The 115,343-nt window shown below is 54.9% G+C and carries 103 protein-coding genes, 2 tRNA genes, 1 other RNA gene, 2 pseudogenes and 1 other annotated feature (1 of these 109 running past the window's edge); of the genes and pseudogenes, 53 read left to right on the top strand and 55 right to left on the bottom strand.

Annotated elements, in window-relative coordinates; translation table 11 throughout:
• The 5 genes from P346_RS20820 to pdeR all read left to right on the top strand — a co-directional run.
• Positions 1-1,825: the 3' portion of a multidrug efflux RND transporter permease subunit gene (locus P346_RS20820; RefSeq protein ID WP_032656740.1), read on the top strand. Its footprint begins 1,271 nt before the window's first position; only the last 1,825 of its 3,096 coding nucleotides appear in the window; its start codon lies beyond the left edge, outside the window; it ends in the stop codon at positions 1,823-1,825.
• A gap of 270 nt (positions 1,826-2,095) precedes the next feature.
• Positions 2,096-2,884, top strand: a complete 789-nt coding sequence (gene fabI / locus P346_RS20825) for an enoyl-ACP reductase FabI (protein WP_003856831.1) — start codon at positions 2,096-2,098, stop codon at positions 2,882-2,884.
• A 153-nt stretch (positions 2,885-3,037) separates the two neighbouring features.
• Entirely contained in the window at positions 3,038-4,018 is a 981-nt protein-coding gene (locus tag P346_RS20830) for a CMD domain-containing protein (protein WP_032656737.1), read from the top strand.
• 94 nt (positions 4,019-4,112) lie between these two features.
• Positions 4,113-6,047 carry an exoribonuclease II gene (locus P346_RS20835; RefSeq protein WP_032656735.1) on the top strand — a complete coding sequence of 645 codons (1,935 nt, stop codon included), beginning with the start codon at positions 4,113-4,115 and terminating at the stop codon, positions 6,045-6,047.
• A 322-nt stretch (positions 6,048-6,369) separates the two neighbouring features.
• Positions 6,370-8,361 (top strand): cyclic di-GMP phosphodiesterase, encoded by a 1,992-nt coding sequence (gene pdeR / locus P346_RS20840; RefSeq protein WP_032658288.1) that lies wholly within the window; start codon positions 6,370-6,372, stop codon positions 8,359-8,361.
• Here pdeR and P346_RS20845 read toward each other — a convergent pair.
• Positions 8,358-9,227: a crotonase/enoyl-CoA hydratase family protein gene (locus tag P346_RS20845; RefSeq protein ID WP_032656733.1), complete on the bottom strand. Its 870-nt coding sequence runs from the start codon at positions 9,225-9,227 to the stop codon at positions 8,358-8,360. The two genes, pdeR and P346_RS20845, sit on opposite strands and share 4 nt — an antisense overlap.
• 193 nt (positions 9,228-9,420) lie before the next feature.
• On the opposite strand from P346_RS20845, the gene P346_RS0121350 reads away from it, so the two are divergent.
• From P346_RS0121350 to osmB, 3 genes are all read left to right on the top strand, one after another.
• Positions 9,421-9,603, top strand: coding sequence for a YciZ family protein (locus P346_RS0121350; protein WP_029740522.1), 183 nt, complete (start codon positions 9,421-9,423; stop codon positions 9,601-9,603).
• Positions 9,604-9,646: 43 nt separating this feature from the next.
• A complete protein-coding gene (gene yciT, locus P346_RS20850; RefSeq protein WP_023312063.1) occupies positions 9,647-10,399 on the top strand; it encodes a DNA-binding transcriptional regulator YciT in 753 nt (250 codons plus the stop codon).
• A 263-nt stretch (positions 10,400-10,662) separates the two neighbouring features.
• Complete coding sequence (gene osmB / locus P346_RS20855) at positions 10,663-10,881, top strand: osmotically-inducible lipoprotein OsmB (RefSeq protein WP_008501216.1); 219 nt, start codon at positions 10,663-10,665, stop codon at positions 10,879-10,881.
• A 105-nt stretch (positions 10,882-10,986) separates the two neighbouring features.
• On the opposite strand, the gene yciH is transcribed toward osmB, so the two are convergent.
• The 5 genes from yciH to pgpB form a co-directional block, all read right to left on the bottom strand.
• On the bottom strand, positions 10,987-11,313 hold the full coding sequence (yciH, locus tag P346_RS20860) for a stress response translation initiation inhibitor YciH (protein ID WP_023335942.1): 327 nt from the start codon (positions 11,311-11,313) through the stop codon (positions 10,987-10,989).
• A complete protein-coding gene (gene pyrF, locus P346_RS20865) occupies positions 11,310-12,050 on the bottom strand; it encodes an orotidine-5'-phosphate decarboxylase (protein WP_032658287.1) in 741 nt (246 codons plus the stop codon). Before pyrF ends, yciH begins: the two co-directional genes overlap by 4 nt.
• 185 nt (positions 12,051-12,235) lie before the next feature.
• Positions 12,236-13,405 carry a lipopolysaccharide assembly protein LapB gene (gene lapB / locus P346_RS20870; protein WP_023335944.1) on the bottom strand — a complete coding sequence of 390 codons (1,170 nt, stop codon included), beginning with the start codon at positions 13,403-13,405 and terminating at the stop codon, positions 12,236-12,238.
• A 6-nt stretch (positions 13,406-13,411) separates the two neighbouring features.
• Positions 13,412-13,720 carry a LapA family protein gene (locus tag P346_RS20875; protein WP_023312067.1) on the bottom strand — a complete coding sequence of 103 codons (309 nt, stop codon included), beginning with the start codon at positions 13,718-13,720 and terminating at the stop codon, positions 13,412-13,414.
• A 148-nt stretch (positions 13,721-13,868) separates the two neighbouring features.
• Complete coding sequence (pgpB, locus tag P346_RS20880) at positions 13,869-14,636, bottom strand: phosphatidylglycerophosphatase B (RefSeq protein ID WP_032656731.1); 768 nt, start codon at positions 14,634-14,636, stop codon at positions 13,869-13,871.
• A gap of 197 nt (positions 14,637-14,833) precedes the next feature.
• Between pgpB and ribA the strand changes: the two genes are divergently transcribed.
• Positions 14,834-15,424, top strand: a complete 591-nt coding sequence (gene ribA / locus P346_RS20885) for a GTP cyclohydrolase II (protein ID WP_008501210.1) — start codon at positions 14,834-14,836, stop codon at positions 15,422-15,424.
• Positions 15,425-15,461: 37 nt separating this feature from the next.
• Here the strand turns inward: ribA and acnA are convergent, their stop codons facing one another.
• The 5 genes from acnA to topA all read right to left on the bottom strand — a co-directional run bounded on the left by acnA (position 15,462) and on the right by topA (position 22,947).
• The gene (gene acnA, locus P346_RS20890; protein ID WP_032656729.1) at positions 15,462-18,137 is read right to left on the bottom strand and encodes an aconitate hydratase AcnA; all 2,676 of its coding nucleotides are present in this window, start codon (positions 18,135-18,137) and stop codon (positions 15,462-15,464) included.
• 161 nt (positions 18,138-18,298) lie between these two features.
• Entirely contained in the window at positions 18,299-18,397 is a 99-nt protein-coding gene (gene ymiC, locus P346_RS23515; protein WP_032623144.1) for a small membrane protein YmiC, read from the bottom strand.
• Between the two features lie 311 nt (positions 18,398-18,708).
• The gene (locus P346_RS20895; protein WP_213327741.1) at positions 18,709-18,849 is read right to left on the bottom strand and encodes a YmiA family putative membrane protein; all 141 of its coding nucleotides are present in this window, start codon (positions 18,847-18,849) and stop codon (positions 18,709-18,711) included.
• A 338-nt stretch (positions 18,850-19,187) separates the two neighbouring features.
• Positions 19,188-20,162 (bottom strand): HTH-type transcriptional regulator CysB, encoded by a 975-nt coding sequence (gene cysB / locus P346_RS20900; RefSeq protein WP_008502814.1) that lies wholly within the window; start codon positions 20,160-20,162, stop codon positions 19,188-19,190.
• A gap of 187 nt (positions 20,163-20,349) precedes the next feature.
• The gene (gene topA, locus P346_RS20905) at positions 20,350-22,947 is read right to left on the bottom strand and encodes a type I DNA topoisomerase (protein ID WP_032656725.1); all 2,598 of its coding nucleotides are present in this window, start codon (positions 22,945-22,947) and stop codon (positions 20,350-20,352) included.
• 399 nt (positions 22,948-23,346) lie between these two features.
• On the opposite strand from topA, the gene P346_RS20910 reads away from it, so the two are divergent.
• A complete protein-coding gene (locus P346_RS20910; RefSeq protein ID WP_023312072.1) occupies positions 23,347-23,598 on the top strand; it encodes a YciN family protein in 252 nt (83 codons plus the stop codon).
• Positions 23,599-23,632: 34 nt separating this feature from the next.
• On the opposite strand, the gene sohB is transcribed toward P346_RS20910, so the two are convergent.
• Positions 23,633-24,679 (bottom strand): protease SohB, encoded by a 1,047-nt coding sequence (gene sohB / locus P346_RS20915; RefSeq protein WP_032656723.1) that lies wholly within the window; start codon positions 24,677-24,679, stop codon positions 23,633-23,635.
• A 251-nt stretch (positions 24,680-24,930) separates the two neighbouring features.
• Here sohB and P346_RS20920 point away from each other — a divergent pair, with 251 nt between their 5' ends.
• Together P346_RS20920 and cobO are read left to right on the top strand one after the other, a co-directional pair.
• Positions 24,931-25,692 carry a YciK family oxidoreductase gene (locus P346_RS20920; RefSeq protein WP_032656721.1) on the top strand — a complete coding sequence of 254 codons (762 nt, stop codon included), beginning with the start codon at positions 24,931-24,933 and terminating at the stop codon, positions 25,690-25,692.
• A complete protein-coding gene (cobO, locus tag P346_RS20925; protein WP_023312075.1) occupies positions 25,689-26,279 on the top strand; it encodes a cob(I)yrinic acid a,c-diamide adenosyltransferase in 591 nt (196 codons plus the stop codon). The genes P346_RS20920 and cobO overlap by 4 nt, the downstream gene beginning before the upstream one ends.
• Before the next feature lie 35 nt (positions 26,280-26,314).
• On the opposite strand, the gene rluB is transcribed toward cobO, so the two are convergent.
• From rluB to rnm, 3 genes are all read right to left on the bottom strand, one after another.
• Positions 26,315-27,190 (bottom strand): 23S rRNA pseudouridine(2605) synthase RluB, encoded by an 876-nt coding sequence (rluB, locus tag P346_RS20930; RefSeq protein ID WP_023312076.1) that lies wholly within the window; start codon positions 27,188-27,190, stop codon positions 26,315-26,317.
• A gap of 96 nt (positions 27,191-27,286) precedes the next feature.
• On the bottom strand, positions 27,287-27,907 hold the full coding sequence (locus tag P346_RS20935) for an L-threonylcarbamoyladenylate synthase (protein WP_003856793.1): 621 nt from the start codon (positions 27,905-27,907) through the stop codon (positions 27,287-27,289).
• Positions 27,904-28,785: an RNase RNM gene (gene rnm, locus P346_RS20940; RefSeq protein ID WP_032656720.1), complete on the bottom strand. Its 882-nt coding sequence runs from the start codon at positions 28,783-28,785 to the stop codon at positions 27,904-27,906. The genes P346_RS20935 and rnm overlap by 4 nt, the downstream gene beginning before the upstream one ends.
• 139 nt (positions 28,786-28,924) lie before the next feature.
• On the opposite strand from rnm, the gene trpL reads away from it, so the two are divergent.
• The 6 genes from trpL (at position 28,925) to trpA (ending at position 35,595) form a co-directional block, all read left to right on the top strand.
• A complete protein-coding gene (gene trpL, locus P346_RS23675) occupies positions 28,925-28,969 on the top strand; it encodes a trp operon leader peptide (protein WP_106993556.1) in 45 nt (14 codons plus the stop codon).
• Positions 28,946-29,039 (top strand) — a sequence feature (Trp leader region). Its footprint overlaps the gene before it by 24 nt.
• A gap of 23 nt (positions 29,040-29,062) precedes the next feature.
• On the top strand, positions 29,063-30,625 hold the full coding sequence (locus P346_RS20945) for an anthranilate synthase component 1 (protein WP_032656719.1): 1,563 nt from the start codon (positions 29,063-29,065) through the stop codon (positions 30,623-30,625).
• Positions 30,625-32,220, top strand: a complete 1,596-nt coding sequence (gene trpD, locus P346_RS20950) for a bifunctional anthranilate synthase glutamate amidotransferase component TrpG/anthranilate phosphoribosyltransferase TrpD (RefSeq protein ID WP_032656718.1) — start codon at positions 30,625-30,627, stop codon at positions 32,218-32,220. Before P346_RS20945 ends, trpD begins: the two co-directional genes overlap by 1 nt.
• Positions 32,221-32,223: 3 nt before the next feature.
• Positions 32,224-33,582: a bifunctional indole-3-glycerol-phosphate synthase TrpC/phosphoribosylanthranilate isomerase TrpF gene (gene trpCF / locus P346_RS20955; RefSeq protein WP_032656716.1), complete on the top strand. Its 1,359-nt coding sequence runs from the start codon at positions 32,224-32,226 to the stop codon at positions 33,580-33,582.
• A gap of 10 nt (positions 33,583-33,592) precedes the next feature.
• Complete coding sequence (gene trpB, locus P346_RS20960) at positions 33,593-34,786, top strand: tryptophan synthase subunit beta (RefSeq protein ID WP_032656715.1); 1,194 nt, start codon at positions 33,593-33,595, stop codon at positions 34,784-34,786.
• Positions 34,786-35,595 carry a tryptophan synthase subunit alpha gene (gene trpA / locus P346_RS20965; RefSeq protein WP_032656713.1) on the top strand — a complete coding sequence of 270 codons (810 nt, stop codon included), beginning with the start codon at positions 34,786-34,788 and terminating at the stop codon, positions 35,593-35,595. Before trpB ends, trpA begins: the two co-directional genes overlap by 1 nt.
• 133 nt (positions 35,596-35,728) lie before the next feature.
• On the opposite strand, the gene P346_RS20970 is transcribed toward trpA, so the two are convergent.
• Positions 35,729-36,364: a response regulator transcription factor gene (locus P346_RS20970; RefSeq protein WP_032656711.1), complete on the bottom strand. Its 636-nt coding sequence runs from the start codon at positions 36,362-36,364 to the stop codon at positions 35,729-35,731.
• Between the two features lie 618 nt (positions 36,365-36,982).
• On the opposite strand from P346_RS20970, the gene yedE reads away from it, so the two are divergent.
• The 3 genes from yedE (at position 36,983) to P346_RS22220 (ending at position 38,889) form a co-directional block, all read left to right on the top strand.
• Positions 36,983-38,194, top strand: coding sequence for a selenium metabolism membrane protein YedE/FdhT (yedE, locus tag P346_RS20975; RefSeq protein WP_032656709.1), 1,212 nt, complete (start codon positions 36,983-36,985; stop codon positions 38,192-38,194).
• A complete protein-coding gene (gene yedF, locus P346_RS20980) occupies positions 38,191-38,424 on the top strand; it encodes a sulfurtransferase-like selenium metabolism protein YedF (protein ID WP_003856774.1) in 234 nt (77 codons plus the stop codon). The genes yedE and yedF overlap by 4 nt, the downstream gene beginning before the upstream one ends.
• 126 nt (positions 38,425-38,550) lie before the next feature.
• Positions 38,551-38,889: a hypothetical protein gene (locus P346_RS22220; RefSeq protein ID WP_071995940.1), complete on the top strand. Its 339-nt coding sequence runs from the start codon at positions 38,551-38,553 to the stop codon at positions 38,887-38,889.
• Between the two features lie 46 nt (positions 38,890-38,935).
• Here the strand turns inward: P346_RS22220 and ompW are convergent, their stop codons facing one another.
• The gene (ompW, locus tag P346_RS20990) at positions 38,936-39,568 is read right to left on the bottom strand and encodes an outer membrane protein OmpW (protein WP_023312086.1); all 633 of its coding nucleotides are present in this window, start codon (positions 39,566-39,568) and stop codon (positions 38,936-38,938) included.
• Between the two features lie 282 nt (positions 39,569-39,850).
• Here ompW and P346_RS20995 point away from each other — a divergent pair, with 282 nt between their 5' ends.
• The 4 genes from P346_RS20995 to yciA all read left to right on the top strand — a co-directional run bounded on the left by P346_RS20995 (position 39,851) and on the right by yciA (position 42,120).
• A complete protein-coding gene (locus tag P346_RS20995; RefSeq protein WP_021240310.1) occupies positions 39,851-40,255 on the top strand; it encodes a YkgJ family cysteine cluster protein in 405 nt (134 codons plus the stop codon).
• A 25-nt stretch (positions 40,256-40,280) separates the two neighbouring features.
• Positions 40,281-41,024, top strand: a complete 744-nt coding sequence (locus P346_RS21000) for a YciC family protein (RefSeq protein WP_032656704.1) — start codon at positions 40,281-40,283, stop codon at positions 41,022-41,024.
• 56 nt (positions 41,025-41,080) lie between these two features.
• A complete protein-coding gene (locus P346_RS21005; protein WP_028018783.1) occupies positions 41,081-41,620 on the top strand; it encodes a septation protein A in 540 nt (179 codons plus the stop codon).
• A 104-nt stretch (positions 41,621-41,724) separates the two neighbouring features.
• Positions 41,725-42,120, top strand: a complete 396-nt coding sequence (gene yciA, locus P346_RS21010) for an acyl-CoA thioester hydrolase YciA (RefSeq protein ID WP_008502796.1) — start codon at positions 41,725-41,727, stop codon at positions 42,118-42,120.
• A 39-nt stretch (positions 42,121-42,159) separates the two neighbouring features.
• Here yciA and tonB read toward each other — a convergent pair whose 3' ends face one another.
• The gene (gene tonB, locus P346_RS21015; RefSeq protein ID WP_032656700.1) at positions 42,160-42,876 is read right to left on the bottom strand and encodes a TonB system transport protein TonB; all 717 of its coding nucleotides are present in this window, start codon (positions 42,874-42,876) and stop codon (positions 42,160-42,162) included.
• Between the two features lie 220 nt (positions 42,877-43,096).
• Between tonB and P346_RS21020 the strand changes: the two genes are divergently transcribed.
• Positions 43,097-43,393, top strand: coding sequence for a YciI family protein (locus tag P346_RS21020; RefSeq protein ID WP_032656697.1), 297 nt, complete (start codon positions 43,097-43,099; stop codon positions 43,391-43,393).
• 41 nt (positions 43,394-43,434) lie between these two features.
• On the opposite strand, the gene P346_RS21025 is transcribed toward P346_RS21020, so the two are convergent.
• From P346_RS21025 to P346_RS23040, 3 genes are all read right to left on the bottom strand, one after another.
• A complete protein-coding gene (locus P346_RS21025) occupies positions 43,435-44,388 on the bottom strand; it encodes a bifunctional helix-turn-helix transcriptional regulator/GNAT family N-acetyltransferase (protein ID WP_032656696.1) in 954 nt (317 codons plus the stop codon).
• Between the two features lie 92 nt (positions 44,389-44,480).
• Entirely contained in the window at positions 44,481-45,116 is a 636-nt protein-coding gene (gene leuE, locus P346_RS21030; protein ID WP_032656695.1) for a leucine efflux protein LeuE, read from the bottom strand.
• 109 nt (positions 45,117-45,225) lie between these two features.
• Positions 45,226-45,399 (bottom strand): YciY family protein, encoded by a 174-nt coding sequence (locus P346_RS23040; protein ID WP_086379783.1) that lies wholly within the window; start codon positions 45,397-45,399, stop codon positions 45,226-45,228.
• 144 nt (positions 45,400-45,543) lie between these two features.
• On the opposite strand from P346_RS23040, the gene cls reads away from it, so the two are divergent.
• Together cls and P346_RS21040 are read left to right on the top strand one after the other, a co-directional pair.
• Positions 45,544-47,004 carry a cardiolipin synthase gene (gene cls / locus P346_RS21035; RefSeq protein WP_029741729.1) on the top strand — a complete coding sequence of 487 codons (1,461 nt, stop codon included), beginning with the start codon at positions 45,544-45,546 and terminating at the stop codon, positions 47,002-47,004.
• A 33-nt stretch (positions 47,005-47,037) separates the two neighbouring features.
• Positions 47,038-47,367 (top strand): HI1450 family dsDNA-mimic protein, encoded by a 330-nt coding sequence (locus P346_RS21040; protein WP_006810881.1) that lies wholly within the window; start codon positions 47,038-47,040, stop codon positions 47,365-47,367.
• Between the two features lie 31 nt (positions 47,368-47,398).
• Here the strand turns inward: P346_RS21040 and P346_RS21045 are convergent, their stop codons facing one another.
• From P346_RS21045 to P346_RS21075, 7 genes are all read right to left on the bottom strand, one after another.
• Positions 47,399-48,268 carry an ion transporter gene (locus tag P346_RS21045; RefSeq protein WP_032656693.1) on the bottom strand — a complete coding sequence of 290 codons (870 nt, stop codon included), beginning with the start codon at positions 48,266-48,268 and terminating at the stop codon, positions 47,399-47,401.
• Between the two features lie 14 nt (positions 48,269-48,282).
• Entirely contained in the window at positions 48,283-49,287 is a 1,005-nt protein-coding gene (oppF, locus tag P346_RS21050) for a murein tripeptide/oligopeptide ABC transporter ATP-binding protein OppF (protein ID WP_023312094.1), read from the bottom strand.
• Positions 49,284-50,297: an ABC transporter ATP-binding protein gene (locus tag P346_RS21055; protein WP_023312095.1), complete on the bottom strand. Its 1,014-nt coding sequence runs from the start codon at positions 50,295-50,297 to the stop codon at positions 49,284-49,286. Before P346_RS21055 ends, oppF begins: the two co-directional genes overlap by 4 nt.
• Before the next feature lie 11 nt (positions 50,298-50,308).
• Positions 50,309-51,217: an oligopeptide ABC transporter permease OppC gene (gene oppC / locus P346_RS21060; RefSeq protein ID WP_023312096.1), complete on the bottom strand. Its 909-nt coding sequence runs from the start codon at positions 51,215-51,217 to the stop codon at positions 50,309-50,311.
• Positions 51,218-51,231: 14 nt separating this feature from the next.
• Positions 51,232-52,152 (bottom strand): oligopeptide ABC transporter permease OppB, encoded by a 921-nt coding sequence (gene oppB / locus P346_RS21065; RefSeq protein ID WP_008502786.1) that lies wholly within the window; start codon positions 52,150-52,152, stop codon positions 51,232-51,234.
• Positions 52,153-52,236: 84 nt separating this feature from the next.
• Entirely contained in the window at positions 52,237-53,868 is a 1,632-nt protein-coding gene (gene oppA, locus P346_RS21070) for an oligopeptide ABC transporter substrate-binding protein OppA (RefSeq protein ID WP_032656691.1), read from the bottom strand.
• A 770-nt stretch (positions 53,869-54,638) separates the two neighbouring features.
• The gene (locus P346_RS21075) at positions 54,639-55,286 is read right to left on the bottom strand and encodes a YchE family NAAT transporter (protein WP_023312098.1); all 648 of its coding nucleotides are present in this window, start codon (positions 55,284-55,286) and stop codon (positions 54,639-54,641) included.
• 479 nt (positions 55,287-55,765) lie between these two features.
• Between P346_RS21075 and adhE the strand changes: the two genes are divergently transcribed.
• Complete coding sequence (adhE, locus tag P346_RS21080) at positions 55,766-58,444, top strand: bifunctional acetaldehyde-CoA/alcohol dehydrogenase (RefSeq protein ID WP_023312099.1); 2,679 nt, start codon at positions 55,766-55,768, stop codon at positions 58,442-58,444.
• A gap of 66 nt (positions 58,445-58,510) precedes the next feature.
• Here the strand turns inward: adhE and tdk are convergent, their stop codons facing one another.
• Positions 58,511-59,125, bottom strand: a complete 615-nt coding sequence (gene tdk / locus P346_RS21085; protein WP_032656689.1) for a thymidine kinase — start codon at positions 59,123-59,125, stop codon at positions 58,511-58,513.
• Positions 59,126-59,674: 549 nt separating this feature from the next.
• Between tdk and hns the strand changes: the two genes are divergently transcribed.
• Positions 59,675-60,088, top strand: coding sequence for a histone-like nucleoid-structuring protein H-NS (gene hns, locus P346_RS21090; protein WP_008502781.1), 414 nt, complete (start codon positions 59,675-59,677; stop codon positions 60,086-60,088).
• A 201-nt stretch (positions 60,089-60,289) separates the two neighbouring features.
• Here hns and galU read toward each other — a convergent pair whose 3' ends face one another.
• From galU to rssA, 3 genes are all read right to left on the bottom strand, one after another.
• The gene (galU, locus tag P346_RS21095) at positions 60,290-61,198 is read right to left on the bottom strand and encodes a UTP--glucose-1-phosphate uridylyltransferase GalU (RefSeq protein ID WP_008502780.1); all 909 of its coding nucleotides are present in this window, start codon (positions 61,196-61,198) and stop codon (positions 60,290-60,292) included.
• Positions 61,199-61,398: 200 nt separating this feature from the next.
• Positions 61,399-62,412, bottom strand: a complete 1,014-nt coding sequence (rssB, locus tag P346_RS21100; RefSeq protein ID WP_032656688.1) for a two-component system response regulator RssB — start codon at positions 62,410-62,412, stop codon at positions 61,399-61,401.
• Positions 62,413-62,503: 91 nt separating this feature from the next.
• The gene (rssA, locus tag P346_RS21105) at positions 62,504-63,406 is read right to left on the bottom strand and encodes a patatin-like phospholipase RssA (RefSeq protein ID WP_029741684.1); all 903 of its coding nucleotides are present in this window, start codon (positions 63,404-63,406) and stop codon (positions 62,504-62,506) included.
• Positions 63,407-63,520: 114 nt separating this feature from the next.
• Between rssA and P346_RS21110 the strand changes: the two genes are divergently transcribed.
• The 5 genes from P346_RS21110 (at position 63,521) to P346_RS22145 (ending at position 65,406) form a co-directional block, all read left to right on the top strand.
• Positions 63,521-63,979, top strand: coding sequence for a YchJ family protein (locus tag P346_RS21110; protein ID WP_032656686.1), 459 nt, complete (start codon positions 63,521-63,523; stop codon positions 63,977-63,979).
• Between the two features lie 46 nt (positions 63,980-64,025).
• Positions 64,026-64,868, top strand: a complete 843-nt coding sequence (gene purU / locus P346_RS21115; protein ID WP_023312104.1) for a formyltetrahydrofolate deformylase — start codon at positions 64,026-64,028, stop codon at positions 64,866-64,868.
• 157 nt (positions 64,869-65,025) lie between these two features.
• Positions 65,026-65,110: transfer RNA gene (locus P346_RS21120), tRNA-Tyr, on the top strand.
• A 35-nt stretch (positions 65,111-65,145) separates the two neighbouring features.
• Positions 65,146-65,230, top strand: a tRNA-Tyr gene (locus tag P346_RS21125).
• 45 nt (positions 65,231-65,275) lie between these two features.
• Positions 65,276-65,406: non-coding RNA, RtT sRNA (locus P346_RS22145), on the top strand.
• A gap of 92 nt (positions 65,407-65,498) precedes the next feature.
• Here P346_RS22145 and P346_RS21130 read toward each other — a convergent pair.
• Positions 65,499-65,942, bottom strand: a complete 444-nt coding sequence (locus P346_RS21130; protein WP_029740417.1) for an Lrp/AsnC family transcriptional regulator — start codon at positions 65,940-65,942, stop codon at positions 65,499-65,501.
• Positions 65,943-66,049: 107 nt separating this feature from the next.
• Here P346_RS21130 and P346_RS21135 point away from each other — a divergent pair, with 107 nt between their 5' ends.
• On the top strand, positions 66,050-66,946 hold the full coding sequence (locus tag P346_RS21135) for a DMT family transporter (RefSeq protein WP_032656685.1): 897 nt from the start codon (positions 66,050-66,052) through the stop codon (positions 66,944-66,946).
• Here the strand turns inward: P346_RS21135 and narI are convergent.
• The 5 genes from narI to P346_RS21160 all read right to left on the bottom strand — a co-directional run bounded on the left by narI (position 66,943) and on the right by P346_RS21160 (position 75,380).
• Positions 66,943-67,620 (bottom strand): respiratory nitrate reductase subunit gamma, encoded by a 678-nt coding sequence (narI, locus tag P346_RS21140; protein ID WP_032656684.1) that lies wholly within the window; start codon positions 67,618-67,620, stop codon positions 66,943-66,945. The genes P346_RS21135 and narI overlap by 4 nt on opposite strands.
• Entirely contained in the window at positions 67,620-68,330 is a 711-nt protein-coding gene (gene narJ, locus P346_RS21145) for a nitrate reductase molybdenum cofactor assembly chaperone (RefSeq protein ID WP_032656683.1), read from the bottom strand. Before narJ ends, narI begins: the two co-directional genes overlap by 1 nt.
• Positions 68,327-69,862, bottom strand: coding sequence for a nitrate reductase subunit beta (gene narH, locus P346_RS21150; RefSeq protein WP_023312109.1), 1,536 nt, complete (start codon positions 69,860-69,862; stop codon positions 68,327-68,329). Before narH ends, narJ begins: the two co-directional genes overlap by 4 nt.
• Entirely contained in the window at positions 69,859-73,602 is a 3,744-nt protein-coding gene (locus tag P346_RS21155) for a nitrate reductase subunit alpha (protein ID WP_032656682.1), read from the bottom strand. The genes narH and P346_RS21155 overlap by 4 nt, the downstream gene beginning before the upstream one ends.
• A gap of 380 nt (positions 73,603-73,982) precedes the next feature.
• Positions 73,983-75,380, bottom strand: coding sequence for a NarK family nitrate/nitrite MFS transporter (locus P346_RS21160; protein WP_032656681.1), 1,398 nt, complete (start codon positions 75,378-75,380; stop codon positions 73,983-73,985).
• A 309-nt stretch (positions 75,381-75,689) separates the two neighbouring features.
• Between P346_RS21160 and narX the strand changes: the two genes are divergently transcribed.
• Together narX and narL are read left to right on the top strand one after the other, a co-directional pair.
• On the top strand, positions 75,690-77,486 hold the full coding sequence (gene narX / locus P346_RS21165; protein WP_032656680.1) for a nitrate/nitrite two-component system sensor histidine kinase NarX: 1,797 nt from the start codon (positions 75,690-75,692) through the stop codon (positions 77,484-77,486).
• Complete coding sequence (narL, locus tag P346_RS21170) at positions 77,479-78,129, top strand: two-component system response regulator NarL (protein ID WP_008499531.1); 651 nt, start codon at positions 77,479-77,481, stop codon at positions 78,127-78,129. The genes narX and narL overlap by 8 nt, the downstream gene beginning before the upstream one ends.
• Positions 78,130-78,132: 3 nt before the next feature.
• On the opposite strand, the gene P346_RS21175 is transcribed toward narL, so the two are convergent.
• From P346_RS21175 to nasR, 7 genes are all read right to left on the bottom strand, one after another.
• A complete protein-coding gene (locus P346_RS21175) occupies positions 78,133-79,539 on the bottom strand; it encodes a YchO/YchP family invasin (protein ID WP_032656679.1) in 1,407 nt (468 codons plus the stop codon).
• A 47-nt stretch (positions 79,540-79,586) separates the two neighbouring features.
• Positions 79,587-82,112, bottom strand: coding sequence for a nitrate reductase (locus tag P346_RS21180; protein WP_032656678.1), 2,526 nt, complete (start codon positions 82,110-82,112; stop codon positions 79,587-79,589).
• Positions 82,109-86,095, bottom strand: coding sequence for a nitrite reductase large subunit NirB (gene nirB, locus P346_RS0121335; protein WP_084492128.1), 3,987 nt, complete (start codon positions 86,093-86,095; stop codon positions 82,109-82,111). Before nirB ends, P346_RS21180 begins: the two co-directional genes overlap by 4 nt.
• Before the next feature lie 12 nt (positions 86,096-86,107).
• Entirely contained in the window at positions 86,108-86,896 is a 789-nt protein-coding gene (locus P346_RS21185) for an ABC transporter ATP-binding protein (protein ID WP_032656677.1), read from the bottom strand.
• Positions 86,897-86,905: 9 nt separating this feature from the next.
• Positions 86,906-87,784 carry a nitrate ABC transporter permease gene (gene ntrB, locus P346_RS21190; protein ID WP_032656676.1) on the bottom strand — a complete coding sequence of 293 codons (879 nt, stop codon included), beginning with the start codon at positions 87,782-87,784 and terminating at the stop codon, positions 86,906-86,908.
• A 2-nt stretch (positions 87,785-87,786) separates the two neighbouring features.
• Positions 87,787-89,034, bottom strand: a complete 1,248-nt coding sequence (locus P346_RS21195) for a CmpA/NrtA family ABC transporter substrate-binding protein (RefSeq protein ID WP_032656675.1) — start codon at positions 89,032-89,034, stop codon at positions 87,787-87,789.
• Positions 89,035-89,261: 227 nt separating this feature from the next.
• On the bottom strand, positions 89,262-90,446 hold the full coding sequence (nasR, locus tag P346_RS21200; RefSeq protein ID WP_032656674.1) for a nitrate regulatory protein NasR: 1,185 nt from the start codon (positions 90,444-90,446) through the stop codon (positions 89,262-89,264).
• 72 nt (positions 90,447-90,518) lie between these two features.
• Between nasR and P346_RS21205 the strand changes: the two genes are divergently transcribed.
• From P346_RS21205 to P346_RS21215, 3 genes are all read left to right on the top strand, one after another.
• The gene (locus P346_RS21205) at positions 90,519-90,872 is read left to right on the top strand and encodes a DsrE/DsrF/TusD sulfur relay family protein (protein WP_032656673.1); all 354 of its coding nucleotides are present in this window, start codon (positions 90,519-90,521) and stop codon (positions 90,870-90,872) included.
• A 106-nt stretch (positions 90,873-90,978) separates the two neighbouring features.
• On the top strand, positions 90,979-92,763 hold the full coding sequence (locus tag P346_RS21210; RefSeq protein WP_032656672.1) for a methyl-accepting chemotaxis protein: 1,785 nt from the start codon (positions 90,979-90,981) through the stop codon (positions 92,761-92,763).
• Positions 92,764-92,975: 212 nt separating this feature from the next.
• Complete coding sequence (locus P346_RS21215) at positions 92,976-93,215, top strand: DUF1883 domain-containing protein (protein ID WP_010432930.1); 240 nt, start codon at positions 92,976-92,978, stop codon at positions 93,213-93,215.
• A 30-nt stretch (positions 93,216-93,245) separates the two neighbouring features.
• On the opposite strand, the gene P346_RS21220 is transcribed toward P346_RS21215, so the two are convergent.
• Both P346_RS21220 and chaB read right to left on the bottom strand, forming a co-directional pair.
• A complete protein-coding gene (locus P346_RS21220; RefSeq protein ID WP_023344362.1) occupies positions 93,246-93,941 on the bottom strand; it encodes a gamma-glutamylcyclotransferase in 696 nt (231 codons plus the stop codon).
• 177 nt (positions 93,942-94,118) lie between these two features.
• On the bottom strand, positions 94,119-94,349 hold the full coding sequence (gene chaB, locus P346_RS21225; protein ID WP_023312121.1) for a putative cation transport regulator ChaB: 231 nt from the start codon (positions 94,347-94,349) through the stop codon (positions 94,119-94,121).
• Positions 94,350-94,619: 270 nt separating this feature from the next.
• Between chaB and chaA the strand changes: the two genes are divergently transcribed.
• Complete coding sequence (gene chaA, locus P346_RS21230) at positions 94,620-95,720, top strand: sodium-potassium/proton antiporter ChaA (protein ID WP_032656671.1); 1,101 nt, start codon at positions 94,620-94,622, stop codon at positions 95,718-95,720.
• Positions 95,721-95,835: 115 nt separating this feature from the next.
• Here the strand turns inward: chaA and kdsA are convergent, their stop codons facing one another.
• Genes kdsA through hemA form a run of 6 tightly spaced genes read right to left on the bottom strand, consistent with a single transcriptional unit; the run spans position 95,836 to position 101,139 of the window.
• Positions 95,836-96,690 carry a 3-deoxy-8-phosphooctulonate synthase gene (kdsA, locus tag P346_RS21235; RefSeq protein ID WP_023335996.1) on the bottom strand — a complete coding sequence of 285 codons (855 nt, stop codon included), beginning with the start codon at positions 96,688-96,690 and terminating at the stop codon, positions 95,836-95,838.
• 36 nt (positions 96,691-96,726) lie between these two features.
• Entirely contained in the window at positions 96,727-97,536 is an 810-nt protein-coding gene (gene sirB1, locus P346_RS21240) for an invasion regulator SirB1 (protein WP_023312124.1), read from the bottom strand.
• A 3-nt stretch (positions 97,537-97,539) separates the two neighbouring features.
• Complete coding sequence (gene sirB2 / locus P346_RS21245; protein WP_032656670.1) at positions 97,540-97,932, bottom strand: invasion regulator SirB2; 393 nt, start codon at positions 97,930-97,932, stop codon at positions 97,540-97,542.
• A complete protein-coding gene (prmC, locus tag P346_RS21250) occupies positions 97,929-98,759 on the bottom strand; it encodes a peptide chain release factor N(5)-glutamine methyltransferase (protein WP_032656669.1) in 831 nt (276 codons plus the stop codon). Before prmC ends, sirB2 begins: the two co-directional genes overlap by 4 nt.
• The gene (gene prfA / locus P346_RS21255; RefSeq protein WP_021240360.1) at positions 98,759-99,841 is read right to left on the bottom strand and encodes a peptide chain release factor 1; all 1,083 of its coding nucleotides are present in this window, start codon (positions 99,839-99,841) and stop codon (positions 98,759-98,761) included. Before prfA ends, prmC begins: the two co-directional genes overlap by 1 nt.
• 41 nt (positions 99,842-99,882) lie before the next feature.
• Positions 99,883-101,139 carry a glutamyl-tRNA reductase gene (hemA, locus tag P346_RS21260; protein WP_023335999.1) on the bottom strand — a complete coding sequence of 419 codons (1,257 nt, stop codon included), beginning with the start codon at positions 101,137-101,139 and terminating at the stop codon, positions 99,883-99,885.
• Between the two features lie 201 nt (positions 101,140-101,340).
• Between hemA and lolB the strand changes: the two genes are divergently transcribed.
• The 4 genes from lolB (at position 101,341) to dauA (ending at position 105,695) form a co-directional block, all read left to right on the top strand.
• Positions 101,341-101,952 carry a lipoprotein insertase outer membrane protein LolB gene (lolB, locus tag P346_RS21265; RefSeq protein WP_023336000.1) on the top strand — a complete coding sequence of 204 codons (612 nt, stop codon included), beginning with the start codon at positions 101,341-101,343 and terminating at the stop codon, positions 101,950-101,952.
• Positions 101,949-102,818 carry a 4-(cytidine 5'-diphospho)-2-C-methyl-D-erythritol kinase gene (ispE, locus tag P346_RS21270; protein WP_032656668.1) on the top strand — a complete coding sequence of 290 codons (870 nt, stop codon included), beginning with the start codon at positions 101,949-101,951 and terminating at the stop codon, positions 102,816-102,818. Before lolB ends, ispE begins: the two co-directional genes overlap by 4 nt.
• 125 nt (positions 102,819-102,943) lie before the next feature.
• Positions 102,944-103,891, top strand: coding sequence for a ribose-phosphate diphosphokinase (gene prs, locus P346_RS21275; protein ID WP_003856663.1), 948 nt, complete (start codon positions 102,944-102,946; stop codon positions 103,889-103,891).
• A 124-nt stretch (positions 103,892-104,015) separates the two neighbouring features.
• Entirely contained in the window at positions 104,016-105,695 is a 1,680-nt protein-coding gene (gene dauA / locus P346_RS21280) for a C4-dicarboxylic acid transporter DauA (RefSeq protein WP_032656667.1), read from the top strand.
• On the opposite strand, the gene P346_RS21285 is transcribed toward dauA, so the two are convergent.
• On the bottom strand, positions 105,681-106,739 hold the full coding sequence (locus P346_RS21285) for a MerR family transcriptional regulator (RefSeq protein ID WP_032656665.1): 1,059 nt from the start codon (positions 106,737-106,739) through the stop codon (positions 105,681-105,683). The genes dauA and P346_RS21285 overlap by 15 nt on opposite strands.
• Before the next feature lie 120 nt (positions 106,740-106,859).
• Positions 106,860-107,135, bottom strand: coding sequence for a stress-induced protein YchH (ychH, locus tag P346_RS21290; protein ID WP_032656663.1), 276 nt, complete (start codon positions 107,133-107,135; stop codon positions 106,860-106,862).
• A gap of 274 nt (positions 107,136-107,409) precedes the next feature.
• Between ychH and pth the strand changes: the two genes are divergently transcribed.
• The 7 genes and pseudogenes from pth (at position 107,410) to P346_RS21315 (ending at position 114,428) form a co-directional block, all read left to right on the top strand.
• Entirely contained in the window at positions 107,410-107,994 is a 585-nt protein-coding gene (gene pth / locus P346_RS21295; protein WP_032656661.1) for an aminoacyl-tRNA hydrolase, read from the top strand.
• A gap of 126 nt (positions 107,995-108,120) precedes the next feature.
• Positions 108,121-109,215, top strand: a complete 1,095-nt coding sequence (ychF, locus tag P346_RS21300) for a redox-regulated ATPase YchF (RefSeq protein ID WP_010432886.1) — start codon at positions 108,121-108,123, stop codon at positions 109,213-109,215.
• Positions 109,216-109,429: 214 nt separating this feature from the next.
• On the top strand, positions 109,430-110,605 hold the full coding sequence (locus tag P346_RS21305) for a tyrosine-type recombinase/integrase (RefSeq protein ID WP_032656659.1): 1,176 nt from the start codon (positions 109,430-109,432) through the stop codon (positions 110,603-110,605).
• A gap of 251 nt (positions 110,606-110,856) precedes the next feature.
• Positions 110,857-110,982 (top strand): annotated as a pseudogene (locus tag P346_RS23495) (IS110 family transposase); the annotation flags it as partial.
• Positions 110,983-111,384 (top strand): annotated as a pseudogene (locus tag P346_RS0121320) (DDE-type integrase/transposase/recombinase); the annotation flags it as partial. It lies immediately after the preceding pseudogene.
• A 124-nt stretch (positions 111,385-111,508) separates the two neighbouring features.
• Positions 111,509-113,317: an AAA family ATPase gene (locus tag P346_RS21310; protein ID WP_032656655.1), complete on the top strand. Its 1,809-nt coding sequence runs from the start codon at positions 111,509-111,511 to the stop codon at positions 113,315-113,317.
• Positions 113,310-114,428 (top strand): hypothetical protein, encoded by a 1,119-nt coding sequence (locus tag P346_RS21315; protein WP_032656653.1) that lies wholly within the window; start codon positions 113,310-113,312, stop codon positions 114,426-114,428. Before P346_RS21310 ends, P346_RS21315 begins: the two co-directional genes overlap by 8 nt.
• Positions 114,429-115,343 lie beyond the last annotated feature (915 nt).

Genomic DNA, 115,343 nt, shown 5'->3' with positions numbered 1-115,343 from the left:
CCTGTCCCCGCGTGACGCCACGCGGCAAGCCATGCAGGAAATCACCCCGGCGATTATTGGCATCACGCTGGTGCTTACCGCCGTCTTTATCCCCATGGGGTTTGCCGAAGGATCCGTCGGGATTATCTACCGACAATTTTGTATTTCCATGGCGGTCTCCATACTGCTGTCCGCGTTTCTTGCCCTGACGTTGACGCCAGCCCTGTGCGCAACGTTACTCAAGCCGCACAAGGCAGCAAAGAGCGGAGGCGGAAGGTTCGCGGTCGGGTTTAACGCGCGCTTTCGTTCGCTCACCGCCCGTTACGAAGCCGGGCTGGGTGCCGTTCTAAAGCGAACCGGGCGTATGCTGCTCCTGTACGCTGCGCTTTGTGCTGCGCTGTTTCTGGGATTGTCTTCGTTACCGTCGTCCTTTCTGCCGGACGAAGATCAGGGCTACTTTATGTCCTCAATCCAGCTGCCTTCTGATGCCACAATGCAGCGTACCCTCAACGTGGTTAAAAAATTTGAAGAGGAAATTGCGGCCCGGCCGGATATTGAAAGCAACATTATGATCCTGGGATTTGGGTTTTCAGGTTCAGGACCAAACTCGGCTATGGCCTTCACCACGCTGAAGGACTGGAAAAACCGGCAGGGCTCGACGGCCCAGGATGAAGCCGACCATATACAGGCCAGCATGGCGAACGTCTCTGATGCCGTCACGATGAGCCTGCTCCCGCCGGCCATTTCGGATATGGGCACCTCGTCGGGCTTTACCTGGTACGTGCAGGACAGAGCGGGACTGGGCTACGGGGCGTTAAAGCGCGCTGCCGACGCGCTGGTCCTGCAGGCCAACCAGCGCCCTGAACTGAGTGACGTCTATATAGACGGTCTGCCGGAAGGAACAAACCTTGCGCTCCAGGTGGACAGAGAAAAGGCGGAAGCGATGGGCGTCTCGTTTGATGAAATCAACCAGACGCTCTCCGTCACCCTGGGCTCAAATTACGTCAATGACTATACGAACAACGGCCGCGTTCAGCAGGTGATCATTCAGGCCGATGCGCCCTACCGAATGCAGCCTGAGCAGATACTGACATTATCAGTGAAAAACCGGATGGGTCAGATGGTGCCGGTATCAACGTTTGCCACGCTTTCCTGGAACGTTGCGCCGCAGCAGTTGACGCGTTATCAGGGATATTCGGCTATTCGCATTACCGGAAATGCGGCGCCGGGAGAATCCAGCGGCACCGCAATGAAGGTTATGGAGAGTTTGTCCAGAGATTTACCCCAGGGCATGGCGGGCGAGTGGGCCGGCAGTTCATTGCAGGAGAGAAAATCGGAATCTCAGCTTCCGGGCCTTATCGTCCTGTCGATACTGGTCGTGTTTATGGTGCTGGCCGCTCTGTATGAGAGCTGGTCTATTCCATTTGCGGTCATGCTGGTCGTTCCGCTGGGCCTTATCGGCGCGGTGATAGCGGTGTCCGTGGCCGGCATGACGAATGACGTTTTCTTCAAGGTCGGCCTGATCACGCTTATCGGCCTGTCGGCCAAGAACGCCATTCTGATTGTTGAATTTGCGAGGCAGCTCCATCGCCAGGGGCAGCCCCTGCTGGCGGCAACCGTTCATGCCGCCGGCCAGCGCCTGCGCCCTATTCTGATGACGTCGTTAGCCTTCACCTTAGGGGTTGTTCCGTTGATGCTGGCCCGTGGGGCGAGCGACAGTACGCAGCATGCCATCGGTACCGGCGTATTTGGCGGCATGATTAGCGGTACGCTTCTCGCCATTTTCTTCGTACCGGTTTTCTTTATCGTCATCGCGCGCTTCATCGACAACCTCAGGAAAGCGTGAATACCCTCGCGGGATCGCGCTTCCTCGCTGGTTGGATGAGGCGAAGCTGTTTCCGGGTGATATACTGGACGAATGCTGAAATTTTGAGCCCCCGCGAGTCCGCGGAACATTCTTCGGGGCAGGCGTCTTCGGAGAACAGCGAGAAATATCGTGACACAAGGGGCTGTGAGTGGGCTATAATTTCGAGCTAATTTCGAATGATTTTGAAATACTGCCTGTAACGCTATGAATTACAAGGCAAAATAAGCAATGAATATAAGGATTAAAGCTATGGGTTTTCTTTCCGGTAAGCGCATTCTGGTAACTGGCGTTGCCAGCAAACTGTCCATCGCATACGGCATCGCGCAGGCAATGCATCGCGAAGGCGCTGAGCTGGCGTTCACCTACCAGAACGACAAGCTGAAAGGCCGTGTTGAAGAGTTTGCCGCGCAGCTGGGTTCCAGCATTGTTCTGGAATGTGACGTTGCACAAGACGAAAGCATCGACGGCATGTTTGCTGAACTGGCAAAAGCATGGCCGAAATTCGACGGTTTCGTTCACTCCATTGGCTTCGCTCCTGGCGACCAGCTGGACGGCGACTACGTGAACGCGGTTACCCGTGATGGCTTCAAAATCGCTCACGACATCAGCTCCTACAGCTTCGTGGCGATGGCGAAATCCTGCCGCGCGATGCTGAACCCGGGCGCAGCCCTGCTGACCCTGTCCTACCTGGGCGCTGAGCGTGCTATCCCTAACTACAACGTTATGGGCCTGGCGAAAGCCTCTCTGGAAGCGAACGTACGCTACATGGCGAACGCAATGGGTCCTGAAGGCGTGCGCGTTAACGCCATCTCTGCAGGTCCTATCCGCACCCTGGCCGCTTCCGGTATTAAAGATTTCCGTAAAATGCTGGCACACTGCGAAGCGGTTACCCCGATTCGTCGTACCGTTACCATTGAAGATGTGGGTAACTCTGCAGCATTCCTGTGCTCTGACCTTTCCGCTGGTATCTCCGGCGAAGTGGTTCACGTTGACGGCGGCTTCAACATCGCTGCAATGAACGAGCTGGAAATTAAATAAGCTGTGACTCTCTTCCCGCACGGGAAGAGAGTTTTCCCCCCGCACCACCCCTTCGTTATTCCGTTCTGCTATTTGTTATCACCTAACAATATTTTTCCCTTTATCTGCCTTACGCCAGGATATTGATCGCCATTTTGAGATCAAGGAACGCACATGGAACAACGCCGTTTTTCCGGCAAAGGCCACTGGTATCACGAGACCCAGTCGAACCACGCGCAGACAGATGTTCTGCCTCTGGTGCCCGAAGCCGCTAACGTCGACGATCGTTTTTTGCTCGATTTAGCCCTGCCTGATGAGATTGTCACCGCCTGTTCTGGCTGGCTTACCCCTGCCAGAGCCTTATGCCACCAGCTGTTTCCGCTCTCAATTCCCGTGAACCGCCTGCATACGCTCAGCGCCTACGATCGGCTCAGCACTGCGCTAACGGTCGCCCAGGCCTGTGGGGTTCAGCGGCTCTGTAACCATTACGCCGCCCTCCTCGCCCCGCTTCCCGGCCCGGACTCCTCGCGTGAAAGCAACCGACGTCTGGCGCAAATTACGCAGTATGCCCGCCAGCTCGCCAGCTCCCCTGATGTCATCGATGATAAAGCGCAGAACCAGCTTGATGAGGTTGGCCTGTCAACGTATGACATTGTGGTGATTAACCAGATTATCGGGTTTATCGGTTTTCAGGCGCGCGTGGTCGCGATTTTTCAGGCGCTGTTAGGACACCCTGTTCGCTGGCTGCCAGGCCATCATATTCAGCCGCACACGCTGCCCGCGAGCCACGCCGCGTGGGTGCCGCTTTTGCCCGTCGTCGAGCTGCGCTATGCGAGTGCGCATCAGCTTGAGTCGCTGTCTCGCTGGCAGGCAGAACCCGCGCTGGAGGCGCTGACGCCGGTCCTTTGCCATGAGCCGTCGCTGCTCGACCTGACCGGAGAAATCCTGTTAAACACCCGCGAAGCGATCCCGCTGACGTCCCCCGCGCTTTCGGCGGCGGTCGAACTGCTGACGCGCTCTCCGGACCGCTTCAGCGCCGCGCAGTTTACCCCGATAACGGATCAAGGACTCCCCGGCGAACATGCCATCATGCTGCTTACCCGGAGCGCGTTTGATGGCTGGCTCAATCGTCTGAAAGTCGCGTTTGGTAAATAGGAATAACCATACTAATTACCCAAAGAGCGCTTGCTGAGACAGTGAGAATCGCGTAAAACTGTCAGCCGCTCAATGGCTACGAAAATAGAACATTATGTTTCAGGACAACCCGCTGCTAGCGCAGCTTAAACAGCAACTGCATTCCCAGACGCCGCGTGCAGAAGGGGTCGTAAAAGCCACGGAAAAGGGCTTTGGCTTCCTTGAGGTTGACGCGCAGAAAAGCTACTTCATTCCGCCTCCGCAGATGAAGAAAGTGATGCATGGCGATCGCGTTATGGCCGTCATTCATACCGAGAAGGACCGCGAGTCTGCCGAGCCGGAAGAACTGATCGAACCGTTCCTGACCCGTTTTGTGGGTAAGGTGCAGAGAAAAGACGATCGTCTTGCTATCGTGCCGGATCATCCCCTGCTGAAAGATGCCATTCCCTGCCGCGCCGCCCGTGGCGTTGAGCATGATTTTAAAGAAGGTGACTGGGCCGTAGCAGAAATGCGTCGTCATCCTCTGAAAGGCGATCGCGGTTTTTATGCTGAGCTGACCCAGTTCATCACCTTTGGCGCCGACCATTTCGTGCCATGGTGGGTCACGCTGGCACGCCATAATCTTGAAAAAGAAGCGCCGAACGGCGTAGCGACCGAGATGCAGGACGAAGGTCTGACGCGTCGCGATCTCACCGCGCTGGAGTTTGTCACCATCGACAGCGCCAGCACGGAAGATATGGATGACGCGCTGTACGCTGAAGAGGGTGCCGATGGCAAACTGCATCTGACCGTCGCTATTGCCGATCCAACCGCCTGGATTGCCGAAGGCAGCAAGCTGGATGACGCCGCGAAAATCCGTGCGTTCACCAACTACCTGCCGGGCTTCAACATTCCGATGCTGCCACGCGAATTGTCTGACGATCTCTGCTCGCTGCGTCCAAACGAAGTGCGCCCGGTCCTTGCCTGCCGCATGACTATCGCCGCAGATGGCGCGATTGAAGACGATATCGAGTTCTTTGCCGCCACCATCGAATCGAAAGCCAAGCTGGCCTACGATAACGTCTCCGACTGGCTTGAAAATACCGGTAGCTGGAAACCTGAATCAGACGCAATTGCCGCGCAAATTCGTCTGCTGCATCGCATCTGCCTGAACCGCGGCGAATGGCGTAAAACCCACGCGCTGGTGTTCAAAGACCGCCCGGACTATCGCTTTGTTCTGGGCGAGAAAGGCGAAGTGCTGGACATCGTGGCCGAACCGCGACGCATTGCGAACCGCATCGTTGAAGAGGCGATGATTTCTGCCAACATCTGCGCCGCACGCGTGCTCCGCGACAGGCTGGGCTTTGGCATTTACAACGTCCACACCGGTTTTGATCCGGCGAATACCGAAGCGCTGGCGGCCCTGCTGAAGACTCACGATGTGCACGTTGATCCGGAAGAAGTGCTGACGCTGCCGGGCTTCTGCAAGCTTCGCCGCGAACTGGACGCGCAGCCGTCGGGTTTCCTGGACAGCCGCATTCGTCGCTTCCAGTCCTTCGCTGAAATCAGCACCGAGCCTGGCCCGCACTTTGGTCTTGGCCTCGAGGCTTACGCCACCTGGACATCGCCGATCCGTAAGTATGGCGATATGGTTAACCACCGCCTGCTGAAAGCGATTATCAAAGGTGAAACCATTGCCCGTCCTCAGGAGGACACCACGCTGCAGATGGCCGATCGCCGCCGTCTGAACCGCATGGCGGAACGTGACGTTGGAGACTGGCTGTACGCACGCTTCCTGCAGGATAAAGCCGGTACGGATACCCGTTTCGCCGCAGAGATCATCGATATCAGCCGCGGGGGGATGCGCGTCCGCCTGGTCGATAACGGTGCTGTCGCGTTTATTCCTGCGCCCTTCCTGCACGCGGTTCGTGACGAAATGGTCTGTAGCCAGGAAAACGGTACCGTGCAAATTAAAGGTGAAACAGTTTACAAAGTCACTGACGTGATTGACGTCACTATCGCCGAAGTTCGCATGGAAACCCGCAGTATTATCGCGCGCCCTGTCGCCTGATAACCGGTTCAATTGTCGGCCATTTCCTCTCCGGAAGGGCCGACAATTTTTCTTTTTATCCCCGCCACAAAATCATTATTTTTCCTTACTATTTTCAGCATCCCTTCGCCCAAAACCGCCATAATTATCTACAGTAAAAGAGAGTTGTTATATTCGGTTACGTGAATTTCAATACGCTCAGTATCCTTTTTAACCTGTCTCGTTTTATTATAAGAAAACAGGGAAAAACAATAAGTTCACTTCGGTTTTGCCGCTGTTTCTCAACGGAAAAGTCGACAGCAAATGAATAATTTGTGCGCTAATGAAAGCTGCGGGAGAAAACATGATGGACGATCTGGAGCAGAATTTGCTGTTTCGCTACATGGGAACTCACAGCCCGTGGTGGCGCCTGTCAGCTGACAGCAACGCTCTGCACCTTTCCACCAGCGAAAATGCCGATGTCACTCAGGTCGTGGCGCTGGACGATGAACAGGCCGATCTCATCCGTCATTTAACCGTTATTACCTCCAGTATTTCCATGTCGCTCTCCCTGTACGGAGAAGATGTCCCGGTTCATCTTGTGGGCCGTAAAATCACCCGCAACGAGTGGGCAGGCACCGCTTCCGCCTGGAACGATACCCCCTCCGTGGCGCGGGATCTGGCTCAGGGACTTTCATTCGCGGAGCAGGTTGTCTCCGAGGCCAACTCCGTCATTGTTATTCTCGATCGGCACGGCAATATTCAGCGTTTTAACCGGCTTAGCGAAGAGTACACCGGCCTGAAAGAGCAAGAAGTCATTGGTCAGAACGTATTTAAGCTGTTTATGAGCCGCAGCGAAGCGGCGGCCTCAAAGCGCAATATTACCGGTTTTTTTCGCAACGGCAGCTCCTACGAAGTCGAACGCTGGATCAAAACGCGTAAAGGGCAGCGTCTGTTTCTGTTCAGAAACAAATTCGTTCACAGCGGCAGCGGTAAAAATGAAATTTTCCTTATCTGTTCCGGGACAGATATCACCGAAGAGCGCCGCGCTCAGGAGCGGCTGCGCGTGCTGGCCAATACCGATACCATCACCGGCCTGCCAAACCGCAATGCGATCCACGATCTGATTTCTGACGCCATCGATAACCGCGGCGACACGCAGGTGGGCGTGGTGTATCTCGATCTGGATAACTTTAAAAAGGTCAACGACGCTTACGGGCATATGTTTGGCGATCAGCTGTTGCAGGCTGTCGCCCTCGCCATTTTGAGCTGTCTGGACGAGGAACAGGTGCTGGCGCGTCTTGGCGGCGATGAGTTTATCGTCATGGCCACCAATACCTCTCAGGGCTCTCTGGAGGCGATGGCGTCGCGCATTTTAACCCGTCTGCGCCAGCCGTTCCGAATCGGTCTGATTGAGATTTATACCGGCTGCTCTCTGGGTATTGCCCTCGCCCCGCAGCACGGAAACGACCGGGAAAGCGTTATTCGCAACGCCGATACCGCCATGTACACCGCCAAAGAGAACGGCCGGGGCAAGTTCTGCGTCTTTTCACCCGAGATGAACCAGCGCGTGTTTGAGTATCTCTGGCTGGATACCAACCTGCGTAAGGCCCTGGATAACGATCAGCTTCTGATCCACTATCAGCCGAAAATAACCTGGCGCGGAGAAGTCAGAAGCCTTGAAGCGCTGGTCCGCTGGCAATCGCCAGAACGCGGCCTGATCCCGCCGCTGGAGTTTATCTCTTATGCCGAGGAGTCGGGGTTGATTGTGCCGCTGGGCCGCTGGGTGATGCTTGACGTGGTTCGCCAGGTGGCGAAATGGCGCGATAAGGGAATTAACCTGCGCGTGGCGGTGAACGTCTCTGCACGCCAGCTGGCCGACCAGACCATCTTCAGCGACTTAAAGCAGGCGCTGAAGGATCTGAATTTTGAATACTGCCCGGTCGACGTCGAGTTGACCGAAAGCTGTCTTATCGAAAATGAAGAGCTGGCGCTGTCCGTGATCCAGCAGTTCAGCCGACTCGGGGCGCAAATTCATCTGGATGATTTTGGTACCGGCTACTCTTCCCTTTCTCAGCTGGCCCGCTTCCCTATCGACGCCATTAAGCTCGATCAATCTTTCGTCAGGGATATTCATAAGCAGTCTATTTCCCAGTCGCTGGTGCGCGCTATCGTCGCGGTGGCGCAGGCGTTAAATCTGCAGGTGATTGCCGAGGGTGTGGAAAGTGCAAAAGAAGACGCCTTTCTGACAAAGAATGGCGTCAACGAACGGCAGGGCTTTCTGTTTGCTAAGCCGATGCCCGCTGCCGCATTCGAGCGATGGCTAAAACGATATCAAGCGCGAAATCAACGTTAACTGGCTTTACGCAGGCCCGCCGCGTGATGGCGGTTTTGCAGCGTGACCAGACGCTCCATGTAGGCGATATCTTTCGGCTCCAGGCAGAAAGCGGCATCAACCCAGTCTTCCGTGATGTCCATCAGTTCACTGCGGGGCAATTGCAGAACGCGCGTACGGGCGCGCAGCATCGCCCTTACGCCATTCAGTTTTGGCCGCAGCGTATCGATGAAGGTTCGAGTGGAGACATAGCTTTGTCCGGGTTCAAACAGGACATCCACCAGCCCATGCTGTTCGTACCATTCAGCCGTATGGGATTCTCCTTTGTAGATAAGTTCTTCCGCCAGCTTCATGCCTGCACGGCGTGCAACCAGGGAATATCCTCCCATACCCGGAAACAGGTTGAAGGCAATCTCCGGGAAACCCAGACGGGCATCGCGCTGAGCCAGGACGAAATGGTGCGCCAGAGCGGCCTCAAACCCGCCTCCTAACGCACTGCCTTCGACCATCGCCAGAGAGATGGCTCCCGTATCAAACCCCCGTGAAGCCGCATGGACGCAATCAACGCAGGCGCGAGCGTACGCCCGTAACGCTTCCCGACGTCCGTTCTGAATGCACTCGACGAAGAACTGTAAATCCCCGCCGGCATTGTACATTTCGGGAACCAGCGAACCGGTTACCCAAAAATCAACCGCAAAACCAGACTGGCGAACCAGCCATGAAAAGTTCATGATCTCCTCTATTAACGCATGGTTAAAGCAAGGACGTGGCTGAGCCCGCAGCATCATCCAGACCGTGTGACGCTCCGCCTCGTAATACCCTGACAGCTGCGTGAACCGTTCAGTATCGGTAAACAGTGTGCAGGTAGGCTGATTGATAACTGTCATAGTCTAATTCCTCTTATAAAAAAGCGCCTTGCGCGCAGTTTTAGACTAATCCACTCATTAAGCCTGCTGCATGAGGGGGAATAAATTTATCACTTACGTTTATGTAATTTAGTTATTGCATTTTTTCCCTTCTCTTTTGATCCTATTTTCTGCATCATTGAAAATATTAACTTTTCGCGCCTGGGGTGAGATTATGTCGACTATTGACGCACAAGCTGTAGCACAACGAATTGATACCGTGCTGGATATCCTGGTGGCGGGCGATTATCACTCTGCTATCCGTAATCTCGAGATCCTGAAGTCTGAACTTCTTGCTCAGAATGGTGCTGACAATGCGCCAGAAAACGGACAGCCAAAAGCGCCGTGGGAAGTTTAACCCCACCGTCTCCGACCTCGTTTCGCTTTATTAAATGGATGCTATGAATTCCCGACAACAACTCATTTTGCAGATGGTCATCGATCAGGGACGCGTAAGCGTAGTCGATCTCGCTAAAACCACTGGCGTTTCTGAAGTCACCATCCGTCAGGATCTTAATCTGCTGGAAAAACAGAGCTACCTGCGTCGCGCGCACGGATATGCTGTCCCGCTGGACAGCGATGACGTTGAGACGCGCATGATGAATAACTACGCGCTCAAACGTGAACTGGCGGAGTTTGCCGCGTCCCTGGTGAACAACGGCGAGACCGTCTTTATTGAAAACGGCAGCAGTAATGCCCTTCTGGCGCGCACGCTTGCCGATCAAAAAGACGTTACCATCATCACCGTCAGCAGCTATATCGCGCATTTGCTCAAAGAGACGCGCTGCGAGGTGATTCTGCTGGGCGGTATTTACCAGAAAAAAAGTGAAAGCATGGTTGGCCCGCTGACCCGTCAGTATGTCCAGCAGGTTCATTTCAGCAAGGCCTTTATCGGTATTGACGGCTGGCAGCCGGAGACAGGTTTTACCGGCCGGGATATGATGCGCTCTGACGTAGTGAATGCCGTGCTGGAAAAAGAGTGTGAAGCCATTGTACTGACCGACAGCTCTAAATTTGGCGCCGTTCACCCTTATACAATGGGCCCCGTCTCACGTTTTAGCCGCGTGATTACCGACGAGCGGTTGAGCGACGCGCATCGTAATAAACTGGAAGATGACGGGCTGATCGTCAATATTATTAAAACGACCGCCTGAGTTCCCTCCGCGCCCGAATTTCGGGCGCATACGCCCTTCTATCTCTGAGATGATTCCTGGTACTTCTTTAAGAGTTTTTACCTGTTTAACCTGAATTAAAGTCGTAAAATTAATGTTAGCGATATAACAGGAAGTGACTATCACCTGCGTGATTACGTAACGCCTGCGCGACCAGCTTTCACGGAGAACAGAATTAAGTATTCGATTCGTCTATACTTAACGTGTACATCTTTCCGTGAATCGATAATTCAGGAGAAAGTATTATGACCTTAACCAGCAAAAAATTAGCCGCCGCTGTCCTGGCAATCACTGTAGCAATGTCCCTGAGCGCGTGCTCTAACTGGTCTAAACGTGACCGTAACACCGCTATTGGTGCCGGTGCCGGTGCTCTCGGTGGTGCAGTATTAACGGATGGTAGTACGCTGGGTACATTAGGTGGCGCTGCTGTCGGTGGTATTATCGGTCACCAGGTTGGCAAATAATTATTATCTAAGCCTTCCCCGGTATTGCGATATTTGAACGCATTTCAGGTCTGACATACGCACGTATATAACACGAGCCACGGCATTTGCCGTGGCTCATTTATTTTAACCGCCTGCCAGTTTGACTTTCATCCCTTTGGCTTCAAGCAGAGATTTTATTAAATCACGCTTATCCCCCTGGATTTCAATAATGCCGTCTTTCACGGCGCCGCCGCAGCCACATTTCTTTTTCAGCTCGGCCGCCAGCTTTGCCAGTTCAGCATCATCCAGGTCGATGCCGGAGATAAGGCAAACCCCTTTCCCTTTTCGTCCACTGGTCTGGCGCTGGATCCGAACGATGCCGTCACCCTTTGGACGTTCCGCTTTCGCTTTCGGTTCATCGATACGCCCGCTATCGGTTGAATAGACCAGACGGCTGTTGGAATCGGTCATAACGCCTCCTTTTTCAGCGATGCGTTGATAGCCTTAAGCGTCTCAGCCGGGTTGGCAGACTGCGTCACCGGACGCCCGATAACCATATAGTCAACGCCAGCAGCCAGCGCCTGCTCAGGCGTCATAATGCGGCGCTGATCGCCAACTTCACTGCCTGCAGGACGAATACCCGGCGTAACCAGTTTAAAATCCTGGCCCAACGCTGATTTGAAACGTACCGCTTCCTGCGCGGAGCAGACAACGCCATCCAGGCCGCAATGCTGCGTCAGACGCGCGAGACGTTCGGCATGCTCGGCGGGTGACAACGTCACGCCCAGGTCGCGTAGATCGTTTTCGTCCATACTGGTCAGCACGGTAACCGCAATCAGCAGCGGTGCATCTTTACCGAACGGCAGGAGCGCCTCACGGGCGGCCGTCATCATTCTGGCCCCCCCCGATGCATGGACGTTGACCATCCATACGCCCAGCTCTGCGGCAGCGGCAACGGCGTGCGCCGTGGTATTCGGGATATCATGGAATTTCAGGTCGAGGAAAACGTCAAAGCCGCGCTGCTGCAGATCGCGAACGATTTGCGGTCCAAACAGCGTGAACATCTCTTTGCCAACTTTCAGACGGCAGTCGCGAGGGTCAATGCCGTCGACAAACGCCAGTGCGGCGTCACGCTTATTGTAATCAAGCGCAACAACAACAGGAGAATCCGTAATTACGCGGGAAGTGGAGGATGTAACAGACGTCATGACCAGCCCTTTTCGTCTATGGGCGCGCAGCGGCGCGGAACAGATAAACGGCCAGCATTCTACCTGCCGACGCCGCAAATTGACAGGATCCATTTACGCGCCTGCCAGGCCAGCAAACCGCACGATGTACGGCATGTGGTAAAAGCTTTCAGTATGTTGTAACTAAAATAGGGTGTTTTAAAAAATTACTGCCCGTCCAGGCCACGGATTGGCTTGATGGTGGACCAGGCGCGGCAGGAAGGACAGTGCCAGTAAAGCGTATACGCGGTAAAACCGCACTTCTGGCAACGATAGCGCGGTTTGCTGCGCACCTGCTCGCCAACCATGTCGCGAAGCACCATCAGGCTTTCTTTGGCGCGCCCTTCTTCAGCGTCGTTCAGGTGGTAATCCATCAGCTTGTGGAACACCCGCATGGTCGGATGACGCTGCAGCTGACGCGTAATATAAACCTGCGCGGTGTCGCTTCCCTCATACTGCTCAACGACGTCAGAGAGCATCAGCTCAGCGGTGGCGCCGGTATTCTCTTCCACGCAGCGACGCAGGAAGGCTACCCACTCTTCCTGCTTGTCCAGCTGTTGATAGCAGGTTTGCAGCATTTCCAGCGTTTCACTGACCAGCTCTTTGTCCTGGTCGATAACCCGCAGCAGGCTTTCAACGGCTTTGGCGTAGTCGCCATTCGCCATAAAGACGCGCCCCATCATGATGGAGATTCGCGCGCTGTTGCGGTCCGCGGCGGCGCCTTTCTTCAGCAGCGCCATGGCTTTATCCATGTCGTCGTTGCCCATCTGCTGAAGAGCAAGCTCACAGTAGAAGTGGGCGATCTCAACGCGCTGCTTATCTTTACCCAGCTTCACCAGACGTTCAGCAGTATCAATGGCTTTCTGCCAGTCGCTGGTGGCCTGATAAATCTGCAGGAGCTGCTGCAACGCGCCGATGCGGAAATCTGTTTCGTCCACCAGCTGCGCGAACATATCTTCAGCGCGATCGTACAACCCCGCGGCCATGTAATCCCGCCCCAGCTGTTGTACCGCAAGGAGACGTTGATCGTAGGTCAGCGAAGCGCTTTCCATCAGGGTCTGGTGAATACGAATGGCGCGATCGACCTCGCCGCGCGAGCGGAACAGGTTGCCCAGGGTGAGATGCGCTTCAACCGTCCCCGTATCCTCTTTCAGCATATCGAGGAACAGGTCTACCGCTTTGTCCTGCTGATTGCTCAGGAGGAAGTTCACCCCCGCAACGTAGTCGCGGGAGAGGCGGTTGGCCTCATCCTGTTTTGTTTGTTGCGCACTTCTGCGGCCCATATACCAGCCATAGGCTGCGGCTACAGGCAAAAGCAGAAACAACAACTCCAGCATAGTCGATTATTCCTTCACGACCGGCACGCCAGAGCTTTCCGGAATGTCAGACGCAGGGGCAATGTTATTTTCGAGTCGCTTAATTTTACGTTCAGCGCGCGCAAGAGAAACACGGACTTTCAGCCAGAACAGACCGCAAACCAGCCAGCCAATGGCAAATCCGGCAGCAAATAAGACCGCCAGCAGGCTCGAGACGCGATACTCACCCTGAGCCAGCAGATAGTTAAACGTCACCTGCTGATCGTTTTGTGCACCCAACGTGACTGAAATGACAAAAATCGCCAATACCAGTAAGAAAATGAGTAAATATTTCACATTACTTCCCGTTATGTGGTTCAAGCGAATAAAGTGTGTTCAATTCACCGCAATCAGCCTTATAAACTACCATTTTAGCGACGAGCGCGAAACGGAAAAAGTGACGCGCAGGTCATGGATCTATGGGCAAAATACGGAATATCAACCGTCAGGCGTCCGTTTGGTCCCTTTCGGCTATTTCTTCTTTCTCTTCTGGCGGTGGCGTTAGCGGGCCGCAGAATCGTTCAGTGAGCCAGGTCGCCATCATAATCAGCAGCCATGAGATGAGCGTGGCGACGACCAGATCCCGCGGCCAGTGCATCCCCAGCAGCAGGCGACTGCCCATGACTCCCGTCGCCCAGACCAGTAAAATCACGATAGTGATCGTTCGACGCCTTGGCCAAAGCAGCCCAACCCCCAGCAACGCCCAGCTGGCCGCAAACATGGTGTGGCCGGAAGGAAACGCAAACCCGGTCTCTTTCTGCCAGTGTTTACGCAAGAATTTCGGGATATCCTGCTGTTCCGCAAGCTGTTCTTTCACCAGCGCGCCGCGATCTTTACGCTTTAAATTGTAGAACTCATCCACCGGAACATGATGCGTTTTTTCCAGCCAGACGACAAAAGGACGCGGCTCCTGAACGCGATCTTTAACCCAGGACTTCACGCCCTGACCGACAAGGATAGCGCCCCCGAGGATCGCAAAGAGCATCAGCGCCGCGCGCAAACGAAAGCGCAGGCACCACAGAAACCAGGCGCAGAGGAGTACGTGGGTAATAATCCCCCACGGCTGGGTGACCGTTTCCGTTATCCAGTATAACGTTTTCAGCCACGTGGCGTTCTGCCCGGGCTGCCACATCCAGCCTGAAAGCCATACGGCCAGAGGCATAATCAGTAAAATGGCCGCACCTGCTGCCGTACGTCTGGCGATTGAAAGCATGTCTTCTCCTTTTTCGCTAAGCGTCACAATCATAACTGAAATTAATCATCCGGGTGGATATGTCGGATCGTGCGTTTAACGTTCATATAGCATGGTGCCCATTAGGCGAACCTGCTGAGCTTGTGGCAAAATGAACTGATACAGAAAGCAAAACAGGGCAAAGGCACGAAACGTGTCAGCCTACTCTGGAGAATCACATGCAGCTTAAACGTGTGGCAGAAGCCAAACTGCCAACCCCATGGGGCGATTTCCTGATGGTGGGTTTTGAAGAACTGGCAACCGGACAGGATCATGTCGCGCTGGTTTATGGCGACATTTCAGGGCAGACGCCGGTGCTGTCCCGCGTCCATTCAGAGTGTCTTACCGGCGACGCGCTGTTCAGCCTGCGCTGTGATTGTGGTTTCCAGCTGGAAGCCGCCCTGTCTCATATTGCAGAAGAAGGACGCGGTGTGCTGCTTTATCACCGTCAGGAAGGTCGTAATATTGGTCTGCTGAATAAAATCCGCGCTTACGCGCTTCAGGACCAGGGCTACGATACGGTTGAAGCAAACCATCAGCTCGGCTTTGCCGCTGACGAACGCGACTTCACCCTGTGCGCCGATATGTTCAAGCTGCTGGGCGTGGACGAAGTTCGTCTGCTGACCAATAACCCGAAAAAAGTGGAAATCCTGACCGAAGCGGGGATCAACATCGTCGAGCGCGTACCGCTGATTGTCGGCCGTAACCCGAAAAACGCCCACTACCTTGATACTAAAGCCGCCAAAATGGGCCATCTGCTGAAAGAGTGATGCTAAAAAGCCCGGCACGGGTGCCGGGCTCGTTTCATCAGTCCAGCATCTTACGAATCACATAATGTAAAATGCCGTCGTTCTGGTAATAGGTCAGCTCGGTGGCCGTATCAATACGGCACCGGCAATCCAGCACCTCGATTTTCCCGTCTGCCCGCGTTAATTTCACCGGCACCGTTTTCCCCGGCTGCAGGTTTTGCAGACCGCTAATCTCAATCTGCTCTTCTCCGGTCAGTCCCAGCGTTTTACGCGTCACGCCCTGAGGAAACTCGAGCGGCAGGATCCCCATACCGATCAGATTCGAGCGGTGAATACGTTCGAACGATTCGGCGATGACCACGCGAACGCCAAGCAGACGCGGACCTTTCGCCGCCCAGTCGCGGCTGGAGCCGGAACCGTACTCTTTCCCGGCGATCACCGCCAGCGGCGTACCTTCCTGTTGATATTTGACCGCCGCATCATAAATCGAAACCACTTCCGTCCCCGGCAGATGGCGCGTCATGCCCCCTTCTACGCCCGGAACCATTTCGTTACGAATGCGGATGTTGGCAAAGGTTCCGCGCATCATGACTTCATGATTACCGCGACGCGAGCCGTAGGAGTTAAAATCGCGGCGTTCGACGCCCCGGCTTTGCAGATAACGGCCAGCCGGGCTATCGGCTTTGATACTCCCCGCCGGAGAGATATGGTCGGTCGTGACGGAATCTCCCAGCATCGCCAGTATGCGCGCGCCGTGGATATCCTTAAGCGGTGCCGGCTCGGCCAGCATCTCATCAAAGAACGGCGACAGACGAATATAGGTCGAGTCATCCTGCCAGTCGTAGGTATCTGAGCCCACGACGTTGATGGTTTTCCACTCCGGTGTGCCTTCAAAGACCTCCGCATACTCTTTGCGGAACATCTCGGTTGAGACTTTTTCAACGGCAAGCGCGATTTCACGCGAAGATGGCCAGATATCTTTCAGGTAGACAGGATCATTCTTGCGATCGTGACCAATTGGATCGGTCGCCAGGTTGATATTCATATTCCCTGCAAGGGCATACGCCACAACCAGCGGAGGCGAGGCGAGCCAGTTGGTTTTCACCAGCGGGTGAATACGCCCTTCAAAGTTTCGGTTACCGGACAGGACCGCGCCTACCGTCAGGTCCCCCTGCCTGATCGCCGTTTCAATGGGTTCAGGCAGCGGACCGGAGTTACCAATGCAGGTCGTACAGCCGTAGCCCACGAGGTTAAAGCCCAGTTCGTCAAGGTACGGCGTCAGTTTGGCCTGCGCCAGGTAATCCGATACCACTTTGGAACCCGGTGCCAGCGAGGCCTTGACCCATGGCTGAGGTTTTAGCCCAAGCTCTACCGCCTTTTTCGCCAACAGACCGGCCGCCATTAAGACGCTGGGGTTCGAGGTGTTGGTGCAGGAGGTAATGGCCGCAATAACAACCGCGCCATCCGGGAGCTGATACTGATGTCCGTTCAGAACATAGTCGACCGGACGATGGTCTTTCTGCGCCACGTTCACTTCCAGGGCATTGCTGGCGGCAAAGGCTTTTGGCACGTCACTCAGCGCAACCCGATCCTGCGGACGTTTCGGGCCGGCGAGGCTCGCCTCGACGCTTCCCATATCGAGTTCAAGCGTGCTGGTGAAGACCGGTTCATCGCCCGGGTTTCGCCACATGCCCTGCGCTTTGGTATAGGCCTCAACCAGCGCGACCTGCTCTTCGCTGCGCCCGCTAAGGCGCATGTATTCCAGGGTGACGTCATCGATGGGGAAAAAGCCGCAGGTTGCACCGTATTCCGGCGCCATATTGGCAATGGTGGCGCGGTCGGCAAGCGGCAGCGAATCCAGACCATCACCGTAGAATTCTACAAACTTGCCCACCACACCATGCTTACGCAGCATCTGGGTGACGGTGAGCACCAGATCGGTGGCGGTAATGCCTTCAGACAGCCTGCCGGTGAGCTTGAAGCCCACCACGTCAGGGATAAGCATGGACACCGGCTGGCCGAGCATGGCCGCTTCCGCTTCGATCCCCCCGACGCCCCAGCCCAGCACGCCCAGACCGTTGATCATGGTGGTATGGGAGTCCGTGCCTACCAGCGTGTCCGGATAGGCGACCCACTCTTTATCCTGCAATTCACTCCAGACGGCTTTACCCAGATATTCAAGGTTCACCTGGTGACAAATACCGGTACCCGGCGGGACCACGCTAAACCGGCTGAACGCCTGCTGCCCCCACTTCAGGAACACGTAGCGCTCGTGGTTACGCTCCATCTCCAGACGCACGTTCTCACCAAAGGCGTCGTCATCACCAAAGCGGTCAACGGTTACGGAGTGGTCGATGACGAGGTCAACGGGGGAAAGCGGATTCACTTTTGCCGTATCTCCGCCGAGACGCTTAACGGCCTCGCGCATCGCGGCTAAATCAACGACGGCAGGAACGCCGGTAAAGTCCTGCATCAGCACCCTGGCCGGGCGGTAGGCGATTTCTCTGTCGGCATGGGCATTTTCCAGCCACCCTGCCAGCGCCTGGATATCCTCGAGGGTGACAGAGTCACCGTCCTGCCAGCGCAACAGATTTTCCAGTAAAACTTTCAATGACTTGGGTAAACGCGAAATGTCCCCAAGCGTTCTGGCAGCCAGCGGCAGGCTGTAGTAATGCCAGGTTTTATTTTCTGCCTGTAACGTGTCCTTACTGGCTTCGCGTAGGGTTAACGACATAAGCTCCTCCTTAATCACAGAGATGCCCCGACAATCATCAGGGCCGTAATTAAAGATAACACAAAGACGTCGTAACGTTTTGATAACAACCCAAATTGATAAATTTAGGATTGGTCCAGAAAGGGAAAACAAAAAACCCCGCCGTAGCGAGGTTTTACAATTTAGTGGAGGGCTAGCCAGATGAGCTGACTCCAGAACAGAATCGACACGGTAAAAACGCCGATCCATGACCAGTATTTGTGAGACGTCATGTTATTCATCATAGGGACACCAGGCATTATTTATAAAAAGTTCCGAGGTAAGTCCTCAGTGCTATATTGCTGATGTGTATTTATTAAAGAGTACAAAAGTGCAGAGTCGATATTCAGACTATTTGCATCATTACGCAATTAACTAAATTATTGTTTTTTGGGTTCGTCTTCTGCGAACACATCAATAAACGCTTGCTGCTGCGGCGTCAGTTTCCAGGACGCGGGTACAACAGTCGCAGGAGCTTTACGCCCTCTGTGGCCATTGTCACGATGCTGACACATCTGTTTTACCGTTTCTGTACGTACCGTCACTGCCATATTTAACCCCAATATTTCCAGGCCAGGAGAGCAACCACCACCCAAAACAGGGTAGAGACGAGAAAGACCGCCAACCAGGCTTTACGCTTGAGCGCAGGATCCCTTTGCGGTTCTTCACTTCCTGAAGGCATTGCTAACCTCATACAATCGATATCGCTTATCATTTAGGACCAAACAATTGGTACAATTAATCATCTGTTGAGATAAATCCTAAAGAAACTTTAGCCGAAAAGCCAGTGAATTTACGCACCGGGAGGTATGAAATATTCAATCTTTTGACCAGAAATAAATAATTGAAAAGAAAAATTTGCGAAGGCGTAAATTAGTTTCTACTTTTGTCGCCAATTCACGACATTATAACCTTACAGGTTAAATGGATAATGACATTATATGACAGGGAGTACCTAGATGATGATAATTCTAATTTAGCTTTGAGGCGTTATTTCGGTATCTTTCCGTAAGGGAAAGATACCGGGTGTGATTATTTTTCGGGGAGTTTGATGTCTTTAAACATCTCTTCAATATCTTCATTTGAGCGTAATGCAACGGCGGTATCAACCACATCACGCGTTAAATGAGGGGCAAAGCGCTGAATAAAATCATACATATAGCTGCGCAGGAAGGTGCTGCGACGGAAGCCAATCTTGGTGGTGCTATGACTGAAAACATCATGCGCATCAAGGCGCACCAGGTCAGGGTCTGACACCGGATCCACCGCCATGCTGGCAATAACGCCCACCCCCAGACCAAGCCGCACATAGGTCTTAATCACGTCGGCGTCCGTCGCGGTAAAGACAATGCGCGGCGTTAACCCTGCCCGGTTAAAGGCCGTATCAAGCTCGGACCGTCCGGTAAAGCCAAACGTATACGTCACCAACGGATATTGCGCCAGCTCTTCGATAGTGACCGACCCTTTACCCGCCAGGGGGTGATCCGGAGTCACCACGATAGAACGGTTCCAGTGATAGCATGGAAGCATTACCAGATCGTCATACAGGTGAAGCGCCTCGGTGGCGATAGCAAAGTCTGCATTACCCTTGGAGACGGCTTCAGCAATTTGCGTTGGCGAGCCCTGGTGCATATGCAAAGAGACGCGAGGATAACGCTCGATAAAGCCTTTGATAACGCCGGGTAGCGCATAGCGCGCCTGGGTATGCGTCGTGGCAATATACAGCGAACCTTTATCCGGCCAGGTGTGTTCCCCCGCCACAGACTTAATTGCGTCGACTTTAGAGAGAACTTCCCGCGCAATGCGGATGATTTCCTGCCCCGCAGGCGTCACCTGGGTGAGATGCTTACCGCTGCGGGCAAATATCTGGATACCTAACTCGTCCTCCAGCATACGAACTTGTTTGCTGATGCCCGGTTGCGAGGTATATAACCCCTCGGCGGTAGAAGAGACGTTAAGGTTATGATTCACCACCTCAACGATATAACGAAGCTGCTGTAATTTCATGCCAGACCATCCGATTTAGCGCATGCGGTCAATCGCTTAAGACGATTTAATAATAAGAAACAGGTTAACTATAACCACTATATCATTTATAGCCTGACTGTATAGTACGGAACAAAAAATAATAACAAGGTAATAAAAAAGGGCCGGAAATCCGGCCCTTTTACAGGTAACTTACGGTAAGGGAAGATTATTTCTTGCCTTCAACCCATTTGCCATCGACAAAGAAGGCAGACCATCCGGCCGCTTTACCCTCTTTCTCGGCCGCAACATACTGCTGCTTAGTTTTACGGCTAAAACGTACCACGGTTTTGTTGCCTTCCGGATCCTGCTGTGGCGCATCGGCCAGATAACGCAGTTTCTCAGGCAGACGATCGCGGAAGCGATGCAGCTCTTCCACCAGCGGCGCGCGCGTTTCACGCGATTTCGGGAAGGTGTTGGCGGCGAGGAAGACACCCGCAGCGCCGTCACGCAGCACGAAGTACGCGTCGGATTTCTCGCACGGCAATTCTGGCAGCGGAACCGGATCTTCCTTCGGAGGAGCCACTTCGCCGTTACGCAGAATTTTGCGCGTGTTTTTACACTCGTCGTTGGTACAGGCCATGTACTTACCGAAACGCCCCATTTTCAGGTGCATTTCAGAGCCACACTTCTCGCATTCCACAATCGGGCCGTCATAGCCTTTAATGCGGAACTCGCCCTCTTCGATCTCATACCCGTCACACGTTGGGTTATTACCGCAAACGTGCAGCTTACGTTTTGGATCGATCAGGTAGCTGTCCATTGCCGTGCCGCATTTCTTGCAGCGGCGTTTGGCACGCAGAGCGTTAGTTTCCGCATCGTCACCTTCCAGCACGTTGAGAACTTCGTTCTCAGGCACCAGGTTGATGGTGGTTTTGCAGCGCTCTTTTGGTGACAGTGCATAGCCGGAGCAGCCAAGAAACACGCCCGTGGTTGCGGTGCGGATCCCCATCTTGCGGCCGCAGGTTGGACAGTCGATGCTGGTCAGAACCATCTGGTTAGGCAGCATGCCGCCCTCTTCAGGGTCTTTCTCCGCTTTTTCAAGCTGGTCAGTAAAGTCGCTGAAGAAGCTGTCGAGTACCTTTTTCCATTCCGCCTGATGGCTGGCAACCTGGTCGAGGCTGTCTTCCATTTGCGCGGTGAAATCGTAGTTCATCAACTCGCGGAAGTTTGCTTCCAGACGGTCAGTGACGATCTCACCCATTTTTTCCGCATAGAAACGGCGGTTTTCAACGCGCACGTAGCCACGGTCCTGAATCGTCGAGATGATGGACGCGTAGGTCGACGGACGACCGATACCGCGTTTTTCCAGCTCTTTAACCAGAGACGCTTCACTGAAGCGCGCAGGCGGCTTGGTGAAGTGCTGGGCAGGCACGAGGTCAACCAGCGAGAGCTCATCCCCTTTGTTCACCGCCGGCAGCGTTCGGTCTTCATCACCTTTACGCAGCGCTGGCATCACTTTCGTCCAGCCGTCGAAACGCAGGATACGACCGCGCGCTTTGAGACGGAACTCGCCCGCGCCAACGGTCAGCGTTGTGGAGTCGTACTTCGCTGGCGTCATCTGGCACGCCACGAACTGGCGCCAGATCAGCTGATACAGCTTCTGCGCGTCGGCTTCCATATCTTTCAGCGATTCCGCTAACACAGAGACGTCAGAAGGACGAATCGCTTCGTGTGCTTCCTGAGAATTCTCTTTGCTGGCGAACTGATTAGCGCTTTCCGGAAGGTATTTCTTACCGAAATTGTCGCTGATGTAGCCGCGCACCATGCTGACCGCGTCCTGGCTCAGGTTGGTTGAGTCGGTACGCATATAGGTGATGTAGCCCGCTTCATACAGGCGCTGGGCCATCATCATGGTCTTCTTCACGCCATAACCCAGACGCGTGCTTGCAGCCTGTTGCAGCGTGGAGGTAATAAACGGCGCACCCGGCTTGCTGCTGGTCGGTTTGTCTTCACGTTCCAGCACCTGATAGCGTGCTTTTTCCAGAAGCGCTACGGCGGCCATGGTCTGGTCGCGGTTTTCTGGACGGAAAGGCTTGTCGTTGTGATGGCTCACCTGCAGCGGCAGAGCGTCACCGCCCGGCGTGGTCACATTGGCATCGACTTCCCAGAACTCTTCCGGCACGAAGGCTTTAATTTCGCGCTCACGCTCAACGACCAGACGCACGGCGACGGATTGCACACGACCTGCGGACAGGCCACGGGCAATCTTCTTCCACAGCAGTGGAGAGACCATGTAGCCCACAACGCGGTCCATAAAGCGACGTGCCTGCTGTGCGTTTACGCGGTCAATATTGAGCTCGCCCGGCTTCTCAAACGCCTGACGAATCGCATTCTTCGTAATTTCGTTAAACACTACACGGCTGTAGCGTTTGTCATCACCACCAATCACTTCCCGCAGGTGCCACGCAATGGCTTCCCCTTCGCGGTCAAGGTCGGTTGCGAGATAGATGTGGTCTGCTTTTTCAGCAAGCTGCTTCAGCTCGTTAACGACTTTTTCTTTCCCGGGCAGCACTTCATATTGTGCATCCCAGTTATGCCATGGGTTAACACCCATGCGGTTGACAAGCGCGCTACGTTCATCCTTTTTAGGCTTTTTAGCCCCTTTGGTGGAGGTAGAGTCTGCGCTCTTTTTGCTGGCTGAGCCACTGGTCGGCAAATCGCGGATATGACCGACGCTGGACTTAACCACGTAGTCATTACCCAGATACTTATTGATCGTTTTGGCTTTTGCCGGGGACTCAACGATGACGAGAGCTTTACCCATATTCACCTTTACCTAATTTAATTCTTCCAGGAATACGCCGCACGTTGATTTCCCTTCCGCTGACGACGAGCCAATGATATTGCGACTGCGTCAGGAGATATCAACCCCTTTGACTTACCGGACGTTAATGAGAAGACGCCCAGGTGATTGAGTTTTCGGGTATTTTTCTCACATCTCGTGTAATTCGTGACGAATTCCCGGTTGAATGTCAAGCAATTCTGTTGCCAGAATGACGAAAGCGCACACTCTACCTGATAAAATTCGTTACGCAACTTTATTAGCATGCAAAAGCAGATCCCGCCAGCCAGGACCCTGCACCTTATCCCCTCACATTACAGGGAAAATTTGCCCCCAAAGCGCCCTCGGCGTAGACTATTGTCACTGTTTAAGGAGTGGATTATGCAGAATACGACCCAACCTATTGACCGAGCCTCTCTGCTTATCGAAGCAAACAAGCTTATCCGTGACCATGAAGATACGCTGGCGGGCATTGAAGCCACAGGCGTTGAGCAGCGTAATGGCGTGCTGATTTTCAGCGGCGAATACTTCCTTGACGAACAGGGCTTACCGACCCCGAAAAGCACCGCCGTGTTTAACATGTTCAAATACCTGGCGCATACGCTTTCAGAGAAATATCACCTGGTCGATTAACGCAAAACGCGAGGCATGTGCCTCGCGTTTTTGTTTACAGCAGCGGTTTTTGTCCGCGCTGTAGCCAGCGCAGCAGCAGGCGGTCCGCGCTTTCCGCTGCACTGTTGGTAAAGCGGTCAAGGAGTCGCTTACGCTGGGTAAAGCGCACGCCCACCAGTTCCCGGCCTTCCATCAGATTGAGCAGCAGATCGTCGCTGGTTCCGACTTCATCCACCAGCCCTTTCTCCTGCGCCTGGACGCCGTACCAGTGCTCACCCGTCGCGACCTGTTCAATATCGAGGGTTGGACGCATACGGTGTACAAAATCTTTAAAGAGATGATGCGTTTCGTTGAGGTCTTCACGGAATTTTTGACGCCCTTCTTCCGTGTTTTCTCCCAGCAGCGTCAGGGTACGTTTGTACTGACCCGCCGTGTGAAGTTCGATATCAATCTCTTTATTTTTCAGGAAGCGGTTAAAGTTCGGAATTTGCGCGACCACGCCGATCGAGCCAATAATGGAGAACGGCGCGGCAACAATTTTGTCCGCCACGCAGGCCATCATGTAGCCACCGCTCGCCGCCACTTTATCCACGGCCACGGTCAGCGGGATCTGTTTTTCACGCAGGCGCTGCAGCTGTGAGGCGGCCAGTCCGTAACCGTGAACCACCCCGCCGGGGCTTTCAAGACGCACGACAACCTGATCCTGCGGTGTCGCCACGGCCATAACGGCCGTCACCTCCTCCCGCAGAGAAGAAACCTCATGCGCATCCATACTGCCTTTAAAATCGAGCACATAGACGCGCGGCGTGGCCTTATCCTGCGGCGCATTGAGCTTTGCTTTTGCCTTTGCCGCTTTGGCTTCCTGTTTCTGCTTTTTCTTCTGCGCTTTCAGCCAGAGCTTCTGTTGATGACTATCAAGCAGCGCCAGAGACATCTCTTCCTGCATCTCTTTATACTGCTCGCTCAGGCGGGTGATGCGTAACTCCCCACGCTGACGCTTGCGCTGCGTCAGGTTGACAATCAGAACGGCTACCACCGCAATGGCAATCACCACCGTCGCGATTTTGGCCAAAAACAACCCATATTGAGAAAGTAATTCCACGCGTTCCACCTTGATTTAACCACGAATCTTTCACGGCAGTGTACAACAGCCCTGCCCATGCGTCTCGCTCGTGACATTACCTCTGCGAGCGGCCTTCAGGAATCCCCGGACTGGAGTTTAAATATTTGCAAATTGTTAATTTTACAGTAATGCGTCCTGTAGACTGATTGAATTATTAGGCTAATTCGGGCATAAAGCCGAAAAGTCATTATAAAGGCGCCATTGCGTCACCGGTCGCCTGAGGAGTCACCGTGCATTATCAACCGCAAAAAAATCTGCTGCAAAACCGGATTATCCTTGTCACCGGTGCCAGCGACGGGATTGGCCGCGAGGCAGCCCTGACATACGCCGAATATGGCGCGCACGTCATTTTGATCGGGCGCAACGAAGAAAAACTCAAAAACGTCGCTCAGGAGATTGAGGCTATATGCGGCACGCCGGCCCCGTGGTACACGCTCGATTTACTGACCTGCACACCCGCGGTGTGCCAGGAATTAGCTCAGCGCATCAGCGCTCACTATCCGAGACTCGACGGCGTGCTGCATAACGCCGGTTTGTTAGGCGAGGTTCGTCCGATGGATGAACAGGATCCTGATATCTGGCAGCAGGTGATGCAGGTCAACGTCAACGGCACGTTTTTCCTCACACAGGCATTGCTTCCTTTATTACTCAAATCCGAGTCCGGGTCCCTGGTCTTTACCTCTTCCAGCGTTGGCCGTGAGGGACGCGCAAACTGGGGAGCCTATGCTGTATCAAAATTCGCGACCGAAGGCATGATGCAGGTGCTGGCGGAGGAGTATCAGAGCCGCCATCTGCGCGTAAACTGCATTAACCCGGGCGGTACGCGCACCAAAATGCGCGCCAGCGCTTTCCCGAGCGAAGATCCGCAGAAGCTGAAAACCCCGGCAGACATTATGCCGCTCTATCTCTGGCTGATGGGCGACGACAGCCGCCGCAAAACCGGGATGACCTTTGACGCCCAGCCGGGACGTAAACCAGGAATTTCGCAATGAGTGAAGAACGTCATCAGCAGCGCCAGCAGCGTCTGAAAGAACAGGTCGATGCGCGCGTCGCGGCAGCCCAGGACGAACGTGGGATCGTCATCGTTTTTACCGGCAACGGAAAAGGGAAAACTACCGCCGCATTCGGCACGGCGACACGCGCCGTCGGACACGGTCAAAAAGTGGGCGTGATCCAGTTTATCAAAGGCGAATGGCCCAACGGTGAGCGGAATTTACTTGAGCCTCACGGCGTTGAGTTTCAGGTGATGGCGACCGGGTTTACGTGGGATACCCAGAACCGGGAAACGGATACTGCAGCCTGTCTCGCCGTCTGGGAGCATGCAAAGAGAATGCTGGCCGATCCCTCGCTGAATATGGTTCTGCTGGATGAGATCACCTATATGGTCGCCTACGACTATCTGCCGCTGGAAGCCGTGCTGGATGCTCTGAAGAATCGTCCTGTCCACCAGACGGTTATCGTCACGGGCCGCGGGTGTCATCGGGATATTCTGGAGATGGCCGATACCGTCAGCGAGCTGCGTCCGGTCAAACATGCGTTTGATGCAGGCATCAAAGCGCAAATTGGAATTGATTACTAAAGAAAAAAGCCCGGTACGTTCACCGGGCTTTTATATTAACCGTTGTTGTTACGGCTGCCGGAGCGGCGACTGCTGCTCACCTGGCTGTGTCGCTTCACCGCGCGACGGATCTGATTCGCCTTCATGCGACGACGATCTTTTTCCACCGCCACTTTTGAGGTGGTTTCCGGCGTCAGGCCGACCAGCTCGCGCAGATAGTTGGTTTGGGTCAGATCCAGTTCGGTATAACCACCGCGCGGCAGACCTTTCGGCAGCAGAATGTCGCCGTAACGGACGCGGATCAGACGGCTCACCTGGACACCTACCGCTTCCCACAGACGACGCACCTCGCGGTTACGGCCTTCGGTCAGGGTGACGTTGTACCACTGGTTAATGCCTTCCCCACCGGTAAACTTGATGGTTTTGAACGCCGCAGGGCCGTCTTCCAGCTGAACGCCACGCGACAGATCGCGCAGTTTATTCTCATCAACCTGGCCAAATACGCGCACCGCGTATTCACGTTCCACTTCACGGCTTGGGTGCATCAGACGGTTTGCCAGTTCACCATCGGTGGTAAACAGCAGCAGACCGCAGGTGTTTACGTCCAGACGACCGACGGCAATCCAGCGAGCGCCACGCAGTTTAGGCAGACGGTCAAACACCGTCGGGCGACCTTCCGGGTCGTTGCGGGTGCACAGCTCGCCTTCCGGCTTGTAGTAAGCCAGCACGCGGCAGATCTGTTCAGCAGACTCTTTCACGGAGATAAGATGACCGTCGATGCGGATCTTCAGCCCCGGTACGATTTCAACGCGGTCACCCAGCGTGGCGATTTTACCGTCCACACTCACGCGGCCCGCTTCAATAATGGCTTCGATTTCACGGCGTGAGCCGTGGCCGGCGCGCGCCAGCACTTTCTGTAACTTCTCGCTCATTGAGCTTCCTCAGGTGTCGCCTTCACAGGCGTCGAATCAGGTCAAAAGAGGGCTGAGCCCTGCTTTGATGGCCGCGTAGTATATCTGCTTATACCCTTACAAGAAAGGCTTTACGTCACCCACGCCTTCACGAATCACTTCCGGTGCATCTTCGGTTAAGTCGACCACGGTGGTCGGCTGCTGGCCAAGATAGCCGCCGTGAATAATCAGCTCGACCACCTTCTCCAGACGATCTTTAATTTCTTCCGGATCGGACTCGGTAAATTCACTTCCCGGCAGCATCAGCGAGGTAGAAAGCATCGGTTCGCCGAGGGTTTCCAGCAGCGCCTGCGCAATCGGGTTAGACGGCACGCGCATGCCGATGGTTTTGCGTTTCTCCTGCAGCAGACGACGCGGTACTTCCTTCGTGCCCTTCAGGATGAAGGTGTAGTTGCCCGGCGTGTTGTTCTTAATCAGGCGAAACGCCACGTTATCAACATACGCATAGGTCGACAGCTCAGAGAGATCGCGGCACATCAGGGTAAAGTTATGGCCGTCCGGCAGCTGGCGAATACGGCAAATGCGCTCCATTGCCCCTTTATCTTCAATTTTACAGCCCAGCGCGTAGCCTGAATCGGTTGGGTAGACAATCACGCCGCCTTTGCGGACGATCTCCACGGCCTGGTTGATCAGACGTGGCTGCGGGTTATCCGGATGGATATAGAAAAACTGACTCATACTTCCCTCTCTTCAATTTGCTGCGGCTGTTCCCAGAGCTGCCAGACCGGTTCAACGCCAGCGGGCAACCAGAGCTTGCGCCCCAGTTCGATCCACGCGCAGGGCTGATGGAAATCAGAGCCCTGTGAACCAAGCAGGCCGAACTGGCGGGCATAGGTCGCGAGCTGCGCGCGCTCGTTGGGCGCCTGCTGACACTGGGCGACTTCCATCGCCTCGCCACCGCATTCGGCAAAGTGTGCCAGCAGCCTTTTCAGCCATTTAGCAGAAAGATTATACCGCCCCGGATGGGCCAGCACGGCCTTACCGCCAGAATGATGAATCACATCAATAGCTTGTTTTATTGTACACCACTGCGGCGGAACGTATCCGGTTTTACCGCGTGCCAGATACTTTTTAAAGACGTCCGCCATGGTCGTCGCTTTGCCCGCGTCGACCAGAAAACGGGCGAAATGACCGCGGGTGACCGCCCCGCCGTTCGCCATCTTTTGCGCGCCTTCCAGCGCGCCCGGAATATGCGCCTTTTCCAGACGCTCACCGATCATCTCTGCGCGCTGATTGCGGCGCGTTTTTTGTTCTTGCAAAAATGCCGTAAGTGCCGGATGGTCTATATCGATATTCAGGCCAACAATATGAATCTCATGGTTTTCCCAGACGGTCGAGATCTCGACGCCGGACACCAGATTCAGCGCCAGCCCGCTGCGGGCAATCTCGGCGCGCGCCGCCGGAATGGCATCTGTCGTATCGTGATCGGTTATCGCCAGCGTGCCGACGCGCATTTCAACGGCGCGATGAACCAGGGCTTCGGGTGTCAGCAGGCCATCAGAGGCCTGAGTATGGCTGTGTAAATCATAAATAATGGCGTAGGTGGTATCGCTCAAAGCACTTCCCATAACAGGTTGGAGACATCCGAAAACACCATGATACCGACTTAACGCGAAATTCTGAAATCAAGGGTTGACAACTTGCCATCGAACTAGTTAACTAGTACGCAAGTTCACACGAGAAAGGTATCTGAAAATGACAGCACATTTCACTCTGCACGGCTGGTGGCGCACTTCCTGATCTTCGGGCAGTGTCACGCGTCTGCGAAATGCAAACAGATACCCGCCCGCTACCCAGCGGGCTTTTTTTTGAACAAAATATGAGAACAACAACATGCAAACAGCCAAACCTCATCTCGAACTGCTGACCTGCGAGGCGGCCTATCGCCACAACCCGACCGCGCTGTTTCATCAGGTGTGCGGGGCTCGTCCGGCAACGCTGCTGCTGGAGTCTGCGGATATCGACAGCAAGGACGATCTCAAGAGCCTGCTGCTGGTCGACAGCGCGCTGCGCATTACCGCTTTAGGTGACACTGTCACCATCAAGGCATTATCAGACAATGGCGCATCGCTGCTGCCGCTGCTGGATGCCGCCCTGCCTTCAGGCATTGAAAACGAACGTCATCCAGAAATGCGCATTCTGCATTTCCCACCGGTGAGCCAGCTGCTGGACGAAGACGCGCGCCTCTGCTCCCTGTCCGTTTTCGATGCCTTCCGCCTGCTGCAGAACCTGGTCACCGTGCCGGAAGACGAGCGTGAGGCGATGTTCTTTGGTGGGCTGTTTGCTTATGACCTGGTAGCCGGATTTGAAGAGTTGCCGGAAACCGAGCAGGGTAATCGCTGCCCGGACTATTGCTTCTATCTGGCTGAAACGCTGCTGGTGATCGACCACCAGAAGCAATATACCCGCATCCAGGCAAGCCTGTTCACACCTTCTGTCTCTGAGAAACAACGCCTTGAGCACCGCATCGCTCAGCTGCAGCAGCAGATGACGGAAGCACCGCCTGCGCTTCCGGTGCAGCGCGTGGAAAAAATGACCTGCGACGTTAACCAGACTGACGATCAGTACGGCGCCGTGGTTCGCCAGATGCAAAAAGCGATTCGCGCCGGGGAAATTTTCCAGGTCGTGCCGTCCCGTCGCTTCTCGCTGCCCTGCCCGTCGCCGCTCGCAGCGTACGACGTGCTGAAAAAGAGTAACCCAAGCCCGTACATGTTCTTCATGCAGGACAACGAGTTCACGCTGTTCGGCGCCTCGCCGGAAAGCTCGCTGAAGTACGATGCCACCAGCCGTCAGATTGAGATCTACCCGATTGCCGGAACCCGTCCGCGCGGTCGTCGCGCCGACGGCTCGCTGGACCGCGATTTGGACAGCCGCATCGAACTTGAAATGCGTACCGACCACAAAGAACTCTCCGAGCACCTGATGCTGGTTGACCTGGCGCGTAACGATCTGGCACGCATTTGCACCCCAGGCAGCCGCTACGTGGCGGACCTGACCAAAGTCGACCGCTATTCGTTCGTGATGCACCTGGTCTCCCGCGTGGTCGGCGAGCTGCGCCACGATCTCGACGGGCTGCACGCCTACCGCGCCTGCATGAACATGGGCACCCTGAGCGGTGCGCCAAAAGTACGCGCCATGCAGCTGATTGCCGCCGCCGAAGGACGCCGTCGCGGCAGCTACGGCGGCGCGGTGGGTTACTTCACCGCCCACGGCGATCTCGACACCTGCATCGTAATCCGCTCCGCCTATGTTGAAGACGGTATTGCCACCGTTCAGGCGGGTGCCGGGATTGTTCTTGATTCTGTTCCGCAGTCTGAAGCTGACGAAACGCGCAGTAAAGCCCGTGCGGTCCTTCGCGCCATTGCTACCGCACACCATGCACAGGAGATTTTCTGATGGCTGACATTCTGCTGCTCGATAATATCGACTCCTTTACCTATAACCTGGCAGATCAGCTGCGTGCGAATGGCCACAACGTCGTTATCTACCGCAACCACGTTCCCGCGCAGACCCTGATTGACCGTCTGGCCACCATGCAAAACCCGGTGCTGATGCTCTCCCCGGGGCCAGGCGCACCGAGCGAAGCGGGCTGTATGCCGGAGCTGCTGACCCGCATGCGCGGCAAGCTGCCGATTATCGGCATCTGCCTCGGCCATCAGGCGATTGTTGAAGCCTATGGCGGCTACGTTGGCCAGGCAGGTGAAATCCTCCACGGTAAGGCGTCCAGCATTGAACATGACGGCCAGGCAATGTTTGCCGGGCTGCCGAACCCGCTCCCGGTCGCGCGCTATCACTCGCTGGTTGGCAGCAATATTCCCGCCGGGCTGACGATCAACGCCTCTTTTGAAGGCATGGTGATGGCGGTGCGCCACGATGCGGACCGCGTCTGCGGCCTGCAGTTCCACCCGGAATCTATCCTGACCACCCACGGCGCCCGCCTGCTGGAGCAGACGCTCGACTGGGCGTTACAGAAGCTGGAGCAGACCAACACCCTGCAGCCGATTCTGGAAAAACTGTACCAGGCGCAGACCCTGAGCCAGCAGGAGAGCCACCAGCTCTTCTCCGCCGTGGTTCGCGGTGAACTGAAGCCTGAACAGCTGGCGGCCGCGCTGGTGAGCATGAAGGTGCGCGGCGAAAGCCCGCAGGAGATCGCCGGTGCCGCCACGGCCCTGCTGGAAAATGCCGCCCCGTTCCCGCGCCCGGACTATCAGTTTGCCGATATCGTCGGTACCGGCGGTGACGGCAGTAACAGCATCAATATCTCCACCGCCAGTGCCTTCGTGGCGGCGGCGTGTGGTTTGAAGGTCGCGAAGCACGGTAACCGCAGCGTTTCCAGCCGGTCAGGCTCTTCCGATCTGCTCGCCGCTTTCGGTATTAACCTCGATATGAACGCCGAGCGTTCCCGCGAAGCGCTGGATGACCTGGGCGTCTGCTTCCTGTTTGCGCCGAAGTATCACACCGGTTTCCGCCACGCGATGCCGGTTCGTCAGCAGCTTAAAACCCGCACGCTGTTTAACGTGCTCGGCCCGCTGATCAATCCGGCGCACCCTCCGCTGGCGCTGATTGGTGTCTATAGCCCGGAACTGGTTCTGCCGATTGCCGAGACGCTGCGCGTGCTGGGTTACCAACGTGCCGCCGTGGTGCACAGCGGCGGTATGGATGAGGTTTCTCTTCATGCCCCGACGCTGGTGGCCGAACTGCGCGACGGTGAAATCCTCAGCTATCAGCTGGAGGCTGCCGACTTCGGCCTCGCGCCGTATCACCAGGAAGCGCTGGCTGGCGGTACGCCGGAAGAAAACCGTGACATTCTGACGCGCTTATTACAAGGTAAAGGAGAGGTCGCCCATGAGGCCGCCGTTGCTGCCAACGTCGCCATGCTGATGCGTTTGCACGGTGAGGAAGACCTGAAGGCCAACGTTCAAAAAGTTCTGGATGTACTGCGCTCCGGTGCAGCTTACGATCGCGTTACCGCACTTGCGGCAAGAGGGTAAAGAATGCAGACCGTTTTAGCGAAAATCGTTGCCGATAAGGCCATCTGGGTGGAAGCCCGCAAGCAACAGCAGCCGCTTGCCAGTTTCCAGAATGACGTCGTACCAAGCCAACGTCGTTTCTATGATGCCCTGCAGGGTGCACGCACCGCGTTTATTCTTGAGTGCAAAAAAGCCTCCCCGTCTAAAGGTGTTATTCGCGACGATTTCGACCCGGCGCGTATTGCCGGCATTTATAAGCATCACGCGTCAGCCATCTCCGTGCTGACGGATGAGAAATATTTTCAGGGCAGCTTCGATTTTCTGCCGATCGTCAGCGGCATCGCGCCGCAGCCGATCCTGTGCAAAGACTTTATTATCGACCCGTATCAGATCTGGCTGGCGCGTTTTTACCAGGCCGACGCCTGCCTGCTGATGCTCTCGGTGCTCGACGATGAGCAGTATCGCCAGCTTTCCGCCGTGGCGCACAGCCTGAACATGGGCGTGCTGACCGAAGTGAGCAACGAAGAGGAGCTGGAGCGCGCGATTGCGCTGGAAGCCAAAGTTGTCGGGATCAACAACCGCGATCTGCGTGACCTGTCCATTGACCTGAACCGTACCCGTCAGCTGGCGCCGCGTCTGGGGTCTGGCGTCACGGTGATCAGCGAATCCGGCATTAACAGCTATGCCCAGGTGCGCGAGCTGAGCCACTTCGCCAACGGTTTCCTGATTGGCTCCGCCATGATGGAGCATGACGATCTCAACGCGGCCGTGCGTCGCGTGCTGCTGGGTGAAAACAAAGTCTGCGGCTTAACCCGCGAACAGGATGCCCAGGCCGCGTATGAAGCCGGGGCGATTTACGGCGGGCTGATCTTTGTCGATTCCTCTCCACGCGCGGTCAGCGAAGAGCAGGCGCGTAAGATCATCGCAGCGGCTCCGCTCAGCTACGTGGGCGTTTTCCGCAACGTAGATATTGCAGACGTTGCGGCCAAAGCCGAGGCGTTACCCCTGAGCGCGGTGCAGCTCCACGGCGATGAAGACCAGAGCTACATCGATGCCCTGCGCGCCGCGCTGGCACCACAGGTGCAAATCTGGAAAGCGCAAAGCGTTGGCGATACGTTGCCCTCGCGTAACCTGAACCATGTGGATAAATACGTCCTCGATAACGGCCAGGGCGGCACCGGCCAGCGTTTTGACTGGTCGCTGCTGAACGGCGAAAAGCTGGACAACGTCCTGCTGGCGGGCGGATTAAGCCCGGATAACTGCGTAGAAGCCGCTAAAACCGGCTGCGCAGGCCTCGATTTCAATTCAGGCGTAGAGTCCCAACCGGGTATCAAAGATGCCAGCAAGCTGGCCTCGGTTTTTAAAACTCTGCGTGCATATTAAGGAAGAGAAGATGACGACATTACTTAACCCGTATTTTGGTGAGTTCGGCGGGATGTACGTCCCGCAAATCCTGATGCCCGCGCTGCGCCAGCTGGAAGAAGCGTTTGTCAGCGCGCAGAAAGATCCGGCGTTTCAGGCTGAATTTACCGACCTGTTGAAAAATTATGCCGGTCGTCCGACCGCGCTGACCAAATGCCGCAACCTGACGGAAGGCACCAAAACCACGCTGTATCTGAAGCGTGAAGACCTGCTGCACGGCGGCGCGCATAAAACTAACCAGGTGCTGGGCCAGGCGCTGCTCGCGAAGCGTATGGGCAAAACCGAAATCATCGCCGAAACCGGTGCGGGTCAGCACGGCGTGGCCTCTGCGCTTGCCAGCGCCCTGCTCGGTCTGAAATGCCGCATCTATATGGGAGCGAAAGACGTTGAGCGTCAGTCTCCGAACGTCTTCCGTATGCGTCTGATGGGAGCAGAAGTGATCCCGGTGCACAGCGGCTCCGCAACGCTGAAGGATGCCTGTAACGAAGCGCTGCGCGACTGGTCTGGCAGCTATGAAACCGCACACTATATGCTCGGTACCGCGGCGGGCCCGCACCCGTTCCCGACTATCGTGCGCGAATTCCAGCGCATGATCGGTGAAGAGACCAAAGCGCAGATCCTTGAAAAAGAGGGTCGCCTGCCGGATGCGGTTATCGCCTGCGTTGGCGGCGGGTCTAACGCCATCGGTATGTTCGCAGACTTTATTGACGACACCAGCGTGGGTCTGATTGGCGTAGAGCCTGCCGGTCACGGCATTGAATCGGGTGAACACGGCGCGCCGCTGAAGCATGGCCGCGTGGGGATCTACTTCGGTATGAAATCCCCGATGATGCAAACCGATGAGGGACAGATTGAAGAGTCTTACTCTATTTCTGCTGGCCTCGACTTCCCGTCCGTCGGGCCGCAGCATGCGTTCCTGAACAGCACCGGCCGCGCGGACTATGTCTCCATTACCGATGACGAAGCGCTGGAAGCCTTTAAAACGCTGTGCCGCAGCGAAGGGATCATCCCGGCGCTGGAGTCTTCGCACGCCCTGGCGCATGCGCTGAAAATGATTAAAGAAAACCCGGAAAAAGAACAGCTGCTGGTGGTGAACCTTTCCGGCCGCGGTGACAAAGATATCTTCACCGTTCACGATATTCTGAAAGCACGAGGGGAAATCTGATGGAACGCTACGATAACGTATTTGCAGAGCTGAAATCCCGCCAGGAAGGCGCGTTCGTTCCCTTCGTCACCCTGGGCGATCCGGGCCCGGAACAGTCGCTGAAGATTATCGACACTCTGATTGAAGCCGGCGCCGACGCGCTGGAGCTGGGTATTCCGTTCTCTGACCCGCTGGCGGATGGCCCGACCATCCAGAACGCAACGCTGCGCGCATTTGCCTCCGGCGTGACGCCAACCCAGTGCTTCGAGATGCTGGCGGCGATTCGCCAGAAGCACCCGACCATTCCGATCGGCCTGCTGATGTACGCCAACCTGGTCTTTAACCGCGGTATTGATGAGTTCTATGCCGAGTGCGCGCGCGTGGGCGTCGACTCCGTTCTGGTGGCAGACGTGCCGGTTGAGGAATCTGCGCCATTCCGTCAGGCGGCGATGCGCCATAACGTCGCCCCGATTTTCATCTGCCCACCGAACTCTGATGACGAACTGCTGCGCCAGATTGCCTCTTACGGACGCGGGTATACCTACCTGCTCTCCCGCGCGGGCGTGACCGGTGCCGAGAACAAAGCGGCGTTGCCTCTGCATCATCTGGTGGAGAAGCTGGCCGAGTACCATGCCGCGCCTCCGCTGCAGGGGTTCGGGATTTCCTCCCCGGAGCAGGTCACCGCAGCGATTGACGCGAAAGCGGCAGGTGCCATCTCCGGCTCCGCGATTGTGAAGATCATCGAAAAGAACGTGGACAAGCCCGAGCAGATGCTGGCCGAGCTGAAAGCGTTTGTGACCGCAATGAAAGCGGCGACGCGTAAAGCATAACCCTTCCACCGTCTGGCTTCCTGCCAGACGGTTACCCTTCCAGGCTATCACTCTTCCTGCTGCTGACGTGCGGGCTGCTATTTAAGAACGCAATTGACAGGCCAGTAATGACGAATGCTTCAATTATGCTTTCTTAATAACGTTTCCGGGGCGGACATCGGGACTTACCAATTTGTAAAGTACCGGCAGCATGGACCAAATCAGCTAAAGTACGAACCTGCATTTTATCCATAACCCGACGTCGATGGACCTTCACGGTAATTTCTGATATGCCCAGTTCAGACGCAATTTGTTTGTTTTGCAGGCCATTAATCGCCAGCTCAAAGGTCTGCTTCTCGCGCCGTGTTAATGCCTGATAGTTTTTACAAAGCTCGAATATTCTTTGCTGCTCTAAAAAGTTATTGGTCGCTTCGATTAGCACATCTTTCACGACATTGATAAATTGTTCCGGTTCGACTGGCTTAGTCAAAAAATCCCGAACGCCTGCTTTCATCGCTCGTACGCAGAGTGGGATTGAGCTGGTCATAGTCAGGATAATTATCGGTATTGTACAGCCACGTTCCTTGAGGGCATCTATCACATCGAAACCGTTAGTGTCTGAGGTGTTAATTTCAAGTATTAAGCATGAGGGATGATCAACTATGGGGCAGGAGAGAAATTCTTCGGCATTTTTGAAGTCAAAAGTTTGATAACCTTTCGCCATTAACAATTTAACCACAAACTGCCTATATGCATCATCATCATCGATAACATAAACAACATCTTCCATATCACTCTCTCCTCACCAGGCCCTCGACGTACATAATACGAACGGAGGCGTCCATTCACAAAAATTTTAGGATTGCCAGCCTCTATGTCTGATATCGTTTAATAACCGGAAGTAACAAAATCAAAGAATAACAATTCATATGCGAATATTCTAATTTAGCAAAGTCAATTAGCATGAGGATATTCTGAAAAAAGATAGATATAAAAGTCCTTTTTGAGCAGCGGTAATGTTAAAACTCATCTTTCAAGCAAATCCTTTTGTATATATTTGACTCATATTGCGGGAATAATCTTAGCCCTGACGATTTAAGGTGCAGTTTTTACAACTGCCAGGTGGTTAAGCTGAATAAGAGTGCGTTTTTGGTGTTAACGCCGATTCGGGATCCACCCGCACTCCAGCCAGAGTCTCTGTCAGAACATCTGGTATATCAACGGCTCTTGCTTCTCTGAATTGCGCAGCCGTGCCGAGAATCCAAACGCAGCACGGTTAAATGACTGAGGTCATAAAAAGAGGCGGTATTTTGGAGAAAAGGTTTGGAGAGGTTTTGAGGCAAACGAAAAAGATATATATTCCAGTCCGTTAAATTCACTTACACCTTCTGAGTTCAGAGGCTTATTCATGTCATGGCACGCCTTCAAACAGACTTACCTGGTTAAGTTCTGGTCACCTGTCCCGGCCGTTATCGCGGCAGGCATTCTCTCTACCTACTATTTCGGCATCACCGGCACCTTCTGGGCCGTGACCGGCGAGTTCACCCGCTGGGGTGGCCAATTGCTACAGCTCGCTGGCGTGCATACCGAAGAGTGGGGTTACTTTAAACTCATTCATCTGGACGGCACGCCGCTTACCCGCATCGACGGGATGATGATCATCGGCATGTTCGGCGGCTGTTTCGCAGCGGCGCTGTGGGCAAACAACGTTAAGTTGCGGATGCCCAAAAGCCGGATTCGCATAATGCAGGCGGTGGTCGGCGGTATCATTGCCGGGTTTGGCGCCCGTCTGGCGATGGGCTGTAACCTGGCCGCTTTCTTTACGGGGATTCCTCAGTTTTCGCTTCACGCCTGGTTCTTTGCTGTCGCCACGGCCATCGGCTCTTACTTTGGCGCAAAATTCACCCTGCTGCCGCTGTTCCGCATTCCGGTGAAAATGACAAAAGTCAGCGCAGCGTCACCGTTAACCCAGAAGCCAGAACAGGCGCGTCGTCGTTTCCGCCTCGGTATGCTGGTCTTTTTGGCTATGGTCGCCTGGGCGCTTTGCACTGCGATGAATCAGCCCAAACTCGGCCTGGCGATGCTGTTCGGCGTGGGTTTTGGTCTGCTCATTGAACGCGCGCAGATCTGCTTTACCTCCGCGTTTCGCGATATGTGGATCACCGGTCGGACGATGATGGCGAAGGCGATTATCGCCGGAATGGCGGTCAGCGCCATCGGCATCTTCAGCTATGTTCAACTCGGCGTCGAACCGAAAATCATGTGGGCTGGTCCTAATGCGGTGATTGGCGGCCTGCTGTTTGGCTTCGGGATTGTGCTGGCTGGCGGGTGTGAAACCGGCTGGATGTACCGCGCCGTTGAAGGTCAGGTGCATTACTGGTGGGTGGGCCTGGGAAATGTTATCGGCTCGACGATTCTGGCGTACTTCTGGGACGATCTGTCCCCGGCGCTTGCCACGAGTTGGGACAAGGTCAACCTGCTGAGCACCTTCGGTCCTCTCGGCGGCCTGCTGGTCACCTACGCCCTGCTGCTGGTCGCTTTTTTACTGGTTGTCGCGCAGGAGAAACGCTTCTTCCGTCGTGCGAGTGTTAAAACAGAAACCCAGGAGAATGCTGCATGAAAGAGATCGTGCCCGATTACCGTCTGGATATGGTCGGTGAACCCTGCCCTTATCCGGCTGTTGCCACGCTTGAAGCGCTACCGCAGCTCAAAAAAGGGGAAATTCTTGAAGTGGTCAGCGACTGCCCGCAGTCCATTAACAACATTCCGCTGGATGCGAAAAACCACGGTTACACGGTGCTGGATATCCAGCAGGATGGCCCGACCATTCGCTATTTGATTCAAAAATGATCGCCAGGGGCCTCGCGAGGGGCCTTTATCGCATTGAATTATAAGACGTCTTGATCCACGGCAAAAACGCAATTTTTGACTTAAGTAAAATCTCACTTCCCTTTTGAAGGAGGTTTTCGCGGTTTGATGTATTTACGAGCTTTACTGGTTTTCGCCTTATTGATTCCCTTCCATGCGCTGTCCCTGAATTTCTCTTCTACCTTCCTGCGCCTTAATTGTCCGCAAAGAGGACTTGTCGAGGTTATTCTGCACGTTTATGACCATACCCAGGAACGATGGCAAGGTCATTTTGAAACCGGTGCGGGACATAAACGTGCGGGTGATACCGAAATTATCCCGTTTGCCAACGGCGACATTCTTTTTCATTCCCTGTCCAGCGACGCTTTCAGCTATTTATACGATGGGGAAAAGATCCTGAGGCACTGCGTAAAGCTTGATGAGCGGCCGGTTTATCCGTCGTTTTGAAGTGAGCAAAGCAAACTGGCCACCCTGTGGCCAGTTTGACGGGGGATCAGAAACGATAACCCGCAGAGAACATAAACACCCACGGATCCAGGCGAGTATTGATACTTTGCTGCTGACCGCCCGCCTTGAAGCGTACGTCCGTATCAATATCCATGTACCAGACCGAGGCGTTAATCAGCCAGTCGCGGTTAATCAGATAGTCCAGACCGACCTGCCCCGCCATACCCCACGAATCTTTCAGGCTGAGGTCCGTCAGACCGGCCTCTTTACCGGTATCGTTAAACTTCTCGTCAAAGAAGGTGGTGTAGTTCACACCAGCGCCAATATAAGGACGCACCTTGCTGCTGGCATCACCAAAATACCATTGCGCCATCAGCGTTGGCGGTAAATGGTGAACCGTTGCAATATCACCGGTTGCGCCCAGACCCACGCGATGACGGAACGGCGTTGCAGCAAGAAGCTCAACACCAACGTTTTCCGTCGCCATATAGGTGAACGTTAACCCTAACTGGGTGTTATTACTGACGTTAAAACCGCCCATACCCAGCACGTTATCCGATCCTTCAGTTGGGCGAACCGTAGCCGAACCGGCACGAATAAAGAATTCGCCTGCTTCATGCGCATACGCGCCGCCAGAGAGACTGCTTAATACAAGGGCTGCCACCGCTAATTTTTTCATATCCGCTCCATCGTTGTGGTTTTAATCGCGGGTGAGAATATACTCACAAATGAGTAATAAGTGATCTGCTACAGATCACATTAAAACCAGTAACTTAACATTCATTGATCTGGATTAATTTTTTGTTACGCACTGAAAAGCGATAAGTTGTTTCCATGTCAATTTTTGGCATTTCACGGTTACAAAATTTTCCCTTTTCCCCCTCTTGCTCTTCCTCTGGCGGCTGGATAATTTATCGCTCTCACAAATTGATTTGATGCGTTCTTCTTTAGCAGGTGTGCCATGAGTGATATCAACCCGTGCATGACGTGCGGAGCCTGTTGTGCGTATTTTCGAGTCTCTTTCTACTGGGCCGAAGCCAGCGATGGCGGCGGTACCGTTCCGGTTCATCTTACTGAGCCGTTAACGCCCTTTCTGCGCTGCATGAGCGGCACAAACCAAAAGCAGGCCCGCTGCGTGGCGCTACAGGGTGAGCCCGGGGTCTCTACCCGATGTTCCATCTATGAGGATCGGCCCAGCCCGTGTCGGGAATTTGCCATGTCGGGGGAAGATGGCCAGGTCAACGAAGCCTGCAATCGCGCCCGGGCGCGCGTTGGATTACCGCCGCTTTACAAAGATATGCTTTTCCATACAAGCCTTGATGCTGCCACAGCAGGTGCATCCGGTGTACAATTGCCGGCTAATTAACACCTGCAATACTCAAGGAGAGTGCATGTCTATCACGGCGAAGTCTGTCTACCGTGACACGGGAAACTTTTTCCGCAATCAGTTCATAACCTTTTTACTGATCGCGTTGCTATGTGCCTTTATCACGGTGGTGCTGGGCCATGCCTTCTCACCGAGTGAAGAACAGATTGCCAGCCTGAGCCAGGGCGACCATCTTGCCGGAAGCGTGGGGCTGTTTGAGCTGGTGCAAAACATGACGCCGGAGCAGCAGCAAATTCTGCTGCGGGCGTCTGCCGCGTCTACGTTCTCAGGCCTGATTGGTAATGCGGTTCTGGCGGGCGGCGTTTTACTGATGATTCAGCTGGTCTCGGCGGGTCACAGGGTCAGCGCCTTACGGGCGATTGGTGCCAGTGCGCCAGTCTTACCTAAGCTGTTTATCCTGATCTTTTTAACCACCATGCTGGTGCAAATGGGGATTATGCTTGTCGTGGTGCCGGGCGTATTACTGGCTATCGTGCTCTCATTTGCGCCTGTGATGGTGGTGCAGGATAAGATGGGGATTTTTACCGCGATGCGCAGCAGCATCCGACTGGCATGGGCTAATATGCGTCTGGTAGCGCCCGCCGTGATCGGCTGGCTGCTCGCCAAAACGCTCCTGCTGTTGTTTGCACCGAATTTTGCGGTATTAACGCCGAACGTTGGCGCTGTAGTGGCGAATACGCTGAGCAATCTGATTTCAGCGGTGCTGCTGGTCTATCTGTTCCGCCTGTATATGTTAATTCGTCAGTAATCCTGAGGCGGGCGGCATCGCTGCCACCCGCCCCGTTCAGAAGATGGAATCACAGAATGAAGCAGTTTCTTGATTTTTTACCGCTCGCGGTCTTTTTCGCTGTCTATAAGTTGTATGACATTTTTGCTGCAACAAAAGCGTTAATCGTCGTGACCGCCGTAGTGCTGATCTATAGCTGGATTCGCTATCGCAAAGTCGAAAAAATGGCGCTTATCACGTTCATTTTAGTGGCGGTGTTCGGTGGATTGACCATTGCCTTACATGATGTTGAATTTATTAAGTGGAAGGTTACCGTTATTTATGCGTTGTTTGCAGCAGCATTACTGTTCAGTCAATGGTTCATGAAAAAGCCCCTGATCCAGAGCATGTTAGGTAAAGAACTAACGCTGCCGCAGGTAGTCTGGTCGCGTCTGAATACCGCCTGGGCAATCTTCTTTATACTTTGCGGTCTCGCTAATATCTATATCGCCTTCTGGCTGCCGCAGGATATCTGGGTCAACTTTAAGGTCTTCGGCCTGACCGCGCTGACGCTTATCTTCACGCTGTTGAGCGGCGTATACATCTATCGTCATATGCCCCAGGATGACAACCACTGATTAACGACTGACCAGAACGTCTACGACAGGCGTTCTGGTCTATTCTCTCCGCTGTGAAATCATAGTAGCATCCCGCCTGAAGTCTTCCGTTACGAGTTAAAACAATGACAACAACTAACGCCCCGCAGGGCGAACTGGTTTTACGCACACTGGCAATGCCCGCTGACACCAATGCCAATGGCGATATTTTTGGCGGCTGGCTGATGTCGCAGATGGATATGGGCGGCGCAATTCTGGCAAAAGAGATTGCCCACGGGCGCGTGGTGACTGTGCGAGTGGACGGCATGACCTTCCTGCGCCCGGTTGCGGTGGGAGATGTGGTTTGCTGCTACGCGCGCTGCGTCAAACGCGGCAACACCTCTATTTCAATCAACATCGAAGTATGGGTCAAGAAAGTCTCTTCGGAACCCATTGGGCAACGTTATAAGGCCACCGAAGCGCTGTTTATTTATGTTGCAGTGGATAGCGAGGGTAAACCTCGTCAACTTCCGCAGGCCTGATTGACAGGCAAAAAAAAAGCCTCCATCAGGAGGCTTTTTTTATTCCATCTGCGCCCCGCCGTTCAGGCGGAAAACAATATTCACGATCAGTCCATTGCCCGGTTTTCCGGCCTCATAGCGCCATCTGCGCATCGCCGATTTCACTTCGCGCTCAAACATATTGGAAGGCTGAGCGGACAAGATTTCCACGTTATCCACGCGGCCATCGGCAGTGACGTCAAATTTAACCCGTACGCGGCCTTCAATACGTAAGGCCTGCGCTCGCGCCGGATACTGAGGCTGGTTGCGACTCAGCGCGCGCGGACCCGCAGGGGCACTGACTGTCGGCTTAGGCGCGGTTGCGGTGTTATTCATCACCGGACGCGAAGGCGCCGCATTCTCCACTGTCTGGGTCGCGCGCGGTTCAACCGGACGTTCCTCGCGTTTCGGACGCTCCTCGATCTTCTTCACCGGCTTTGGCTTCGGCTTAGGTTTTGGCTTCGGTTCAGGCTTGTGGATCACCACCGGCGCTTCCTTCGGTGGCGCCGGAACAGGCTCGGGCTCTGGCTCAGCCACCGGCTGCGGTGGCGGAGGGGCAACCTGCGGCGGTTCGAGATCCGCTGGCGAGACCATCGTCACCGAAATCGGCTGCGCGGGCGCCGGCATTTCAATAACCTGATGAACCGAGGTATACAGCAAACCCGCCACAACAGCACCGTGAATCACGACAGAAAGCAGCGTCGGCCAGGGAAAGCGGCGAGGTAAATCAAGGGTCATCGAAGTCATAATCATCAACGTTAAAAAACCGAACACTGATTTTAAATGCAAATAGCAATCATATTCAATAAGACACTTTGTTCTGGCGCAACTTTAGCGCATGTGAGGCCAAAAAAAGCGCATTCAGATCAGGGTATTAACATTGTTTTTATTTTACATTGCAGTCGCTTGCCCTTTCACATAACTTAACTGACACTTTTACCGGTTAAGGAGCTTCGCCGTGTTTTACGTGATTTACTCTGAAGATGTTGCTGATTCGCTCGAAAAACGCCAGGCCGTGCGCCCTGCGCATCTGGCACGTTTGCAGCTGCTCCAGGATGAAGGCCGTTTACTGACCGCCGGTCCAATGCCTGCAGTAGACAGCAACGATCCGGGCGCCGCTGGTTTTGCCGGTTCCACCGTGATTGCTGAATTTGAATCTCAGGAAACCGCTCAGGCATGGGCTGACGCAGATCCGTATGTTGCAGCAGGTGTGTATGCGAAAGTGACGGTTCGACCATATAAGAAAGTGTTCTGATACTAAAGCGGCTCCGAAAGGAGCCTTTTTTATGGTAGAGGTTACGCTTCTCTGAGCCGGGTAAACTGCTGTTCCGTTATAAGGCTTCCCCACTGATCGCCCTCCCATTCTTTGACGAGCGTAAATCCAAACGATTCGTATAAACGTCGTGCGGCGCTCAGCTTATTGAATGTCCAGAGATGCACGGCAGAGAAACCAGCGCTGTCACAAAAGCGCATCGCTTCGGTCAGCAGTTTTTTCCCCACCCCGCGTCCCCGGCAGCCATCGTCGAGAATAAACCAGCGAAGATGGGCTTCACCCGGCGCTAAATCCTCGCCGTCTATCGCCACTGACCCCACTATCCTGCCGTTCATCACCGCCAGCCAGATCTGGTTGCATGGCTTATCCAGGCGGTCACTAAATTCTGCAACCCCTGTAGCCACTTTGGCCTCAAAAAAGCGGCCAAAATGGTGCTCGCGCGCGTAGTAAACCCCGTGCATCTCCGCGACACGGCCAATCATGCCGGGCATATACCCCAGCACTATCGTGAGCTCATCGGGGGGCGTGTCGCTGCCCGTCTCACGGCACGCCAGCAGCGCGTTGGCATAAAGGGAGAGTCCTTCAGAAATGGTCTGCTGCTGGGCAGGAGCAAGACTCTTTATTGCTGAGACCACGCGCTCGTTGCTAAAGGTATTAATATTACTGACCGTCTCATGACCTTTCGCGGTCAGCCTGAGACTCTTCGCTCTCGCATCTTCAGGTGAAGTCACCTCCTCGAGCTCACCCGCGGCAATCAGACGAGCCAGCATCCGGCTGACGCTGGACTTATCCAGGCCCAGCAGCTGCACCAGCTGACTCGCCGTCATCTCTTTGTGTAAGGCGATTTCGACCAGGGTATGGACGGCCGAAGGGGAGTAATTTGTTGAGGCCAGGGTCGAGGCCATAAAACCTAACTCTCGCACCATCAGGCGCGAGGAACGTCGAATAACACTGACTACCGGGGTTTCGCTGTGCATGTTGTGCCCTCACCATTTAGTTGCACTATACAACTAAATGGTGAGGGGTTGTCAAACATAATAAAAAGGCTCCCTCAGGAGCCTTTCATTCATCAATGCAGCGACGCCAACCTCGCCGCAAACCCTACAAACAGCAGCCCTATCAGCCCGTTCCCCAGCTTTGCCAGTTTCTTTTTCGTTTTCAGATAACGAGTGACAAACGCGCCTGAGAAGATCAGGAAGCTCATGTACATGAAGCTTATCAACTCCAGCGTCGTCGCGAGGATCAGGAAAGAAGTGCCGGTGCTCTGTGCATTCACGTCAATGAACTGAACGAAGAACGATACGTAGAACAGAATCGCTTTGGGATTGGTCAGGCTTAATACCAGCGAACGTTTCATGATCATACTGGCCGGTTCGGGGCCGCTCTCATGCGCGTTTTGCTGACGGTTCACCACCGACCAGAGCATTTTGCCCCCCAGCCAGAGCAGATAGAAGGCTCCGAGATAGCGCACGATATTAAACAGTACCGGCGTGGTCTGGATTAATGCCGCGACGCCCGCCCAGGCCAGAAACATCAGCACCGCATCGCCGATAAATACGCCCGTGGCGGCAAGATACCCTTTTTTAACACCGTGACCGATCCCGGTTTTTAGCACAAACAGGGTATTCGGCCCTGGCACCAGCACGATAAAAAACGCGCCGACAACATACGTCCAGAAATTCAGTACGCCAAACTCCGCAAACACTTCTCCCTCCTTTTGCTAAACACAACAGGAATATCGCTGCAAATACGCTATTCCTAAAAAATCAGACGCTATAAAATCAGCGGGCACCCGTTACGGTGCCCTCATGGTTTCAGATATCCTGGACTGCGAACAGCAACGCATTGCGATGCCTGGTCAATCCACATTTTCTGATGGCGTGAATACGCATATTGCGGCGGGATTGTGCTTCCAGCCAACGAGCCTTGCGACGACTCACCTGTCGCAACATGCGCCAGCGCCCTACTTCTGTTCTACTGCGCTTCATGTCTACAACTCTTTAACTAACAGAGCCGCCATTATAAACCCAACCCGGCAGCAAACCAGCGCTTTTACCTGGCGTTTTTATTTGCCAGATGAATCCTGATGCGTACACTCATAACAATACGCTTTCAAAAGGATTTTTTTACCTATGACAACCTTCTACACCGTGGTGAGTTGGCTGGTCATTTTGGGATACTGGCTGTTAATCGCGGGTGTGACATTACGCATCCTGATGAAGCGCAGAGCCGTACCCTCTGCCATGGCCTGGCTTCTGATCATTTATATCCTCCCGCTGGTGGGAATTATTGCCTATCTCTCTTTCGGCGAGCTACATCTGGGTAAACGCCGCGCCGAGCGCGCCCGCGCCATGTGGCCCTCCACCGCGAAGTGGCTGAACGACCTTAAAGCCTGCAAACATATCTTTGCCGAGGAGAACAGCAGCGTCGCCTCCTCACTATTTAAGCTGTGCGAGCGCCGCCAGGGGATTGGCGGCGTTAAGGGCAACCAGCTGCAGCTGCTGACCTCGTCCGACGACGTCATGCAGGCGTTAATCCGCGATATTCAGCTGGCTCGTCATAATATCGAGATGGTTTTTTATATCTGGCAGCCCGGCGGGATGGCTGACCAGGTCGCTGAATCGCTGATGGCCGCCGCGCGGCGCGGCATTCATTGCCGCCTGATGCTTGACTCCGCGGGTAGCGTGGCATTTTTCCGTAGCCCCTGGGCGGGCATGATGCGTAATGCCGGGATCGAAGTGGTTGAAGCGCTGAAGGTGAATCTTCTGCGCGTGTTTCTGCGCCGGATGGATCTCCGCCAGCATCGCAAAATGATCATGATCGATAACTATATTGCCTACACCGGCAGTATGAACATGGTTGATCCGCGCTTCTTCAAACAGGACTCGGGCGTAGGTCAATGGGTTGATTTGATGGCGCGAATGGAGGGGCCGATAGCCACCTCGATGGGCATCGTTTATTCCTGCGACTGGGAGATTGAAACCGGCAAGCGTATCCTGCCGCCGCCTCCGGACGGCAATATTATGCCGTTTGAAGAGGCGAGCGGTCACACCATTCATACCATTGCTTCCGGGCCGGGCTTCCCGGAGGACTTAATCCATCAGGCGCTGCTGACGGCAACCTACTCGGCGCGTGAATATCTGATCATGACGACGCCCTACTTTGTCCCCAGCGACGACCTCCTGCACGCGATCTGTACCGCCGCGCAGCGCGGTGTCGATGTGAGCATCATTTTGCCACGCAAAAATGACTCCCTACTGGTGGGCTGGGCCAGCCGGGCTTTCTTCAGCGAACTGCTGGCCGCAGGGGTGAAAATTTACCAGTTTGAAGGCGGATTGCTCCACACCAAGAGCGTTCTTGTCGACGGCGAGCTGAGCCTGGTGGGAACGGTCAACCTGGATATGCGCAGCCTGTGGCTAAACTTTGAAATCACGCTGGTCATTGATGATGCCGGCTTTGGCGGCGACCTCGCCGCGGTGCAGGATGATTATATCTCCCGCTCGCGGCTGCTGGATGCCAGACTGTGGGTAAAACGTCCGATGTGGCAGAGAATTGCCGAACGACTGTTTTACTTCTTTAGTCCGTTGCTGTAAAACGTGCCCAACGATGTTAAACAGGTAGTCATCATGGAAATGGATCTGAACAATCGCCTGACCGAAGACGAAACGCTCGAGCAGGCCTACGACATTTTTCTCGAACTGGCGGTTGATAACCTCGATCCCGCAGACGTGATCCTCTTTAATCTGCAGTTCGAAGAGCGCGGTGGCGCCGAATTGTTCGACCCTTCAGAAGACTGGGCTGAGCATGTGGATTTCGACCTGAATCCTGACTTCTTTGCAGAGGTGGTGATTGGGCTGGCCGATGAAGACGGCGGCGAAATTAACGATATTTTCGCCCGCGTCCTGCTCTGTCGGGAGAAAGACCACAAGCTGTGCCATATTCTCTGGCGCGAATAATAAAAAAGGCTGCGATTGCAGCCTTTTTTATTTACTCCGGCAATTCACTGCCGCAGCGGTGACAAAACCGCGCGTCGTGTTCATGTTCGCCCTGCTGGCAATGAGGACACTTGCGCTGCTGCTTGCGGCTCTGAAACGCGCTGCTCATGTGTGTGGTAATAAGACCCGTTGGGATCGCAATCACCGAATAGCCAATCAAAATCAGCACGGACGCCACGATGCGCCCCAGTGGCGTATGGGGCGTAATATCACCGTAGCCCACGGTGGTGACGGTCACAATGGCCCAGTAGACGGACGCATTGAGCGTCGTAAAGCCATATTTAGGCCCTTCTATTAAATACATCAGCGCGCCAAAAACAATCATGACGATGGCAATAAACGAGTAGAACAAAATAAGCTGATGCCGGGCGCTGACGATCGCACTCCAGAACACGCGTAATGACGGCATAAAACGCAGTAATTTCAGAATACGTAATACCCGAATCACGCGCATCGCTCGCCAGGCAAAGACATAACTCAGGCTAATCTCCGGCCACAGCCACATGACATAGAGCGGCAGGATGGTGGCTAAATCGATAAATCCCCAGAAGCTGAAAACATATCTGGCCGGATTGGGCCAGGCTATTACCCGGAGGAGATATTCAGCGGTAAAAACCAGGGTAATCGCCAGTTCAAGCCAGACAAAGATATGCCATTCGTCAAACGTCAGGTGGTATTGCGTCCCGGCACCCGATTCAATAAAGATGACAACCACGCTGAGGAGCGCAAATAAACCGCACAGACCTTCAAAGCGTCGCCCGGAAACCGTTTCAGGATCGAATAAAAAATGATATAGCCGCCGACGGGCTGACGTGAATAAACGCGACACAGTGACCTCGCAAAAAATAAGGGCTGACATCATGTCAGCCCTTGCGATTATAACGGGTCTACTTTCAGGCAGGAAACCGCATGTCGGAAACTGCCTTCGAGAACCGGTCGCGTTTTAGCGCATTCCGGCCCGGCCATCGGGCAGCGCGTGCGGAAGACGCAGCCTGACGGCGGGTTAATCGGTGAGGGTAATTCCCCTTCCAGAAGCTGGATGGTTTTATTCTTTTCCAGATCCGGATCGGGGATCGGAACCGCGGACATCAGCGCTCTGGTGTAGGGGTGCAATGGATTATGGTAAACCTCGTCATAGGTGCCCAGCTCCACGGCATGCCCCAGATACATCACCAGCACGCGGTCAGAGATGTGTTTCACCACGGCCAGGTCATGCGCGATGAAGATCAGCGACAGCCCCATTTCGCGCTGCAGTTTCTGCAGCAGGTTAACCACCTGCGCCTGAATGGACACGTCCAGCGCGGAAACCGGCTCATCGCAGATAATCAACTTAGGTTCGAGGATCAGCGCACGGGCAATACCAATACGCTGGCACTGACCGCCGGAGAACTCATGCGGATAGCGGTTGATGAGGTTTGGCAACAGGCCGACTTTCATCATCATTGCCTTCACGCGGTCGCGCACTTCCTGACGAGACATCTTCGGATGATAGGTGCGCAGCGGCTCGGCAATAATCTCGCCGATGGTCATACGCGGGTTAAGTGACGCCAGCGGATCCTGGAAAATCATCTGGATATCGCTGCGCACCTCGCGCCACTCGTCGGGTTTCATGCCCAGCAGATCTTTACCCAGCCAGGCCACTTTTCCGTCGGTAGCCTTTACCAGGCCGATAATGGCTCGCGCAAAGGTCGATTTACCGCAGCCGGACTCTCCCACCACGCCCAGGGTTTCCCCTTCGTACAGGCGCAGCGTGACGCCGTCCACCGCTTTCAGGGTCTTAGGCGGCTGCCAGAACCACTGTTTGCCGTCTTTGATGTCGAAATGCACTTTAAGATCGGCGATTTCGAGCAGCACGTTGCGTTTTTCATCTAATGCGTTCATACCAGCTCCTCCTGCGGCTTAAAGCAGGCGCGCAGACGGCCTGGTGCAAACTCTTCCAGCGGCGGAGCGCTGTTGCAGATTTCCATCGCGTGCGGGCAGCGCGGCTGGAACGGACAGCCTTTCGGCAGACGCAGCAGGTTTGGCGGGTTGCCCGGAATGGTGAGCAGGGATTCCCCTTCCGCATCAAGACGCGGCACCGCATTCAGCAGACCAATCGAGTACGGGTGCGCAGGCTGATAGAACACATCGCGCGCTTTGCCGTATTCCATGGTACGACCGGCATACATCACCAGCACTTTGTCGCAGATGCCCGCTACCACGCCCAGGTCGTGGGTGATCATGATAATCGCCGTGTTGAATTCGCGCTTTAGCTCGTTCAACAGGGTCATGATCTGCGCCTGAACGGTAACGTCCAGCGCGGTGGTAGGTTCATCGGCAATCAGCAGCTTTGGCCGGCACAGCAGCGCCATCGCAATCATCACGCGCTGACGCATACCGCCAGAAAACTCGTGCGGGAACATGCGCATACGCTTGCGCGCTTCCGGCATTTTCACCGCATCCAGCATTTTGACCGACTCTTCAAAGGCCTCCGCTTTGCCCAGGCCTTTGTGCAGCATCAGGACTTCCATCAGCTGCTCGCCTACGCGCATATACGGATTCAGCGAGGTCATCGGATCCTGGAAAATCATCGAGATCTGTTCGGCACGCAGCTTGTTCAGCTCGTGTTCCGGCAGGTTGAGGATTTCACGACCGTTGAATTTAGCGGAGCCGCCAATCACGCCGTTAGCAGCCAGCAGGCCCATCAGCGCAAAGGCAGTCTGGGATTTTCCGGAACCGGATTCCCCTACGATCCCCAGCGTTTCACCCGCGCGCAGGTTGAAGTTGAGATCGTTGACGGCGGTAACATCCCCGTCCGGCGTTTTAAAGGTCACGCGGAGATCTTTCACATCCAGCAGAAGGTTATTCTGCTGTTGCGCCTGTGGCGCAGTGGCCGTTTCAATAATTGTCATGACGGCGCTCCTTAACGGTCTTTCGGGTCGAGGGCATCACGCAGGCCATCGCCGATAAAGTTAAAACAAAACAGGGTAACGACCAGGAAACCCGCCGGATAAAGCAGCAGCCACGGTGAAACTTCCATCGAGTTTGCACCATCGCTCAGCAGCGCGCCCCAGCTGCTCAGAGGCTCTTGTGTACCGAGGCCCAGGAAGCTCAGGAAAGATTCAAACAGGATCATGCTTGGCACCAGCAGTGAGGCATAGACCACCACCACGCCCAGCACGTTAGGAACGATATGGCGAACCACGATATTCCCGGTTGATACACCGCCTACCTGCGCGGCTTCGATAAACTCTTTGCGTTTGAGGCTCAGCGTCTGGCCGCGAACAATACGCGCCATATCCAGCCAGGACACCATCCCGATGGCCACGAAGATCAGCAGGATATTCTGGCCGAAGAAGGTCACCAGCAGGATGACGAAGAACATGAACGGGAAGGAGTTCAGGATTTCCAGCAGACGCATCATTACCGAGTCTATTTTGCCGCCGAGGTAGCCGGAAAGTGAACCGTAGAGCGTACCCACGATCACCGCCACCAGCGCGGCAGCAATACCGACCATCAGCGAGATACGGCCACCGATAGCGACTCGCACCAGCAGGTCGCGTCCTGAGGAGTCCGTGCCGAAATAGTGGCCTGATTCCATATCCGGCGCGCTGGACATCATGCCCCAGTCGGTGTCGAAATAGGTAAATTGCGACAGCATCGGCGCCAGGGTCACAAACAGCGCGATGATCACCAGAACAACCAGACTGGCAACCGCTGCACGGTTGTGCATAAAGCGACGGCGCGCGTCCTGCCAGAGGCTACGACCTTCTACTTCCAGTTTTTCACTGAAGTTTTCCAGCGCCTCGCTGTTTTTCTTACTCAACATCATGGCGTGCTCCAGCGTTAGTAACGAATTTTCGGGTCGATGACGGCATACAGCACATCGACAATAGCGTTAAAGAGAATGGTCAGCGCACCGACGAGAATCGTCAGGCTCAGAACCAGCGAATAGTCGCGGTTGAGCGCGCCGTTAACGAACAGCTGACCAATGCCAGGCAGGCCGTAGATTGTTTCGATAACCATAGAGCCGGTGATGATCCCAACGAATGCCGGTCCCATGTAGGAGAGCACGGGCAACAGCGCCGGTTTGAGCGCGTGGCGGAAAATAATCCGACGCATCGGCAGCCCTTTAGCGCGCGCGGTACGAATGAAGTTCGAGTGCAGCACTTCGATCATTGAACCACGGGTGATACGCGCGATACTGGCGATGTACGCCAGAGATAATGCCACCATTGGCAAAATCATGAACTTCAATGCCCCGCCGTTCCAGCCGCCGCCAGGCAGCCACTTCAGCGTGATGGCAAATATCATCACCAGTAACGGCGCGACAACGAAGCTGGGTATCACTACCCCGGTCATTGCCACCCCCATTACGGCATAATCCCATTTGGTATTTTGTCTGAGCGCGGCGATAACGCCTGCGGTGACCCCGAAAACGATGGCCAGAATGAATGCCGCAGCACCCAACTTAGCCGAAACCGGGAAGCTGGACGCGACCAGGTCGTTAACGGAATAGTCTTTATATTTAAACGACGGTCCAAAATCGCCGTGGGCCAGCTGCTTCAGGTAATTGAAGTACTGGGTGGAGATGGGATCGTTCAAGTGGTATTTCGCTTCGATATTCGCCATGACTTCAGGCGGCAGCGTACGCTCACCGGTAAATGGACTTCCCGGCGCAAGGCGCATCATGAAGAAGGAAATCGTGATGAGAATAAATAGCGTTGGAATCGCTTCAAGACAGCGACGTAGGATAAATTTCAACATTGCCCGTACCTTCTGGCGTGTGCCTATATTATGTGACGTTGGTTAGACACCGTGGGGCGAGCACGCCCGCCCCACTCATTGCCATTAATGCTTGATAATATACAAGTTTTTAACGTAGATATTATCCATCGGGTCTTTACCGGTATACCCACCTACCCACGGTTTCACCAGACGGGCGTTAACGTAGTAGTAAACCGGAACGATCGCGGAATCTTTATCCAGCTGCTGCTCGGCTTGAGAGTACAGTTCTTTACGCTGTGCTTCGTCAGTGGTTTTCAGCGTGTCGCCAATCAGCTTGTCAAACGCCGGGCTCTTATAGTGAGCGGTGTTGTTCGAGCTGTCGCTCAGCATGGTGTTCAGGAAGGAGGTCGGTTCGTTATAGTCCGCACACCAGCCAGCACGTGCCACATCAAAGGTGCCCTGATGACGGCTGTCGAGGAAGGTTTTCCACTCCTGGTTCTCCAGCTTCACGTTCGCGCCCAGGTTCTTTTTCCAGATTGAGGCAACGGCGATAGCCAGTTTTTTGTGCAGATCGGAAGTGTTGTAGAGCAGGCTGAAGGTCAGCGGCTTATCTGCGGTGTAGCCCGCTTCGGCCAGCAGTTTCTTCGCTTCCGCGTTACGCTGTTCCTGAGTCTGTTTGAACCACTCTGGCTCGGTCAGTTTTGCACCATCGGTGTATGGAGGGGTATAGCTGTACGCCGGCAGATCGCCCTGGTTTTTCACTTTGTTCACGATGATATCGCGATCCAGTGCCAGCTTCAGCGCGGTACGGACACGTACGTCGGTAAACGGTGCTTTCTGGTTGTTGATTTCATAGTAATAGGTGCACAGGTACGGATCGACGTGAACTTCTTTAGGGATCTCTTTTTTCAGTTTCTGGAACAGTTCAATCGGCATGTTGTTATAGGTCATGTCGATTTCACCGCTGCGGTAGCGGTTAACGTCAGTCACTTCGGAAGAGATTGGCAGGTAGGTCACCTGGTCAATGACGGTTTTCGCGTTATCCCAATACTGCGGGTTACGGTCAAGCACCATACGTTCGTTGACCACCCAGTCTTTCAGCTTATAGGCACCGTTGGTAACGATATTGGCAGGCTGCGTCCATTTCTCACCAAATTTTTCCACGGCAGATTTTGGTACCGGAGAAACGGACGGGTGAACCAGCAGCTTATAGAAGTACGGAACAGGTTCGCTCAACGTCACTTCAAGGGTATTGGCATCGATCGCTTTTACGCCCAGGTCGGTAACAGGTTTTTTGCCCGCGATGATGTCATCAATATTGGCAATGTGGCCATATTGCAGGTAGCTCGCATACGGAGAGGCGGTGGTTGGATTCGCCAGACGCTGCCAGCTATAAACGAAATCTTCGGCCGTAACCGGTGTACCGTCGGACCATTTCGCATCTTTACGCAGATGGAATGTCCAGACTTTGAAATCTTTGTTTTCCCATTTTTCTGCTACACCCGGTGCCGGGTGGCCGTCTACGTCTGTCACCAGCAGGCCTTCGAACAGGTCGCGGTTAACGTTAGACTCAGGAACACCTTCAATTTTGTGCGGGTCAAGAGACTGAACTTCCGCACCGTTGTTACGCACCAGCGTCTGTTTCTCCGCCAGTTGAACACCTGCAGGAACGTCCGCAGCCATTGCAGCGTTGCCCGCGATTAGCGCAGTTAAAATCCCCGCCGCTACCAGATTTTTTTTTGTGATGATGGACATTGTGTTGGTACTCCACTCATTATAATGACTGGCCTTCGCCAGCTGTGTAATCCCCTGTTGGGGCCTGTACAGCGCAGGAGTTTTTTTTGCTGCTGTCAGGTTCTTCTTTTACTGCTTGCTATCACCGACTTTTTTATTACTGACCGCTCGTATGGCCGTCTTGCGTCGATTCTTTACAGGCCTCCCCTGTTTGAGACCTGCGCTGGATATCTGAGAAGAGAACCATATGAAAATAATTCTCATCTGCTTGTTTTATGCTGCAAAATATTAGGCCGGAAAGTATCAAATGGCGTAAACGCGCGCCAATACATTTTGCAAATTTGTTAAGCAATTCTCTTTTACGGTGAGTACCGCATCGTTGAGGGCAGCCTTGCCGGACATCGAACATCACTAAAAAAACATGACATTCAATAGGATAGAGAAAATTTTCTCTACAAGCGCGTCGCTGCGCTATCATCGAGTGATTTTTTACAAAAATTTAACAACTGGTTATTATTTAGCACATTCATCTATGGGAATGTTGAATTTACTAATATCATTTCGGTTATCTCTCAGCAAGCCCCAGAGTATCATGTGAGTAAAATAACAGATCGATCGAAGGTTTTCTGCGCAGGCGGGTTTGGCTGGAATTAATAACTCATTGAAATAGAAGCAATGAACATTATTAGTAGAATTTATTATGATATGTGAGCATTTCAACTTTAGTTATAGGATTTACTGATAATGACGTAAAAAAACGGAGCCGTAGCTCCGTTCTTTCATACGAAATATCAGTGCAGCAAACCGGGGAAAATGCTTTTAATTCCTGTAACAATGAATTCAATCCCTAACGCCATCAACAGCAGGCCCATAATACGCGTTATGACGTTAATGCCCGTCTGCCCCAACAGTCGCACCAGCCAGGGCGCCATGCGGAATACTCCCCAACAGCAGAGCGCGAAAAGTGCAATGGCAACGGAAAAGCCAATCAGATGCATCAGGCTATGGTAACGCGTGCCCCAGACAATAGTTGAACTGATGGCGCCGGGGCCAGCCATGAGCGGTAAGGCCAGCGGCACCACGCCAATACTTTCGCGGATAGCGGTTTCTGACTTCTCCTGCTTGTTCTGTTTGTCCTCGCCCAGCTTACCGCTGATCATGGACATGGCGATGGTCACGACCAGAATCCCACCCGCTATGCGGAAAGAGTCGATCGAAATCCCGAAGAGCTGGAGAATGGCGTCACCCAGAAAAAGGGAGGTGAGCAATATGATAGCCACTGACAGGTTAGCGGTCAGGTTGGTCTTATTCCTGGCCGCCGCCGTCTGATAACTCGTCATACTAATGAAGACAGGAATGATCCCCACCGGGTTGACCAGGGCAAACAAACCAATAAAAAATTTAAAATACGTTGGAAAATCAAAGAGCGTTTGGATCACGTTTTGCTCCGCTTATACACATGCCCGGGACTGACAATTTGTCATGAGAAATCGCGCTGAAGATACCCTTTTTATCAGCATACTTCACTCGAAATCTGCGGCAAAACGTTATCATTTCAGGATGTTAAATATATGTATAATCAATGGCAGCGCCGCTTCCATTACTTACGTAATTATTTAACACTTGAAAAGCCTCAACGAAATAACCCTGCTGAAAGGTATCAGCTTGGGGGAAAATTGACGCAGATCATGATTTCCGTACTCAGAAGTGAGTAATCTTGGTTACGCCCCCCAGGGAGATCGCCTGACAAAAAGGGATGATGCTAAGGTAAGGCTCTTTTAGTAAATTAGTGTGCTGAAGCAGAAAGTAACTCTTTGTTTTACTTTGTGTTACGCAAGTCGTATCGGCTCTGTCTATACTGTGTGACGTATCGAGCGCTGGTTTACTAAAAGAGTTTAAACATTATCAGGAGAGCATTATGGCTGTTACTAATATCGCTGAACTGAACGCCCTCGTCGAGCGCGTTAAAAAAGCCCAGCGTGAATATGCCAATTTCACCCAAGAACAGGTTGATAAAATCTTCCGCGCGGCCGCACTGGCTGCTGCAGATGCTCGAATCCCTCTCGCTAAAATGGCCGTTGCCGAATCCGGCATGGGTATCGTGGAAGATAAAGTGATCAAAAACCACTTTGCTTCCGAGTATATCTACAACGCCTATAAAGATGAGAAAACCTGTGGCGTGCTGTCCGAAGACGACACCTTCGGTACCATCACCATCGCTGAACCTATCGGCATCATCTGCGGTATTGTTCCGACAACTAACCCAACTTCTACGGCTATCTTCAAATCACTGATTAGCCTGAAGACCCGTAACGCAATCATCTTCTCTCCACACCCACGTGCGAAAGACGCGACTAACAAAGCGGCAGATATTGTCCTGCAGGCGGCGATCGCTGCTGGCGCACCAAAAGATCTGATTGGCTGGATCGATCAACCTTCCGTTGAACTCTCCAATGCCCTGATGCATCACCCGGACATTAACCTGATCCTGGCGACCGGTGGTCCTGGCATGGTTAAAGCCGCATACAGCTCCGGTAAACCTGCGATCGGTGTGGGCGCGGGTAACACCCCTGTTGTTATCGACGAAACTGCTGACATCAAACGTGCCGTTGCGTCTGTACTAATGTCTAAAACCTTCGATAACGGCGTGATCTGTGCATCTGAACAGTCTGTTGTTGTTGTCGATTCCGTGTACGACGCTGTTCGTGAACGTTTCGCCAGCCACGGCGGCTACCTGCTGCAGGGCAAAGAGCTGAAAGCCGTTCAGGACATTATCCTGAAAAATGGCGCGTTGAACGCTGCCATCGTGGGTCAACCAGCGTACAAAATTGCTGAACTCGCAGGCTTTACCGTTCCGGCTACAACCAAAATCCTGATCGGTGAAGTGAAAGTGGTCGACGAAAGCGAGCCGTTTGCACATGAAAAACTGTCTCCAACGCTTGCCATGTACCGTGCGAAAGATTTCGAAGACGCGGTAGAGAAAGCCGAGAAACTGGTTGCCATGGGCGGTATCGGTCACACGTCTTGTCTGTACACCGACCAGGATAACCAGCCAGAACGCGTTGCCCACTTCGGTCAGATGATGAAAACTGCACGTATCCTGATTAACACCCCTGCTTCTCAGGGTGGTATCGGTGACCTGTACAACTTTAAACTCGCACCTTCCCTGACTCTGGGTTGTGGTTCCTGGGGTGGTAACTCCATCTCTGAAAACGTTGGTCCAAAACACCTGATCAACAAGAAAACCGTTGCTAAGCGAGCTGAAAACATGTTGTGGCACAAACTTCCGAAATCTATCTACTTCCGCCGTGGCTCACTGCCAATCGCGCTGGATGAAGTGATTACTGATGGCCACAAACGTGCGCTCATCGTGACTGACCGTTTCCTGTTCAACAACGGCTACGCTGACCAGATCACCTCTGTACTGAAAGCGGCCGGCGTTGAAACTGAAGTGTTCTTTGAAGTTGAAGCTGACCCTACCCTGAGCGTTGTGCGTAAAGGTGCTGAACTGGCTAACTCCTTCAAACCAGATGTGATTATCGCACTGGGTGGCGGTTCCCCAATGGACGCCGCGAAAATTATGTGGGTCATGTACGAGCATCCTGAAACCCACTTCGAAGAACTGGCGCTGCGCTTTATGGACATCCGTAAACGTATCTACAAGTTCCCGAAAATGGGCGTAAAAGCGAAAATGATCGCGGTAACCACCACTTCCGGTACCGGTTCAGAAGTTACGCCATTCGCAGTAGTAACGGACGATGCAACTGGTCAGAAATACCCACTGGCGGACTATGCGCTGACCCCAGACATGGCTATCGTTGATGCGAACCTGGTCATGGAGATGCCGAAATCACTCTGTGCGTTCGGTGGTCTGGATGCGGTAACTCACGCCCTGGAAGCTTACGTTTCTGTGCTGGCATCTGAGTTCTCTGACGGTCAGGCTCTGCAGGCTCTGAAACTGCTGAAGGAAAACCTGCCAGCGTCCTACAACGAAGGGTCTAAAAACCCGGTAGCACGTGAACGCGTTCACAGTGCAGCAACCATCGCCGGTATCGCGTTTGCGAACGCCTTCCTGGGTGTTTGCCACTCTATGGCGCACAAGCTGGGTTCTCAGTTCCACATTCCTCACGGTCTGGCGAACGCCCTGTTGATCAGCAACGTTATCCGTTATAACGCTAACGACAACCCAACCAAGCAGACTGCTTTCAGCCAGTACGACCGCCCGCAAGCGCGTCGTCGTTACGCTGAAATCGCAGACCACCTTGGTCTGAGCGCACCGGGCGACCGTACTGCTGCGAAGATTGAGAAACTGCTGGCATGGCTGGAAAGCCTGAAAGCTGAGCTGGGTATTCCTAAATCTATCCGTGAAGCAGGCGTTCAGGAAGCTGACTTCCTCGCTCACGTAGACAAGCTGTCTGAAGATGCATTCGATGACCAGTGTACTGGTGCTAACCCGCGCTACCCACTGATCTCCGAGCTGAAACAGATTCTGCTGGATACCTTCTACGGTCGTGAGTTCAAAGAAGGTGACGTTGCCGCTGTGAAAACAGAAGTTCCTGTCATCAAAGCTGATAAGAAAGCGAAGAAAAGCGCATAATTAGCAGCAGATGAAAAAACCCGCCTTTATGGCGGGTTTTTTTATGTCTGTATAACAAGGCTGGCGTTATTTCCTGTTGTCGTGCTGAATCGCCGTCAGCGAGCCTACAGACAACGCTTCCTTATAATGCTTACGACAGACTGAAACATAGCGTTCATTACCGCCTATAACCACCTGCTCGCCATCTGCATAAGGTTTCCCGGCCTGGTCGAGACGAAGCACCATGCTGGCTTTGCGACCGCAGAAGCAGATTGTTTTCAATTCGACAAGCTTATCCGACCAGGCGAGCAAATACTGGCTACCGGCAAAGAGCTCACCGCGGAAATCCGTACGCAGGCCGTAACACAGCACGGGAATATCGAGCTCATCGACCACCTCTGAAAGGGCATGAACCTGTTCACGCGTCAGAAACTGGCTCTCATCTACCAGAACACAGTGAATGGGCTGTACAGCATGTTCTGTGCGAATGTCCTCATACAGATCGGTTTTAGGGTTAAACAGTCTGGCAGGCGACGAGAGCCCTATTCTGGAACTCACCTTCCCTGCGCCAAAGCGATCGTCAATTTCAGCCGTATAAACAACGGTACGCATCCCGCGCTCCTGGTAATTGTACGAGGATTGCAGCAACGCGGTGGATTTCCCGGCATTCATTGCCGAATAGTAGAAATAAAGTTGTGCCATTGGCCGTAAAACCCTAATCAATGTGTAATATTCCCGATGATTCATTGTACCATAATTTGTCTGGTCATCAGCGATGTAGCACACAGAGGAAGCGTTTCAGCGCGGATTTCACAACCTTCCTTTCATGAAAATAGCCCGTTAAAACATGAAGTAAACTCCTTCTGCCCGGCCAATATGTTATATGTTCAGCCAAACATAACACTGCTTTTTATAGTGGAATCCCCGTTCTTTAAAATTCACTATTTATTAACTATTACAGTCTTAACATCACGCTGGGGTACTAATACAAAAGGCTGATATTTTTCCGCCGCAACTATAATTCCTGAGGCAAATGTCACAAAAAAAAGATGCAATCGGCCGGGTTCTGCCGGGTGACGTGATAACAAACGAGACTGGTGGTTGATGAAATTTAAGTTAGCGTAATTAATAATAGCGGCATTATTTAGTATTTTTTGAATTCCTTACATTCCTGGCTATTGCACAACTGAATTTATGGCTCTATTATTAGGTCAACAAACCACCCCCCATTATAAGTTTGAGATTACTACAATGAGCGAAGCACTTAAAATTCTGAACAACATCCGTACTCTTCGTGCGCAGGCAAGAGAATGCACCCTCGAAACGCTTGAAGAAATGCTGGAAAAATTAGAAGTTGTAGTTAATGAACGTCGTGAAGAAGAAAGCGCAGCTGCTGCTGAAATCGAAGAACGTACTCGTAAACTGCAGCAATATCGTGAAATGCTGATTGCTGATGGTATCGATCCAAATGAATTGCTGAACAGCATGGCTGCAGCTAAAACCGGTACTAAAGCCAAGCGTGCTGCTCGTCCTGCTAAATATAGCTACGTTGACGAGAACGGCGAAACTAAAACCTGGACTGGCCAGGGCCGCACTCCTGCTGTTATCAAGAAAGCCATGGACGAACAAGGTAAACAGCTGGACGACTTCCTGATCAAGGATTAATCGAGCCGTATTCAGAAAAATCCCGCGTAATGCGGGATTTTTTTTAACCTAAATTTGTCGCAAACATCCCCTTACACTCTGTCATAAAGCATTATTTGGCAATTTTAATAACTGTACTTAGAGACAGGTTTCAGAAGTGTTTAGGGCATAAAAAAACCGGTGGGCAGCGCCTCACCGGTTTCGGACATATGTAACCGTGGCTTATTTCTTAATACCTACGCTCTCTTTGAGCCAGGTTTTAAATTCTTCACCAAGAGTATTGTGGCGAATACCATATTCAACAAACGCCTGCATATAACCAAGCTTATTACCGCAGTCATGGCTCTTACCTTTCATATGGTAAGCCTCAACGGTCTCTTTCTCGATGAGCATATCAATGGCATCCGTCAGCTGAATCTCATCACCCGCTCCTGGAGGCGTTTTCGCCAGCAGAGGCCAGATTTCAGCGCTCAGGACATAGCGACCTACAACGGCCAGGTTTGAAGGCGCTACGTCGGCTTTAGGCTTCTCTACCACGCCAACCATTGGCACGCTTTCGCCCGGCTCAAGGTTAACGCCTTTGCAGTCAACCACACCGTATGCCGTCACGTCTTCAACAGGCTCAACCATGATCTGGCTGCTGCCGGTTTCGTCGAAACGTTTGATCATCTCTGCCAGGTTATCCTGAGAAAGATCGGATTCGTATTCGTCCAGAATTACGTCAGGCAGAATTACCGCTACAGGCTCATCACCTACAACCGGATGTGCACACATAACAGCGTGGCCGAGACCTTTAGCCAGGCCCTGACGAACCTGCATAATGGTAACGTGTGGCGGGCAAATAGACTGAACTTCTTCTAACAGCTGACGCTTAACACGCTTTTCCAGCATGGCTTCAAGTTCAAAGCTTGTATCGAAATGGTTTTCGATAGAGTTTTTTGATGAATGCGTAACCAGCACAATTTCAGTGATGCCGGCAGCGATACATTCATTAACGACATACTGGATTAATGGCTTATCAACCAGAGGCAGCATCTCTTTAGGAATTGCCTTAGTTGCTGGTAACATCCTGGTCCCCAATCCCGCTACCGGGATGACGGCCTTTCTGACTTTCGAATTTAGGGCAGCCATTCAAATTCTCCTGAGCTGTTCAAGTTTTGAACTTTTATGCAATAAATAACGCGTTAAGTATATCAGCCTCGCCCCGCAGTCCGGGTCTGAAAAGAACGCGTTGCCGATCAATTAGGATAAATACGCATGAAACTGGGCAGCGATAGTAGCACTCCCCGTAAAACACAGGTAAAGCAATCTTAAAATTAAGATCCAATTGCTTATTCCGTGGACAACATTAAGCGTAGCCGTCCCCCGGCGCCCCAAATTTGGCACTGCCAGGAGGAACAGCGGTGGCTAATTTGATTAAGATACGCCGTACCCAATGTCCCAAGCGGCACACCGTTGCTCACCTCAATATGATGTTCACCGGTATTCAGTGAAGCGTTAAGACCTGCTGAGACGAGGATCAGATTCTTTAAACCGCTGTGGTAATAGCCGACCAGCAGCGGGAACTGTCCGGGCAAATTAGCCTGACGAAAAAGCTGGTTTACCTGTTTGAGCAAACTGCCTAACTCCGGCAGCCGTTGTCCCTGATGCGATAACTGTTCCTGCAGCAAACCATTAAATAGCGCGCGAAGAAGCAACGCGGCTAATACGCCATTATCCCCCGCACGGGTGACATCCAGAGAATAAAACGCAAGGTCGGAATCAGATAATGGTGCGATATCCAGCACCAGTCCCGGCTGGTCAGCCGCCACCAGCTGGCGATAATTTACGCGGCAGTGCGAAATAGTTTGCTGAACGGGCGGCTGAAGTTCTTGCAACAGTTTCGCGGCAGCAGGAGGATCACTCACCAGGGCATCCCAGTCCTGGAAAAGACGCTCCTCTTCCTCTACCCGGGAATTAAACATATTCGGATAAAGGCACGCTAAGACCGTTTCTCGCAGCCGGTTCAGATCCTTGACCGGCTTAAGCAGAATATCCTGGACGCCAAGACGCAATGCTTTGGCGATATCCGCCATATTCTCTGTGGCAGAGATCACCAGAATCGGCGTCTGGTTGCCTTCGTTACGCAGATGTTCAACCAGCTTCAGCCCATTCATGCGCGGCATCTCAATGTCGCAAATCATCAAATCGGGCGTAATGCTGATCATTTTTTCCAGGGCGTCGATACCATCTTCAGCCAGTGAAGTGATTGCTCCCAGCGAGGATAACCACGATTCCAGTAGCGATCGGAAAACGGGCTCGTCTTCTACAATCAAAATGTGTTTTCCGGCCAATGGCTGCGTCATGGTTCCTCCCCTGGCTGACAGTAACTAAATAGTGGCATGCGATCGGCACTATCGCCTGTCAGATTTTGCTGAAGTAGTCAAAAAAAGGTGCTTAACGTGCTGTTTGCACAAAAGGCAACAATTCGTCCATTTTCTTTTCGACGGCTAACGAGCCCGCTGCGATGGCGGCCTCAGCCCGATGGAAATCAAGAGTAGAGATTTGCGGACAGTAAGGCTGAATAAGAATATCTGGCGGGTCGCCTGCCATACGATTGCGCTTAAGGCGGTTCTCCAGAACCTGGATTGACGTGGTCATGATTTCTATCGCCGTCGGCGCGGCAACCGAGCGTCGCGCGGCCATGCGCCCGATTCTGCCGCGCAGGCGCTCATGCCAGGCCAGTTTCTCGCCCTCGGCATCTTCGCTCTGGAGATTGACCGGCATGAGGTCCTGCTGCATCAGGTGAGCGTCGTGCTGCAGGTCGACGGCAATCACGATATCCGCCCCCATTGCACGGGTCAGAGAGATGGGAACCGGGTTCACGACGCCACCGTCGACAAGCCAGTAACCGTTGTGCGGGACAGGCGCCATGAGCCCCGGCATGCTGCAGGAGGCACGCACGGCAAGGTGAATATCCCCTTCGGTCAGCCAGAGTTCGCGTCCCGTGCTGAGGTTCGTCGCGACGGCGCCGAAGGGCATCTGACAATCAGTAAAGTCTTCGAGAGGCATAACCTGGCGGAACTGGTTAAAGACGCGTTCACCGCGCAGCAGCCCACCACGCTGCCACGAGAGGTCCATCAGACGCAGGACGTCCCAGTAGCTGAAGGAACGCACCCAGGTCTCGAGTTCCGGAAGCTTCCCGCACGCGTAAGCGGAGCCGACAAGCGATCCTATTGAACAACCCGCGACAATATCTACGTCAATGCCCATCTTGTTTAAGGCATTAATCACGCCGATGTGTGACCATCCCCGGGCTGCACCTGAGCCCAGCGCCAGTCCAATTTTAACCTTTCTCATTAGTCCTGTTTTACTTCCCCTGGATTCCTGACATAGCGTCAACGCAACAGCTCAGTTAACATAGTGCTACCCGAAGCGTTTTACGCCTTTATTATTTGTTCCAGGAAGAGAATCGTGTCTCAACTCTGCCCTTGTGGTAGCGCTCTGGAGTATAGCCTATGTTGCCAGCGATATCTGTCTGGCGATCAGGTTGCACCAGACCCGTCACACCTCATGCGTTCACGGTACACTGCTTTTGTGATCAAAGACGCAGACTACCTGATTAAAACCTGGCATCCCTCCTGCCAGGCTGCCGAATTCAGACAGGACATCGAAGCCGGCTTCGCGAACACGCAGTGGCTCGGCCTTACCGTCTATGAATCCTCAACGGGCAGTCATGTGGATGAAGGTTACGTCAGCTTCGTTGCCCGCTTTACCGAGAATAATAAACCTGGAGCCATTATCGAGCGTTCCCGGTTCTTAAAGGAAAGCGGGCAGTGGTATTATATTGACGGAACGCGCCCACAGTTTGGTCGTAACGATCCCTGCCCGTGTGGTTCAGGTAAAAAATTTAAAAAGTGTTGCGGGCAGTAATGCCTGACAGCCCAGACTTCGCAAATACAAACAGGATTTCCCGGCGATGCAATCATTACAACGTAAAGTTCTGCGCACCATCTGTCCCGATCAAAAAGGACTGATCGCACGAATTACCAACATTTGCTACAAACATGAACTGAATATCGTGCAGAACAACGAGTTCGTTGACCACCGTACCGGCCGCTTCTTTATGCGTACCGAGCTCGAAGGTATTTTCAACGACACCACCCTGCTTGCCGATCTCGACAGTGCGCTTCCGGAAGGTTCCGTGCGCGAACTGACCCCAGCCGGTCGACGCCGCATTGTGATCCTGGTGACAAAAGAAGCACACTGTCTGGGCGACCTGCTGATGAAAGCAAACTACGGCGGTCTGGACGTGGAAATAGCTGCCGTTATTGGCAATCATGAGACGCTGCGCACGCTGGTCGAGCGTTTTGATATTCCGTTCGAGCTGGTGAGCCACGAAGGCCATACCCGTGAAGAACACGACGATCTGATGGCTCAGGCCATTGAAGCGCATAACCCAGACTACGTGGTGCTGGCGAAATACATGCGCGTGTTGACGCCATCCTTCGTGGCGCGTTTCCCGAACAAGATCATCAACATTCACCACTCGTTCCTGCCGGCCTTTATTGGTGCGCGTCCCTACCACCAGGCCTACGAGCGCGGCGTGAAGATCATCGGTGCGACCGCGCACTACGTGAATGACAACCTGGACGAAGGTCCAATCATCATGCAGGACGTGATTCACGTGGACCACACCTACACGGCCGAGGACATGATGCGCGCAGGGCGTGACGTTGAGAAGAACGTGCTGAGTCGTGCGCTGTATCAGGTGCTGGCGCAGCGTGTCTTTGTCTACGGCAACAGAACCATCATTCTTTAATCTTTCGGAAAATGAATTGATTAGGTTTGCGCCTTTACGGATAAAAAGCAGGCAAACAGCTTCATTTCCCTAAAGGAATGCTTTACAGGGGCGTCTCATTTGATATGATGCGCCCCGCTTCCAGCAGGAAGCAGGCCAGTTAAAAGCATTACCCCGTGGTGGGGTTCCCGAGCGGCCAAAGGGAGCAGACTGTAAATCTGCCGTCATCGACTTCGAAGGTTCGAATCCTTCCCCCACCACCATCTCTCAGCACGACCTCAAAATTTGAATTACCCCTGGTGGGGTTCCCGAGCGGCCAAAGGGAGCAGACTGTAAATCTGCCGTCATCGACTTCGAAGGTTCGAATCCTTCCCCCACCACCATCACTTTCAAATAACTCCAAACCTTCTGCTCGCACCACGCATCATGCATTTCCGTAACGGGGAAGGATGAGAAGCTTCGACTAAGGTTCGATTCGAGCGTAGCGAGAAAGCGTTGCCGCAGGCAACGACCCGAAGGGCGAGGCGCAACGCGCCGAGTAATCCTTCCCCCACCACCATCACTTCCAGAAAATCCACAATCATAATACAACCGAACCGCGTTCGCCTTCGTAGGCCGGGTAAGGCGCAGCCGTCACCCGGCGACAGAAGCCTACATCGGCGGCAAACGACGCTTCACCGGCGAACTCTTCACAATCGACGTATTGCACTGGGCATGCTCCGCCAGGCCGTCCAGCAGCACATCCAGCTGCTCTATCGAGCGCACCACCAGCCTAATCACAAAGCAATCTTCCCCGGTGACCTTGTCGCTCTCAATACACTCCGGCATCGCCTGAATGTATTTATCCACCTTATGCAACAGCCCCGGCAAAGGCCGCACGCGCACCAGCGCCTGCAGCGTATACCCCAGCGCCGCCAGATTCACCCGTGCGCCATACCCCTGAATCACACCGCGCTCTTCCAGCCTCTTCAGGCGTTCTGCCGTGCTGGGGGAAGTCAGACCGATGCGTCCGCTGAGCACCTTTAAAGACATGCGCGCATCCTCGACCAGACAGGCTAGAATCTGTCGGTCGATATCATCGAGAAGGTATTCCATCGCTTTCACCTAATTTTAAAAAGCCATTAACGTATTCAACCTTATCTCACCCCTGTAAAACCCGACAGCAATTTTCGACAATAGCGTCACTAATCAGGAGGTGGATGATGCGTGATTTCCATAAAGGCGTCTGGCAAATGAGCCTGGCGATGTTAATTTCCGGCTCTATCGGTGCGTTTGTTTTACTCAGCGGCCTGCCGGTGACGGAAGTGGTGTTCTGGCGCTGTCTTATCGGGGCAATGGCGCTTTTTATTTTTATCCGGGTAAGTCAAAAGCCCTTCAGTCCCCTCACCCGCACCACGTTGCTGCTGGCCATTCTCGGTGGCGTAGCGCTCGTGGTGAACTGGCTGCTGCTTTTCGCGGCCTATGAGCGGATCTCCATTGGTCTTTCGACCGTGGTCTATAACACCCAGCCGTTTATGCTGGTCCTGATGGGGATGTTTTTAGGTGAACGCGTCAGCCTCGTGAAATGGGGCTGGCTGATCCTCGCCTTTGGCGGCGTGGTGATCTTGCTCTCCAGCGAGCTGACCGGCGCGCACGGCGGTGAATGGCTCGCCGGAATCGGCCTGGCGATAGCCGCGGCTTTCTTCTATGCGGTCACGGCCATTATTGCCCGCAAGCTCAGATCCGTTGCGCCGCAGCATATTGCCTTTATCCAGGTGCTGACGGGCGTCGTGATGCTTTTACCGTTTGCCAGCATGCCGTCATTTTCCGGTGATTTTCCCTGGCCGATCCTGCTCACGCTGGGCATCGTCCATACCGGCATTATGTACCAGCTGCTCTACAGCGCAATTCAGAAGCTGCCTACGCCCATTACCGGCTCCCTGTCGTTTATCTATCCGGTGGTGGCAATCGTTGTCGATAATCTGGTGTTCGGACACTCGCTGAACCTGACGCAGCTCGCTGGCGGCGCGCTGATCCTGTTTGCTGCAGCGGGCAACAACCTGGGCTGGGGCGAAAAAAAACCCCGCGAGTGCGGGGTGAGTGTCAAAACGGTGAATTAGCGACGGGCGCGCACGATCTGGTATTTGCGCGTCAGGTACTCCACCGGCGCGCTCCAGATATGCACCAGACGAGAGAACGGGAACAGCACAAACAGCGTCATCCCCAGCACCAGGTGAACGCGGAAGATAAACGCCACGCCGTCCAGGTGCGTGGAGGCTCCGCCGTGGAAGGTCACCACGGACTGCGCCCAGCCGACCAGCTTCATCATTTCGCTGCCGTCCATATGCTGCGCCGAGAACGGAATGGTCAGCAGGCCCAGTGCGCACTGCACCATCAGCAGGGAGAGGATCAGGATGTCCGCTGCGGTCGTGGTTGCACGCACGCGCGGGCTGAACAGACGGCGTTTCAGCAGCAGCAGGCCACCCACCAGGGTCATCACGCCGCAGGCACCGCCGGCGATCATCGCCATCTTCTGCTTCACCTCAATCGGTAGCCACGCTTCATACATCCAGTGCGGCGTCAGCATCCCCAGGAAGTGACCGGCAAAAATCCCCAGAATACCGATGTGGAACAGGTTAGAGCCCACATGCATCCCTTTACGATCCAGCATCTGGCTGGAGGCAGCACGCCAGGTGTACTGGCCGTAGTCGTAGCGCAGCCAGCTTCCCACCAGGAACACGGTGCCCGCGATATACGGGTAAATGTCAAAGAAGAACATATTCAGGAAGTGCATTAGTGCCGTCCTCCGTTAGAGATATTCAAATATTGCGGGGCAACCGCGCCGGCAAAACGACGCTGGTGAGCGGAGATTTCAGACTCGCCGCAGTTCTGGTCAGCAAAGAATTTCACCTGCTCTTCTTCCCAGACCGCATCCAGCGCTTGTGGCGTATCATCGCGGGCTTCATCCGCAATTTTCTCCGCCACTTTTTCACTGTCGACCGCGGCGTTGGCCAGCTTCACCAGCAGATCGAACAGCACCGCATAGCGGCTCTCCCGCTGCTGAAGACGCGCGCCGAGCAGCGCCAGGATCGGCGCGATGTCCTGCAGACCGCCCAGCGCCTCTTCTTTCGGCAGCTGCGCCAGGTACTCCAGATACAGCGGCAGATGATCCGGCAGCTCGCGGCTGTCGAGCTGCAGACCGTGCTGTTCGTACTGGGCCATCAGGTCCACCATCGCCTGACCGCGGTCACGGGACTCACCGTGCACGTGTTCAAACAGCAGCAGCGAGGTCGCACGGCCCCGGTCAAACAGCTGGCTGTAGTCCGACTGGGCATCCAGAAGATCGCGCGCCAGCAGATCGCGGAGGAAAACGCCCAGCTTCTGGGCATCGTCTTTATCCAGGTTTTCAGATGACGCGAGTGCATCAAAGAGTTCCTGCTGATGCTGCGCAAGCGCAGCATCCGGGTACTCGAGCAGACGCGAAACAATGACGAGTTCAATCATTGGTGCGGCTCCGTTTTGCTGGTCACATCCATGGCGTCGATGCGGCGGCTGTTGAACAGGTTGAATTTGCTGTCTGACCCGTGGCAACCGTCGCCAAAGGTAAAGCCACAGCCATTTTTTTCCGGGAAGGCTTCGCGGGCCAGCTCGCGGTGGCTGCTCGGCACCACGAAACGGTCTTCGTAGTTGGCAATCGCCAGATAGCGGTACATTTCCTGCGCCTGCGCTTCGGTCAGGCCGACCTCTTCCAGCGCGCGGGTATCGGTCACACCGTCTACGGTTTCCGCACGTTTGAAGTGACGCATCGCCAGCATACGCTTCAGCGCGAGCAGTACCGGCTGGGTGTCCCCTGCGGTCAGCAGGTTAGCCAGGTACTGAACCGGAATACGCAGGCTTTCCACGTCCGGCAGGATGCCGTTGCTGCCCAGTTCGCCCGCGTCAGCGGCAGACTGAATCGGCGACAGCGGCGGCACGTACCAGACCATCGGCAGGGTGCGGTATTCCGGGTGCAGCGGCAGCGCCAGCTTCCAGTCCATCGCCATTTTGTACACCGGTGACTGCTGCGCCGCATCGATGACGCTCTGCGGCACGCCGTCCTTCAGCGCCTGCTCAATCACCTTCGGATCGTTCGGATCGAGGAAGACGTCCAGCTGACGCTGATATAGATCTTTCTCGTGCTCGGTGCTGGCGGCGTTTTCAATCGCGTCCGCGTCATACAGCAGCACGCCGAGGTAGCGAATACGGCCTACGCAGCTTTCGGAGCAGACGGTTGGCATCCCGGCTTCGATACGCGGGTAGCAGAAGATGCACTTCTCAGACTTGCCGCTCTTCCAGTTGAAGTAGATTTTTTTGTACGGGCAGCCGGTGATACACATACGCCAGCCGCGGCACTTGTCCTGGTCGATCAGCACGATGCCATCTTCTTCACGCTTGTAGATGGCGCCGCTCGGGCAGGTCGCCACGCACGCCGGGTTGAGGCAGTGCTCGCACAGGCGCGGCAGATACATCATGAAGGTGTTTTCGAACTGGCCGTACATCGCTTTCTGCATGTTCTCGAAGTTCTGGTCTTTGGCGCGTTTCTCGAACTCGCCGCCCAGAATCTCTTCCCAGTTTGGACCGCTGGTGATCTTGTCCATGCGCTGACCGGTGATCAGCGAGCGAGGACGAGCGATCGGCTGGTGCTTGCTTTCCGGCGCGTTGTGCAGGTTCTGATAGTCGTAGTCAAACGGCTCGTAGTAATCGTCGATTCCCGGCAGGTGCGGGTTAGCGAAAATTTTACCCAGCAGCATTGCGCGGTTACCCATGCGCGGCTGCAGCTTGCCGTTGATTTTACGGATCCAGCCGCCCTTCCACTTCTCCTGGTTTTCCCAGTCGGTCGGGAAGCCGGTGCCCGGCTTGCTTTCGACGTTGTTGAACCAGGCGTACTCCATACCTTCGCGGCTGGTCCAGACGTTTTTACAGGTGACCGAGCAGGTATGACAGCCGATGCATTTATCCAGATTCAGCACCATGCCGACTTGTGAACGAATTTTCATTTTACGCTCTCCTGTACCTGGTCATTACCTTCGCCGTCTAACCAGTTAATGTTCTTCATCTTACGTACCACCACGAACTCATCGCGGTTCGATCCTACGGTGCCGTAGTAGTTAAAGCCGTAGGCCAGCTGCGCATAGCCGCCGATCATGTGGGTCGGCTTCGGCGTAATGCGGGTCACGGAGTTGTGGATCCCGCCGCGCTGCTCGGTAATTTCTGACCCCGGCAGGTTAACGATACGTTCCTGCGCGTGATACATCATGGTCATCCCGGCCGGTACGCGCTGGCTCACCACCGCACGCGCCGTCAGGGCACCGTTGCTGTTGAACACTTCGATCCAGTCGTTATCTTCAATACCCAGATCTTTGGCGTCCGCTTCGCTCATCCAGACAATCGGACCGCCGCGCGACAGGGTCAGCATCAGCAGGTTGTCGCTGTAGGTGGAGTGAATACCCCACTTCTGGTGCGGCGTCAGGAAGTTCAGCGCCTTCTCTGGGTTACCGTTCGATTTCGCGCCCATTACCGCTTTCACGGAGCGGGTGTCGATTGGCGGACGGTAGACCAGCAGGCTTTCACCGAAGTCGCGCATCCACTGGTGATCCTGATAGAGCGACTGACGGCCTGACAGGGTGCGCCATGGGATCAGCTCGTGAACGTTGGTATAGCCCGCGTTATAGGACACGTGCTCATCTTCCAGGCCTGACCAGGTCGGGCTGGATATAATCTTGCGCGGCTGCGCCTGAATATCGCGGAAGCGGATTTTCTCTTCCTCTTTATTCGTCGCCAGGTGCGTATGGTCGCGGCCGGTGAACTCGCTCAGCGCCGCCCAGGCTTTCACGGCAACGTGGCCGTTGGTTTCCGGGGCCAGGGTCAGGATCATCTCTGCCGCATCAATCGCCGTGTTCAGCATGGGCTGGCCTTTCGCCGGGCCGTCCGCTTTGGTGTAGTTGAGCTTGCGCAGCAGATCCATTTCGCTCTGGGTATTCCAGGCGATCCCCTTCCCGCCGTTACCGATTTTCTCCATCAGCGGGCCGATAGAAGTAAAGCGCTCGTAGGTTGCCGGGTAGTCGCGTTCAACCGGAATAATGTGCGGTGCGGTCACGCCCGGGATCAGGTCGCATTCGCCTTTTTTCCAGTCCTTCACGTCCAGCGGCTGCGCCAGTTCGGCAGCGGAGTCGTGCTGAATTGGCAGCGTCACCACGTCGGTCTCTTTGCCCAGGTGCCCCACGCAGACTTCGGAGAATTTCTTGGCGATGTCTTTGTAGATATCCCAGTCGCTTTTCGATTCCCACGCCGGGTCAACGGCCGCAGACAGCGGATGAATAAACGGATGCATATCCGAGGTATTCATATCGTCTTTTTCGTACCAGGTCGCGGTTGGCAGCACGATGTCGGAGTACAGGCAGGTGCTGGACAGACGGAAGTCGAGCGTCACCACCAGATCCAGCTTGCCGTCGAGACCGTTGTCTTTCCACTCGACCTCTTCCGGCTTCACGCCGCCCTGCTTGCCGAGATCTTTCCCCTGAATACCGTTTTCGGTACCGAGCAGGTATTTCAGCATGTACTCGTGGCCTTTACCGGACGAGCCCAGCAGGTTGGAGCGCCAGATGAACAGGTTACGCGGATGGTTTTTGCCGTTCTCCGGCTGTTCAGCCGCAAAGCGGATTGAGCCATCCTTCAGGGATTTCACGGTGTAATCCACCGGGGACATTCCCGCCTTCTTCGCCGCTTCCGCAATGCGCAGCGGGTTAGTGCCCAGCTGCGGCGCCGACGGCAGCCAGCCCATGCGTTCAGCGCGCACGTTGAAGTCAATCAGGTGGCCGCTGTAGCGGGATTTATCCGCCATCGGCGACAGCAGCTCCTGCGCGGTGACCGTTTCGTAGCGCCACTGGCTGGAGTGGTTATAGAAGTAAGAGGTGCTGTTCATGTGGCGTGCCGGACGCTGCCAGTCGAGGGCAAACGCCAGCGGCTGCCAGCCGGTCTGCGGACGCAGTTTTTCCTGGCCGACGTAGTGCGCCCAGCCGCCGCCGCTCTGACCGACGCAGCCGCAGAAGATCAGCATGTTGATCAGACCGCGATAGTTCATATCGAGGTGATACCAGTGGTTCAGACCCGCGCCGACGATGATCATCGAACGGCCGTGCGTCTTGTCCGCGTTTTCTGCAAACTCACGTGCGATACGGGTAATGTGCGCGCGAGGCACGCCGGTAATCTGTTCCGCCCAGGCCGGGGTGTAGGCCTTCACGTCGTCATAGCCGGTTGCGCAGTTTTCATCGCCCAGACCGCGCTCCAGACCATAGTTCGCCATGGTCAGGTCATAAACGGTGGTGACCAGTGCGGTAGAACCGTCGGCCAGCTGCAGGCGTTTAACCGGCAGTTTGTGCATCAGAACGTTTTTCAGTTCAACCTTGTTGAAATGTTCTGAACCTTCACCGCCGAAGTACGGGAACCCGACTTCAGCGATCTCGTCCTGGCTGCCCAGCATGCTCAGGCGCAGCTCCGTCTCTTCGCCGGTGGTGCCGTTACGTTGCTCAAGGTTCCACTTGCCCTTCTCGCCCCAGCGGAAGCCGATAGAGCCGTTTGGCGCCACCAGCTCGCCGTTGCTGTTATACGCAACGGTTTTCCACTCAGGGTTATTTTCCTGGCCCAGCGAATCCACCAGATCGGCGGCGCGCAGCGTACGGCCAGCGGCATAGTAGCCCTCACGCTCTTCCAGCATGACCAGCATCGGCATGTCGGTGTAGCGACGAACGTAGTCGGTGAAGTACTGGCTTGGCTTATCAAGATGGAATTCACGCAGCATGACGTGGCCCATCGCCATCGCCATCGCGGCGTCGGTACCCTGTTTCGGCGCCAGCCACAGATCGCAAAGCTTGGCGATTTCCGCGTAGTCAGGGGTCACCGCCACGGTTTTGGTACCTTTGTAACGGACTTCGGTAAAGAAGTGCGCGTCCGGCGTACGCGTCTGAGGAACGTTTGAGCCCCAGGCGATAATGTAGCTGGAGTTGTACCAGTCCGCTGACTCCGGCACGTCGGTCTGCTCGCCCCAGGTCTGCGGAGACGCAGGCGGCAGGTCGCAGTACCAGTCGTAGAAGCTCAGGCAGGTACCGCCGATAAGCGACAGATAGCGCGCCCCGGAGGCGTAAGAGACCATCGACATCGCCGGAATTGGCGAGAAGCCCGCCACGCGGTCAGGACCGTAGGTTTTAACGGTATAGACGTTGGAGGCGGCAATCAGCTCGTTTACCTCTTTCCATGAGGAGCGAACGAAACCACCGCGACCGCGAGCCTGCTTGAAGCTTTTTGCTTTGTCAGCGTCTTCGATGATGGACGCCCAGGCATCCACCGGATCGCTGTGCTGCACTTTCGCTTCACGCCACATTTTCATCAGGCGCTTGCGCATCAGCGGGTATTTCAGACGGTTGGCGCTGTAGAGATACCAGGAGTAGCTGGCGCCACGCGGGCAGCCGCGCGGTTCGTGGTTTGGCATATCCGGGCGGGTGCGCGGATAGTCGGTCTGCTGCATTTCCCAGGTCACCAGACCGTTTTTAACGAAAATCTTCCAGCTGCATGAGCCAGTACAGTTCACGCCGTGGGTCGAACGGACGACTTTGTCATGCTGCCAGCGCTGGCGGTAACCGTCTTCCCAGTCCCGGTTGGTATCCAGAACCTGGCCGTGCCCATCGGCAAAAGTTTCACCCTTCTGTTTGAAGTAGCGAAACCGGTCCAAAAATTTGCTCATCGGGTATCTCCTGTGTGGAGCCTGTGGCTCTCTAAATCGACATTGCTGATTTGCAGCGAAGGTAACGCCCTGAAAGAGGGGGAGAATTGATAACGATCAAGACGAGGAGGGACTTTTCGGGGAGGGGTTATACCAAATACCACCAAAGCGGTATCTTCAAAAATTTCATATCACAATGAAATATAAAGTTATTTTTATTTTATCGTACAAAAAGCCAGTCAAAATTTAACATCTCAGGTATTAAGGGGTAGACCCACCTGCAAAGCGATGGCGATCGCAGTGTCACCGCTGACGTCTGCTGTAAAAGCCGTAAGTATGTTGTAACTATTATTCAGGCTAAAAAAACGCGGCCCGAAGGCCGCGTAAACGGATAATCACACTTACTTATTTTTCTTGGTATTTCGGCCATATACCAGCCACGTAATCACAACGCAGGCGATATAGAAGACGAGGAAGACCTTCATGGCACCGGCCGGAGAGCCGGTCAGGTCCAGAGAGATACCGAAGGCTTTCGGGATAAAGAAGCCGCCAATCGCGCCGATGGCAGAGATAAAGCCCAGCGCCGCAGCCGTATCCGTCGCCGCTTCACGCATGGCCTGCTCTTCGCTCCCGCCCTGCGCCTTCACGCGATCCATCGTCAGCTTACGGAAGATCACGGAGATCATCTGGAAGGTAGACGCACTCCCCAGCCCGGCCGTCAGGAACAGCACCATAAACACGCCGAAGAAGGCGATGAAGTTACCGCCCTGTCCGTCGACGGGCAGCGTGAGGAACAGCAGCGCGCAGAAGATTGCCATCACGACGAAGTTAACCAGCGTCACGCGGGTGCCGCCGAGACGGTCAGAGACCATGCCGCCCAGCGAACGCGCCAGGGCACCGATAAATGGCCCGAAGAAGGCAAAGTGCAGGATCTGAATCTCCGGGAACTGCGTTTTCGACAGCATCGCGAAGCCCGCAGAGAAGCCGATAAACGAACCGAAGGTGGCCAGATACAGCAGCGCCATCACCCAGAGGTGTCCACGCTTCAGCACCGGCAGCTGTTCGCTCAGCGACGCCTTCGATGCGGACAGGTCGTTCATAAAGAACCAGGCTGCGAGGGTGAAGACCACCAGGAAAGGTACCCAGATCCAGGCGGCGTTCTGCAGATAGAGAGAAGAACCATCCGCCTGCTCAACGCCACCGCCGCCAAAGGCCGCAAAAATAGAAACAGAGATCGCCAGCGGGGCAATCAGCTGCATCACGCTCACGCCCATATTTCCCAGACCGCCGTTAATGCCCAGCGCGCCGCCCTGCTTCGCTTTCGGGAAGAAGAAGCTGATGTTCGCCATGCTGGAGGCGAAGTTCGCGCCCGCAAAACCGCACAGCAGGGAGATAATCACGAATACGCTAAAAGGCGTAGAGGTATCCTGCACCGCGAAGCCGAGCCAGACGCAGGGGACGATCATGATGCCCGTACTAAACGCCGTCCAGCGACGACCGCCAAATACCGGCACCATAAACGCGTAAGGTACACGCAGCAGCGCGCCTGACAGCGACGGCAGCGCGGTCAACATGAACAGCTGATCGGTCGTAAACGTAAAACCCACTTTCGGCAGATTTACCGCCACCGCGCTAAACAACATCCATACGCAAAACGCTAATAACAAACACGGCACGGAAATCCATAGATTCCGGCTGGCTACACGATGGCCGCGCTGTTGCCAGAACGCCGGATCCTCTGGACGCCAGTCTGTAATAACGGCACCGTTTTCCCTTTCGGGAGCGGATGAGTGACTCATAGACACCTCTGATTCTCGAATGATGCTGCAAACATTAGGGTTTTAGGGCGGCGGTAAGTTGATATAAATCAAAGGAAAAGTGGGAGGATTTGCGACGCAAAATAAGGCCTCACCCTTAGTGAGTAGGCTAATTCGGTAAAAAAGACGTGGTTTTTCACGGCACTGACGGTTCCTGGCTACCCCCACCTCCTTTCCCCTACTCCGTTGGCAATTTAGGGGTAATCCTTTATTGGTATGGGTATACTCCAGGGTATGCACCAGAATAGCGCCATTCCTGCAAGCAGGCCACGTCAGGAGCACGCCACCTCTATGTTAAAAAGATGTTTATCTCCGCTGACGCTCGTGAATCAGCTCGCTCTGATTGTTTTGCTGTCCACCGCCATCGGCGTGACCGGCATGGCGATCTCCGGCTGGCTGGTACAGGGCGTACAGGGTAATGCGCATGCCATCAACGAGGCAGGCTCGCTACGCATGCAGAGTTATCGCCTGCTGGCGTCGGTTCCCCTGACGCAGGACGATCGGCCCCTGATTGATGAAATGGAGCGCACGGTCTTCAGCCCCGAACTGGAAAACGCGGCCATCCGCGCCGGTCAGCAGTCCCAGCTTAACGCCCTTCAGGGCTACTGGCACAGCCAGCTGGAGCCCGGGCTGAAGCAGGCGCGCAGCACGGAAACCGTTGCGCAGGACGTGGCGGGATTCGTCTCACGCATTGATGCGCTGGTCTCCTCTTTCGACCAAACCACCGAACTCCGCATCGACCGGGTGGTGATGGTGCACCGCGCCATGGCCCTGTTTATGGGGCTGCTGCTGATCTTCACCATCGTCTGGCTCCGCGCGCGGCTGCTGAACCCGTGGAAACAGCTGCTGGCAATGGCCCGCGCGGTGACCGCACGCGATTTTACCCAGCGCACGCACATCAGCGGGCGCAACGAGATGGCCATGCTCGGCCAGGCGCTCAACACCATGTCGGCGGAACTCTCCGAGAGCTACGCGGTGCTGGAACAGCGCGTTCAGGAAAAAACGGCCGGACTGGAGCAGAAAAACGAGATCCTCTCCTTCCTGTGGCAGGCCAACCGTCGTCTGCACATGCAGGTACCGCTATGCGAACGCCTCTCGCCGGTGCTGAACGGCCTGCAAAATCTGACCCTGCTTCACGACCTTGAGCTGCGCGTCTACGATGTGGAAGACGAAGATAACCATCAGGAATTTACCTGTCAGTCGGATATGTCCTGCGATGACAAAGGCTGCCATCTTTGCCCTCGCGGCCTGCCGCCGCTGACGTCCGGCGGCACCACCCTGAAGTGGCGCCTGACCGACAGCCACACCCAGTACGGTATTCTGCTGGCAACGCTGCCAGCCGGGCGTCACCTGAGCCACGACCAGCAGCAGCTGGTCGATACGCTGGTCGAACAGCTAACGGCCACGCTGGCGCTCGACAGGCATCAGGAAAAGCAGCAGCAGCTGATCGTCATGGAAGAGCGCGCGACCATCGCCCGCGAGCTTCACGACTCGATCGCCCAGTCGCTCTCCTGTATGAAAATGCAGGTGAGCTGCCTGCAGATGCAGGATGCGGAGATGCCCGAAAGCAACAAGCAGCTGCTCAGCCAGATCCGCAACGAGCTGAACACCTCCTGGATACAGCTTCGCGAGCTGCTGACTACCTTCCGTCTGCAGCTGACCGAGCCGGGCCTGCGTCCGGCGCTGGAGTCCAGCTGTCACGAATTTAGCGCCCGACTGGGGTTCCCGGTGAAGCTGGACTACCAGCTGCCGCCGCGGTTTGTCCCCTCCCACCAGGCCATACATGTACTGCAGATCGCCCGTGAAGCGCTGAGCAACGTGCTTAAGCATTCCGGCGCGACGGCGGTAACGGTCACCGTCAGCCAGCACAATAATCAGGTGAAGCTCACGGTTCACGACAACGGCCGCGGCGTGCCGGAAAATGCCGAACGCACTAACCACTATGGTTTAATTATTATGCGAGACCGCGCCCAAAGCCTGCGCGGTGATTGCCAGGTTCGCCGGAGAGAGACGGGTGGCACGGAAGTCGTGGTCACCTTTATTCCCGAGAAACCGCTTACAACTGCTCAAGGAGAAACCCATGACTAATCAGGAACCGGCATCCATCCTGTTGATCGACGACCATCCGATGCTGCGTACTGGCGTGAAACAGCTGGTCAGCATGGCGCCCGATATCACCGTGGTTGGCGAAGCCAGCAACGGTGAACAGGGCATTGAGCTTGCCGAATCCCTCGATCCCGACCTGATCCTGCTCGATCTGAATATGCCCGGCATGAACGGTCTGGAAACCCTCGACAAGCTGCGGGAAAAATCGCTTTCCGGGCGCATCGTCGTCTTTAGCGTGTCGAACCATGAAGAGGATGTGGTAACGGCGCTGAAGCGCGGGGCGGATGGTTATCTGCTCAAGGATATGGAGCCGGAAGACTTGCTTAAGGCGCTGCAGCAGGCCGCGGCGGGCGAGATGGTTCTCAGCGAAGCCTTAACGCCGGTGCTGGCTGCCAGCCTGCGCGCCAATCGCGCCACCTCTGACCGTGACGTCAGCCAGTTAACCCCGCGCGAGCGCGATATTCTCAAACTCATTGCCCAGGGGCTGCCGAACAAAATGATCGCCCGCCGCCTGGACATCACCGAAAGCACGGTCAAGGTGCACGTGAAGCATATGCTGAAGAAAATGAAGCTCAAATCCCGCGTTGAAGCCGCGGTGTGGGTGCATCAGGAACGCATTTTTTAAGGATTACTCCTCCGGCAGAAGCTTCCAGCGCGGGTCGTTGTCCGGCAATGCGACCAGCGGCTGCACGACGGTCAGCACGATCTCATTGGACGAGACGCGCTGGCCTTTCTCATCTTCCACCACCGCCGACAGGTGCCAGCGGTTTGTCGCCCCTTCATTGTCATCCCAGGCAGGCATAATTACACTCCAGCCGTCGCTGCTGTTGCTTTTGGACGGCGACGTCAGGCTCAGCGCCTGCGTATCCCCCTGCCAGTGGATCTCACGAATGCCGTGCGCGCTGCGAACCTGAAGCTTCAGCATAACGGTCTCGCCCCCTTTCAGATCCCACGGCGGCGTCGCCAGCCAGACGGACAGCGTTTTACGCTGGCGGAACTCCATCACCGGCAGGCTATTGCGCTCCGGCGAGTCGTAGCGGCTTCCGCGCAGGGAGCGCGTGGCTGCGACTTCACCGGCGGAAAGCTGCTTAACCAGCGGCACGCCAAAGCGATAGTTGAGCTTCAACCCGAGGTTATTCTGGCTCGCGCCACTTTCGCCCTGCTTGTGCGCGGCGGTCAGGGTGACCAGCGGAACGGGGGTATAGTTAAGCCCCAGATTCACCGCTACGGGATTGTGATAGCCCGTTCCGCTATTGAAGAGATCGACGTTATCGCCGAAGTATTGCTCGAAGCTCACGCTGGTATTCAGATGATGGAACCACGGCAGCCAGGCTTTAGCGGTGACGTCATAGCCGCGCGCCATGCGCTGCTCCTGGACGTCGGAGCGATCGCGCCAGCCGGCAAAGGGCTGATAATAGTTGGCTGACAGGCGCAGATTTTCCCCCCACGCTTCCGCGCCCAGCCCGGCACGCTGCAGGTTTTCGTCCAGCAGGTTATCGTAAAATGTGTTGTAACCCAGCAGCCATTTCCCGGCGACCCAGCGCTGGCCTATTCCGGCGTTACTGACCAGGCCATCCGCCTGCTGGGTCAGGCCAAGCTGGCTCCAGCTCAGGTAACGGTTGTTATCGTTCCGGGGGATAAACCAGCTCCCGCTGCTGCCGTTAAATTTGCCGTCGTTATCCACCAGCAAGTTCACGCTGGCGTTCCCCCAGGGCGAAAGCCAGGACTCAATCTGCTGGTTCACTTCGCCGCTCACCGCGTCGCGCACCTGGCCAAACGCAAACTGACGCGCCTGCTCGCCCGTTGTCAGGCCGTTGTCGGTCATGCTGGCTTCACCGAAGGCTTTCGCCATTTCGGCCAGGTGTTTTTCCCCCTCGCCCGTTGGCGCCGCCATGCCGAGGTCGGGCAAACTATCCCCATTATTATCAAAGGGATTTTGCGCCTGCTGGATAAAGGAATTCGGCGCACCGTGAACGGCTCCGACCGTAACAAGGGAGAGTAATAACAGCAAACGAATGCGGGACGATACAGCCATCAACGTCGTAAATAAGAACCTGTGTTTATGAATAAACTCCTATTATGTTAACGCGATAAGCCTTGAAATGCAGTTCTGGCGGACATTTCAGGATTATCCTGAAACAGCCCTTTCAGCTCCGGCACGCAGGAGCCACAGTTCGTACCACAGCGCAGCGTCGCCCCCAGCGCGGTGACGGAATCACACCCGCCGACGATCGCCTCCCGTATCGCATTCTCCCCGACGCTGAAACAGCTGCAGATGATGCGTCCCGGATCCGCCGCCTTCCCGACGCTCTGTCCGTTCAACAAGGCGTGGCGTTCTGCGAGAAGCACGGGTGGGGATTGAAAAGCGGCTTCAATCACCGCATGCGCCAGCGCCGGTAACGCGGTGCTCTCCCAGAAGCCCAGCATCAGCTGGCCTTCATGCCAGGCCAGCACGCTGCTGCGTTCGCCGGTTTGCGCAACCTGCAGCTGCCAGCCACGAGCGCTGGCGTATTCCATTACCCACGGCAGCAGCGGTTGATCGCCCGCCACCGTCAGGCGTGAGGCTTTACGCCACCAGTAAGCCGAAGAGGGCATTTCCGGCCATTCCCGGGCATAGAGTTCCCCCTGCCAGGCGGGCTGCCAGGGCAGGATCCTGACGGCGGTTTGTTTACTCTCTGGCTGGCCCGAAACCGGATCGCAGCGCCCTTCCACCAGCGCATTCACCTTTCCCTGGCGGGCAAACCCGGCGTTCCAGTGCATCGGGGCAAACGCCTCGCCTTCCCGTATCCCGTCGCTGATTCGCACTCTTGCCACCATCACGCCGCGCGGCGAGCTGATGCGCGCCAGCTGGCCGTCGCACAGGGAAAACCGAACGGCGTCTGCCGGGCCAACCTCAACAAACGGTTCGGCGATATGCTGCATCAGCCTCGCCACGTATCCCGTTCGGGTCATGGTATGCCACTGATCGCGGATGCGCCCCGAGTTGAGAATCAGCGGGTATAAGGCGCTGACCGTCGCGCCGTGCGACAGAGGGATAACGGGAACGATGTTTCGGCGCGGAAAACTCCCCGTCGGCCACTGATAAGGCTCAAGCTGATCCCACTCCTCACGGGTTAGCGCAGCCAGTTCATGAAGACTCAATGCCCGCGCGCCGTCATTTTCAAAGGCCGTCAGCGCCGCATGTTCGCAAAAAATCTCGTGCGGATGTTGCCAGGCAAAGGCCTCGCCGTAGCCCAGCCGTTTCGCCATCTGCGCGACGATCCACCAGTCCGGCTTCGCTTCGCCCGGCGCGGGCAGAAACGCGCGCTGGCGCGAAATGCGGCGTTCCGAGTTTGTCACCGTCCCGTCCTTCTCCCCCCAGCCCAGCGCCGGAAAACGGATATGGGCGAACCGGCTGGTATCGGTATCCTTCATCACCTCAGAAACCATCACCAGCGGGCAGTTCGCCAGCGCCTGACACACCGCGTGGCTGTCGGGCAGCGACACGGCAGGGTTGGTGCCCATGATCCACACCGCCTTCACCTCGCCGCGGGCAATGGCGTCAAACAGCTCCACCGCCATCAGGCCCGGCGTCTGCGCCAGCCGTTCCGTTCCCCAGAAACGCGCCACCCGCGAGAGATCGTCCGGCTCAAAGTTCATGTGCGCCGCCAGCTGGTTCGCCAGCCCGCCCACTTCCCTTCCCCCCATCGCGTTTGGCTGTCCGGTCAGCGAAAACGGGCCGCAGCCCGGACGGTTGAACTTCCCGCTGGCAAGATGAACGTTAATGATGGCGTTACACTTGTCGCTGCCGCTGGCGGACTGGTTGATCCCCATGGTGTAGAGCGTGATGGCCCGGGGCGCCGTCATAAACCAGTCATAAAAGGTGCCTATATCCTGCGGCGAGAGGCCGCAAAACGCCGCCACGCGCTCAACGGGCCACTCATCCGTTCCCTGAATCACATTAAGCAGACCGACAAACAGCCCGGCGTCGCTGCCGGGGGCGAGCGCCAGATGCAGGTCAGCAATATCACAGGTGGCGGTTCTGCGGGGATCGATAACCACCACCTTCATCTGCGGGTTGTCGTGCTTCGCCTGCACCAGCCGCTGGTAGAGCACCGGATGCGTCCAGGCCGCGTTCGAGCCAGCCAGCACCACCAGATCGCTGTTTTCCATATCCTCGTAGCCGCACGGCACCACGTCTTCGCCAAAGGCGCGCTTGTAGCCCACCACCGCCGAGGACATACAGAGCCGGGAGTTGGTATCGATGTTTGCCGCGCCGATAAACCCTTTCATCAGCTTGTTGGCGGCATAGTAATCCTCGGTCAACAGCTGGCCGGAGGCGTAAAACGCCACCGCCTGCGGCCCCCATTTATCGATAATCTCCCGCAGGCGCTCTCCTGCCGCGCTCAGCGCCTGCGCCCAGTCCACCTCAAGGCCGTCAACGACCGGGCGCAAAAGCCGCCCCTGTAAGCCCGTCGTTTCCCCCAGGGCCGATCCTTTCACGCACAGGCGCCCCAGGTTCGCAGGATGGGTTTTATCCCCATGAACGCTGACCGCTTCACCTTCCACGCGGGCGACCACGCCGCAGCCCACCCCGCAGTAGGGGCACGTTGTCCAGGTTTCCGTCATGAGGCCTCCGCACGCATTACCAGGGCGTCGCTGCCAACCCACACCTTGCCGTTTTCAATCTTCACTGGCCACGCACGCACCGCGGGTTCGCCGTTCTCTACCTGACAGCCGTCGCGCAGGCGAATGCGCTGCTTGTAGAGCGGTGAAATCACCACCGGCTCGCCCGCCGCATCGCCAAGAATGCCGCGTGAAAGCACGTTCGCATCGCCGCCCGGCTCCCGATCGTCGAGGGCGTAAACGGTTTTACCAAAGCGGAAGAGCGCAATCGGCTTACGTCCAAGCCGCGCGCCGATGCCCGCCTGCTCGGGGATATCGTCGATGCCGCAAATTTCCTGCCAGCGCTTGCTTTCATCCGACGCGGTCTGGTTCACCGTCGTGCGGAACAGCGCCAGGCGGCTGGGATCGCTGAGCGTGGTTTGCCATTCGCACTGGTAGGCTTCCACCACCCGGGCCATCTCCTGCTCCAGCTCGTGGGCGATGCCGAGGCTGTCGGTGAGGATCACCTCCCGCAGATAGTCGAGGCCGCCCTCAAGGTTGTCCATCCAGGTGCTGGTGCGCTGCAGGCGATCCGCCGTGCGGATGTAAAACATCAGGAAACGGTCGACGGTGCGAATTAACGTTTCGTCGTCCAGATCGCTGGCGAAGAGATCCGCGTGGCGCGGCTTCATCCCGCCGTTGCCGCACAGATAGAGGTTCCAGCCCTTATCGGTGGCAATCACCCCCACGTCTTTGCTCTGCGCCTCCGCGCATTCGCGGGTGCAGCCTGAGACCGCCATTTTGATTTTGTGCGGCGCGCGCAGGCCCTTGTAGCGGTGCTCCAGCCGGACCGCGAGGCCGGTGGAGTCCTGCACGCCGTAGCGGCACCAGGTCGAGCCGACGCAGGATTTCACCGTGCGCAGGGATTTACCGTAGGCGTGTCCGGTTTCAAACCCGGCCTCCACCAGCGCCTGCCAGATCGCCGGCAGCTGTTCCAGAGTGGCGCCGAAAAGATCGATACGCTGTCCGCCGGTAATTTTGCTGTACAGGCTGTAGCGTTTCGCAATCTGCCCGATGGCAATCAGCCCGTCGGCAGTCACTTCCCCTGCGGGCATGCGCGGCACGATGGAGTATGTGCCGTCCTTCTGGATGTTGGCGAAGTAGCGGTCGTTGGTATCCTGCAGCGGCAGGTGCGCCGGTTTCAGCAGATACTCGTTCCAGCAGGAGGCGAGCACCGATCCCACCAGCGGCTTGCAGATCTCGCATCCGTGCCCCTGTCCGTAGCGGCTGATAAGCTGGTCAAAGGTGCGGATATGGTTGACGCGCACGAGGTGGTAAATCTCCTGGCGCGAGTACGGGAAGTGCTCGCAGATGTCCTTTTTCACCTCCACGCCCTGCTCCGCAAGCTGGAACTCCATCACCTGCTTCACCAGTGCGCTACATCCGCCGCAGCCGGTCGCCGCTTTGGTGTACTGCTTAACGGCGCCGATATCCGCCGCGCCCGCGCTCACCGCCCGGCAAATATCGCCTTTACTGACGTTATGACACGAACAGATCTGCGCGCTTTCCGGCAGCGCCGCCACGCCGAGCGCTTTTGGCGCGCTGCCTGACGACGCGGGTAAAATGAGCGTTTCCGGCTCTTTCGGCAGGCTGATGCCGTTAAGCATCATCTGCACCAGCGTGGCGTATTCGCTGGCATCGCCCACCAGCACGCCGCCGAGCAGCGTTTTGCCGTCGTGGCTGACCACGATTTTCTTGTAGATTTGCTGCGGGCCGTGCGTCCACTGGTAGCTCAGCGCCCCCGGGGTGCGCCCGTGGGCGTCGCCGAACGAGGCCACGTCCACGCCGAGCAGCTTGAGCTTAGTGCTCATATCCGCGCCGGTGAAGGTTTTATCCTCCCCCGCCAGCGCGGCGGCGGCCACGCGCGCCATCTGATAGCCGGGCGCGACCAGACCGAAGATTTTCCCCTCCCACAGGGCGCATTCGCCGATGGCCAGCACGTCCGGATCGGAGGTCTGGCAGCCGTCGTCAATGCAGATCCCGCCGCGTTCGCCGATAGCCAGCCCGCTGCTGCGCGCCAGCGCGTCTTGCGGACGGATGCCCGCCGAAAAGACCACCATGTCCGTTTCCAGCTGTTCGCCATCGGCAAAGCGCAGCACCAGCCCGCCGTCCGCGGTGGCGATCTCCGTCGTGGCTTTACTGGTGTGAACGCCGACGCCCAGCGCCTCGATTTTCTTGCGCAGCATCGCCGCGCCGTCGTTGTCGAGCTGGACCGCCATCAGGTTGGGCGCAAACTCCACCACGTGGGTTTCCAGCCCGAGCTGCTTCAGGGCATTCGCCGCCTCCAGTCCGAGCAGGCCGCCGCCAATCACCACGCCGCGGCGCGAGCCCGCCGCATGTGCAGCAATGTTGTCCAGGTCGTCAAGGGTGCGGTAGACAAAACAGCCCGGCAAATCGTTGCCCGGCACGGGCGGAACGAACGGGTATGAGCCGGTCGCCAGCACCAGCTTGTCCCAGTGGGTCTCATGCCCGCTGGCGGTACGCACCACGCGCGCGTCGCGATCGATAGCGACGATCTGCTGCGACAGGCGCAGCTCAATGCCGCTGTCAGCAAAGAAATCCCCCTCCACCAGCGAGAGCGACGCCGCGCTGCGGCCGCCAAAATATTCCGACAAATGCACACGGTCGTAGGCGGCATAGCGCTCCTCGCCAAAGACAACGATCTGATACTGCTGATGCAGATTGCGCTTAACGCAGTCTTCGAGGAAATGATGGCCGACCATACCGTGCCCAACCACCACCAGAGTAGGTTTTGTCATAGCATTCTGTCCTGCAACCTGCGGTTGCGTAGTGAAACGATCGAACAGCCAGTCCGCGTGTGCGGGCGTGGCCGTTGCCAGTAAATCGGTAAACGTTGCCGCGCTGCGGCAGTCGCCCATCAGCAGCGCGCCAGCCAGCGCCCCCTGATGGATCAATAAACGACGATAGTGACGGGTCAGCGGATCCCATGCGCTCCAGACCACGTCGCCCTCCTGCTCCGCCGCACGGCCGAGGCTGAACAGCTCCACGCCCGTCACCTTGAGGCGCATCCCGCTGTCGGTCAGGGTAAACGGCGCGGTAGCGTCCCCGGCCAGCCGCGCGGCCAGAATTTCCGCCTGCGCCAGGCAGGGGGCGACCAGGCCAAACGTCTGCCCGTCAATTTCGCAGCACTCGCCGATGGCGTAGACATTCGGTTCGGAGGTTTGCATCTGGTGATCCACCACGATGCCGCGCGCGCAGCGAATGCCGCTGGCCTGCGCCAGCGCGACGCTGGGCTGCACGCCGGTCGCCAGCACCACGCGAGCGGCGACGACGCGGCGCCCGTTGAGCAGCGTCACGCTATTCCCGCTCACCGCTGCGATGCCCGAGGCGAGCTCACAGCGCACGCCCCGCGCCGCCAGCGTCTCTTCCAGCAGCATTCCCGCCTGCCGATCCAGCTGCTGCTCCATCAGCCACGGACCGCGATGAACCAACGTGACGTTGTCACATGAGCGCGCCAGCGCTGCCGCCGTCTCAACCCCGAGCACGCCGCCGCCCAGCACCACCGCCGGACCGGCGATCGTCCGAATGGCCCGCGTATCCTCCAGGGTGCGGAACGTGAACACATGCGGCGCATCGCAGCCGGGGATTGGCGGAATAAAGGGCGTTGATCCGGTGGCAAACACCAGCGCGTCCCAGCCCAGCGTGCGGGCGGTGGTTTGCACTTCCCGCGCGTCCACGTTCACGGCGATCGCCTTTTCGCCCCGCAGCACCGTCACGCCGCGCGACTGGTACCAGTCGTCATCCTGCAAACAGATGTCTGCAGCCTGCTTTTCACCGCCCAGGACCGGCGAAAGCTGGATGCGGTTATAGGCATGCTCCGGCTCGTCACCGATGACGGTGATAGCGAAACGACCGTCAGCACGCCCGGTGAGCGAGGCAATCAGCCGCGTGGCCGCCATGCCATTTCCGATAATGACCAGTCGCATCAAAACCCCTCGTTACGCCGCTTTCGGCTGCTTTTCATAGAGGAAATGGAGGATCTGCTGGCGCATGTGGTGATAGCGGCTGTCGTCGGCCAGCTGCACCCGGTTGCGCGGGCGCGGCAGGTCCACGCGCAGGATCTCCCCGACGGTGGCCGCCGGGCCGTTGGTCATCATCAGCACGCGATCGGAGAGCAGCACCGCCTCGTCCACGTCGTGGGTAATGAGCACGATGGTGGTGTTCAGCGCCTGCTGGATCTGCATCACCGAGTCCTGCAGATGCGCGCGCGTCAGGGCGTCGAGGGCGCCGAAGGGTTCATCCATCAGCAGGACTTTCGGCTTCATCGCCAGCGCGCGGGCAATACCGACGCGCTGCTTCATGCCGCCGGAGATCTCCCCCGGTCGCTTGTGCAGGGCGTGCCCCATCTGCACGCGGTCGAGGTTGTGCTCGATCCACTCCCTGCGCTCCGCCTTGCTCATGCTGTGGCGAAACACGTGATCGACCGCCAGGGCCACGTTGTCGAAGCAGGTGAGCCACGGCAGCAGCGAATGGTTCTGGAAGACCACCGCACGTTCCGGACCCGGCCCGGCGATTTCACGGTTGTCGCAGATCAGCCCGCCTTCCGTCGGCAGGGTAATACCGGCGATGAGGTTCAGCAGCGTCGATTTGCCGCAGCCGGAGTGCCCGATCAGGCTGACGGTTTCGCCCTCGTGGATATCAAAAGAGACGTTTTGCAGCGCCACAAACTCGCCGCTGGCGGTGGAAAAACGCTGGCTCACGGCCTGGACCTGAATTAATGGTTTCATGTTCGCTCCTTATTTTTCCTGCCAGCTAAAGCGACGGGCGATCAGCATCAGCCCCTGCTCCAGCAGCAGCCCGACCACGCCAATGATGACGATGGCGATGAGAATGTTTTCGACGTTGAGGTTGTTCCACTCGTTCCAGATCCAGAAGCCGATCCCTAAACCTCCGGTGAGCATCTCGGCGGCGACGATCACCAGCCAGGCGATGCCGATGGAGAGACGCACCCCGGTCAGCACCGCGGGCAGCACCGCCGGGAAGAGAATGCGGCGCATGATGGTCCACTCGGAAAGCTGCAGCACCCGGGCCACGTTGAGGTAGTCCTGCGGAATGCGGCGTACGCCTTCGGCGGTGTTGATCACCATCGGCCAGATGGAGCAGATGAAAATGGTCCAGCTCGACGCGGGCTCCGCTTTCTGGAACAGCAGCAGGCCGATGGGCAGCCAGGCCAGCGGGCTAACCGGGCGTAACAGCGCGATCAGCGGGCCGAACATGCGAGAGAAAAAGGTGAAGCGACCAATCAGGAAGCCGAGCGGGATCCCGGTGAGCGCGGCCAGGCCAAAGCCCACCGCCACGCGCTGTAATGAGGCGAGCACGTTCCAGCCGATGCCCATATCGTTAGGCCCGTCGCGATAAAACGGATCGGCAAACAGGGTGATGGCGGAATCGAGCGTGCTGAGCGGCGTCGGGAAACCTTTGCTGTTAATCGCCGCCAGCTGCCAGAGCACCACCAGCAGTCCCAGACCGAGAAACGCCGGGATGATGCGCTGGAGGATCGCGTTAATCCGACGCGCAAACGTCGGCGTACGGCGGCGAACCTGCACCGGAGGCAGGACAATCATCTCCCCACTCTCCGGCGTCTCGTGTGAATTCGTCTTTTGCAGATGCTGCATAATCAGGCCCCTTTACGGTGAATGGCGAAACGGCTGGCGTATCCTTCCGGGTCGGTACCGTTCCAGACGGTGCCGTCCATCAATGTGCTGCTGCGTAATGGTGAAGTCGGTGTGCTGATGCCCCCCACCGCCGTGGCGGCATCCTGCCAGACCGCGGTCTGGTTAATGCGCTGCGCGATGCCCGCGTAGTCCGGCGCGGATTTGAGCAAGCCCCAGCGGCGGAACTGGGTTAAGAACCACATGCCGTCGGAGAGATACGGGTAGCTGACGGCCCCCTCGTTGAAGAAGCGGATCGGGTGCGCGTCCTGCCAGCGCTGGCCCAGGCCGTTGTCGTACTCGCCGAGCATGCGTCCGGTGAGATACTGTTCCTTGCAGTTGAGCCACGCCCGGCGCGAGAGGATCTGCGCGGTCTCGCGTTTGTTTTCCGGGGAGGCTTCGATCCAGCGCGCCGCCTCCAGTACCGCGCTCACCAGCGCCCGCGCGGTGTGCGGGTTTTTCTCCACCCAGTCGCGGCGCGTACCGAGGATTTTTTCCGGATGATCGGCCCAGATAGACTGCGACGTGGCGGCGGTAAAACCGATGCGGTCGTTGATGGCCCGGTCGTTCCACGGCTCGCCGACGCAAAAGCCGACCATGTTGCCAATGCGCATGTTCATCACCATCTGCGGCGGCGGCACCACCACCGTACGCACGTCGTCAAAGGGGTTAATGCCCGCGCTGGCCAGCCAGTAGTAGAGCCACATGGCGTGCGTCCCGGTCGGGAAGGTGTGCGCGAAGGTGTAGGTGCCGGGCGCCTGCTGCCCAATGAGCTTTTTCAGCCCGTCAAGGTCTCGTACGCCCTTCTCCGCCAGATCGCTGGAAAGCGTAATCGCCTGGCCGTTCTGATTGAGCGTCATCAGGTTCGCCATCTGCTGCGGCTTGCCGGCGATGCCCAGCTCCAGGCCGTACAGCAGGCCGTAGAGAATGTGCGCGGCATCGAGTTCGCCCGCCACCAGCTTGTCGCGCACCGCCGCCCAGCTCGCCTCTTTGGTGGGTACGATGGTAATACCGTATTTTTTATCAAAGCCTTTCAGCGCCGCGATAACCACCGGGGCGCAGTCGGTCAGCGGGATAAACCCGATGCGCACCGTTTCCTGCTCCGGTTTATCCGAGCCTGCCGCCCATGCGGCCTGCATGATACCCGGTAACAGCATTGCGCCACTCGCCAGCACGCTGGCCTGCAAAAAACGCCGTCTCGACAAATCCGCCATGACCACTCCTGAAAAAAAACCAAAAAAAAGCGCCCACGATGCCGAAGCACCAGTGGACGCCTTTATCCCGAAGACGCATGCGCCGCCGTTGGCGCATCGTCAAAAATGGTTAATCCGATAATGCAAAGTGAATGCCAGGTTTTAACCCTCAGTTTCCGGGGCGCTAACCGAACTCCCCTCGCCTGCACGCACCTTAATCAGGCACAAAATGCCCGCTGACCGTGCAGCTACTCCTTTGGTGTTACCTGCCATAAATTCTTCACCATCAGCAGCGCGCGGGCGATATCCACCATCCTTTGGTTCTTGTCCATCGCCATTTTGCGCAGCGCCGTCCAGGCCTGTTCCTCACTCATATTCTGGTGGGTCATCAGCACGCTTTTCGCTTTATCAATGACTTTGCGCTCTTCAAGCGTATCGCGCAGCGATGCAAGCTGGCGCGAGAGCTGTTCTATCTCGCGTGCCTGCTGGCGCACCAGGGTGAGCAACGGTTTTTCCGGATACTGTATCAGCGGGTCGTCCTGCTCATCGGCGGGAGGCACGTACTCATCGTTACGGTAAATACGCTCGTCCACCGCCGTCATCAGATCGGCGATGAGCGTCTCCTCCAGCGTGCGCAGATGCTCAAGGCGCGCGGTTTGCAGAGCAAACCAGGCCAGAGCGGTAAGGCCATCATCCGCGGCAGGCTGGCGGGTACAGGCTACGCGCCGGAGTTGCTCCGTTTCACGATCGGGCTGGCAGTGCAGAGAAAAGGTGGTCTGGACGTCAGCGGAGCTGTGTGAGAGAAAAATTTCAAAGCAGGCCTGCTGCCCGTCGATGCGGTCAACCAGCCTCTGGCGAGTCACATCATCGAAAAAGCCCTGCGTGAAGCCAATCGCCCCCAGGGCCCGTTCCTGTCCCGCCAGCTCTTTCCCCTGCATCAGGCTATAAAGGGCAACAAAACGCCCGGCGATTTGCGGATCGTCAATGCTGTCATTGAGCTGCGGCACGATACTGAGCAGATGGCGAAGCATGCGGGAGTAGTGTTCCATCGCCTGCGGCGCCGTTACCGTTTGCTGAATAACACCGTCGCGCAGCGCGGGAAGCATGTCCAGGCTCTGAAGCGCGCCGCCGATACGTTCACAGACGGTACTTCCCGGGATCGGCGACTGTTTTTCAAGAATGTCATAAAGTGCAGCGAGGTTTTCATCCGCCAGCGCCCGGCTGGCTTTGCATTCAGGGGCGTAGAGCTTACCCTGTGAGCAGAGCCAGACGTTGGACGCCCCACGCTCGCACTGTAACATATGCACCAGTTGGCTAATGCCGTGCACAAGCACGCCAAGCTGTGCCAGCTTGCTGAGCTGCTCCCGGCGCATCATCCTTGCGCGCTCGAGCCATTCGCCAGCGCCTGGCGAAATGCCAGCCATTAATGTCATGCTTACTCTCCAGAACAGCGAAACTCGGGAAAGCTAAGCAATATTCGTGCCTTTATAAGAACAGGAGTCAACATGCAAAAGATTGTGATCGTCGCCAACGGTGCGGCTTACGGCAGCGAATCCCTTTTCAACAGCCTGCGCCTGGCGATTGCGCTGCGTGAAAAGGAGAGTGACCTGGCGTTACGACTCTTTTTAATGTCGGACGCGGTCACCGCGGGGCTGAAGGGTCAAAAACCGGCAGAAGGCTATAACATTCAGCAGATGCTGGAGATCCTCACCGTGCAAAACGTGCCGGTGAAGCTGTGCAAGACCTGCACCGACGGCCGCGGCATTACCGGCCTACCGCTGATTGATGGCGTAGAGATTGGTACGCTGATTGAGCTGGCCGAGTGGACGCTGTCCGCCGATAAAGTATTAACTTTTTAATAATAAACCCGTAAAAATATTATTTTCTTATGGACGCGGTTTCAGCATCAAGTTTACCTGCGGGGTTGCCGATAGGCATGGAAACAACACAGCAGGTATTTCACTTATGTTCAGATCGATTCGTGCACGCATCATCGTGGCGACGGCAGGCTGTCTGGTCGTCGCCCTCCTTCTTAATACCGTTATCAACTTCCAGGTCACGCGCCAGGATAACCAGCAGTCCCAGCGCGATATTCTGACCAGCACCAGCGCCAGCCATAACATGGCGATTGCCGACTGGGTAAAAAGCAAGATGACGGTGATCGCCTCCGCGCAGACCGTTGCGCTGAATGACGACCCGGTTCCGGTGTTTAAACAGCTTGCGCAGGCGGGTGGATTCACCAACGTCTATGTGGGCTACGCCAGCAAAACGGCGAAATTCTCTGAGCCGGCGGGCGTTCCGGCGGACTATGACCCGACTATTCGCCCGTGGTATCAGCAGGTGGTCAGCACGGACGGTCCGGTTGTCACCGCGCCCTACGTTGACGCGGGGACCGGTAAACTGGTGGTAACCTTCGCCGTGCCGGTGAAAGAAAATGGCACGCTCAAAGCGGTCGTGGCGGGCGATGTGGCGATGGACAGCGTGGTGGCTAACGTGCGCGGGATCCATCCAACTCCGGCCAGCAGCGGGTTGCTTCTGAACAGCGACGGCAGCGTAATTGCCGCTAACGATCCGGCCCTCACGCTGAAACCGTTTGGTGAGACGATAAAAGGCATTGATTTTGCTGCGCTGAAAAGCGGTAACCCGGTCGACGGAACGCTGAACGACGCTGAAAAAACCTTCGTGGCGACAGCCGTGCCGGGCACAAACTGGCTGTTAGTCGTCGCGCTCGACAGCAGTGACGCCACCTCCGGCATGCGTTCCCTGCTTAAAGCCTCGGGGATTTCGCTGGTGATCCTCGCACTCCTGAGCGCGGCGATTGTGCATTTCCTGATTGCCCGCCTGCTGAAGCGTCTGTCCGACATTCGCGACGCGATGCACAGCATTGCTAACGGCACTAACGATCTGTCCCAGCGCCTGCCGGACAGCGGCGAGGATGAGGTCGCGCAGATTGCCCAGGCCTTTAACGCCTTCAGCGATAAGCTGTCGGTGGTGATGGTGCAGCTCCGTGACGCCAGCGAATCGGTGAAAAACGCCGCGCAGGAGATTGCCGCAGGTAACCAGGATCTTTCCGGACGTACCGAGCAGGCGGCATCCAGCCTGCGCGAGACGGCCAGCGCCGTGGAGCAGATCACCGCCTCCGTGACGCAGTCGAATGAATCGGCGGCAGAAGCGAACGACCAGGCGAGCAAGGCCTCAGCGGCCGCGGCGCGCGGCGGCGAGGTGGTATCGCAGGCGATCAGCACCATGCAGTCCATTGAAGTCGCGTCGGCAAAAATTGGCGATATCACCAGCGTGATTGACGGCATTGCTTTCCAGACCAACATTCTGGCGCTGAACGCCTCCGTCGAGGCGGCGCGTGCGGGTGAGCAGGGGCGCGGGTTTGCCGTCGTCGCAGGCGAAGTGCGTAACCTGGCGAGCCGTAGCGCTCAGGCGGCGAAAGAGATCAAATCCCTGATTGATTCCACCACCGACAGCGTGGCAACGGGCTCCCGCTACGTGCATCTGGCGGGGGAAAGCATGGATGAGATCCGCTCCAGCATCGGCAGCGTCTCCGGCATCATGCGCGAAATCTCCATCGCCACCAGCGAGCAGATGAAAGGAATTCACGAGATCAACCACGCGGTGACCCATCTCGACAGAATGGTTCAGCAGAACGCCGAGCTGGTGGTGGAATCCGCCGCCGCCGCGGGTGCCCTGCAGAGCCAGGCGGGCGACCTTGCTGAAACAGCCGGGCATTTCCGCATTTAATCTTCTTCCGGCGCGCGTTTAGCGGGTAAAACGCGCGCCAGCGTAAATTTTGAGGAATTTTGTCATTTTTGTTTAATCGTTATGCCATTTTTTGATCAAAATCAGCATCCCACCCCCTCCCCTTTGGTGTTATGCCATGAGTGAATTGTGAACAACATCACGCTCGGATATGGCAGCAGGGAGAGCGTTGTTTAAGACTACGGGGTAAAAAAATGGCACTGGTAAAAACAAGTTTGAAACTGTTTGGCGGGGATACGGTAGTGGTGCGTTGCTCAGAACGCTGTCGTATTCATCTGATGAGTTCGAAAGCACAAAAACAGTCCCAGGCGGATATTCTGACCGTACAGGACGATAAGGCCTGGCTTACCGTGCCGTATACCGGCACGTGGGATGTGCTGATCGATAGCCACAGCCAGTCGCTGGAGCATTCCGTCAGCTACGTGGCAGCATAAGTTTAAACGCCCGGAAAGCCGGGCGTATTGTCAGGCAAAACCCGGTCGCAGCGTGCCGTTGAGCGGGTTCCCTTCCAGCAGCGCCTTCACCTTCACCACCAGCTCATTCAGACAGTCGTCCTTCATGCCGAGGCGGGTTAGCTCCTGGTCGAGGGAGAAGAGATATTGCGCGTTGGTGCCCAGCGGCCCGCTCGCGGCGGCAATCAGCGGGGCAATCACCTGCGTACGGGTATCCGCTTCATACAGCGGATGGCGCGGGTCCATAATAAACACCAGCGCGTTGACGGTACGACCGTCGTCCAGTTCCAGCTTGCACCAGCTCGGCATATAGCAGCCGGTGATCATCTCGCGCTTCCAGAGCAGCGTGAGCTCCTCTTCCAGCGTGGCATCCGGCAGGCGATACGCTACGCCCGTGGTGCGCCCGCCCTCTTTCAGTGCAAGCATGCGCCCCGGCTGGCACGCGCTGCCGCGTCCGGCCGTCAGGCGCAGGCAAAATGCGCGATGCCAGCCAGGCAGCGTTCCCGTTGCCGATTCGACAAATTCCAGAGCCGGGTTCCACATCAGGGAGCCGTAGCCAAAAATCCATACCGGGCCATCATCCGGGCGGCAGGCAAGCGTGGCAGCGAGTGACGCCGCACGTTGTTCAGCTGACCAGAGAAGCGATTCCTCAATAGCACCAAATGCCGTCTTACAATCTGCCTTCATTAAGAAATCACGCGTTAACACTTTCCACCTCCGCCACTGCATGCTTCCTTGCGACATCTGTAATTCGCCTTCCCGGCCTTAGGTGCTGGTCATTTTGCCAGCAGTTAAATAACGATAAGCAATTAGCGGACCAGTTGCAATACAACGGAAGTTCAACCGCCTGAAAAGTCAAAATGAAGGCAGCGAATTATTTCACGGCTATTTCTTTTTATGCCATTTATCGTCGTCTCCTTTCTCATATTCATGTTTTACGGCGGCCCAGGCGACTTTGTGCGCCGTCTCTTCACGGCTGGCATCATCCCGGCGATCGTCCTTATCTTTGTATTGATCCCAGGCGCTGTTGAACGCCTCTTTGTAGATATCCTGCGCGTGGGCGGGCAGGACATTTTGCACGTTATCCGGTAATTCGCGTTTCGCTTTGTAGGGCATCACTAACCTCTCTTTTGGTTAAAGAGATAAGTGTGGACGACGATACGTCATGGTGCCACCTGGCAATAGTTTATGAGTACATTATATTTTTAATTGACTGTTATTTAATGAATATCCAATAAAAACCACTCATTACAGACATCAGGAATGAAAATAATGACAAAGGGTAAAATTAAGTAAAAATTAAAGGGTATTTAACAGAGTTCTGTTAGTTTAATGACCTCAAAAATCTATCTATAATTACAAGCACCTGCATTGATGGAGAAGCACATGACAGCAACACACGAGGCGGTAAAGACCCGCCACAAGGAGACGTCACTCATTTTCCCGGTTCTGGCACTGGCTGTGCTGCTCTTATGGGGAAGCAGTCAGTCACTGCCAGTGGTGGTTGGTATCAATATTCTGGCTCTGGTCGGTATTTTAACCAGTGCATTTAGCGTTGTTCGCCATGCGGACGTCCTGGCCCACCGTCTGGGCGAGCCGTACGGATCGTTAATTCTCAGCCTTTCCGTCGTTATTCTCGAAGTCAGCCTGATTTCCGCGCTCATGGCGACCGGCGATGCCGCGCCGACGCTGATGCGCGACACGCTCTACTCAATCATTATGATAGTGACGGGCGGCCTGGTAGGCTTCTCTCTGCTGCTGGGCGGGCGCAAATTTGCGACCCAGTATATGAACCTGTTCGGTATTAAACAGTATTTGATCGCCCTCTTCCCGCTGGCGATTATCGTGCTGGTCTTCCCGATGGCGCTGCCGGGCGCGAATTTTTCTACCGGGCAGGCGCTGCTGGTCGCACTGATTTCCGCCGCCATGTACGGCGTGTTCCTGCTGATTCAGACCAAAACGCACCAGAGCCTGTTTGTGTATGAGCATGAAGATGACGGCGATGATGATGACCCGCACCACGGCAAGCCGTCGGCCCACAGCAGCGCGTGGCATACGGTTTGGCTGATCGTGCATCTGATTGCGGTGATTGCCGTCACCAAGATGAACGCTAACCCGCTGGAGACGCTGTTAACCGAGCTGAACGCGCCGGTGGCGTTTACCGGCTTTCTGGTGGCGCTGCTGATCCTGTCGCCGGAAGGGCTGGGCGCGCTGAAAGCGGTGTTGAATAATCAGGTGCAGCGCGCAATGAACCTGTTCTTCGGCTCCGTACTGGCGACGATTTCACTCACCGTACCGGTGGTGACGCTGATTGCCTTTATGACGGGCAACGAGCTGCAGTTTGCGCTGGGTGCGCCGGAGATGATTGTGATGGTCGCCTCGTTGCTGCTGTGCCAGATTTCGTTCTCAACCGGACGCACCAACGTGCTGAACGGCGCGGCGCATATGGCCTTGTTTATTGCCTATTTAATGACGATTTTTGCGTAGCCTTTTTGCCCTGCGGCGCTTCGCTTGCAGGGCCTACGGGTTTTGTAGGCCGGGTAAGCGCAGCGCCACCCGGCAATATGCCCCATAAAAAAAACCCGCCGAAGCGGGTTTTTTATTAGTTGCTGGTATCCAGCTCGTCGAAGCTCTTCACCAGATCGTCAATCGCTTTGATCTGCTTCAGGAATGGCTCCAGCTTGTCCAGCGGCAGCGCGGATGGGCCGTCGCATTTCGCGTTAGCCGGATCCGGGTGCGCTTCAATGAACAGGCCGGCCAGACCGGTCGCCATGCCGGCGCGCGCCAGCTCGGTCACCTGAGCGCGACGGCCGCCGGACGCGGCGCCGAACGGGTCGCGGCACTGCAGGGCGTGGGTCACGTCGAAAATCACCGGAGACTGGCCGGAGACATTTTTCATTACGCTGAAGCCCAGCATGTCGACAACCAGGTTGTCGTAGCCGAAGTTTGCGCCACGGTCACACAGGATGACCTGATCGTTGCCGCCTTCGATAAACTTATCGACGATATTACCCATCTGGCCTGGGCTGACGAACTGTGGTTTTTTCACGTTAATCACGGCACCGGTTTTCGCCATCGCCGCAACCAGGTCAGTCTGTCGAGCCAGGAACGCCGGGAGCTGAATCACGTCCACCACGTCTGCCACCGGCTGCGCCTGTGAGGCTTCATGCACGTCGGTGATCACTTTCACGCCAAAGGTCTGCTTCAGCTCCTGGAAAATTTTCATTCCCTCTTCCAGGCCCGGGCCACGGTAAGAGTTAATGGAGGAGCGGTTGGCTTTGTCAAAAGAGGCCTTAAACACGTACGGGATGCCCAGCTTCTGGGTCACGGTCACGTAGTGTTCGCAGATACGCATGGCGAGATCGCGGGATTCCAGCACGTTCATGCCGCCAAACAGTACGAACGGCAGGTCGTTTGCTACCTTGATATCACCAATGCTAACCACTTTTTGTTTCATAGGATCGCCTTATTCAGGTGTGAATCGGAATTAAGATTAATGCAGTGTAATTTGTTTGTGCGAGATCGCGTTGATCTGCGCACGAATCATTTCGCTAATGGGGTCTTCCGGACACTGCTCGACGAAATAATTCAAATCATTCAGCGCCACGTGCTCACAGTCGAGCTGCGCATAGATCAGCCCGCGATCGCGAATTTCGTACGGATCTTCCGGGTTGAACTGCAGCAGCACTTCGCTGGCGCGCAACGCCAGCTCCATCTGACGCTCTTCCATTAACGCAGACTTAAGCGTATCCAGCAGCTTGCGGATCACTTCTGCGTTATCCGCCTCGTCGAGATCTTCGTTGAAGAGTTCGGCCACCGGGCTGATATTGCCTTTCAGCCACACGTCCAGCGTATGTTCATCCAGCGTGTCGCCGTTGAAGGGATTAATGAGCCACATTTCGCCGTCCAGCCACTCTGCGCGCAGGATCATCTGCGTCGGGAAAATGACCGGAACCAGCGGAATATCCAGACGGTGCGCGACCCACAGCAAAATAGAGCCCAGCGCCACGGCGCTGCCCTGACGATTTTTTAAGACCTGGTCCAGCCATAACGCGTCAGACAGGCGATACACGCCCCGCGTGTCGCAGAAACCCCATTCGCCGTAGAAAAGCTCCAGCAGCTTCTCTAATTGCCAGTCTTGCGGGCGAGCCTGATTAATCTCTTCACGCGCCAGGCTGACCAGATTCTCCAGCTCATCGTAGACAAACTGCGACGTAAAATCGTCGCGAATCATCTCAGAAATCAGGATCATGCCATCGCAAAGCGGCACTTTATTAAATTCGAAATCGGCTAAGGACCTCATGACTTACCCCAGTAACGGTATTCTTGTGGTGGCGAGTTTAATGATGATGTACAGCACCACCAGACCCAGCAGAAAGGCGATAAACCCGACCTGCTGGCTGCGCGGACGACGACGCCCAAGCGCGATAAAACCCAAAACGATGTAGATGATAACGCCAAACAGCTTTTCAGTCAGCCATGCACCTTTATCAGTAAATGGCAGATAGCCGGTCTTCCACATGAGCCCGGCACCGGAAAGGAGCAATAGCGTGTCGATGCAGTGCGGCGCGATACGCACCCAGCGGGCATCCATCAGCGGATTGTTGCTGTAGCGCCACCAGTAACGGACGATAAAAAAGCTGATGGTCAGCGCAACGGAAATGAGGTGGACGGTAATGAGCACGGTAAACAGGCTCATAGCCACTGCCCCAGCGTCAGTCGTTCGTTGCCGCCATAGTCGCGGCAGGTTTCGACAGCGGCGTAGCCAGCTTGCGTAAATAGTGCCCGAACGGCCTCTCCCTGCGTCCAGCCATGTTCCACGAGCAGCCAGCCGCCGGGAAGCAAATGTTTCCGTGACGTTGTCACAATGTGATCGAGATCGGCTAATCCCGCGTTGGCGGCCACGAGCGCCGTGAGCGGTTCGAAGCGAACATCTCCCTGCGCAAGGTGCGGGTCATGTTCGTCGATGTAGGGAGGATTGCTGACAATCATCGCAAATGAGCGATTCTCCAGCGCGGCAAACCAGCTGCTTTGCAGCACCGTCACGTTGCGGAGCCCGAGACGTTCCACGTTACGCTGCGCCAGCGCCACCGCATCGGGCATTACGTCCACCGCCGTCACCGCGCAGTCGGGCCGCTCGGTGGCGAGCGCCAGCGCGATAGCACCGGTGCCGGTACCGAGATCGAGAATGCAGCAGGCCGCCGCCGGTAAACGCGCCAGCGCCTGCTCCACAAGACACTCGGTGTCCGGACGCGGGATCAGCGTCGCCGCCGAGACGAACAGCGGTAACGACCAGAACTCACGCTCACCGACCAGGTGCGCCACCGGCTCGCCGTTTTTACGGCGGGCAAGCAGCGCGGCGAGCTGCGCTTCCTGTTCCGCGGTCAGTTCGGTTTCGCCAAAAGCCAGCAGATACGTGCGGGCTTTACCCGTCACGTGCTCAAGCAAAATTTCGGCATCGCGTTTCGGGCTTTCGCTTTCTGAAAGCTCACCGGCCGCCTCACGTAACCAGCGCTGAAAATCCATTATTCCTGCTCGGACAGCGCCGCCAGCTGGTCGGCCTGGTATTCCTGCACGATAGGCTCAATCAGCATATCCAGCTTCCCTTCCATCACCTCGTCCAGACGGTACAGCGTCAGGTTGATGCGGTGGTCGGTTACGCGCCCCTGCGGGAAGTTATAGGTGCGGTTACGGTCGCTGCGATCGCCGCTGCCCAGCAGGTTACGGCGCGTAGACGCTTCCGCCTGCTGGCGTTTCGCCATTTCGGCTGCGTGGATACGCGCGCCCAGCACGGACAACGCTTTGGCTTTGTTTTTGTGCTGCGAACGCTCGTCCTGACATTCAACGACGATGCCGGTCGGCAGGTGGGTAATACGGATGGCGGAATCGGTGGTGTTAACGTGCTGGCCGCCCGCGCCAGAGGAGCGGAACGTATCAATACGCAGGTCCGCCGGATTGATATCCGGCAGTTCAGCTTCCGGCAGCTCCGGCATCACCGCAACCGTACAGGCGGAGGTGTGAATGCGGCCCTGAGATTCGGTGGCCGGCACGCGCTGCACGCGGTGACCGCCGGATTCAAACTTGAGACGACCGTACACGCCGTCGCCGCTGATCTTGGCGATAACCTCTTTGTAGCCACCATGTTCGCCTTCGTTGGCGCTCATGATCTCCACGCGCCAGCGACGCGATTCGGCGTAGCGGCTGTACATGCGGAACAGATCCCCGGCAAACAGCGCCGCTTCGTCACCGCCGGTACCGGCGCGCACTTCCACAAACGCGTTACGCTCATCGTCCGGATCTTTAGGCAGCAGAAGCACCTGAAGCTGCTGCTCCATCTCTTCAGAACGCGCTTTCGCATCCTGCAACTCTTCCTGCGCCATCTCGCGCATTTCAGGATCGTCGAGCATCATCTGCGCGGTTTCGATATCTTCCTGAACCTGTCGCCAGTCGGTAAAGCATTTAGAAACATCACTTAACTGCGCGTATTCACGCGAGAGCGCGCGAAAACGTTCCTGGTCAGCAATGGTCCCGGCATCCCCGAGCAGCGCCTGTACTTCTTCATGGCGCTCGTGCAGAGCTTCCAGTTTAGCGACGATAGAAGGCTTCATAGGCGTAAGTGCACCTTGTCTTAGAAAATGGGTATAGGGCGCTATTCCAGCCCGAGGCTGTTGCGCAGAATAGTCAGGCGTTCATCATCCCCGTCACGGGCGGCCTGCTGAAGAGATTTGGTTGGTGCATGGATCAGGCGGTTGGTCAGTTTCCACGCCAGATCCTGCATAATCGCATTTGCGTCGCCGCCCTGTTCAAGGGCTGCTAACGCTTTGGCAGTCAGGTCATCGCGCACCTGCTCCGCCTGCCCGCGGTACTCGCGGATGGTCTCGCTGACGCTTTGCGCGCGCAGCCAGGCCATAAACTCACTGGTTTCCTGCTCGACGATGGTTTCCGCCTGAACCGCCGCCGCTTTACGCTGGGCAAGGTTGTGCGAAATGATGCTTTGCAGGTCATCCACGCTGTAGAGATAGGCGTTAGGCAGCTTGCCCACTTCCGGCTCAACATCGCGCGGGACGGCGATATCCACCAGCAGCATCGGCTGATTGCGGCGGGACTTCAGCGCACGCTCCACCATCCCTTTTCCGATAATCGGCAGCGGGCTGGCGGTAGAGCTGATAATAATGTCCGCCTCTTTCAGGCGTTCATCGATGTCGCTCAGGGCAACCACCTCTGCACCCACTTCATCCGCCAGCACCTGCGCGCGTTCGCGGGTGCGGTTAGCGATAATCATCTTTTTCACTTTATGCTCGCGCAGATGACGCGCCACAAGTTCGATGGTTTCGCCCGCCCCCACCAGCATCACGGTGACGGTAGACAAGGATTCAAAGATTTGGCGTGCAAGGGTGCAGGCCGCGAAAGCAACAGAAACCGCACTGGCACCAATGTCGGTTTCGGTTCGCACACGCTTCGCCACGGAGAACGACTTCTGGAACATGCGCTCCAGCTCGCTGGCCTTCAGATGTCCTTTTTGCGAATCCGCAAAGGCTTTTTTCACCTGACCCAGAATTTGCGGCTCGCCCAGCACCAGCGAATCCAGCCCGCTGGCGACGCGCATCAGATGGCTGACCGCATCATTGTCCTGATGCCAGTACAGGCTGTTGCGCAGCTCGTCTTCGTTGAGGTTGTGGTAGTCGCATAGCCAGCGGATCAGCGCTTCGTGCAGGTTGTCCTGCTCTTCCACGCTTAAATACAGCTCGGTACGGTTGCACGTCGAGAGCACCACGCCACCCTGCACCATAGGCTGTGCAAGCAGGCTGTCCAGCGCCAGGTCAAGCGTATCCGGCGAAAACGTCACGCGTTCTCGCAGCGAAACCGGAGCCGTTTTGTGGTTGATGCCGAGTGCTAATAGGGTCATGTTGAGCGGGAGTAGTACCAGCGTTAATAAGGTTAGCAGAACGCATCATACAGGATGCGCGAGATCAATAAAAGGGACTGCCCCCTTTCGGAGTAATAGGTTACACAACCCTTTGAGATAATTTGAACGTAGACGGTAGCCCCCTTCGACGCTAGCATTAACAATTATAACTGCAACGTATCTCAAGGATTTGTCCTCATTATGACCCGACTGATTCGCCTGCTGCCGCTGGCAGCACTGGTTCTGACCGCGTGTACCGTCACCCAACCAAAAGGCCCGGGCAAAAGCCCTGATTCACCGCAGTGGCGTCAGCACCAGCAGGACGTCCGTAATTTGAACCAGTACCAGACCCGCGGTGCTTTCGCTTATCTCTCTGACGAACAAAAGGTTTATGCCCGCTTCTTCTGGCAGCAGACGGGTCAGGACAACTATCGCCTGCTGCTGCTGAACCCGCTGGGCAGCACCGAGCTGGAGCTCATCGCGAAACCGGGTGAAGCGCAGATCACCGATAACAAAGGCCAGCACTATACCGCGACCGATGCCGAAGAGATGATTGGCAAGCTGACCGGGATGCCAATCCCGCTCAACAGCCTGCGCCAGTGGATCCTTGGCCTGCCGGGCGAGGCAACTGACTACAGCCTTGACGACCAGTACCGTCTGAGCCAGGTGAACTACACCCAGAACGGTAAAACCTGGAAAGTGGTGTACAGCGCCTATGACAGCAAGAGTAAACCGTCGCTGCCATCGAATATGGAACTGACCCAGGGCAGCCAGCGCATCAAGCTGAAAATGGACAACTGGATCGTTAAATGATGACCCACTGGCCCTCTCCGGCAAAGCTGAACCTGTTTTTATACATCACCGGCCAGCGTGCTGACGGTTATCACACCCTGCAGACGCTGTTTCAGTTTATCGACTATGGCGACACGATCTCCATTGAACTGCGCCAGGACGGGCAGATTTGCCTGCTAACGCCTGTCGAAGGCGTGGCGCATGAGGACAACCTGATCGTGCGCGCCGCGCGCCTGCTGATGAAAGCCGCGGCGGAATCAGGCCGTTTGCCCGCGGGAAGCGGTGCGGATATCCGTATCGAGAAGCGCCTGCCGATGGGCGGCGGTCTGGGCGGTGGCTCATCCAACGCCGCCACCGTGCTGGTTGCGCTGAACCATCTCTGGGGCTGCGGGCTGTCGAAGGACGAACTGGCAGCCCTGGGCCTGACGCTGGGGGCGGATGTCCCGGTGTTTGTTCGCGGTCATGCGGCCTTTGCTGAGGGCGTGGGTGAGATCCTCTCCCCGGCTGAACCGCCGGAGAAATGGTATCTGGTTGCCCACCCTGGCGTGAGCATTCCGACCCCGGTCATCTTTAAAGATCCTGACCTGAAAAGGAATAGCCCGGTTCGGTCAATAGAAACGTTATTAAATTGTGAATTCAGCAACGATTGCGAGGATATCGCAAGAAAACGTTTTCGCGAGGTTGATGCGGTGCTTTCCTGGCTGTTAGAATACGCGCCGTCGCGCCTGACTGGTACAGGGGCCTGTGTCTTTGCTGAATTTGACACCGAATCCGCCGCTCGTCAGGTGCTTGAGCAAGCGCCGGTTTGGCTGCATGGTTTTGTAGCACGTGGGATGAACATTTCCCCCCTACAGCAGACCATTCTGGCGCAGACTGAGTTTCGGTGACAACGTCACCCTGTTCCAGACGTTGCATCGCGCTCTTTAATACACCGCCTGGATAGCATTTGCCTGGCCCGCACAGTTTGCGGCGAACGCTATCCACCACTGGACGCATGCCTGAGGTTCTTCTCGTGCCTGATATGAAGCTTTTTGCTGGTAACGCCACCCCGGAACTAGCACAACGTATTGCCAACCGCCTGTACACTTCCCTCGGCGACGCCGCCGTAGGTCGCTTTAGCGACGGCGAAGTCAGCGTACAAATTAACGAAAATGTACGCGGTGGTGATATTTTCATCATCCAGTCCACCTGTGCTCCAACAAACGACAACCTGATGGAACTGGTTGTTATGGTCGACGCCCTGCGTCGCGCTTCAGCAGGCCGTATCACTGCTGTAATCCCTTACTTCGGCTATGCCCGTCAGGACCGTCGCGTCCGTTCCGCACGTGTGCCAATCACCGCTAAAGTTGTCGCTGACTTCCTGTCCAGCGTCGGCGTTGACCGCGTACTGACCGTTGACCTGCACGCAGAGCAGATCCAGGGCTTCTTCGACGTCCCGGTTGATAACGTATTCGGCAGCCCAATACTGCTGGAAGACATGCTGCAGCTGAACCTGGATAACCCAATCGTTGTTTCTCCGGACATCGGCGGCGTGGTACGTGCCCGTGCTATCGCTAAGCTGCTGAACGATACCGACATGGCGATCATCGACAAACGCCGTCCGCGCGCTAACGTTTCTCAGGTGATGCACATCATCGGTGACGTTGCTGGCCGTGACTGCGTGCTGGTTGACGACATGATCGATACCGGCGGTACGCTGTGTAAAGCAGCTGAAGCGCTGAAAGAGCGTGGTGCCAAGCGCGTGTTCGCTTACGCGACTCACCCGATCTTCTCCGGTAATGCGGTAAACAACCTGCGCAACTCCGTCATTGACGAAGTGGTGGTATGCGATACCATCCCACTGAGCGACGAGATCAAAGCACTGCCAAACGTGCGTACGTTGACCCTGTCCGGGATGCTGGCCGAAGCGATTCGTCGTATCAGCAACGAAGAATCCATCTCAGCAATGTTCGAACACTAATCGAACACGGCCGAAAAACCCGCTGCGGCGGGTTTTTTTGTCTCCGGGTTTTATTTGTATGATTAATGCCTCCTTCACCTGCCATTCACATGACAGATGATGCGCATACGGATGATAGATAATTGTGAAAAACGTAGCCTCCTCACATGTTCTGCCCTTTCGCGCCCTCATCGACGCCTGCTGGAAAGAGAAGTACACCTCGTCACGCTTTGTCCGTGACCTGATTGCCGGGATCACCGTCGGCATTATCGCCATCCCGCTGGCGATGGCGCTGGCAATTGGCAGCGGCGTTGCGCCGCAGTACGGCCTGTACACCTCGGCCGTTGCCGGGATAGTCATTGCCCTGACGGGCGGCTCGCGCTTCAGCGTCTCCGGCCCGACCGCCGCCTTCGTGGTGATCCTCTACCCGGTTTCGCAGCAGTTTGGTCTGGCAGGACTGCTGGTCGCCACCCTGATGTCCGGCGTCTTTTTGATTCTGTTTGGCCTGGCACGCTTTGGGCGACTGATCGAGTACATCCCCCTTTCCGTGACGCTGGGGTTCACCTCGGGGATTGGTATCACCATCGGAACCATGCAGATCAAGGACTTCCTCGGTCTGCAGATGCCCCACGTACCGGAACACTACCTGCAAAAAGTGGGGGCGCTGTTTATGGCGCTGCCGACGGCCAACCTGGGCGACGCCGCCATTGGGATTGTGACGCTGGGCACGCTGATCGTCTGGCCTCGCCTCGGTATTCGTCTGCCGGGACACCTTCCCGCGCTGCTGCTGGGCTGCGCGGTGATGGCCCTCGTCAATATGTTCGGTGGTCACGTCGCGACTATCGGCTCGCAGTTCCACTATGTTCTGGCGGACGGTTCACAGGGTAGCGGCATTCCGCAACTGTTGCCGCAGCTGGTGCTGCCGTGGGACATGCCCGGCTCCAGCTTCACCCTAAGCTGGGATTCCCTCCGTGCTTTACTTCCCGCCGCATTCTCTATGGCGATGCTGGGGGCGATTGAATCCCTTCTCTGCGCCGTCGTTCTGGACGGCATGACCGGCACCAAGCACAAAGCCAACAGCGAGCTGGTCGGTCAGGGATTAGGCAACCTCGTCGCGCCGTTCTTCGGCGGTATTACCGCAACGGCAGCCATCGCCCGTTCTGCTGCCAACGTGCGCGCGGGGGCAACCTCACCCGTTTCGGCGGTCATCCACTCCGTGCTGGTGATCCTCGCCCTGCTGATCCTCGCCCCGCTGCTCTCCTGGCTGCCGCTTTCCGCCATGGCCGCCCTGCTGCTGATGGTGGCCTGGAACATGAGCGAGGCGCATAAGGTGGTGAACCTGCTGCGTCGCGCGCCGAAAGACGACATCATCGTGATGCTGATCTGCATGTCGCTGACCGTGCTGTTCGATATGGTTATCGCCATCAGCGTCGGGATCGTGCTGGCTTCCCTGCTTTTTATGCGCCGTATCGCGCAGATGACGCGCCTTTCTCCGGTTAACGTCGAGGTGCCTGACGATGTGCTGGTGCTGCGCGTGATTGGCCCGCTGTTCTTCGCCGCGGCGGAAGGTTTGTTCAGCGATCTGGAGTCCCGCATCGCGGGCAAACGGGTTGTGGTGCTGAAATGGGATGCCGTACCGGTGCTGGATGCAGGCGGCCTGGATGCCTTCCAGCGCTTTGTGGCACGTCTGCCGGAAGGCTGCGAGCTGCGGGTGAGTAACCTGGAGTTTCAGCCGCTGCGCACCATGGCGCGCGCGGGCGTACAGCCTATCCCTGGCCGACTCGCCTTCTACCCTAACCGTGAAGCCGCGTTAGCGGATCTGTGAGTGACCTGATGCAGAGAAACGTCTCTGCATCATCACCCCGATCGCCTGCTGGAGCCATGCAAGCACGGCAGGCGTCATCCAGGTTCCTTTCATCAGGTGCGGCTCCTGCTGCATGGCAGTGCGAAACTTTTGCTGGGTTTCCAGGTTCTTGCCTGCGTAAGACTGGAACAATGCCAGCCAGTTTTCAGCCAGCTTTTGCGCCGCCTCACAGGCAGGATCGGTATTTTCCCGCTGCGCCTGATGCAGTTTCGCCACCAGCGGCGGCCACTCCATCATGCGGTCAAAGTAGTGTTCCCGGGTAAAGGCCATCTCTTCGGCAGTGAGATACTTCTCCCATATGCAGAGCTTAGACTCAGCAAACGCGCGCGTGATGTAATCCGTCATCTCCGGCGTGATGCCGGTCTGCGCCTGCATCTGCGGTTCAACGCTGTGCATTTCGTTCAGCCGGGTGAGAAACTCCGGCTTGCCCGCCGTGTCCTGTTCCAGGCGCTCCATCCAGCGCGTCGCCAGATCCATCGCCCGCGCGTCCGTAGCGGGTATATGATGCTCCAGTAGCGTGTTGGCCTCTGCAACCAGTCCTGACCAGATAGCCGCCAGCGCATCCTTCTGCACCGCAAACGGCAGCTGCTGTAACTCTTCTTTGCTAAACCAGCGATCGTACATATTCATTAACTCCAGAGTCTGTAGCCAGGATTCCAGATCCGGCGTCGCATCGTCGATAAGCCCGGTCCGCAGCTCCACCAGCCGGTCGCGCAGCGTATGTATGCTTCGCAGCTGTTTATCCAGCAGCGTGATTTGCGCATCGAGTAACTCGGTTAACGACAGCGACTCCTGTTCCAGGAAATCCCTGATTTCAGCAAGTTCCAGCCCCGCTTTTGCCAGCGCCTGGATCATATGCAGACGCTGGACATCCGCCAGGTTGTAAAGCCGGTAACCTGCCGCGCTTCTGGCAGAAGGCAGCAACAACCCTGTTTGCTCATAGTGGTGCAATGTCCGCACGGTGATCCCGGCGCGTTTCGCCAGCTCACCCACCTGAATCAACATAACTGCTCCTTTTTCTTTGCCAGTGGCGCCACTCTGGAGCCTTACGTTACGTGAGGGTCAACCCTTGATGCAAAAAAAAACGACTCCTCGGGAGCCGTTTCGGCGTTCTTTATCGTAGCACTAGCTGTGCTTATGCTGGTCGCGACGGCAGCGTTTATCGTAGTGGCGCACCCACCAGTATTTGTCACAGACTTCCTCATGGCCGCTCACGCGAGCCCCTGCCAGCCACAATACCGCACCAACGAAGATGCTCAATATCGCGCCATGCGCAAAGTATTGCGGGAGGTCAAGCTGCGGTAACTGGTTTAAAATTGAATAACCCACGCCGGCTACCATCACGAACAGCCCCAATCCCATCAGTACGTTACCGAGTAACGAAGCGTTTTTGCGTTTCATGTGTCACCTCCGGAACTTTGGGTTGTCAGGGGAAAAGCCCCTAATCCTTGTGTGTAAAGTATAGACAACGCCCCTTTTATGAGTTGCGTGAATGATCACAATTACAGATAAGGCCCAAACAAAAGTTTACAAATAAGACTTTGAACAGCTTGAAATTCTAATTGTTCAAATCAGAAATTATTCGTATTTCGCTGGGAAGATCGCAGAATTTTGTCAAGCGGCGCGCCAGACAGTAAACTACGCGCCAGATCTGGAACCCATTAGGAATTGAATCGTGACGATTAAACTGATTGTCGGCCTCGCCAACCCGGGCGCAGAATACGCGGCCACCCGCCACAACGCGGGGGGATGGTATGTCGATCTGCTGGCCGAGCGGTTACGTGCTCCCCTGCGTGAAGAACCTAAATTCTTCGGGTATACCTCACGTATCAACCTTGCTGGCGCGGATGTGCGCCTGCTGGTGCCCACCACCTTTATGAACCTGAGCGGTAAAGCGGTGGCGGCAATGGCAACGTTTTATCGCATCAATCCGGATGAAATTCTGGTCGCGCACGATGAGCTGGATCTCCCGCCCGGCGTGGCAAAATTCAAACTGGGCGGCGGGCACGGCGGCCATAACGGTCTTAAAGACATCATCAGCAAGCTGGGCAATAACCCGAATTTCCACCGTTTGCGCGTAGGAATCGGCCATCCGGGCGATAAAAACAAAGTTGTCGGTTTCGTACTCGGTAAGCCCCCGGTTTCTGAGCAGAAACTGATTGACGAGGCGGTAGACGAAGCGGCGCGCTGCACCGAAATCTGGCTGAAAGATGGGTTAACCAAAGCGACAAACCGCTTGCACGCTTTCAAAGCGCAATAATCCGCCCGATCCGGCTTTTTTACCGCGCGTCATGCGGGTTACGTGTATAATAGGCGTAGTTATTTACTTTTCATCAGTCGGTTATCGTTAACGGATTGATTATCAAGATATTAAGGTGATTTAGAAATGGGATTCAAATGCGGTATCGTCGGTCTGCCAAACGTGGGCAAATCCACCCTGTTTAACGCGCTTACCAAAGCGGGTATCGAAGCGGCGAACTTCCCGTTCTGTACCATCGAACCTAACACCGGCGTTGTACCAATGCCGGACCCGCGTCTGGACCAGCTCGCGGAAATCGTGAAGCCGCAGCGCATTCTGCCAACCACCATGGAATTCGTGGACATCGCGGGCCTGGTAAAAGGCGCATCCAAAGGTGAAGGCCTGGGTAACCAGTTCCTGACCAACATCCGTGAAACCGAAGCGATCGGCCACGTTGTGCGCTGCTTCGAGAACGACAACATCATCCACGTAAACAACAAAGTGGATCCGGCTGACGACATCGACGTCATCAACACCGAGCTGGCGCTCTCTGACCTCGACACCTGCGAACGCGCGATTCACCGCGTGCAGAAGAAAGCCAAAGGCGGCGACAAGGACGCGAAAGCGGAACTGGCTGCGCTGGAAAAATGCCTGCCACAGCTGGAAAACGCGGGCATGCTGCGCGCGCTGAAAAACCTGACTGAAGAAGACAAGGCGGCGATCAAATACCTGAGCTTCCTGACCCTGAAGCCAACCATGTACATCGCTAACGTTAACGAAGACGGTTTCGAGAACAACCCGTACCTGGACAAAGTGCGTGAAATCGCAGCGGCTGAAGGTTCTGTGGTTGTGGCGGTTTGCGCTGCCGTGGAATCCGATATCGCCGAGCTGGACGACGCTGACCGTGAAGAGTTCATGGCCGAGCTGGGTCTGGAAGAGCCGGGCCTGAACCGCGTAATTCGTGCAGGCTATGAGCTGCTGAACCTGCAGACCTACTTCACTGCTGGCGTGAAAGAAGTGCGTGCGTGGACGATCCCTGTAGGTGCGACTGCGCCTCAGGCGGCCGGTAAGATCCACACCGACTTCGAGAAAGGCTTTATTCGTGCGCAGACTATCGCGTTTGAAGACTTTATCACCTACAAGGGTGAGCAAGGCGCGAAAGAAGCAGGCAAGATGCGTGCAGAAGGGAAAGATTACATCGTTAAAGATGGCGATGTGATGAACTTCTTGTTTAACGTCTAAATAAAATTTCTCGTCTCATGAGGTTTCATTGAATCTCATAGAAACGGTAAAATTCTATAAAATCCACGCAATTGCGTGGATTTTTCATTTCACAATGTCGCAATTCATCTCGTAACAACGCTATCAAAAATGAGTACATGGATGAGTACAACATTCTTCCATCTTCATTTTAAGTGAGTACAATAACGGTATAATAAATAAACAAGGCCCCGTTATGCTCACCGATACGCAATGCCGCACTGCCAAGCCGAAAGAAAAACTCTATCGACTTAATGATTTCAACGGTCTCTACCTCGAAGTGAAACCCAATGGCAATAAGGCATGGCGCTATCGGTTTAAACTCAATGGTAAATCCAGTATGTTTGCGCTGGGTGAGTACCCGACGGTCAAACTTGCCGAAGCCCGCGAGAAATGCGAGCAAGCGCGTAAGCAAGTCGCAGATGGAGTTAGCCCGACACAGGCTCGCCAGTTAGATAAGATCCGCAAGGTCAATGACGCTTCTAACACCTTTGAGCTGATCGCCAAAGAGTGGTTGCAGATGAAAGACTGGGCCGAAATCACCAAATCGCGGCGACTGGATATGCTTGAACGTGTGGTTTTTCCCGTAATCGGTAAGCTCCCAGTCAGAGAGATCACTCCACATCACATTCTTAAAATTCTTCAGGAAACGGCTAAGCGCGGCGCTCCGACAGTTGCCGCTGAAGCCCGTCGAACCATTTCATCTGTTTTCGAGATGGCAGTAGCGACACTTAGAGCAGATAGCGATCCTGTATGGCCTGTGCGCAAGGCCCTTCCGGCGAATAAGACACAGCACAAACAGGCACTAAACCCACAACAAATCGGGAAGCTATTAAGCTGTTTTGATAACTGTCGTGGCTCATACCAGGTTAACTATTGCATGTGGCTTATGTGGTGGACATTGGCGCGTCCTGCAGAAGCCACCGAAGCAGAATGGACAGAATTCGATCTTGATAACGCCCTGTGGACCATTCCGGCAGCGCGAATGAAAGCCCGCAGAGAACACGTTATTCCCCTACCCTTCCAAGCTGTCAAAATGCTCAGAACACTACAGGGATTAACCGGGCATCGGCAGCACCTTTTCCCAGGCAGAGATAATCCGCTAGGTCCAATGACATCGCACTCCCTGCGCCAGCTACTAAAAAGCCTCGGCTGGAGTGGCATTTATAGCCCCCATGCAACCAGAACTACAGGAAGTACGCGTTTAAACGAAATGGGCTATCGACCTGATGCTATTGAGGCCCAACTTGCACACGCTGATACCAACAATGTTCGTCGCACATACAACCATGCAACTTATCTTGATGAGCGTAAAGTGATGATGCAGGAATGGGCTGATATGTTGGACAAATGGGTAGCAGGATTCGAGTAGAACTTACTGCATTTAAAGAACCACGAGGATAGAACTCATTCCTCAGGATCCACTTTGTGCCAGAATCATGAGATTTGATGATTGCCGCTTTGCTTTCGAGCCAGTAAGTGCTCCACGTTCGCTAACGAATACTCAGGGCATGCAGAAAAACTGCTGACTATATTTCTTTCGAAGAGCGTGGAATGCATACCAATCCCCGATAAGAGGAGTTGGTGATGACTGCGAAAGATTAGTTTGCTGCTCATGTTGGTCTGGACTGGGCAGATAAAAAATAGGATGTCTGCGTTCAGTTTAAAAACGGTGATCGTATATTCCATGTGATTGAATATACGCCTGAGGCGCTTGGTATCTGGCTCAATGAGTTACGCCAGAGGGTAGTTGTTATAGATCTTTTTACTCGCAGGAGTATCGGCTGGAGTCTGTCAGCGCATGCCATTACCGCACTGATAAGCAGTGCACTGCGGATGGTCTATGAGATGCGTGGTCAACTGCATGATGTCATGTTCCATAGTGACCAGGGAAGCTAGTATACAAGCCTTAAACATCAACAAGTTCTCTGGCGTTACAGGATAAAGCAAAGTGTCGGACGGCGGGGAAACTGCTGGGATAATAGCCCCATGGAACGCTTCTTCCGTAGCCTGAAAACAGAAAGAGAGGCAACGAATGGTTACGCAGGTAAGGACGAGGCCCGGCGGCAAACCGGCGGTTATATCCTGAATTACTACAATAGCGTCAGACCTCATCATTAAAACGGGGCGCTAACGCCGGAAGAGTTATAGAACAGATACCATTCTTACTGTAAAACTGTGGCCAGTATTACTGGACCACTACACGACCTGATAGTTGAGGCTTTTGCGTGGTGCTTGCCTTATACTATCAGAACATTGCTATGGAGAGTTATAAATGAGGTTGGTTTATTTTTATCTGGCTAAAAGTTTTTCTCAGGATTTCAATCTGGAGATAAATCTGTCTGAAGATATGGAAATTAAACTTTCCGAAGGTCAAAAGTTATGTATAAATACTGATCTTCATGCAAGAAGAGATAGGTTTTATGGCGAAAATATCGTCAACGTCAGCGCGATCGTAGGAAAAAATGGCATAGGCAAGAGTACTGTCTTAAACCTACTCGGCTTTAGACGGCATGAAATTTTCAATCTCTATCCTGGGAGTCAGTGGATCGCCATTTTTGAGAACTGTGGTGATTTTTATCTTGAGGGAAGTGGGCTAAGAGATATTTTGGGAATTAACAAGGGGCACCCAAGCTACTCATCGTACCAAATGTCCGTTGAGAAAGGTGAGCTAATCTATAAAGGGCTAGTGAATTACACTCATAAAATCACAGATACTTATTTCATACTTCACAGTGCTAACGTTCCCTCTAAATATATTCATTCTAGTGAATTAGATAAAAACGATGAAAGAAACTATGGATTAAAAAGGAACTACATTAAAAGCAACGCGCTAAGCTTTTATCGATTCATCACCCAAGAAGGTAGTGATTTCATTAGTGGTAATGTTGATAGAAAGATTATTTGGTCAGTCCCCAGATCACGAGATTTAAGAAATGAATTTAGTTTTTATGACGATCTCTATCGTTATACTGACAATACTAGTTTTTTATCAAAAAGTAAATCTTTATTCCAAAAGGACAATGAAGATATATTTATCACCAACCTCCTCGAAGAATATATAATTACACTTATAGCCAATATTTTTAATGACGATTATGATAGGTATTACAAAATAATTGATGATGATAAATTTTCAGATAAAAATTTTTCCTTCAGGGAATTACATCGACACCTATTGAGGTTGATTAGTAAAATCGAGGAAACCTTAAAAGAGAGTGGTGATGAGTTAATACATCACATGCCGCCACTGGATTGGCATAAAATTATAAGGTTTGTGAAAATATCAAATAAATTAAGCGTGATACCTATCGATAAAACAAGCCATATTGAAATGGAGTGTCATATTACTCTTAGTGTATTTGATCCAACTGTTGATTCATTTTTAACCTATGTCGGCAATATTGCTATCCCTGGAAACTTTAACTTTCCAGGGATGAGTTCCGGTGAACAAAACCTCATCAAAAAAATGGCAGGGATTAGCAAAAGTATTCAGCTGTCAATTGATGAAAATCCAAATGCGAAAGGGTTTATTATTCTACTCGATGAGTATGATGAAAACTTGCATCCAGAATGGGCCAGAGTTTTTTTGAATAACTTGGTTAACTTTTTAGAGAATAAGTATCTCACCTATGAATTCCAAATTATTTTTTCGACGCATCATCCCTATTTGCTGAGCGATTTACTAAGAGATAACGTGATTAAGTTGGAAAAAAAGAGAGGCAGTAACCCCTACGTTAGCAGTAAAGCCGTGAGCACTTTTGCGAGCAATATTTACGATATTATGAACGACTCATTTTTCTTGACGCAGACGATCGGCGAGTTTGCCGTAAAGAAAATAAATATTTTGCTCGGTGATATTAATAAAGTCAATAGGAACATTGATGAGGCTGAGTATGAAGAAATACTTAAAAAAATTAATGATATTGATGATGACTTCATCAGGGAGCGTTTGAGGGAAAATCTCGATATCAACTATCGTTCTACACTTGAGGATCAAGAACTCACAATAGAACAGGAAATAGCTTTCCACGAGTCTAAACTGGCAGAGTTACGCGAAAAAATGGGTGGCAATAATGATTAACATTAGTAAGGAAGAGGCCTTTGTTAAAAGTTACCCGACCAAGCATCAAGACTATGTGAGAAGTTTTATCAAAGGAAAAAACTTAACAATTAATTTTTTTAATCACAACCTGAAACTGACTGGTAATTCAAATAATTCTTTAATCGATGCAATAGCTATTGACCCTTTTTCCTTTTCTTACCTCCCACCACAACAAAGTTATTTCCTGAGAGATTATCAGGAAATTTCACATTTTCTTTTGCATAGTTCAAGTTATTTTGACTTTGTAGCTTTAGCAACTGAGTCACTTTCAGATTTTGAAAAGAGAAGATTCTATCTTAAAGCGAGACTAGCTATCATCAGTAAATTCGCACATAACTCAATTTTACAGAGCATGGGGATTCTTAACAAAACACACACGGAGAGCAATAAAAAATATATAGCTTTTCACAAAAAAGTTAAAGATCAATTTGAAATTGAAAACTCCTCGATTAAATGTGCATTTAACTATAATGCATTTTTAAAATCAAAGGATAACCTTCGAGCAGAGATTTTAAGCAACATAAATATTACAGTATGCCCATACTGCAACAGACAATATGTTGATTTTTATGCACACGAAGGGAAAGTAAAATCGATTGCACAAATCGATCACCTGCTTCCAGAGTCAGTTTTCCCATTATACGCACTTAGTCTGACGAACTTCACTCCATCTTGTTATCACTGCAACTGTAGTATAAAAAAGGATCGCCTATTTCCATGGAAGAAAATCTATTGTAAAAACCCAGTCAACAAAAAGTATTTTAAATTAATATACAATGAGTTAAATGGCTTTTATGGGGATAAAGAGCATTTTAAAATCTCCGTTAACCCGACATCTGAAGAGGATAGGTTGAATGCTTACTTCTTTCGCCATGAATTAATCTACAGTAATCATAAAGAGGATGTATCACTTCTGCTGAAAAGAAGATTAATATTAGCGCAAGGCTATAAAAAATCAGTAAAAAAAATCCTTAGAGAGGATATAACGGACAATGAATTTAGAAACATAATTCTGGGTATCACTACTAATGAAAAAGAACTGCTAACGAAGCCTCTTGCCAAATTAAAAAAAGACATACTTAACTACTGAAGTAATAATTATTTTGTGCGAAAAAGTTCTATCCCCAGTGCCAGACCTAATCAGGAATGGTACTGGATAATTTTTTTGTCACGATATCAGCTGTAGTATAATTTTCATAACATTGTAGACTGGAGTCTCATGATAGCTGATACAGGATAATGGATATAATATGTAATGACATTTAGTATATAAAGAGTACAATATATACCTCTATATATCTTGTAGAAGCGGATACGTGAAATGTTACCGGTTATTAAACCCTGCAACTCCTCCCTAGTGATATTCATCAGAGGTTGTAGACGCATTTTATTTTCTGGATTTTATTGTTTTGAAACCTCGATATCGTTCAATACCGCCGATCCTTGCCACTGTTAGAATCAGGGAAAGTCATCTCCGATCTCCACCTACCATTATACGGGGTGCAGATCTGACACTAAACCGCACCGATAGCTAGCCGGTCTGTCATGCCAAAATCCGGCAACGTTGGGCGATCTGGAAGGGGTGTTTTTGCAGATCTCTCATTTCGGTTCTGCCTGTTAGCCAACCAATCAGCGAAGTAACTGGCCTGTGAATCTGCCGGACTGGCCGCCATACAACAGACTGATGACGAAGCGGAATACGGCCCCTTGCTTATGACCGCATTGCTGGTGATGAACCGCAACCCGGCTCAGCGCTGAATGCAGAATTGCACAGTCAGAGACCAAGCTCACCTATAAAGCCGCAATCATTAAATCACTCAATCACTTTTTTCAAAGCGCCACATGTTTTCATCATGGTTGGCCTGCCAGTGCTGAGTAGTGAATCGCCACAGGTTTAACAGACACCTCAGAGTCATTTAAGATGACTTAAAGAGAGGTGCATATGAGCAGTAAGCGTTATCCTGAAGAGTTTAGAATTGAAGCCGTCAAGCAGGTTGTTGATCGT

It is taken from the genome of Enterobacter sp. DC1 (genome assembly GCF_000568075.1).
GTDB lineage: Bacteria > Pseudomonadota > Gammaproteobacteria > Enterobacterales > Enterobacteriaceae > Enterobacter > Enterobacter asburiae.
This window is presented reverse-complemented; position numbering and strand designations above follow the sequence as displayed.

Bases quoted from the DNA above. Each gene is read 5' to 3' on its own strand.
- cysB (WP_008502814.1), bottom strand. From the start codon at position 20,162: ATGAAATTACAGCAGCTTCGTTATATCGTTGAGGTGGTGAATCATAAC.
- narX (WP_032656680.1), top strand. From the start codon at position 75,690: ATGTTAAAAAGATGTTTATCTCCGCTGACGCTCGTGAATCAGCTCGCT.
- chaA (WP_032656671.1), top strand. From the start codon at position 94,620: ATGACAGCAACACACGAGGCGGTAAAGACCCGCCACAAGGAGACGTCA.
- yciH (WP_023335942.1), bottom strand. From the start codon at position 11,313: ATGACCGATTCCAACAGCCGTCTGGTCTATTCAACCGATAGCGGGCGT.
- narJ (WP_032656683.1), bottom strand. From the start codon at position 68,330: ATGATTGAACTCGTCATTGTTTCGCGTCTGCTCGAGTACCCGGATGCT.
- P346_RS21160 (WP_032656681.1), bottom strand. From the start codon at position 75,380: ATGAGTCACTCATCCGCTCCCGAAAGGGAAAACGGTGCCGTTATTACA.
- P346_RS21055 (WP_023312095.1), bottom strand. From the start codon at position 50,297: ATGACAATTATTGAAACGGCCACTGCGCCACAGGCGCAACAGCAGAAT.
- tonB (WP_032656700.1), bottom strand. From the start codon at position 42,876: ATGACCCTTGATTTACCTCGCCGCTTTCCCTGGCCGACGCTGCTTTCT.
- trpA (WP_032656713.1), top strand. From the start codon at position 34,786: ATGGAACGCTACGATAACGTATTTGCAGAGCTGAAATCCCGCCAGGAA.
- P346_RS21180 (WP_032656678.1), bottom strand. From the start codon at position 82,112: ATGACGGAAACCTGGACAACGTGCCCCTACTGCGGGGTGGGCTGCGGC.
- rssA (WP_029741684.1), bottom strand. From the start codon at position 63,406: ATGAGAAAGGTTAAAATTGGACTGGCGCTGGGCTCAGGTGCAGCCCGG.
- sirB1 (WP_023312124.1), bottom strand. From the start codon at position 97,536: ATGAGGTCCTTAGCCGATTTCGAATTTAATAAAGTGCCGCTTTGCGAT.
- P346_RS21130 (WP_029740417.1), bottom strand. From the start codon at position 65,942: ATGGAATACCTTCTCGATGATATCGACCGACAGATTCTAGCCTGTCTG.
- P346_RS21040 (WP_006810881.1), top strand. From the start codon at position 47,038: ATGGAAATGGATCTGAACAATCGCCTGACCGAAGACGAAACGCTCGAG.
- narL (WP_008499531.1), top strand. From the start codon at position 77,479: ATGACTAATCAGGAACCGGCATCCATCCTGTTGATCGACGACCATCCG.
- pdeR (WP_032658288.1), top strand. From the start codon at position 6,370: ATGATGGACGATCTGGAGCAGAATTTGCTGTTTCGCTACATGGGAACT.
- P346_RS22220 (WP_071995940.1), top strand. From the start codon at position 38,551: ATGTATTTACGAGCTTTACTGGTTTTCGCCTTATTGATTCCCTTCCAT.
- ribA (WP_008501210.1), top strand. From the start codon at position 14,834: ATGCAGCTTAAACGTGTGGCAGAAGCCAAACTGCCAACCCCATGGGGC.
- tdk (WP_032656689.1), bottom strand. From the start codon at position 59,125: ATGGCACAACTTTATTTCTACTATTCGGCAATGAATGCCGGGAAATCC.
- rluB (WP_023312076.1), bottom strand. From the start codon at position 27,190: ATGAGCGAGAAGTTACAGAAAGTGCTGGCGCGCGCCGGCCACGGCTCA.
- ychH (WP_032656663.1), bottom strand. From the start codon at position 107,135: ATGAAACGCAAAAACGCTTCGTTACTCGGTAACGTACTGATGGGATTG.
- lolB (WP_023336000.1), top strand. From the start codon at position 101,341: ATGACCCGACTGATTCGCCTGCTGCCGCTGGCAGCACTGGTTCTGACC.
- acnA (WP_032656729.1), bottom strand. From the start codon at position 18,137: ATGTCGTTAACCCTACGCGAAGCCAGTAAGGACACGTTACAGGCAGAA.
- yciA (WP_008502796.1), top strand. From the start codon at position 41,725: ATGACAACAACTAACGCCCCGCAGGGCGAACTGGTTTTACGCACACTG.
- P346_RS20845 (WP_032656733.1), bottom strand. From the start codon at position 9,227: ATGACAGTTATCAATCAGCCTACCTGCACACTGTTTACCGATACTGAA.
- P346_RS21135 (WP_032656685.1), top strand. From the start codon at position 66,050: ATGCGTGATTTCCATAAAGGCGTCTGGCAAATGAGCCTGGCGATGTTA.
- rssB (WP_032656688.1), bottom strand. From the start codon at position 62,412: ATGACGCAGCCATTGGCCGGAAAACACATTTTGATTGTAGAAGACGAG.
- nirB (WP_084492128.1), bottom strand. From the start codon at position 86,095: ATGCGACTGGTCATTATCGGAAATGGCATGGCGGCCACGCGGCTGATT.
- narI (WP_032656684.1), bottom strand. From the start codon at position 67,620: ATGCACTTCCTGAATATGTTCTTCTTTGACATTTACCCGTATATCGCG.
- P346_RS21195 (WP_032656675.1), bottom strand. From the start codon at position 89,034: ATGGCGGATTTGTCGAGACGGCGTTTTTTGCAGGCCAGCGTGCTGGCG.
- chaB (WP_023312121.1), bottom strand. From the start codon at position 94,349: ATGCCCTACAAAGCGAAACGCGAATTACCGGATAACGTGCAAAATGTC.
- yedF (WP_003856774.1), top strand. From the start codon at position 38,191: ATGAAAGAGATCGTGCCCGATTACCGTCTGGATATGGTCGGTGAACCC.
- oppA (WP_032656691.1), bottom strand. From the start codon at position 53,868: ATGTCCATCATCACAAAAAAAAATCTGGTAGCGGCGGGGATTTTAACT.
- P346_RS21315 (WP_032656653.1), top strand. From the start codon at position 113,310: ATGATTAACATTAGTAAGGAAGAGGCCTTTGTTAAAAGTTACCCGACC.
- P346_RS21215 (WP_010432930.1), top strand. From the start codon at position 92,976: ATGGCACTGGTAAAAACAAGTTTGAAACTGTTTGGCGGGGATACGGTA.
- P346_RS21155 (WP_032656682.1), bottom strand. From the start codon at position 73,602: ATGAGCAAATTTTTGGACCGGTTTCGCTACTTCAAACAGAAGGGTGAA.
- P346_RS20910 (WP_023312072.1), top strand. From the start codon at position 23,347: ATGCAGAATACGACCCAACCTATTGACCGAGCCTCTCTGCTTATCGAA.
- prmC (WP_032656669.1), bottom strand. From the start codon at position 98,759: ATGGATTTTCAGCGCTGGTTACGTGAGGCGGCCGGTGAGCTTTCAGAA.
- yciT (WP_023312063.1), top strand. From the start codon at position 9,647: ATGAATTCCCGACAACAACTCATTTTGCAGATGGTCATCGATCAGGGA.
- pgpB (WP_032656731.1), bottom strand. From the start codon at position 14,636: ATGCTTTCAATCGCCAGACGTACGGCAGCAGGTGCGGCCATTTTACTG.
- oppC (WP_023312096.1), bottom strand. From the start codon at position 51,217: ATGATGTTGAGTAAGAAAAACAGCGAGGCGCTGGAAAACTTCAGTGAA.
- P346_RS20895 (WP_213327741.1), bottom strand. From the start codon at position 18,849: ATGAGGTTAGCAATGCCTTCAGGAAGTGAAGAACCGCAAAGGGATCCT.
- adhE (WP_023312099.1), top strand. From the start codon at position 55,766: ATGGCTGTTACTAATATCGCTGAACTGAACGCCCTCGTCGAGCGCGTT.
- P346_RS20935 (WP_003856793.1), bottom strand. From the start codon at position 27,907: ATGAGTCAGTTTTTCTATATCCATCCGGATAACCCGCAGCCACGTCTG.
- kdsA (WP_023335996.1), bottom strand. From the start codon at position 96,690: ATGAAACAAAAAGTGGTTAGCATTGGTGATATCAAGGTAGCAAACGAC.
- yedE (WP_032656709.1), top strand. From the start codon at position 36,983: ATGTCATGGCACGCCTTCAAACAGACTTACCTGGTTAAGTTCTGGTCA.
- purU (WP_023312104.1), top strand. From the start codon at position 64,026: ATGCAATCATTACAACGTAAAGTTCTGCGCACCATCTGTCCCGATCAA.
- hns (WP_008502781.1), top strand. From the start codon at position 59,675: ATGAGCGAAGCACTTAAAATTCTGAACAACATCCGTACTCTTCGTGCG.
- oppF (WP_023312094.1), bottom strand. From the start codon at position 49,287: ATGAACGCATTAGATGAAAAACGCAACGTGCTGCTCGAAATCGCCGAT.
- lapB (WP_023335944.1), bottom strand. From the start codon at position 13,405: ATGCTGGAGTTGTTGTTTCTGCTTTTGCCTGTAGCCGCAGCCTATGGC.
- P346_RS20945 (WP_032656719.1), top strand. From the start codon at position 29,063: ATGCAAACAGCCAAACCTCATCTCGAACTGCTGACCTGCGAGGCGGCC.
- P346_RS21045 (WP_032656693.1), bottom strand. From the start codon at position 48,268: ATGATGTCAGCCCTTATTTTTTGCGAGGTCACTGTGTCGCGTTTATTC.
- ymiC (WP_032623144.1), bottom strand. From the start codon at position 18,397: ATGAATAACATGACGTCTCACAAATACTGGTCATGGATCGGCGTTTTT.
- P346_RS21005 (WP_028018783.1), top strand. From the start codon at position 41,081: ATGAAGCAGTTTCTTGATTTTTTACCGCTCGCGGTCTTTTTCGCTGTC.
- fabI (WP_003856831.1), top strand. From the start codon at position 2,096: ATGGGTTTTCTTTCCGGTAAGCGCATTCTGGTAACTGGCGTTGCCAGC.
- P346_RS0121350 (WP_029740522.1), top strand. From the start codon at position 9,421: ATGTCGACTATTGACGCACAAGCTGTAGCACAACGAATTGATACCGTG.
- P346_RS21210 (WP_032656672.1), top strand. From the start codon at position 90,979: ATGTTCAGATCGATTCGTGCACGCATCATCGTGGCGACGGCAGGCTGT.
- oppB (WP_008502786.1), bottom strand. From the start codon at position 52,152: ATGTTGAAATTTATCCTACGTCGCTGTCTTGAAGCGATTCCAACGCTA.
- P346_RS20830 (WP_032656737.1), top strand. From the start codon at position 3,038: ATGGAACAACGCCGTTTTTCCGGCAAAGGCCACTGGTATCACGAGACC.
- P346_RS21285 (WP_032656665.1), bottom strand. From the start codon at position 106,739: ATGTTGATTCAGGTGGGTGAGCTGGCGAAACGCGCCGGGATCACCGTG.
- ychF (WP_010432886.1), top strand. From the start codon at position 108,121: ATGGGATTCAAATGCGGTATCGTCGGTCTGCCAAACGTGGGCAAATCC.
- P346_RS21310 (WP_032656655.1), top strand. From the start codon at position 111,509: ATGAGGTTGGTTTATTTTTATCTGGCTAAAAGTTTTTCTCAGGATTTC.
- prfA (WP_021240360.1), bottom strand. From the start codon at position 99,841: ATGAAGCCTTCTATCGTCGCTAAACTGGAAGCTCTGCACGAGCGCCAT.
- trpB (WP_032656715.1), top strand. From the start codon at position 33,593: ATGACGACATTACTTAACCCGTATTTTGGTGAGTTCGGCGGGATGTAC.
- hemA (WP_023335999.1), bottom strand. From the start codon at position 101,139: ATGACCCTATTAGCACTCGGCATCAACCACAAAACGGCTCCGGTTTCG.
- trpD (WP_032656718.1), top strand. From the start codon at position 30,625: ATGGCTGACATTCTGCTGCTCGATAATATCGACTCCTTTACCTATAAC.
- P346_RS23040 (WP_086379783.1), bottom strand. From the start codon at position 45,399: ATGAAGCGCAGTAGAACAGAAGTAGGGCGCTGGCGCATGTTGCGACAG.
- P346_RS21025 (WP_032656696.1), bottom strand. From the start codon at position 44,388: ATGCACAGCGAAACCCCGGTAGTCAGTGTTATTCGACGTTCCTCGCGC.
- narH (WP_023312109.1), bottom strand. From the start codon at position 69,862: ATGAAAATTCGTTCACAAGTCGGCATGGTGCTGAATCTGGATAAATGC.
- P346_RS20995 (WP_021240310.1), top strand. From the start codon at position 39,851: ATGAGTGATATCAACCCGTGCATGACGTGCGGAGCCTGTTGTGCGTAT.
- pyrF (WP_032658287.1), bottom strand. From the start codon at position 12,050: ATGACGTCTGTTACATCCTCCACTTCCCGCGTAATTACGGATTCTCCT.
- ntrB (WP_032656676.1), bottom strand. From the start codon at position 87,784: ATGCAGCATCTGCAAAAGACGAATTCACACGAGACGCCGGAGAGTGGG.
- sirB2 (WP_032656670.1), bottom strand. From the start codon at position 97,932: ATGAGCCTGTTTACCGTGCTCATTACCGTCCACCTCATTTCCGTTGCG.
- P346_RS20835 (WP_032656735.1), top strand. From the start codon at position 4,113: ATGTTTCAGGACAACCCGCTGCTAGCGCAGCTTAAACAGCAACTGCAT.
- P346_RS20970 (WP_032656711.1), bottom strand. From the start codon at position 36,364: ATGGAAGATGTTGTTTATGTTATCGATGATGATGATGCATATAGGCAG.
- P346_RS21305 (WP_032656659.1), top strand. From the start codon at position 109,430: ATGCTCACCGATACGCAATGCCGCACTGCCAAGCCGAAAGAAAAACTC.
- P346_RS21000 (WP_032656704.1), top strand. From the start codon at position 40,281: ATGTCTATCACGGCGAAGTCTGTCTACCGTGACACGGGAAACTTTTTC.
- topA (WP_032656725.1), bottom strand. From the start codon at position 22,947: ATGGGTAAAGCTCTCGTCATCGTTGAGTCCCCGGCAAAAGCCAAAACG.
- cobO (WP_023312075.1), top strand. From the start codon at position 25,689: ATGAGTGAAGAACGTCATCAGCAGCGCCAGCAGCGTCTGAAAGAACAG.
- ispE (WP_032656668.1), top strand. From the start codon at position 101,949: ATGATGACCCACTGGCCCTCTCCGGCAAAGCTGAACCTGTTTTTATAC.
- osmB (WP_008501216.1), top strand. From the start codon at position 10,663: ATGACCTTAACCAGCAAAAAATTAGCCGCCGCTGTCCTGGCAATCACT.
- ompW (WP_023312086.1), bottom strand. From the start codon at position 39,568: ATGAAAAAATTAGCGGTGGCAGCCCTTGTATTAAGCAGTCTCTCTGGC.
- trpCF (WP_032656716.1), top strand. From the start codon at position 32,224: ATGCAGACCGTTTTAGCGAAAATCGTTGCCGATAAGGCCATCTGGGTG.
- P346_RS21175 (WP_032656679.1), bottom strand. From the start codon at position 79,539: ATGGCTGTATCGTCCCGCATTCGTTTGCTGTTATTACTCTCCCTTGTT.
- galU (WP_008502780.1), bottom strand. From the start codon at position 61,198: ATGGCTGCCCTAAATTCGAAAGTCAGAAAGGCCGTCATCCCGGTAGCG.
- nasR (WP_032656674.1), bottom strand. From the start codon at position 90,446: ATGACATTAATGGCTGGCATTTCGCCAGGCGCTGGCGAATGGCTCGAG.
- P346_RS21185 (WP_032656677.1), bottom strand. From the start codon at position 86,896: ATGAAACCATTAATTCAGGTCCAGGCCGTGAGCCAGCGTTTTTCCACC.
- cls (WP_029741729.1), top strand. From the start codon at position 45,544: ATGACAACCTTCTACACCGTGGTGAGTTGGCTGGTCATTTTGGGATAC.
- P346_RS21205 (WP_032656673.1), top strand. From the start codon at position 90,519: ATGCAAAAGATTGTGATCGTCGCCAACGGTGCGGCTTACGGCAGCGAA.